The sequence below is a fragment of the Pseudomonas gingeri genome (assembly GCF_013386115.1).
Taxonomy (GTDB): Bacteria; Pseudomonadota; Gammaproteobacteria; order Pseudomonadales; family Pseudomonadaceae; genus Aquipseudomonas; species Aquipseudomonas gingeri.
On sequence record NZ_JACAOR010000005.1, the window covers coordinates 341,321 to 456,276 of the forward strand.

Below are 114,956 nucleotides of genomic sequence, written 5' to 3' on the forward strand. Positions count from 1 at the left end.
TCTTTTTGGGTGATCCGGCTATTGTGGTGAACTCTGTTTTTTTGTTTCGCAAACGTTTGCTTGGCAGTGGTTCGCCGAATTTCGGCTGCAAGATTGCGTGAGGACGAAATTCGTCCCCAACGCGCGGGTCACGGTTTTATTGTTCGATACTGACGCCCGAGAACGAATTGCGGCCAAACGGGCTGACTTTGAAGTCCTGGACTTTGGCGCTCAACGGCTGGTTGACCGTCGAATGGGCGATAGGGGTAATGGGCACCTGTTGCTTGAGCAACTGCTGGGCCTGTTTGTAGAGCACTGTCCGCTCGTCGCGATCGGTGACGACCTTGGCCTGCTTGATCAGCTTGTCGTACTGTGGGTCGCACCACATGGAGTAGTTGTTGCCGCCGATGGCGTCGCAACTGTAGAGGGTGCCGAGCCAGTTGTCCGGATCGCCGTTGTCGCCGGTCCAGCCAATCAGGCTGACGTCATGCTCGCCGTTCTTGGTGCGCTTGAGGTACTCGCCCCATTCGTAGCTGACGATCTTCACCTTGAGGCCGATCTTCGCCCAGTCGGCCTGGAGCATTTCGGCCATCAGCTTGGCGTTGGGGTTGTAAGGGCGCTGGACGGGCATGGCCCAGAGGGTGATCTCGGTGCCTTCCCTGACTCCGGCGGCCTTGAGCAATTCCCTGGCCTTTTCCGGATTGTAGGCGGTGTCCCTGATGGTCTCGTCGTAGGACCACTGGGTCGGTGGCATGGCGTTGACCGCCAGTTGGCCGGCGCCCTGGTAGACCGCATTGAGGATGCTCGACTTGTTCACCGCCATGTCCAGGGCCTGGCGCACCTGCAGTTGGTCGAAAGGCTTGTGGCGCACGTTGTAGGCGATGTAGCCGAGGTTGAAACCGGGCTTTTCGATCACCTGCAGCTTCGGGTCGCTCTTGAGCGCATCGACATCGGCGGGGCGTGGGTGCAGGGTGACCTGGCATTCATTGCGCTTGAGCTTCTGCACCCGTACCGAGGCGTCGGTGTTGATCGCGAAGATCAACTGGTCGAGCTTGACCTTGCCCGGGTCCCAGTAGTGCTTGTTGGCGGCATAACGGATCTGCGTATCTTTCTGGTAACGCTGGAGCACGTAGGGGCCAGTGCCGATCGGTTTCTGGTTGATGTCGCTGGGCCTGCCTTCCTTGAGCAACTGGTCGGCATACTCGGCGGACAGGATGGCGGCGAAGCTCATGGCGATATTCTGGATGAACGCGGCGTCGACGCTGTTGAGGGTCATGACCACGGTCAGCGGCCCGGTCTTTTCGACCTTGGCGATATTCTTGTTCAGGCTCATCCCGTTGAAGTAGGGGAACTCCGTGGGATACGCCTTGCGAAACGGCTGCTCGGGATCGAGCATGCGATTGAAGGTGAACAGCACATCGTCGGCGTTGAAATCGCGACTCGGCGTGAAGTATTTGGTGGTGTGGAACTTCACCCCTTCACGCAGGTGGAAGGTATACACCAGGCCATCCGGCGAGATATCCCAGCTCTTGGCCAGCGCCGGTGCGACGGTGGTCTCGCCCCGGACGAACTCCACCAGCCGGTTGTAGATCGGCTCGGCGGCGTCGTTGTCGGTGGCGGCGGTGTACTGCGCGGTGTCGAACCCGGCCGGGCTGCCCTCGGAGCAGAACACCAGGCTACCGGCAGCCTGGGCAAAAGAGGCACCGGCCAGCAGGGCCGTGCTGATAAAAGCGGATAAAACGAAGGTATGGCGCATGACGATCCCAATCCATTTTTATTGTCATCGATGAGCAATTGCCATGTGCTGAAACATGGAAACATCACCGACTGAGTCAGTAGGTACAGCAATGCCGCTCAAACGCCTATCAGCGATGTCTCGACGTTATGACGCCAAGTCCTTGCCGTAAATGCGTAGAGCCTTAGAGAGTTGTAGGAAAAAACTGCGCTTCTGACTCGTTCTGCTGGAACCGGGAGCGGTCAGGTAATGGGCAATTCCTGCAATTCTGGCGGGGTAGCGCAAGGGCGACGTCCTGCGACGCCGCCCTTGCGAAACCTTACTTGCTGACGCTGACGCCGTAGAAGGAGTTCAAGCCGAACGGGCTGATCTTGAAGTCCTTCACGGTGGCGCTCATGGGTTGGTACACCGTCGAGTGCGCGATAGGTGTATAGGGGACGTCATCCTTGAGGATGTGCTGGGCCTGCTTGTACAGCTCGGTGCGCTTGGCCTGGTCGGCAGTCGACTTGGCTTCTTTCATCAGGGCGTCGTACTTCGGTGTGCAGTACTTCGAGAAGTTGTTGCCGTTGAGGGCATCACAACCGAACAGTACGTTCAGCCAGTTGTCCGGGTCACCGTTGTCACCGCTCCAGCCAATGATCATGGCTTGTTGCTCGCCACCCTTGGCACGCTTGAGGTATTCACCCCACTCGTAGCTGACGATCTTCACGTTCAGGCCGATGTTCTTCCAGTCGGACTGGAGCATTTCGGCCATCAGCTTGGCGTTGGGGTTGTACGGACGCTGGACAGGCATGGCCCACAGCTTGATTTCCGTACCTTCCTTGATGCCGGCTTCCTTGAGCAGCTGTTTGGCTTTCTCAGGGTCGTACTTGGCATCCTTGATGGTGGTGTCATAGGACCACTGGGTCGGCGGCATGGCATTGACGGCCAGCTGGCCGGCGCCCTGGTACACCGATTCGATGATCTGCGGCTTGTTCACGGCCATGTCCAGCGCCTGGCGAACGCGCAGGTCGGCCAGCGGGTTGGCGGCGGTTTCGCCCTTGAGCACCGGCATGACGTTATAGGCGATGTAGCCCAGGTTGAAACCGGCCTGGCTCGGCATCTGCAGTTTCGGGTCGGCCTTGAGCGGTGCAAGGTCGGCCGGACGCGGGTAGACGCTGACCTGGCATTCGTTTTTCTTCAGCTTCTGCATCCGCACCGAGGCGTCGGTGGTGATGGCGAAGATCAGGTTGTCGATCTTGACGTCTTCAGGCTTCCAGTAGTCCTTGTTCCCGGTGTAGCGGATGTTGGAGTCTTTCTGGTAGCTCTTGAACACGAACGGGCCGGTGCCGATCGGCTTCTGGTTGATGTCGCTGGCCTTGCCTTCCTTGAGCAGCTTGTCGGCGTACTCGGCGGACTGGATCGAGGCGAAGCTCATTGCCAGGTTCTGGATGAACGCGGCGTCAACGGTCTTCAGGGTGAACTTGACGGTATGCTCGTCGACCTTCTCCACCTTGGTGATGTTGCTGTCCATGCCCATGTCGGTGAAGTACGGGAATTCGGTCGGGTACGCCTTGCGGAACGGCATGTCCTTGTCGAGCATGCGGTTGAAGGTGAACAGCACGTCGTCGGCGTTGAAGTTGCGGGTCGGCTTGAAGTAGTCGGTGGTGTGGAACTTCACCCCATCGCGCAGATGGAAGGTGTAGGTCAGGCCGTCCGGCGAAATATCCCAGCTGGTCGCCAGGCCAGGAATCACGGCGGTGCCGCCGCGTTCAAACTGGCTGAGACGGTTGAAGACGGTTTCCGCGGAGGCGTCGAAGTCGGTTCCGGCGGTGTATTGGCCTGGGTCGAAACCGGCCGGGCTCCCTTCGGAGCAATACACCAGGTTTGTCGCTGCGAGGGCGAACGGTGCAGATGCCAGGAGGCCTGCGCCAACTAAAAACGGAATGACTGCTTTTTTAAGCATGGTGGCCTCATGATTTGTTGTCATTTTTGGTTGTGAGGACGACCTCGTGAGTCGACCTGCGGATACTTATGCAGGCCCCATACCCAATGCAAGATGCAGAGGCGCCGCAAGCCTTAAACTGTGGCACGAACGTACACGAATGTCGCAATTGTGTAAATTCTGACGCATTTAACCGTTTGCGCCCGGTTTTTCCGGTGCATACAGCGCACTGCAAGCAGGCAACCGGGGCGTCTGGCGCACCCGGTTGGGGCGTGCGTGTTACTTATCGAGACTCACGCCGTAGAAGGGCGTCAGGCCGAAAGGACTGATCTTGAAGTCACGGACTTCCTTGCGCAGCGGCTGGAATACCGTGGAGTTCGCGATAGGGGTGATGGGTACCTGTTCCTTGAGGATTTTCTGCGCCTGTTGATAGAGTTTTACCCGCTCGTCGCGGTTGCTCGCGAGCTTGGCCTTCTGCACCAGCCGGTCATAATCCGGATCGCACCACTTGGCGTAGTTGCTGCCTTTTACCGCGCCGCAGCTGTACAGCACGCCCAGCCAGTTGTCCGGATCGCCATTGTCCCCGGTCCAGCCATAGATCATGGCGTCATGTTCGCCATTCTTGGCGCGCTTGATGTACTCGCCCCATTCGTAGCTGACGATATTGGCCTTGATGCCGACCTTGGCCCAGTCCTGCTGGATCATCTGCGCCGACATCCGCGCATTGGGGTTCGAGGCGCGCTGCACGGTCATGGCCCACAGGTCGATGCTGGTACCGGGAGCGACCCCGGCCTCCTTCAGTAGCGCCTTGGCTTTGGTCGGATCGTAGGGCGCGTCCTTGATGTTCGGGTCGAACGACCATTGCGCCGGCGGCAGGGCGTTTTGCGCAAGCTGTCCGGCGCCCTGGTAGACCGCCTTGATGATCGCCGGCTTGTCGATGGCCATGTCCAGCGCCTGGCGTACCTTGAGTTGGTCCAGCGGCTTGTGGGTCACGTTGTAGGCCAGGAAGCCGAGGTTGAAGCCGGCCTGCTGGAGCACCCGCAGGTTAGGGTCCTGCTTCATGATCTCGATGTCCGCCGGACGCGGGTAGCCACTGACCTGGCATTCGCCGGCCTTGAGCTTCTGCAGGCGCGCGGCGGCATCCGGGGTGATGGCGAAGACCAGGTTGTCGAGCTTCACGTCCTCGGGTTTCCAGTACGCCTTGTTGGCCGCGTAGCGGATCTGCGAGTCCTTCTGGTAGCGCTTGAACACGAAGGGCCCGGTTCCCACCGGCTTCTGGTTGAGTTCCTCGGCCTTGCCTTCCTTGAGCAGCTTGTCGGCGTACTCGGCGGACTGGATGGAAGCGAAGCTCATGGCCAGGTTCTGGATAAAGGCCGCATCCACCGTGTTCAGGTTGAAACGCACCGTGTGTTCGTCGAGCTTCTCGACGTTCCTGATGGTGGTATTGAGGCCCATGTCGGTGAAGTACGGCGATTCCGAGGGGTAAGCCTTGCGGAACGGCTGGTTCGGGTCGAGCAGCCGGTTGAAGGTGAACAGCACATCGTCGGCGTTGAAGTCGCGGCTCGGGGTGAAATAGTCGGTGGTGTGGAATTTCACGCCGGGACGCAGGTGGAAGGTGTAGACGAGGCCATCGGCGGAGACTTCCCAACTCGTCGCCAGGCCGGGTTCGACCTCGGTGCCGCCGCGCTTGAACTGGGTCAGGCGGTTGAACACGGTTTCGGCCGACGCGTCGAAATCGGTGCCGCTGGTGTATTGGCTCGGGTCGAAGCCGGCCGGGCTGGCTTCGGAGCAGTAGACCAGGGTACTCGCGGCCTGGGCCAGCGGTGCACAGGCCAGCAGGCTGGCGGCAAGGAGCAGCGGTTTGAACACGGTTCTTTCCATGGAATCCCCTGAGAGTGCTTTTTCGGCAGCAAAAAAAACGGCGGTCACCGAGGTTACCGCCGTTCCGGCCTGCTTAGAAAGCTCTGGTCCGGGCCTTTATTGCAGGACTTCGATCTCACCGTCGGCGTTCATGCTGACCTGGCTGGTGCCGGCTTCCACTTCCGGTGTCGGGGCGGAGTCCATGGCCGCGGCCTTCATCATCATCGCGCCACGGGCGTAAGGCTGTGGATAACCGTTGCCGTTGAGGTTCAGGTTGATGATCTTGTAGCCCTTGCCGCCGAGGGCGTCGGTGGCCAGCTGGGCGCGGGCCTTGAAGGCGTTCACCGCCTCCTTGAGCAAGGCATCTTCGCTGGCCTTGCGGGTCGCCGTGGAGATGGAGAAGTCCATGCCTTCCATTTTCAGCGTCTGCATCAGGTCGCCGGTCAGCTTGGAGAGGGCGGCAAAGTCGCCGCTTTCCAGGCGCAGCTCGGCGCGCTCACGCCAGCCGGTGATCTTCTGGGTCTTGTTGTCGTAGATCGGATAGCTGTTGCGGCTGCCCTGGCGCAGGGTCACGGCCTTCACTTCACGGGCCTCGCCGAGGGCCTTGTTCATGGTGGTGGTGATCTCGGCGGCCAGCTTGGCCGGATCGCTGTTCTGCGCCTCGGTATAGAGGGTGACGATCATCAGATCCCGCGCCACTTCCTGGCTGACTTCGGCGCGCAGGGAAATCCGGTTGTAATGAAGCTCGTCGGCAGCCATTGCCGGCAGGCTGGCCAGGGTGGCGATGCTGAGGGCGAGCAGGGTGGCGCTGCGAGTGAACCGTTGCATAAAAACTCCTTGGGATACGGGACGCGCTTATCGTCGGGCGATACCGCGTGAAACCATCAGACTCTAGCTGTTATCGGGCAGTTCACCCAGTTACAACTTCTATACATCTGTCACGAACTGTGGCTGTTTGCCGCAGTTCTGCCTGTCGGGCGTCCAGCTTGGTTATACTCGTGGCGATCCGCCTGGAGCGCTCATCAGGAGAGCTCATGCTCGCCCCCTTTCAATTGTTGTCCGCGACTCGCCAGAACCTGTGGCGCCTGACCTTTATCCGTATCCTGGTGCTGGCCGCCCAAGCCGGTTCGGTCGGTATCGCCTACTGGTTCGAACTGCTGCCGCTGCCCTGGCTGCAACTGTGGGTCACGCTGGGCTGCTCCATGGTGCTCTGCGCCTTCACGGTGGTGCGGCTACGGACCACCTGGCCGGTCACCGAGCTCGAATACGCGGTACAGCTGGCCTGCGATCTGTTTATCCACAGCGCCCTGCTGTATTTCTCCGGTGGCTCGACCAACCCGTTCGTTTCCTACTACCTGGTGCCGCTGACCATTGCCGCGGTGACCTTGCCCTGGCGTTTTTCGGTGGTCCTCTCCGGTGTGGCGCTGGTCCTGTACACCTTGCTGCTGGTGCAGTTCTACCCGCTGGAAACCTTCCCGATCTCCCGGGAAAAGTTGCAGATCTATGGCATGTGGCTGAGCTTTGCCCTGGCCGCCGCAGTCATCACCTTCTTCGCCGCGAAGATGGCCGAGGAACTGCGCCGCCAGGAAGAGTTGCGCGCGCTGCGGCGTGAAGAAGGCCTGCGCGACCAGCAACTGCTGGCCGTGGCGACCCAGGCCGCCGGTGCCGCCCACGAGCTGGGCACGCCCCTGGCGACCATGAGCGTGCTGCTCAAGGAAATGCGCCAGGACCATCCGGACCCCTTGCTCCAGGACGACCTGAGCGTGCTCCAGGACCAGGTCAAGCTGTGCAAGGAAACCCTGCAGCAACTGGTGCGGGCGGCCGAGGCCAATCGCCGGCTGGCGGTGGAGATGCAGGACGTCACCCTCTGGCTCGACGAAGCGCTGAACCGCTGGCACCTGATGCGTCCCGAGGCCAGTTATCGCTTCCAGCGCCTGGGGCAGGGCGAAGTACCGCGCCTGGCGCCGCCGCCGGACCTGACCCAGGCCTTGCTCAACCTGCTGAACAACGCTGCCGATGCCTGCCCGGAGGGCCTGGAAGTAAGGCTCGATTGGGATGAGGAAAACCTCACCATCAGTATCCGCGACCACGGTGCCGGTGTACCGCTGGCCATCGCCGAGCAGATCGGCAAACCCTTTTTTACCACCAAGGGCAAAGGTTTCGGCCTGGGCCTGTTCTTGAGCAAGGCCAGCGTGACACGCGCCGGCGGCTCGGTGAAACTCTACAGTCATGAGGAAGGTGGCACGCTCACCGAGCTGCGCCTGCCCCGTGTCGCCCGAGGAGACGAAGCATGAATGACGAGATCCAGGTCGAAGGCGAAGAACTGCCGCATCTGTTGCTGGTGGACGACGACGCCACCTTTACCCGCGTGATGGCGCGGGCCATGAGCCGGCGCGGTTTTCGCGTCAGCACCGCCGGTTCCGCCGAAGAGGGCCTGATCCTGGCCCAGCAGGACCTGCCGGACTACGCCGCGCTGGACCTGAAGATGGACGGCGATTCCGGCCTGGTGCTGCTGCCCAAGCTGCTGGAGCTCGATCCGGAGATGCGCGTGCTGATCCTCACGGGCTACTCCAGCATCGCCACGGCGGTGGAGGCGATCAAGCGTGGCGCCTGCAACTATCTGTGCAAGCCGGCGGACGCCGACGATGTGCTGGCCGCCTTGCTCTCCGAGCACGCCGACCTCGATACCCTGGTGCCGGAGAACCCGATGTCGGTGGATCGCCTGCAGTGGGAGCATATCCAGCGGGTGCTGACCGAGCACGAGGGCAATATCTCCGCCACGGCCCGCGCCCTGGGCATGCATCGACGCACCTTGCAGCGCAAATTGCAGAAGCGGCCGGTGCGGCGCTGAACCGGCGCTGAACGAATCCTTCTCAGGCTGCGCTTTCGCGCGTGCGAATCATCTATGATCGGTTGGTGAATTTTCTTACGCTAACCGAGCCTGAAGAATGACTGAGAAGAACGCCGAGTATTCCGCGGTCAACGATGCCGTGCAGGGACAGTTTTTCCGCCGGGTCTGGCAAATGACGACGCCTTACTGGCGCAGTGAAGAGAAGGGCAAGGCCTGGCTTTTGTTGCTGGCGGTGATCGGCCTTTCGCTGTTCAGCGTGGCGATTTCGGTCTGGATCAACAGCTGGTACAAGGACTTCTACGACGCCTTGCAGCAGAAGGACGAGACTGCCTTCTGGCGGCTGATCCTGTACTTCGGTGGCATTGCCGCCGTGGCGATTCTCGGCGCGGTCTACCGGCTGTACCTGACCCAGATGCTGACGATCCGTTGGCGTAACTGGCTGACCGAACAACATTTCAAGCGCTGGCTCGGCCACAAGAACTACTACCAGCTGGAGCAGGGCGGCTACACCGACAACCCTGACCAGCGGATTTCCGAAGACCTCAATACCTTCACCTCCAACACCTTGAGCCTGGGACTGGGCCTGATCCGTACCGTGGTCAGCCTGGTTTCGTTCTCGATCATCCTGTGGGGCGTCTCAGGCAGTATCGAAGTCTTTGGCATCACCATTCCCGGCTACATGTTCTGGTGTGCCTTGCTCTATGCCGCGGTGGGCAGCTGGTTGACCCATCTGATCGGGCATCGCCTGATCGGCCTGAACAACCAGCAACAACGTTTCGAAGCCGATCTGCGTTTCTCCATGATCCGGGTTCGCGAGAACGCCGAAAGCATTGCCTTGTTCAATGGCGAGCCGAACGAGAATCAACGCTTGAGCGCCCGTTTCGGCAAGGTCTGGCACAACTTCTGGGACATCATGCGGGTTTCCAAGCGGCTGACGTTTTTCACCGCGGGCTATGGCCAGATCGCCATTATCTTTCCCTTTATCGTGGCCGCCCCGCGCTACTTCGCCGGCAAGATCCAGTTGGGCGAGCTGATGCAGATCAACTCTGCCTTTGGCAATGTGCAGGAGAACTTCAGCTGGTTCATCACCGCCTATTCGGATCTGGCGGCGTGGCGCGCGACTTGCGATCGTCTGTTGAGCTTCCGCCAGGCCATGAGCGACAACGAGGATCATGTCCGCACCATCGATGTTCAAAGCGTGGGCGACGAGCTGAAGGTACAGAATCTCAACCTGGACCTGAACAATGACCGCCATCTCCTGAGCGGTGCCGAGATGACCGTCGCGGCGGGCGAGCGCGTGATGCTGGCCGGTCGCTCCGGCAGCGGTAAAAGTACCCTGTTTCGCGCCATGGGCAATCTCTGGCTCGACGGCCACGGGAGCATTCGCCTACCCGCGCGGCGCTACCTGTTCTTGCCGCAGAAACCCTACCTGCCCATCGGCAGCCTGCGTGAGGCGCTGAGTTATCCACAGGCGGGCGACACCTATGCGCAAGAGCGCTATGCCCATGTGCTGGAGACCTGCCGCCTGCAACACCTGATCCCGCGGCTGGACGAGAGCAATCACTGGCAGCGCATGTTGTCTCCGGGGGAGCAGCAGCGCCTGGCCTTCGCCCGTGCCCTGTTGTACGCGCCGCAATGGTTGTTCATGGATGAAGCGACCTCGGCCATGGACGAGGAAGACGAAGCGGACCTCTACGAGGCCCTGATCAGGCAGGTCCCGGGCATCGGGATCGTCAGCGTCGGCCATCGCAGCAGCCTGAACAAATTCCATACCCGGCATCTGCGCATAGAACGCGGACACCTGGTGCCCCAGGAACCGGTCAGCGCATAGTCAACTGTGATCGTACAACCCGGTTGAGCTATGATGCAGGCTCAGCCGTTCAGCCGAGATAGATGTTCGTATGGAAAACCAGAGCGCCGCGCTCCGCGCACCTCGCAAGCGCCGCAGTCTTGCCCAGGAATTGGTCACGGTCCTGACCGAGCAGATCCGTGACGGTCAACTCAAGCGCGGCGACAAGCTGCCTACCGAGTCGGCGATCATGGATGCCCACGGGGTCAGCCGCACGGTGGTCCGTGAGGCGATTTCCCGCCTGCAGGCGGCGGGGCAGGTGGAAACCCGCCACGGGATCGGCACCTTTGTGCTGGATACGCCGAGCCCGAGCGGTTTCCGTATCGACCCGGCCACGGTGGTGACCTTGCGCGATGTGCTGGCGATCCTCGAGTTGCGCATCAGCCTGGAAGTCGAGTCGGCCGGGTTGGCGGCGCAGCGGCGTACGGCCGAACAATTGGCGGCGATGCGGGCGGCGCTGGATGCCCTGAATGAAAGCGCGGCCCATGCCAGTGATGCGGTGGCTTCCGATTTCCAGTTCCACCTGCAGATTGCCTTGTCCACCGGCAACCGCTATTTCACCGATATCATGACCCACCTGGGCACCAGCATCATTCCGCGTACGCGGCTGAATTCGGCGCGCCTGGCCCATGATGACCAGCAGCACTACATGAACCGGCTGGGACGCGAGCACGAAGAGATCTATGAGGCGATCGCCCGCCAGGATTCCGATGCGGCGCGGGCGGCGATGCGCCTGCACCTGACCAACAGCCGCGAGCGCTTGCGCCAGGCCCATGAGGAAGCCGAGGCGCAGCGCGGTTGAGATGAGTTTGCACGATCTTCTGTGGCGAGCGGGCAAGCCTGCTCGCCACAGGCGTTCTATGCGCCTTGCAGGATCGTGCGATCCACACGCACCGCCCATTTCGCGGCTTGTGCCTGCACATCGAAGATCACTTTCCCCTCGGCGTCCGCCGTCGCGCGGGCAATCGCCACGCCATCGGCGAGCAGTTCCAGCGGCATATCCTTGAGTGACTGACCGGACGCCAGTTCGAGTTTTACGGTAAAGGTCATGGTTGCTTTCCCTGTCACTGGTGGTTGTCGATAAAGGTCGTGGCCTGGCTGTCCAGCGTGCCGATCAATTCCGGCGAGCCGCCACGGAACTGCCGGAACACATTGCGTCCCCCGGCTCCCGCCGACGCATCCAGCGGCACCGTCAGGGTCGGCTGGAAGCGGTCGGTCAGTTCGGCATAGGCCGTCCACGGGCCGATATAGGATTCGTCCAGTCCATTGGTGTAGCTGAAGGCATAACGTACGGCATGACCCGGCAGCCAGTTGGGTTCGCTGGGTGTGCGGCTCTGCCAGCCGTCGGCCTTGATCGTCGGTGCCCCGCCCGGAGGGTTGAGGTAGCCGGCGGGTTTGTTCGGCTTGTAGTCCTGGAGCAGCAGGTAGGTGCTCCAGCCCCACCAGTTATCGCTCTGGCTGCGGTCGTTGAGGTTGTTGACGTCGTTGCGGCGCATCACCGTCTTGCCCTTGAGGGCGAACAGTGGGGCGAAGTTCAGGCTGTCCTGGCTGTTCTCCACCTTCGCCAGGTCCGGGACCGAACGCAGGGCGGCGTAGGCTTGCGGTGGTACGACGACACCGCTGAGGAACGTCGCGAACACTTCGTCTACCGATTGCTGAACCGCCTGTTTGACCTGTAGTCGGTTGCTGTTGTCGAGGGTGTCGAAATAACGTTTGTCGCCATAGCAGTTCCAGCGCTCGCCCTTGGCGTTGCTGACTTTCAGGCCGTACTTGCTGTCCTCGTCGTGCATGAAGCGGGAAATCAACGAGCCCACGTCGCTGGGGGTGACGCTGTCGGCCAGTTGCTTGCGCGGTACACGCAAATGACCGGCGGAAAACAGGTCGGTGAGGAAGTGGTCGGCGAAGGCATTCATCGCATAGGCCAGTTCCAGGTCCTGGTCGCTGCCGCTCTGGCGGGCGACAACAGCCTGTTGCAGGGCCACGGCATGACCGGCCTGGTAGGCCAGCAGGGCCCATTCGCCAAAATGGTCCCAGTTGCTGGCGGCCAGTTTCAGGTAGCGCCCCAGGGGAAACAGGGGGGAGGCAAAACTGCCGCCGCCGGTGATCTTGTTCCATTCGCCCGAGAGGGTATCGCCCAGTTCGTCGTAGGCTTCGTGCGGCTGCCGGCCATCCCGGATCGCCTGGTTGGCCGCGGTGATTTCGCTCTTCATGACCTGCAGGATCTTCTGTGCCTCTTCTCGCGAGGCGGGCAGTACCGCCAATGAGTTGAAGGCCGCGGTAAAGCGCGCCTGGCGTTCCGCCGGGGTGCCGCCATCGGCGATCGGGCGATCGGCGATACCGTAGAAATCGCCGCCCAGGGCGATGACCTGGCCGTAGGTCAGGGCCAGGCCGTTGCTCAGGTGCAGTTCGACCTGCCAGGCCGGAATGGCCGGTGCGTCCCTGGCAAAACGCAGCAGGGTGCTGTCGCCGATGGCAGTGTGTTCGCCGCCCTCGAAGCGCGCCTGCGGCGAACCTTTGGCTGCGGCTCCCGGGGCCGTCGGCAGATGCTCAGGGCGATGGTACTTGAGGGTGTGATGTCCCTCGGCGAGCAGCACGATGGCCGTGCCATCGCCCGGAATCGCGATGCCCTGTTCGGTAAAAAGACTGTCCAGCCCGGCAATGAGCTTGCCGTCGTGCAGCAGGATTTCCTGCGGCGTACGTTCAATTCCTGACATTTCTAGCTCCTTGATATGTCGGATATTTCATCAATATAACTGTATGTATATACAGTTAATTCGAGCATAGATGAAAACTTTCCTACGTCAAGGATGGAAATGTCTGAGGGCTCTCTTGAGCGATACCTGTTGACCTTTGTTATTTAAGTTGTACGATGACGTACGACATCAGCAAGGCTGACCCGTCTCTTTCATCACAACGTGCTTTCCAGGGTGTTCGAATAATGAATCCACAAGAACTGAAGTCCATCCTCTCTTCCGGCCTGCTGTCCTTTCCGGTGACCGATTTCAATGCCCAGGGCGATTTCCACCGCGCTGGTTATGTCAAACGCCTGGAGTGGCTGGCCCCATACGGCGCCACGGCGCTGTTCGCCGCCGGTGGCACCGGTGAGTTCTTCTCCCTGGCCGCCAGTGAATATTCCGAAGTGGTCAAGACCGCCGTCGACACCTGTGCCGGTAGCGTGCCGATCCTCGCCGGTGTCGGCGGCGCCACCCGCCAGGCCATCGAATACGCCCAGGAAGCCGAACGCCTGGGGGCCAAGGGCCTGCTGCTGCTGCCGCACTACCTGACCGAAGCGAGCCAGGAAGGGGTCGCGGCCCACGTTGAAGCCGTGTGCAAGTCGGTGAAGATCGGCGTCGTGGTCTACAACCGCAATGTCTGCCGCCTGACCGCTCCGTTGCTGGAGCGTCTGGCCGAGCGTTGCCCGAACCTGATCGGCTACAAGGACGGCCTGGGCGATATCGAGCTGATGGTGTCGATTCGTCGCCGCCTCGGCGATCGTTTCAGCTACCTGGGCGGCCTGCCGACCGCCGAAGTCTATGCCGCGGCCTACAAGGCCCTGGGTGTGCCGGTCTACTCCTCGGCGGTGTTCAACTTCATCCCGAAAACCGCGATGGACTTCTACAACGCCATCGCCCGTGAAGACCACGCCACCGTCGGCAAGATCATCGATGACTTCTTCCTGCCGTACCTGGATATCCGCAACCGTCGCGCCGGCTACGCCGTGAGCATCGTCAAGGCCGGGGCGAAGATCGTCGGCTACGACGCCGGCCCTGTGCGCACCCCGCTGACCGACCTGCTGCCGGACGAGTACGAAGCCCTGGCCGCACTGATCGACAAGCAAGGCGCGCAATAACGACACATGCACCAGGCCGCTGAGCGATCAGCGGCTTTTTCGGTTCTGGAGGTTTTCCGTGGCACAAGCAAAGCGTTTCGATAATTACATCGGCGGTGAATGGGTCGCCGGTGCCGAGTATTCGGCCAATATCAACCCGTCCGATCTGTCCGATGTCATCGGTGAGTACGCCAAGGCCGACCTGACCCAGGTCCAGGCAGCGATCGATGCCGCGCGCGCGGCGTTTCCCGCCTGGTCCACCTCGGGTATCCAGGCGCGCAGCGATGCCCTGGACAAGGTCGGTTCGGAGATCCTTGCCCGTCGCGAAGAGCTCGGCAACCTGCTGGCCCGGGAGGAGGGCAAGACCCTGCCGGAAGCCATCGGCGAAGTGTCCCGTGCCGGTAATATCTTCAAGTTCTTCGCTGGCGAATGCCTGCGCCTGTCGGGCGATTACCTGCCGTCGGTACGCCCCGGCGTGAATGTCGAAGTGACCCGCGAAGCCCTGGGCGTGGTTGGCCTGATCACACCGTGGAACTTCCCGATCGCGATTCCGGCGTGGAAGATCGCCCCGGCTCTGGCCTACGGCAACTGCGTGGTGCTCAAGCCCGCCGAACTGGTGCCGGGTTGTGCCTGGGCCCTGGCGGAAATCATCTCCCGCGCCGGCTTCCCGGCCGGTGTCTTCAACCTGGTGATGGGCAGCGGCCGCCTGGTCGGCGATGCCATGGTCAACAGCCCGAAGGTCGATGGCATCAGCTTCACCGGCTCCGTCGGCGTCGGCCGGCAGATCGCCGTCAACTGCGTGTCGCGCCAGGCCAAGGTGCAACTGGAGATGGGCGGCAAGAACCCGCAGATCATCCTGGATGACGCCGACCTCAAGCAGGCCGTCGAGCTGGCGGTGCAGAGCGCGTTCTACTCCACCGGCCAGCGCTGCACGGCGTCCAGCCGCCTGATCGTCACTGCCGGGATCCACGACAGATTCGTCGAAGCCATGGCCGAGCGCATGCGTTCGATCAAGGTCGGTCACGCCCTCAAGAGCGGTACCGACATTGGTCCGGTGGTGTCCCAGGCACAACTGGAGCAGGATCTGAGCTACATCGGCATCGGCCAGTCCGAAGGGGCGCGGCTGGTAGCTGGTGGTGAACTGGTGACCTGCGATACCGAAGGCTACTTCCTGGCGCCGACCCTGTTCGCCGACAGCGAAGCCTCGATGCGCATCAGCCGCGAAGAGATCTTCGGCCCGGTGGCCAATATCGTCCGCGTGGCGGATTACGAAGCGGCGCTGGAGATGGCCAACGATACCGAGTTCGGGCTGTCCGCCGGTATCGCCACCACCTCGTTGAAGTATGCCAACCACTTCAAGCGCCACTCCCAGGCCGGGATGGTGATGGTCAACCTGCCGACGGCGGGCGTGGATTATCACGTGCCGTTCGGCGGCCGCAAGGGATCGTCCTATGGTTCGCGCGAGCAGGGCCGCTACGCGCAGGAGTTCTACACGGTCGTGAAGACCAGCTACATCGGTTCGTAACGCGCTTTACCCGCACGGGGCTCTTGCCTGAGGCTCCGTGCGGTACATCCCTGAATGTTTTACCCGCGTAAAAAAATAAAGAGTGGGAGTACATCTACATGCAAGCGACCAAGCAGACTCACGTCCGCTATTTGATCCTGCTCATGCTGTTTCTGGTGACCACGATCAACTACGCCGACCGGGCCACCATCGCCATTGCCGGCTCCAGCCTGCAGAAAAGCCTCGGCATCGACGCCGTCACCCTCGGTTATATCTTCTCCGCCTTCGGCTGGGCCTACGTGCTCGGGCAGATCCCCGGCGGCTGGCTGCTCGACCGCTTCGGCTCGAAGAAGGTCTATGCCCTGAGCATCTTCACCTGGTCACTGTTCACTGTGCTGCAAGGTTATGTCGGCGAATTCGGCGTCTCCACCGCCGTGGTTGCGCTGTTCATGCTGCGTTTCCTGGTGGGCCTGGCCGAGGCGCCGTCCTTTCCCGGCAACGCGCGCATCGTCGCCGCCTGGTTCCCGACCGCCGAACGCGGCACGGCCTCGGCCATCTTCAACTCGGCGCAATATTTCGCCACGGTGTTGTTCGCACCGCTGATGGGCTGGATCGTCTACACCTTCGGCTGGCAGCATGTGTTCGTGGTGATGGGCGGTGTCGGTATCGTGTTCTCGCTGATCTGGCTGAAAGTTATCCACAGCCCGCGCCAGCACCCGCTGATCAACCAGGCCGAGTTCGACCACATCGCTGAAAACGGCGGCATGGTCGACATGGACCAGGACAAGGGCAAGGGCGCCGGCAATGGTCCGAAATGGGACTACGTCCGCCAGTTGCTGACCAACCGCATGATGCTCGGTGTCTACCTGGGCCAGTACTGCATCAACGGCATCACCTACTTCTTCCTGACCTGGTTCCCGGTGTACCTGGTACAGGAGCGTGGCATGACCATCCTCAAGGCCGGCTTCATCGCCTCGTTGCCGGCGATCTGCGGCTTTATCGGCGGCGTGCTCGGCGGGATCATCTCCGACTACCTGTTGCGCAAGGGCCACTCCCTGACCTTCGCCCGCAAGGCACCGATCATCGGCGGGTTGCTGCTGTCGACCACGATCGTCGCCTGTAACTATGTCGACATCGAATGGATGGTCGTGGGCTTCATGGCCCTGGCGTTCTTCGGCAAGGGGGTCGGCGCACTGGGCTGGGCGGTGGTGTCCGATACTTCACCGAAACAGATCGCTGGTCTCAGCGGTGGCCTGTTCAATATGTTCGGTAACATTGCCTCCATCACCACGCCGATCGTGATCGGCTACATCATCAGTTCCACCGGTTCCTTCAAATGGGCACTGGTGTTCGTCGGCGCCAATGCGCTGGTGGCGGTGATCAGCTACCTGGTGATCGTCGGTGAAATCAAGCGTGTCGAATTGCGCGAGCCGCCCGCCGGCCCGAAGCATGATGCGCAACCCCAGCACCTGTCCCAAGCGCATTCCTGAGGAGCGGCTTCATGCAGTTGATTGAACATTCCGACTCGCCGCGCTCTATCCGCCTGCACCCGCGGGATAACGTGGTGATCGTGGTCAACGACCAGGGCGTACCGGCCGGCACCGCTTTCGCGGACGGCCTGGTGACCGTCGAGCACATTCCCCAGAGTCACAAGGTGACCCTGGTGGATATCGCCGAAGGCGGCGAAGTGATTCGCTATGGCCAGACCATCGGCTATGCCCTGCAAGCGATCCCGCGCGGCAGTTGGGTCAAGGAAGACCAGTTGCGCATGCCGACCGCGCCGCCACTGGACAGCCTGCCCTTGTCCACCGACGTGCCGCCGGCCCAGGCCCCCCTGGAGGGCTTTACCTTCGAGGGTTATCGCAACGCGGACGGTACGGTCGGCACGCGCAATATCCTCGGCATCACCACGACCGTGCAGTGCGTGACCGGTGTGCTGGACCATGCGGTCAAGCGCATCAAGGATGAACTGCTGCCCAAGTACCCCCATGTCGATGATGTGGTGGCGCTGACCCACAGCTACGGCTGCGGCGTGGCGATCACGGCGACCGATGCCTATATCCCGATCCGTACCGTGCGCAACCTGGCGCGCAATCCGAACCTGGGCGGTGAAGCCCTGGTGATCAGCCTGGGCTGCGAGAAGCTGCAGGCCGGGCAGGTGATGCATGAAGGCGACAGTTCGGTGGACCTGAGCGAGCCCTGGCTCTATCGCCTCCAGGACTCTAGCCATGGGTTCACCGAGATGATCGAGCAGATCATGGAACTGGCCGAAACCCGCCTGAAGAAGCTCGACCAGCGTCGCCGGGAAACCGTGCCGGCGTCGGAGCTGATCCTGGGCATGCAGTGCGGCGGCAGCGATGCGTTTTCCGGGATCACCGCCAACCCGGCATTGGGCTATGCGTCCGACCTGCTGCTGCGGGCCGGGGCGACGGTGATGTTTTCCGAAGTCACCGAAGTCCGTGATGCCATCTACCTGCTGACCTCACGAGCAGAGAGCCTGCCGGTGGCCGAGGCGCTGGTGCGCGAGATGGACTGGTACGACCGTTACCTGGCCAAGGGCGAGGCCGATCGCAGCGCCAACACCACGCCGGGCAACAAGAAGGGTGGCCTGTCGAATATCGTCGAGAAGTCCCTGGGGTCGATCGTCAAGTCCGGCAGCAGCGCGATCAATGGCGTGCTGGGCCCGGGCGAGCGCTTTACCCACAAGGGCCTGATCTTCTGCGCGACACCGGCCAGCGACTTTGTCTGTGGCACCTTGCAGCTGGCGGCGGGGATGAACCTGCATGTGTTCACCACCGGGCGCGGTACGCCGTATGGGCTGGCGATGGCGCCGGTGGTCAAGGTCTCGACCCGGACCGAGCTGGCGCAGCGCTGGCCGGACCTGATCGATATCGATGCCGGGCGTATCGCCACCGGACGGGCGACCATCGAGGAACTGGGCTGGGAGTTGTTCCATTACTACCTGGATGTCGCCAGCGGCAAGCAGCAGACCTGGGCCGAGCGGCACAAGCTGCATAACGACATTACGTTGTTCAACCCCGCGCCGATTACCTGAGTCTTCGATTGATCGTTCCCACGCTCCGCGTGGGAACGATCATCCTGTGGGAGCCGGCTTGCTGGCGATAGCGGTGTATCAGGCGACAACAATGTCGACTGCCCGATCGCAATCGCCAGCAAGCCGGCTCCCACAGGGGGCTTCAGAACACCGACCAACCAATGCGCTGGCTCAGCAGTTCCAGCGCCGCCATGCCCACCAGCGAATTACCGGCGGCGTTCAGTTCCGGCGCCCAGACGCACACGGTAAAGCGCCCCGGCACTACCGCGACAATCCCGCCACCCACTCCGCTCTTGCCCGGCAAACCGACCCGATAGGCGAAGTTGCCGGCCTCGTCGTACAGCCCGCTGGTGGCCATGATCGAATTGACCTGCTGGGTCTGGCGTGGTGTCAGGATCTGCTCGCCGCTGTGCTTGCAGAAGCCATCGTTGGCCAGGAAGCAGAAGGCCCGGGCCAGGTCGATGCAGTTCATGCGCAGCGCGCAGTGGCTGAAATAGCTGCGCAGCACCGCTTCCACATCGTTGTGAAAGTTGCCGAACGACTGCATCAGGTAGGCCATGGCCGCGTTGCGCGCGCGGTGCTGGTATTCCGACTCGGCCACCTTGCCGTCGACCATCACCTGCATATTGCCGGACAGCCGCCGGACGAAGTCGCGCATCGACAGCGCCGGGGCGGCGAAACGCGACTGGTTGATGTCGCAGATCACCAGCGCGCCGGCGTTGATGAACGGATTGCGTGGCCGTCCGCGTTCGAATTCCAGCTGCACCAGCGAGTTGAACGGCTGCCCCGAGGGCTCGTGGCCCAGGCGTTCCCAGATGGCCTCGCCGGAATGGTTGATCGCCTGGACCAGGCTGAACACCTTGGAAATACTCTGGATCGAAAAGGGCGTCTGCGCGTCGCCGGCGTAGAACACCTCGCCGTCGTTGCTGTACACGGCAACACCCAGTTGATTGCCCGGCACATCGGCCAGCGCCGGGATGTAATTGGCCACCTTGCCCTGGCCGATCAGGGGCCGGACTTCATCGAGGATCTCGTTCAACAGCGCTTGCATGCTCGGGCTCGCAGTCACTTCCCGCGGGGTCGCAGGACTACATGCTGCTAGACGCCGGGCAGGGGATCGGGAGCACAGTTTTTGTTGTCGAAGAAGCGTCGCGGGTCTCTGTGCTAGAGTGCCCGGCCATGCGTTCTGGAGCCTGTCATGACCCTTTCGATGCGTAGCGCCGTGACCTTGTTGATGCTCGCCGGCCTGCCCCTGGCGGCCGAAGCCGCGCCGGGCGCGCCCATGCACGGGCAGTATCTGCCGCCGGACGACCTGTCGCTGCGTGGCGAGGAGCCCGAGCAACAGCAACTGCTGCAAGTCACCGAGTATTCGGTGGTGGTCGGCAACCAGCGCCAGTCCAACCAGCAGCCGATTCCGGTCACCTCGCCATTGCTGTTGCGCCTCAAGGGCAAGCCCCTGAGCAAGGGGGCCACCATCAGCCAGGTGCTGATCAGCTTCGACGGCGAAAGCAAAAGCCTGAAGAAACCGATGTTCGACGAGCAGAGCAAGACCCTCAACCTGTATTACCCGCTGACCCAGTACCGGGTGGTCATGGACCTGCTGCGCAACGACACGGTGTATTGCCAGTTCCTCACCTACGCCAACGGGCACATCTGGGCCGACCTGCATACCGGATCAGTTCGTACTCGTTGAGAGCGGAGCAGATGCGGGGGTAAACTGCCCGCCCCGTGTAATGTCTGTGGCTGGAGCCGGTAATGCGCAAAGATAAGAAACAGGTGATTGGTGACGAGATCGGCGACGCGCAGATCAAGTTGTTCCTCGACTTCGAGCCGGTCGATGCGACTTCGCCGTCCCTGCACAAGCTGATCAAGGCCTATCGTGGCCTGCGGATCGACGATTTCGAGCGTTTCCTGGTGTTCTTCAAGGAGGCCGGTTATGACCTCGACGGCAAGGATGAGCATGGCCAGGACTTCGTCGCCCTGATCCAGGACCAGCGCAACGCCCCTGACTACATCGAGCTGATCAACAACGCCCGCGGCTGATAGCTGTTCTCCAGGCGCCACGCAATCTGTGGGAGCCTGGCTTGCCAGCGAAGCTTCTGGCGATCCTGCGATCCCCTTCGCTGGCAAGCCAGGCTCCTACAGGGGCGTTTGCAGAATAGTGTCCAGCCAAAAAAACGCCCCGCTCTTCAATCGAAGAGCGGGGCGTTTTTCATGGGCGATGACCTCAGGCGTAGCTTTCGGTCTCGCTGCTTGGCTCCACCAGCTCGAGGCTGATGTTGTTCCGGCTGTTGATCTGGCGATACAGCGCCGCGTCGGTTTCGAGGACCTTTTCCCGGGCCGGGAAGATTTCCTGGAGCTTGGCAGCCCATTCACCCCTGGCTTTTTCCGGGAAGCAGCGCTCGATCAGTTCCAGCATGATCGACACGGTGACCGAAGCACCCGGCGAGGCGCCGAGCAGGGCAGCCAGCGAGCCGTCCTTGGCCGCGACCAGTTCGGTGCCGAACTGCAGCACGCCGCCTTTCTTCGGGTCTTTCTTGATGATCTGCACCCGTTGGCCGGCCACTTCCAGGCGCCAGTCCTCGGCTTTGGCTTCCGGGTAGAAGCGACGCAGGGATTCCAGGCGCTGCTCCATCGACTGCATCACTTCGCTGATCAGGTACTTGGTCAGGTCCATGTTGTCGCGGGCCACGGCCAGCATCGGGCCGATGTTGCCGGCGCGTACCGACAACGGCAGGTCCATCAGCGAGCCGTGCTTGAGGAACTTGGTGGTGAAACCGGCATAGGGTCCGAACAGCAGGGATTTCTTGCCATCCACCACCCGGGTGTCCAGGTGCGGCACGGACATCGGCGGCGAACCCACGGCGGCCTGGCTGTAGACCTTGGCCTGGTGGTGCTTGACCACTTCCGGGTTGTCGCAACGCAGCCACTGGCCGCTGACCGGGAAGCCGCCGAAGCCCTTGCTTTCCTCGATGCCCGAAGCCTGCAGCAGGGGCAGGGCGGCACCGCCGGCGCCGAGGAAGACGAACTTCGCGTCGACTTCACGGCTGTTGCCGCTGTTCACGTCCTTGATGCTCACGGTCCAGCCGGCGCCGTTGCGCTTGAGACCGGTCACGCGCTTGCAGTACTTGACCTGGGCATCCGGGGCGCTGGTCAGGTGCTTGAGCAACTGGTTGGTCAGGGCACCGAAGTTGACGTCGGTGCCTTTCATCACGCGGGTCGCGGCGATCGGCTCGTCGGCCGGGCGGCCCGGCATCATCAGCGGCATCCACTCGGCCATCTTCGCGCGGTCTTCGGTGTACTCCATCTCGGCGAAGGCATGGTGCTGGTGCAGCACTTCGAAGCGCTTCTTCAGGAAGGCAATGCCCTTGTCGCCCTGGACGAAGCTCAGGTGCGGCACCGGGCTGATGAACGACTTGCACGAACCGAAGGTGCCTTTCTGCGCCAGGTAGGCCCAGAACTGCTTCGACACCTCGAACTGGGTGTTGATGTGCACGGCTTTCTTGATGTCGACGGAACCGTCGGCGGCCTGTGGCGTGTAGTTCAACTCGCACAGCCCGGCGTGGCCGGTCCCGGCGTTGTTCCACGGGTTGGAACTCTCCGCGGCACCCGAATCCATCAGCTCAACGACTTCCAGCTTGATACCGGGGTCGAGCTCTTTGAGCAGCACCGCAAGGGTGGCACTCATGATGCCGGCCCCAACCAGGACCACATCGACTGCTTCGTTATGCGCCATTAACGCGTCTCCAAAATCTGCAGCACCACATTGACGGCATGGCCGCCAGGAATTGACCGGGCTCAAGCAGCCCGAGGTCACTCATGGCCAGGTTCGCCATGTCCGATTCTTCGCAATTTTTTGCAACTTCAGCGGACGCTGTCGGTGGGCTTGAGGTGCGTATGAACGCATTTCAGGCGACCTCCGGCAATTCGACTTATGGTCGAGAGCATCCGATCGTGCAACCAAATCCGTGAGCGGACAGGCTTCAGGCACCTGTCCGGGAATATCGGGTCCTGTGTGATTGAGTCGTTGAGGACGCTGATGGTGCATTTCCAGACGCAAAACTTTTCATTTGCTCGCCACACTCTCGTGAAGTAGTGAATACCCGTTTTTTCACGCTCTTTTGAAGACGTGAACCTCAAAAAAGGGCTGCCGCAGCCTGTCACCGGACCCGCGAAGCAAATGCCGGCCGGGAAACGAGGCTGGCGTACGGGCAAACAGCTCAGTGAACGAGCGCAAGGGCAGCTCTGGCAGATTCGGTAAAAACGGTGGTTTGCAGGTGTGACAGCAAGCCCGCCGACTTCACTCGATCTGTGTGGGCGGCTCTCTGTGGGCGGTGCGGGGGAGCTAATGCCGGGGCATTAACGATGCTGCGAGGCCCGATCAGGAGACGTCCTTATAATCGGGGGGAGATTGTAACTAAGAATCGCGCAGAAATGATCCTGTTAAATGACTTTTATTAGCCGTCCGGTCAGATGGTCAACGGCTGGGGGCGGCGCGAGTGTCGTACGCGCGGGCTGACACGGGCACTGGCGGGCAATGGCTGGTGCAGCCAGACCAGGCGGATTTCCTCGATTTCCACCCAGCCGTCGCCCATCGGCGGCAGCTCGCACTGCTTGAAGGCCTGGCAGCGACCGTCGGCTCCCAGCAGGGCGAAACTGCGATGGGGCTTGCGCGGGAAGAACAGATACCAGAGAAATTCCATGGCGGAGAGCCTTTGATGGAGAATTGTCACAAGCTTGATACGCAAGCATTACGTGCAAATGTAGTTCATATGAATACCTTGTGACATGAACGCTTCCTGAACGAAGGGCAAGTCGGTGGGGTGTCTGGTGGCTGGGCCGGGCGCACGGCTATACTGCTGACCTGATTGTGCCTAGTCCTTGGAGAGATGAGCATGTTGCAACGCCTGTTGTTCGGTTTGATCACTGTGACCAGTCTGACCTTGGTCGGCTGTGCCAACAGCCCCCAGCAGCTCAGCCCGCAACCCAAGCTCACCACCCAGCTGGCGCCGGTGGGCCATGGTCAGCAGGTGGTGGTGAGGGTCGTCGATGGCCGTCGTTCGCCGGTACTGGGAACCCGCGGTGGCCTGTACCCTGAAACCAGCGCCATCACCGTCCAGGGCGCCGATATCGTGCCCAAGCTCCAGGCCCAGGCCGAAGCCGCCGTGCGCCTGCTGGGCTATACCCCGACGCCCAACGCGGTAAACGCCCCGAGCCTGACCGTGACCCTGTCGGACCTGACCTATCAGTCGCCCAAGGACTCCACGTATGTGACCGAGGCGACCATCGGTGCCAACTTCCGCTCCGACGTGACCAACGCCAACCAGCGCTACAGCGGCCAGTACGGTGCGTCGCTGAACCAGCGTTTCGGCATGGCGCCCAATGAAGAAACCAACACCAAGCTGATCAGCGACGTGCTCAGCGATGCGCTGACCCGGGTCTTCAAGGACCCGAGCATCGGTCGCTTGCTGGGCCAGTAATTTCCGGTCCGAATCCGGCAAACGAAAAACCCGGCCTGCATGGCCGGGTTTTTTTATGCCCGCCTGAAGTCACGCGGCTTCGACGTAGAAGTCCAGCAGGCTCACGCCGGTCGTCAGGTCGGTTTCGGGCAGGTCGGCGTGCTGGTGGCCGCCGAGGGCGCAATAGACCAGCCAGTGACGGTCCTGGACGTTGAACGACATGGCGTCCACCAGGGCTTCCTGTTCATCGCTGGGGGCGATCAGGTAAAGGCGATCCTGGTTCTCTGCGTGCAGCATGACAAGCTCCGTGGCGGTATCGAGGTGCGACAGACTGGCTTGTTAAGGTGACGTTCAGGTGACAGTGGCGATTAACCCGTAAATTGTACGGTACCGGACACAATAAATTGTCATGTGTGGGTGATTCGATACCCGGGCGTGTCGCGAACGGCCATCCGCCGCTTGCTTCGTGGTCCGAAAGGCGCTGGCTATCCGAGGGTTCATGATGTCGCTGCATTTGATCTTGAGCGGTTTTGCAGGTCATCCGGGCAAGTGGCTCAATCTGTTTGCCTTGTTGCTGGCCTGTCCGGGGGCGTGGTTGTTGCAGATTACCCGCCGCCGTGAGCAGCGGGCCCTGGAAAACCTGGAGATGCAGAGCGAGGGGCGGTCGATCGAGCAGCCGATGCTGCTGCTCGATGCCCGGGTGCTGCGGGCGAACCGGTTTTTCTATCGGTTCGGCTTTGCCTGCCTGGGCGTGGCGCTGCTGCTGTCCTGGCTCAGCACCCGACTCTGACGGCCTGGCTGCCGGTCAGAGTGCCAGTCCGGCCTTTACCCGGTACTGATTGCGCACCGGCGTCGCGTACTGTTGCACCAGGTACGGGCGATGTTCCGCCGGGCAGGCATCCAGGCGGCTTTGCCACTCCGCCTGGGCCTTGGCCAACTCCTCGGCGGGAAACAGCGCAGCGGCCGCGGGTACCTGCAATTGCGGGTCGGCATCGTTCCATTGGGCATACGCCAGGTAATGCACCGGGAACAACCGATAGCCACCGAGGATCTGCCGGTCCATTTCCTGGGCCAGCACCTTGGTGTCCTCGAACGCCCCGGTCAGCGGTGCGGCGAAGTTCACATGCACCCGGCCCTTGTAGCCGGTGATGCCCTTGGCAATGCTCACGTCATCCTCGCCCGGTGCCTTGCTGTAGGTGCCGGTAGTGGCGCGGATATACAGCTCGCGGGCCTTGGCCTGGTCGCAAGGGTCGTATTCGTAGCTGATCGAGACCGGTGTCAGGTTCAGCGAGCGGATGACTTCGGCGAAGGGCTCGTCCTTGCGACTCATATGGAACATTTTCAGGATCGCCGACTCGGTGCGGTCGTCACCATCCTTGGCGCGACCTTCGGCCTGGGCGATCCAGATCGACTGGCAGTCGTTGCGGATCGAATGATTGATATAGGCCGACAGCAGTTGATAGGCCGCCATCTTTTCGCGTCGCCCGGTGATCGAGCGGTGCACGATAAAACTCTTGTTCAGACGCATCAGGTCGCTGACGAACGGCTTCTGCAGCAGGTTGTCACCGATGGCGATACGCGGTGTCGGCAGGCCGGCGTGGTACACGGCATAGTTGACGAAGGCCGGATCCATCACGATGTCGCGGTGATTGGCCAGGAACAGGTAGGCGCTGCCGGACTTGAACTGCTCGACCCCGGTATAGGTCACCCCGTCGGTGGCCCGTTCGATGGTGTTGTCGACGTAGACCTCGATCTTGTCCTGCAGGGTCGCCACGCATTTCACGTCGGCGAACTCACGACGCAGCCGATAGGCGATCAGGGGCCTGAGCAGCCAGCCGAAGGCCTCGGCCAGGCGTGGGAAGCGGAAGTGCGTGAGAATATCTAGAAACGCCTTGTCGCCGAGCAACCGGGCCAGCACGGCTGGCACCTCGGAGTCGTCGTAAGGTCGGATGGCATCGAATTCGCCCATCATGCTCTCTTGTTAGAAACGGCTAGGGTAAGTAGAGGTTTGAGTGATAAATAACAAAGCCCGATCTGAAAAATAAAGCCCAGACAAAAAATTAGCCCTGCAAATAGACCGGCGATTATACGCACAAGTCACTTCGGAGGCCGCGATGCTGGAAACTGAGTACTACTCATGCCCCTACTGTGGTGAAGAGGCCGAGGCCGTGCTGGATTTGTCCGGCGGGGACCAGACCTACATCGAGGATTGCCCGGTGTGCTGCCGGCCGATCGTTTTCAACCTGCAGACCGACGGTCAGGAATGGATGCTCGACGTTCACAGTGAGAACGAGTGATGAGGGCGCCCGGATGCAACGAATCTACGAGCCGGAAAACCTGATGGAGGGCGAGCTGCTGCAAGGCATGCTCGCCAGCGAAGGGGTACAGGCGCATCTGGTGGGGCGCGACCTGCTGGGCGGAGCCGGGGAGTTGCCGGTATTCGGCTTGCTGGCCCTGGCGGTGGAGAATGATCAGGCACAATACGCACGCGAGCTGATCGCCGCGTACAATGCCGCGCTGCCGCTGCCCGGCGATGAACCGGAGAGTTTTCCCGACGTGCTGCTCTGCTAGCCGCGTCTTTCCATGAAGAGTCGTTTTGCCCCATGTGTGGACGTTTTGCCCTGTTTCGCTGGAACCCCGCCTTCGCGGCCTTGCCCGGCTTCCCCGCCGACCAGCAGGCGCAGTGGAACATTTCGCCCAACGATTCGGTGCTGATCCTGCGGGCGCCGACCGGCCAGCGTGAACTGGCGCGCGCGCGCTGGGGCCTGACACCGCCGTGGCTGACCGACCTGTCGCGCACGCCGGCCCATGCCCGGGCCGAAACCGTGGCCGAACAACCGATGTTTCGCCAGGCGTTTCGCGAGCGCCGTTGCCTGTTGCCGGCCAATGGCTTCTATGAGTGGCGTGGAACACAGCGCAAGCGCCCCTACTGGCTGACGCCGGCGGAAGGTTCGAGCCTGTTCTTTGCGGCGATCTGGGAAGCCTACCCGGTGCAGGAGCAGGTCTGGCTGAGCACTGCGGTGGTGACACAACCGGCGGCGAGCCAGCGGCGACCGCTGATTCTCGATGCCGAGGGGCAGGCAGCGTGGCTGGCGCCGGACACGCCGTTGCACGATCTGCAGGCCTTGCTGGCCAGCCCCCAGGCGCCGTTGCGCGAACGGCTGCTGGCCAACCTGGTGAATGATCCGAAGCTCAATGCGCCGGAGTGCCTGACGCCAGGCTGAGTGCGGGTGACGCATCCAGCCCCTGCAACTACACCTTGAACTGATTGATCAGGCGTCGCTGCTGTTCCGCCAGCTTGGTCAGTTGCGCACTGGCCGCGCTGGACTCATCGGCACCGCCCGCCACTTCATTGGCCACCTGACCGATATTGATCACGTTGCGGTTGATATCGTCGGCCACCGCGCTCTGTTCCTCGGCAGCGCTGGCGATCTGGGTGTTCATGTCGTTGATCACCGACACCGCCTGGGTAATGGTTTCCAGGGCCTGGGCGGCCTTGGCCGCGTGTTGCACGCTTTCATCGGTCTTGTTCTGGCTGTCCTCCATGACCTTGACCACTTCGCGGGTGCCTTGCTGCAACTGCTGGATCATCGACTGGATTTCTTCGGTCGCCTGCTGGGTCTTCTGGGCGAGGTTGCGGACCTCGTCGGCCACCACGGCAAAGCCGCGACCCTGTTCCCCGGCCCGGGCCGCCTCGATCGCCGCGTTGAGCGCCAGCAGGTTGGTCTGTTCGGCAATCCCGCGGATGGCGATCAGGATCGCGTTGATGTTCTCGCTGTCCTTGGCCAGGGTCTGGACCACACCCACCGCGCGGCCTATTTCCACGGCGAGGGCGCCGATGGAGGTGGACGTGTCGCGCACGATGCGCATGCCGTCGCTGGCGGCCATGTCCGCATGGCTGGCTGCCTGGGCCGCCTGGGTCGCATTGCGGGCCACGTCCTGGGCGGTGGCGGTCATTTCCTGCACGGCGGTGGCGACCTGGTCGATCTCGGCCATCTGCTTGTGCACGCCCTGGTTGGTGCGGATCGCGATATCGGCGGTATGCTCGGAGGAATCGCTGACGCTCTGCACCGACGTCACCACCTGGGTGATCATCGCCTGCAGCTTGATCAGGAAGGTGTTGAAGCCCTTGGCGATGGAACCGAGTTCGTCGGCACGATCGCTGGTCAGGCGACGGGTCAGGTCACCTTCGCCCTGGGCGATATCGTCGAGCATGGCGACCATCTGCTTCAGCGGCCGGGCGATTCCGTGACCCACCAGCCAGATCACCAGCAGGCCCAGCCCGGCGATGACCAGACCGACCACCGCCATGCCGAACACATCGGCCTTGCGCTGGTCGTTCAGGTCGCCCTGGAGTTTCTGCAGGTCGGCCATCACCGCGTTCAGCGGCAGTTGCATCATCAGGGTCCAGCGGGCATCGCTCTGGCCGATGCCGAAGGGCAGGTACAGCTCGATCAGGCCCTTGGCCTTGTCGACGTTATAAGTGACTTCGCCACGATTGAGCTTGCCCATGGTCGCGACTTTTTCGGCATCGAGGATATCGCTGACTTTCTCGCCGAACTTGCTCGGGTCCTTGGTATAGGCGACCAGGCGGCCGTTGGTGCCCACCAGGGCCATGTTGCCGGCACCACCGTAGAGTTTCTGGTTGGCCGCCACCAGCATGTCCTGGATGAAGTTCACCGACAGGTCGGCACCGACGATGCCCTGGAACGCGCCATTGAGCATGATCGGCTCGATAAAGGAGGCGAGCATCACCATCTTGTCGCCGACCTTGTACGGAGCCGGATCGATCACGCAGGTCTTGTGGGTTTCCTTGGAGCACAGGTAGTACTCGCTGGCGCGTATGCCGGTGGAAAGGACCTTCTGGTCATCGACATCCACCAGGGTCGAGAAGCCGAGGCTGCCGTCGTCGTTGCGGAACCACCAGGGCAGGAAGCGACCGTCTTTCGCGGCCCCGGCCTTGGTGTTGTCGAGATAGGCGGCATCGTTGTGATCCAGGGCGTTCTTTTCCCAGCCGATATAGGCGCCGAGCACTTTCGGGTTCTGCTGGACGTTTTCCTTGATCAGGCTGATCAGTTGCTCACGGCTGACGCTCAGTACCGGTTTGCCATCGGCGTCGTTGGTGCCGATCAACGCGTTGACGCGCACCAGGCCGCCGGCGATCAGCAGCGGCGCTTCGAGTTCACGCTGGATCTGGCTGACCTGGGTCCTGGCCAGGGCGTTGAGACGCTGTTCGATCACCTGCTCGAACTGTTCCTGGGTGCGCTGCTGCACCATGTCCTGGGTCTTGGCCCCGGATAACAAGGCATAGACCACGAGGGCGGCGACCACGCTGAGGACAATGGCCCCGGCCAGTGCGGCGACGGAAAACTGAATCGACTTGAATTTCATGAGGGCTCCGGACGCAAGGAATGACGTCTGCCATGCTGTATCGGCTGGGCGTTCGGCGGGCATTAGGGAGCCTGCGGGAAATGGCTGTTTTGGATGTGCCCATGTCGCAAATGGATATGTCGCCGGGCTCGACGGGCCGTGGGATGGCGTTGATCGTGAATTTTTTCCTACAGATGTTTGAGGTTCGTCTGAAATCCGGGACTACAGATGGTTTGTATCTGGCGTTGATACAAATCACCGCCTAGGATAGCCGGCAGTTTTCAGGGAGAGTGCTCATGGCTAGACGATTGGTTTTGTGTGCGCTGACGGCGGGCCTGCTGCTCGCCGGCTGCCAGGCGGTCAATACCACCAGCGGCGGTGCCGTCGGGGTTGAGCGCAAGCAGTATATGTTCAGCATGTTGTCGACCCAGGAAGTCGACCAGATGTACGCCCAGTCGTATCAGAAGACGCTGGGGGAGGCGAAAGGCCAGGGCGTGCTGGACAAGACCAGCGCCAATGCCAAGCGGGTCCAGGCGATCGCCAACCGGCTGATTGCCCAGGCCCCGACATTCCGTCCGGATTCCGCGCAATGGCAATGGGAGGTCAATCTGATCAAGAGCGACGAACTCAACGCCAACTGTGGCCCCGGCGGCAAGATCATCTTCTATAGCGGGCTGATCGATAAGCTCAAGCTGAGCGACGATGAGATCGCCGCGGTGATGGGCCATGAGATCGCCCATGCCCTGCGTGAGCACGGCCGGGAAGCGATGTCCAAGGCCTACGGGATCGAGATGGCGAAGCAGGGTGCCGGTGCCTTGTTCGGCCTGAGCCAGGACAGCCTGGCGCTGGCCGATACCGTGGCGAACTACGGCATGACCTTGCCCAACAGTCGCGCCAACGAGAACGAAGCGGATCTGATCGGCCTGGAGCTGGCCGCGCGGGCCGGTTACAACCCGAACGCGGCCATCAGCCTGTGGAACAAGATGAGCAAGGCGGCGGAAGGTTCGCCGCCGGAATTCATGAGCACCCACCCGGCGTCCACCAGTCGGATCGCTTCGCTGGAAGCGGCCATTCCGAAGGTGATGCCGCTGTATCAGCAGGCCCGCAAGTCCTGAGCGGTCCCGCCATACCGTTCGATCAAAGCCGGACCCGGTCCTTGTAGGAGCCGGCTTGCTGGCGATGGCGTCGGTGCGGCGCGCATCGTTATCGCTGGCAAGCCAGGCCCCTACGGGTTGCCTGGTGTTTTCAGGCTCCCGGCACGGGGAGGCTCAGAGCCAGCCGCTGCTTTGCATGGCCTTGTACACCGCGACGATCGCCAGGATGAAGAACGCCGAGGCGGCCAGGCGGCGGATCAGGGTCAGCGGCAGTTTCTCCGCGGCGAAGTTGCCCGCCAGCACCACCGGTACGTTGGCGATCAGCATGCCCAGGGTCGTACCGATGATCACCAGCCACAATTCCGGATACTGCGCGGCCAGCATCACCGTGGCGATCTGGGTCTTGTCGCCGATTTCCGCGAGGAAGAACGCGATCAGCGTGGTCAGGAACGGGCCGAACTTGCGTGAGGTACTGGCTTCGTCATCGTCCATCTTGTCCGGCACCAGGGTCCACAGCGCGGTGGCGGTGAAGCTGGCGGCGAGGATCCAGTGCAGTACCGCATCCGAGAAGAAACTGCCGAACCAGGCGCCTACGGCACCTGCCGCCGCGTGGTTGGCGAGGGTGGCGGCGACGATGCCGGCGATGATCGGCCAGGGCTTGCGAAAACGGGCTGCGAGGATGAGCGCGAGCAGTTGCGTCTTGTCGCCGATTTCGGCCAAGGCAACGATTGCGGTGGGAACGAGGAGAGAATCCAGCATCAGGTTTTCCTAAGGGGCGGGTCGACACGGCTATGACACGTACAGCCTTCCCGCCCCGGGTAAGGTGTTCGTGTCATAGGTCTTGTCAAACCCCGGGTTCGTCTGTGCGAACCGTGGGTCGCATGCGCCATGGTCTGAGGACCAAGTATGTTGACGCATGCCGGACGAGCGTGGCGCTCGTGGGAGACTACTCCCCTAGGACGGAGCGGATTCTGCCTAGGCAAAATCCATTGCGCAAGCGTTTATTTTTCAGCCGCGCCTGGCACTGTAGATTCGAAAACCCTGTCCCTCGGCCTTGGTCACACAGGCCCCCAGATGCTCCTCGATCAGTGGCTGGTAGCGCAGGAAGCTATTGGCAACAAGCCGGAGTTCGCCGCCGTTTTTCAGATGTTTGGCTGCTTTTCGCAGCAGGTTTTCCGTTGCCAGGTAGTCGGTATGGACCCCGACATGGAACGGTGGATTGCTCAGGATCGCACTCAAACCCATGGGCGCGGCGTCGATTCCGTCCCCCGTCAGTACCTCGGCTTCCAGACCATTGGCCGCCAGGGTCAGGCGACTGCTGGCGGTGGCGAAGGCGTCGACGTCGAGCATGATCACGTTGTTGTGCGGGTAGCGCCGCTTGACGGCCGCCCCGAGCACGCCGGCACCGCAACCGAAGTCCAGCAACTGGCCGCTGGGCAGTTTGTCCAGGTGATCGAGGAGCAGGGCGCTGCCCCGATCCAGCCGGCCATGGCTGAAGACACCGGGCAGGCTGACCACCTTCAACGGGCCTTCGGTCAGATCCAGTTGGTAGTGCCGGGCCAGGCTTTCCAGCGGCTTGGCCGCCGGCGCCTCGCCCACGGTGACTTGCCATAGCTGGCAGTGCCGGGCGCTGTCGAGCTTGCGCGGCTTGCCGAAGGGGTTGAGCTGTTTGGCCGCGCCTTCGATCCCGCTGCGTTTCTCACCGACGAGGAACACGTCGCCGCCGGGCAGGCGCGAGGCGACGGCATTGAGCAGGTAGTCGGTCAGGTCCTTGGACTTGGGCAGGAACACCACGGCGCTGTCGAACGGGACCTCGGGGATGTTCACGCCAAAATGGCTGCGGCCTTCGAAGCGTGCCTCGAGTGCCGCCTGATCGCCGGCGTGCCAGCACCAGCCGTGGGCATTGGGCAGGCGCCCGAGCAGATCGTCGGCGGGCAAGCCTGCCAGCAGCAGCTTGCCCTGGAAATATTCAGCCTGACGAAGCAGTACTTCACTGCGCGGATCCATGGTCTGCTCCCTGAAAAAAAGTGCGGCAGTTTATCAACTGACGACCCGCAGCGCTGCACCGCTGAAGAAGCCCCGGGCATTTTCCGCGAGTTGGCCGACGATGCGTTGCCTGGCTTCGCGACTGCCCCAGGCGTTGTGCGGGGTGACGATCAGGCGCGGGATATCGCCGGCCAGCAGGGGATTGCCGGCACTCGGCGGCTCGACGCTCAGTACATCGGTCGCGGCGCCACCGAGGTGACCGTTGCGCAACGCATCGGCCAGGGCCTGTTCGTCGATCAGTCCGCCGCGCGCGGTGTTGACGACAAATGCCCCGGGCTTGAGCCGGCTCAGCTCGGCGGCACCGATGAAGTGGCGGGTGTGTTCGTTCAAGGGGCAATGCAGGGTCAGGGCGTCGACCTGTGGCAGCAGTTCGGCCAGCGGAACACGATCTGCCCGCGCCGGACGACCGGGAATCTGCCCCAGCAGCACGCGCATGCCGAAGGCCTCGGCCAGCCGCGCCACGGCACCGCCCAGTTCGCCGTGGCCGAGCAGGCCGAGGGTCCTGCCCTCCAGTTCGACGATGGGGAAATCCAGCAGGCAGAACTGTTGGGCCTGCTGCCAGCGGCCTTCACCGACGGCTTTCTGGTAGTCGCTCAGGCGGGTCGCCAGGGCCAGCAGCAACATCAGCGTGTGCTGGGCCACCGAAGGCGTGCCATAACCCTGGCAGTTGCTCACGGTGATACCCCGGGCCCGGGCGGCCGCCAGGTCGACGTTGTTGGTGCCGGTGGCGGAAATCAGGATCAGCTTCAGGTCGGGGCAGGCGGCCAGGGTTTCGGCGTTCAACGGGATCTTGTTGCTGATGGCGACAGTGGCGCCGGCCAGGTGCTCCCGCACGTTCTCTGGCGTGGTCCGGGCGCACAGGCGCAGTTCGTCGAAACAGGCGCGCAGCGGTTCGAGGTCGAGATCGCCGAGGTCCAGGGAAGGGTGATCGAGAAATACCGCGCGGCGAGGGTGGCTCATCAACTGTACCTTTTGTGCTGTCGAATGAAGGCGTAAGGTAGCCAGCCTACCAGATGACATATTTAGTTACCGAGGAGCCCACGGACGTGTCCATGTACCTGACTGAATTCTTGACCGTTGCGCTGATCCACCTGCTGGCGGTGGCCAGTCCCGGCCCGGACTTTGCCGTGGTGGTACGCGAAAGCGTGACCCACGGTCGTCGCGCCGGCACCTGGACCGCGTTGGGGGTCGGTACCGCGATCTTCCTGCATGTGGGCTATTCGCTGCTGGGCATCGGCCTGATCGTGTCGCAGTCGATCGTGCTGTTCAATGCCCTGAAATGGCTGGCGGCGGCGTACCTGTTGTATATCGGCTTCAAGGCGATCCGCGCCAAGCCGGCCAAGCCCGCAACGGGTGACCTGGCGTTGCAGGTGGGCGAGCGCACGGCGCGTGGTGCCTTTACCTCGGGCTTCGTGACCAATGGCCTGAATCCCAAGGCGACCTTGTTTTTCCTGTCGTTGTTCACCGTGGTGATCAACCCGCATACCCCGCTGCTGGTCCAGGCCGGCTACGGCGTGTACCTGGCGGCGGCGACCGCGCTGTGGTTCTGCCTGGTGGCGATGCTGTTCAGCCAGCAGCGGGTGCGTGCCGGTTTCGCCCGCATGGGCCACTGGTTCGACCGGACCATGGGGGCGGTACTGATCGCCATCGGCGTGAAGCTGGCCTTTACCGAGATGCATTGATCCCGCTGAACTGGTTCAGATTGACGACATATTCCCGCGGGCTCTCGCCGAGCAGGCGCTGGAACATCGCACTGAACGCCCGGGCACTGCCATAGCCCAACACCTTCGCCACGTGCTGTACGCTTTCGCCGGCCAGCAGCCGTGGCAAGGCTTCCATCAGGCGCAATTGCTGGCGCCAGGCATTGAAATTCATCTGTACCTGTTGCTGGAACAGCCGGGCCAGGGTCCGGGTGCTGGCGCCGACCTGCAGTGCCCAGTCTTCCAGGGTGTTGGGATGATCCGGGGTCTGCAGCAGTGCCAGGCAGATCCGTTGCAGGCGCCGGTCGGTCGGCATCGGGATGTGCAGCGGCAGGTTCTCCAGTGACGCCAGTTCCTCCAGCATCAGTTGCTGGATCAGCGGATTCTTCGCCTGCTTCGGGCCCTGTACCGCCCGCACGATCAGTTCGCGCAACAGCGGTGTGACGGCGAGCACGCAGCAGCCTTGCAGGTTGGCCGGCGAATGCTCGGCGGCGATAAACAGCGAGCGCATGCGCACCTCGCCACTCATGAAGATCTCATGCTCCACCAGCGGTGGAATCCACACCGCCCGGGTCGGGGGAATGACCCAGGCGCCCTGGTTCGTGACCAGGCGCATCACCCCGCATACCGCATAGAGCAACTGCGCTTCCTCGTGGCGGTGCAATTCCTGGTGGGCGCCGTCGGCATAGTCGCGGGGGTGAGCGCTGACGGGGCCGTGCAGGAAGTGACTGATCAACATGTCCGCTTCTTCCAGTCTGTCTGGTTTGATGAGTTATATGGCAGAAATGCACTTTATGGCCAACTTAGCATAAGGCACCGATAACTTTCCTGAAGCGTGCCGTGATGAATCAACCCAGAAACGTAATCCGCTACATCAACGCCGCCCATGTGATCGATCACATGTTCATGCTGATCTTCCCCGCGGCTGTGCTCGGCATGGGCCAGACCTTCGGCCTGGATTTCGCCGGGATGATCGGCCTGTCCCTGGGCGGCTTCATTGCCTTCGGCGCCTGTTCGCTACCGGCGGGCTGGCTGGGTGATCGCTGGAGTCGTCGCAGCATGATGCTGCTGTTCTTTTTCGGCATCGGCGCGGCCTCGGTGCTTACCGGGTTGAGCAGCACCGCCCCGATGCTGACCCTGGGCCTGACCCTGATCGGTGTGTTTGCCGCGATCTATCACCCGGTGGGCACCGCGATGCTGGTCAGTTACGCCCAGAACCGCGGCCGGGAAATCGGTATCAACGGCATGTGGGGCAACCTCGGGGTGGCGTTTTCCGCCTTGATCACCGGACTGCTGGTGGCGCATTTCGGCTGGCGCGCGGCGTTTATCATTCCAGGGGCCATCTCGCTCCTGCTGGGCGTGCTGTTTGCCTTGCAGGTGCGTGAGGAACCGATTCCCGTGCGCCCTCATGTGAAGCTCAAGGGCGCCAATGGCCAGCAGATTTCCATGGTCATGGTGTTTACCGTACTGGCGCTGGTGACCGCCACGGGCGGTGTGGTGTTCAACGCCACCACCATGACTTACCCGAAACTGTTCCAGGAGCGCCTGCATGAGTTGTTCGCGTCGCCGCAGACCCTGGGGCTGATCGTCAGCCTGGCCTATGCCTTCGGGGCTGTCGCACAGTTGAGCATCGGCCGGGTGATCGACCGTGTCAGCCTGAAGTGGCCGTTCGTGCTTCTGACCCTGTGCCAGGCCCCGTTGCTGTTCGGCCTGGCCCAGGTTGATGGCCTGTCGGTAATGGTCCTGGGGGCGGCGTTGATGTTCGTGGTGTTCGGCCAGGTGACAGTGAATGACGCGATGGTCGCCAACTTCGTGGCCCCGCAATGGCAATCACGGGTATTCGCCCTGCGTTACTGCCTGTCGTTCGGCGCCAGCGCCACGGCGATTCCCCTCATCGCCTATGTCGAGCCACGCCAGGGTTTTGCCGGGCTGTACCTGATCCTGGCAGGGTTCGGCGCCTTGACCTTCATCGCCGCGCTGGTGTTTCCAAGAACCCCGGCCCAGCAGCCTGCCGGGCAGGTCGCCTGAAATATGACGGCTTCAGTGTGGGTGCTGGCTTAAAGCTAGCATTCACGTCTGTCTGCAAATCATTCCTTTGGGTGATTTAGCGCGTGCGCGACGGCTCTAGAGTGCCTATCTTTAGCCACGACCGTGCAGTCAGACAAAGGGACGTCCATGTTGCAGACCCGCGTAATTCCACCCGCCGAAGGTGCGTATCAATACCCGCTCTTGATCAAGCGGTTGCTGATGTCCGGCAGCCGTTACGAGAAGACCCGCGAAATCATCTACCGCGACAAGGTGCGCTACAGCTATCCGACCCTCAGTGAGCGTGTCGCCCGGCTGGCCAACGTGCTGACGGCGGCCGGGGTCAAGGCCGGTGACACGGTGGCGGTGATGGACTGGGACAGCCATCGCTACCTGGAATGCATGTTCGCCATTCCGATGATCGGTGCGGTGATCCACACCATCAACGTGCGCCTGTCGCCGGAGCAGATCCTCTACACCATGAACCACGCGGTCGACCGCTTCGTGCTGGTCAACAGCGAGTTCGTCGGGCTCTACCAGGCGATTGCCGGGAACCTGACCACGGTGGAGAAAACCCTGCTGCTGACCGATACCGACGCCACCACGGCCGACCTGCCGAACCTGGTCGGCGAGTACGAGCAGTTGCTGGCGGCGGCGAGCCCGGTCTACGACTTCCAGGATTTCGACGAGAACTCGGTCGCCACCACGTTCTACACCACCGGTACCACCGGCAATCCGAAAGGCGTGTATTTCAGCCATCGGCAACTGGTGCTGCATACCATGGGCGTGGCGACGATCATGGGCAGTGTCGACAGCGTGCGCCTGCTGGGCACCAATGATGTGTACATGCCGATCACGCCGATGTTCCACGTGCATGCCTGGGGCCTGCCGTATGTGGCGACCATGCTCGGGCTCAAGCAGGTCTACCCGGGTCGCTACGATCCGGAGTTCCTGGTGGAGCTGTGGCGCAAGGAGAAGGTCACGTTCTCCCACTGCGTGCCGACCATCCTGCAGATGGTGCTCAATGCCAAGGCGGCCCAGGGCACTGACTTCAAGGGCTGGAAGATGGTGATCGGCGGCAGCGCGCTGAACCGCACGCTGTACGAAGCCGCCAAGGCTCGCGGCATCCAGCTGACCGCGGCCTACGGCATGTCGGAAACCGGCCCGCTGGTCTCCTGCGCCCATCTCAATGAGGAGTTGATGGCGGGCACCGAGGACGAACGCACCACCTACCGGATCAAGGCCGGCGTGCCGGGTCCCCTGGTGGAAGCGGCGATCATGGATGCCGAGGGCAACTTCCTGCCGGCCGACGGGGAAAGCCAGGGTGAACTGGTGCTACGGGCGCCCTGGCTGAGCGAGGGGTATTTCAACGAGCCGCAGAAGGGCGCGGAGCTCTGGGCCGGGGGTTGGCAGCACACCGGCGATGTCGCGACGCTCGACAGCATGGGGGTGATCGACATCCGCGACCGGATCAAGGATGTGATCAAGACCGGAGGCGAGTGGGTCTCGTCCCTGGCCCTCGAGGACCTGGTCAGCCGCCATCCGGCGGTACGCGAAGTAGCAGTGGTGGGGATCGCCGATCCGCAATGGGGCGAGCGCCCGTTTGCCCTGCTGGTGCTGCGCGAGGGCCATGAGATCGGCGCCCGGGAACTCAAGGAGCACCTCAAGCCGTTCGTTGAGCAGGGCCATCTGAGCAAGTGGGCGATCCCGAGCCAGATCGCCCTTGTTACTGAAATTCCCAAGACCAGCGTCGGCAAGCTCGACAAGAAGCGCATCCGCCTCGACATCGTCGAATGGCAGGCGAGCAACAGTACCTTCCTCTCGACTCTTTGAGTCCTCCTTGCCACGCCCGAAAGGGCGTGGCAGCCCCACCAAGCAAGCGCTTGCCTTGCCAAATCGGTTTTTTCAGCCATTCTTGCCGAGCCGGTATCGGCGAGCTTGGCGAAAGGGCTGTTCCAGAGTGGTTGGTGACTGCAAATCACACTTTAGAGGGATCAAGCAGTACTACCTGCTGGCTATAGTCCGCTCAAGGATTTTCAGGAACGGAGCAGGCGCGCGATACAGCGATGCCGCCCTGGGTGAGTGGGGAGTGATGGTTGCTGTTTGCCCCGGGCGTTTCTGGATATCTGCCATAACAATAAAGCACATGGAGTAGCGTCGATGATCTCAGTAAACCAGTTCTGGCGCCGGGCGAAGCTGCCCCTGGCCGTCAGCCTCGCCTCTACGCTCGCCGGCCCTGCATTCGGCGTCAGTTTCAATATCGGGGAAATCGAGGGGAGTTTCGACTCGTCCCTGTCCCTGGGCGCCAGTTGGTCGACGCAGAATCCGAACAAGGATCTGATCGGTGCCAACAACGGCGGCAAGGGCCTGTCGCAGACCTCCGATGACGGACACCTGAACTTCAAGGCCGGGCAGACTTTCTCGAAGATCTTCAAGGGCATCCATGACCTGGAACTGAAATACGGCGATACCGGCGTGTTCGTGCGCGGCAAGTACTGGTACGACTTCAAGCTGCAGGATGAAGACCTGGACTTCAAGAACGTCAGCAACGACAACCGCAAGGAAGGCGCCAAGTCGTCCGGCGGGCAGATTCTCGACGCCTTCGTGTACCACAACTACTCCATCGCCGATCAGCCGGGTTCCGTGCGTTTCGGCAAGCAGGTGGTGAGCTGGGGTGAAAGCACCTTTATCGGTGGCGGCATCAACTCCATCAACCCGATCGACGTGTCGGCATTCCGCCGTCCGGGTGCCGAGATCAAGGAAGGCCTGATCCCGGTCAACATGTTCTATGTGTCCCAGACCCTGACCGACAATCTGTCGGCCGAGGCGTTCTATCAGTTGGAATGGGACCAGACGGTAACGGATAACTGCGGCACGTTCTTCTCGCAGCCGGACATCGTATCCGATGGCTGCAAAGACAATCTGCGCGTGCTGAACAAACGCTCCACTATCAACCCTGCGGCATTTCCGACGCTTAATGCCTTTGGTGTAGACGTCAATAACGAGGGTGTTCTGGTTCGACGTGGTGGTGATCGTGACGCACGGGACAGCGGTCAATTCGGTGTTGCCTTTCACTACAATTTCGAACCGTTGGATACCGAGTTCGGTGCCTATTTCATGAACTACCATAGCCGTGCACCGATTTTCAGTGCGACGGGCGCACCTCAGTCGGTTTACAACGTGCCTTTGGGGCCGCTGGCGGCCTTGCGACCACTGATCGTTGCCGGTAACTCGAAATATTTCATCGAATACCCAGAAGATATTCGCCTTTACGGTTTGAGTTTCTCCACAACCTTGCCCACCGGCACCGCGTGGAGCGGTGAGCTGAGCTATCGGCCCAATGCTCCGGTGCAGTTGAACTCTACCGACATTCTTTATGCTGGCGTGCGGCCTATTGGCGGCCCGGTATTAGGCAATGCTTCGCTGCTCACCGGTGTCCCCGGTCAGGACTTGAATGGGTATCGCCGCAAGGAAATCACCCAGTTCCAGACAACGTTTACCCATTTCTTCGATCAGGTCATGGGGGCTAACCGCCTGACACTGGTAGGTGAAGTCGGTGTGACTCATGTGGGCGGCCTGGAGAGCAAGTCGGACGTGCGGTACGGTCGTGATCCCGTCTTCGGTCCTGGCACGCTGCCCAACGGTGCTTGTGCGGCCTTGAACACATCCACCGCTCAAGGTGCTGGTCTGGCCAACAGCAACGGCCTGAATACCAACTGCAACAACGACGGCTTCACCACGGCAACCTCCTGGGGCTATCGCGCCCGGGCCATCTGGGAATACCCGGACGTCTTCGCCGGGGTGAACCTCAAGCCGAACGTGGCCTGGTCCCACGACGTGAAGGGTTATTCGCCAGGCCCTGGCGGCAACTTCGAGGAAGGCCGCAAGGCCGTCAGCCTGGGCCTCGATGCCGAATACCAGAACACCTACACCGCGAGCCTGGCGTACACCAACTTCTTCGGTGGCGACTACAGCACGGTGGATGACCGTGACTTCGTGGCGCTGAGCGTCGGTGTGAACTTCTAAGTACGCTGAATTTCAGGAAGAACAAGAACATGAAGATAACCAAGAATCTGTTGCAGGTCGGCGTACTCGGATTGTCGTTGCTGGCGACCGGCGTGATGGCGGCGGTGTCCGCCGATGAAGCGGCGAAGCTGGGCACCACCCTGACCCCGATGGGCGCGGAAAAGGCCGGTAACGCGGCAGGTACGATTCCGGCCTGGGCGCCGATGGCGAAGAACATTGGCTCGGTGGACAGCAAGGGTTTCCTGTCCGACCCGTATGCCAGTGAAAAACCGCTGTTCACCATCACCGCGCAGAACGTCGAGCAGTACAAGAACCAGCTGGCGCCGGGCCAATACGCGATGTTCAAGCGTTACCCGGACACCTTCAAGATGCCGGTCTACCCGTCCCATCGTGGCGCCACCGTGCCGGATGACGTGTTCGCCGCCATCAAGGAAAACGCCACCAAGACCAATCTGGTCAGCGGCGGCAACGGCCTGGAAAACTTCAAGACCGCCGTGCCGTTCCCGATCCCGAAAAGCGGTGTGGAAGTGATCTGGAACCACATCACCCGTTATCGTGGCGGCAGCGTGACTCGCCTGGTGACCCAGGCCACGCCGCAGGCCAACGGTTCGTTCAGCCTGGTGTACTTCCAGGACCAGTTCGTCTTCCGCGACAAGATGAAGGACTACGATCCGGCCAACCCGGGCAATATCCTGTTCTACTTCAAGCAGAAAGTGACCGCGCCGGCGCGTCTGGCCGGTGGCGTGCTGCTGGTCCATGAAACCCTCGACCAGGTCAAGGAGCCGCGTTCGGCATGGGTCTACAACGCCGGCCAGCGTCGTGTGCGTCGTGCCCCGCAAGTCTCCTATGACGGTCCGGGTACCGCCGCCGACGGCCTGCGCACTTCCGACAACCTGGATATGTACAACGGTGCGCCGGATCGCTACGACTGGAAGCTCGAAGGCAAGAAAGAGATGTACATCGCCTCCGACAGCTACAAGCTCGACGATCCGAAACTCAAGTACGCCGACATCATCAAGGCCGGCCACATCAACCAGGACCTGGCACGCTACGAGCTGCGCCGTGTCTGGCATGTGGTCGCGACCCTGAAGGAAGGCCAGCGCCACATCTACGCCAAGCGTGACTTCTACATCGACGAAGACACCTGGCAGGCGGCGGTGATCGACCATTACGACGGTCGTGGTCAACTGTGGCGCGTGGCCGAGGCCCATGCCGAGAACTACTACGACAAGCAAGTGCCGTGGTATGCCCTGGAAACCCTCTACGACCTGCAGTCCGGCCGCTACCTGGCGCTGGGCATGAAGAACGAAGAGAAGCAGGCGTATGACTTCGGCTTCACCGCCACCACCAGCGACTTCACCCCGGCGGCCCTGCGCCAGGACGGCGTTCGCTGATACCCGTTGCAGGGCAGAGGCGCATCCTCTGCTGAAAACGCCCCGACCGGTTCGGGGCGTTTTTTTGTCCGGCGGGAAACTGTGGCGAGATATTTCCGGATAAAGGCATTTCGACACATTTACGATAAAAAGCCTTCAGTGCGGCGACGTTTACCGCTAGTCTGCGCTGATGCGCCCCGCCGATAACAGCGTTCAACAAGAGCCGGCCATGACTGATCTGTCCCGTATGCAAGGTCCCATGGGGCCTGCCATACCTGCACTCGAAGGACGTTTCTACCGACCGCCATTGCCCGAGGGTTATGTGTTGCGGCCGCGCCTGTGCGAGCGCTTGAGTGCCGGGCTGGAAGGTCGTCTGCTGCTGGTCAGTGCCCCGGCCGGTTTTGGCAAGAGTTCGCTGGCGGTGGAGTTTTGCCAGAGCCTGCCCGGGTACTGGCAGAGCCTGTGGCTGGGGCTCAGTTCACGGGACAGTGATCCCGGACGTTTTCTCGAACGCCTGCTCGATGGCCTCCAGCAGTACTTCCCGCACCTTGGCGGCCAGGCGCTGGGGCTGTTGAAAATGCGCCAGCGGCACCAGCCGTTTGCCTTCGAAGAGTGGCTGGATGGGCTGCTCGACGAGCTGGCGGTGCATCTGTCGGCCAGCACGCCGTTGTTGCTGGTGCTGGATGATTACCATCTGGCCCAGGGCCCGGTTCTGGATCGTTGCCTGCAGTTTTTCCTCAATCACCTGCCCGCCGGATTGCTGGTGCTGGTCACCAGCCGGCAACGCCCCGAGTGGCACCTGGCGCGCCTGCGCCTGTCGCGGCAACTGCTCGAGTTGAACGAGCAGGACCTGCGGTTGACCCTCGGCGAATCCATGGCCCTGTTCGACCGCCACAGCAGCTCGTTGCGTGGCGAAGCCCTGCAGACCCTGATCGAGCGCAGCGAAGGCTGGGTCGCCGGGTTGCGTTTCTGGTTGCTGGCGGCGGCGCAGGCCACTGACGACAACACCTTGCCCCAGGTCCTGCACGGCGGTGAAGGGCTGATCCGCGACTACCTGCTGGAAGAGGTGATCGACTTCCTGCCGGCGCATGTCCAGGCGTTCCTCTACGACACCGCCCCCCAGGAGCGGTTTTGCAGCGAGCTGTGCGACGCCATCCGCGAATCCCACGACAGTGCGCAGATCCTCGACTACCTGCAATCCCATCAGGTGTTCCTGGTGCCGCTGGACGAGCACGGCCGCTGGTTTCGCTATCACCACCTGTTTTCCGACCTGCTGCGCACTCGTCCCGCGACCAATACCCTGGTCCCGACCGCCAGCCTGCATTTGCGCGCCTGCCGCTGGTTCAGTGCTCAGGGCCTGCTGGATGAAGCGGTGGAGCAGGCGTTGCGCGCCGGTCACCTGGATGTGGCGGCCAACCTGGTGCAGAACCTGTCCGAAGAACAACTGCTGGCCGAGCAGAATGTCGGCATGCTGCTGCGCTGGAAGATGGACCTGCCCGACAGCCTGCTGATCAGCTCGCCACGGTTGATCGTCCTGTATGCCTGGGCGTTGGGCCTGGCCTGCCAGCTGGATGCGGCGCAGGAACTGGCCAGTCACCTGAGCAACTTCCTTCCGGCGCCCTCGGCCACGGCGCAGAAATCCATGCTGGCCCAGTGGCTGGCCTTGAGCGGCATCATTGCCCGGGGGCGCGGCGACCGCGAACTGACCCTGGCCTATTGCGGCGAAGCCTTGCTCAGCCTGCCCCACAAGCGCTACGGCCAGCGCCTGGTATGCCTGTCGACATTGTCCAACCTGGCGATCGCCGAGGGTGACCTGTGGCGTGCACGGGCGCTGAACCGTGAGTCGCTGGAGCTGGCCCAGCGGGTCGGCAACCCGCTGTTCGAGGCGTTGGCCCATTACGATCGGGCACGGGTGCTGCAGGCGCGCGGCGAAGTGCTGCGGGCGCTGGATGAAGTCCGCCAGGGCTTGCAGCGCCTGGAGGGCCTGCCCGCGCAACGCCTGTATGCGGCGCGGGCACGTCTGACCTTGTACGAAGGTTATCTGCTGAACCTGCGCCTGCAACCTGAAGCCGGGCGCCAGCGCCTGCTGGCCGGGTTGCATGAAGCGCGGGCCTGCCGCGATATCAGTGTCCTGGTGGGGCACTGCGTGATCGCCAACCAGGAGGGCCGCAACGGCGAGTTCGCCAAGGCCTTTGCCGAGCTCGCCGAAGCCGAACGGCTGATGCATATCTGGGATGTCCCGCCGATCTATTACCTGGCGATGATCACCCTGGTGAAATGCGAGCTGTGGCTGGCACAGGGGCGGGTCGACCTGGCTGAAGCCTGGCTCGGGCGCCTGGGGCAGACCTACAACGGCGAGCAGGCGGCTGCCGCTCCCGAGTTCCATCCGCAACTGCCGGCACATATCGAGTTGCAACAGGCACAGCTCGAGGCGCTCCAGGGCAAGCCCGAGGCTGCCCGGCAACGCTTGCTCAAACTGGTGGAGCAGGGCCAGGCCAGCGGCGGGCAACTGCTGAGCATGCTGGCCTGGAACCAGCTGGTGATGCTGGAGTTGGCCGGGTCAAGGGAGGCTCGGGCCCGTTCGCTGTTTGCCCGTGCCGTGGAAGCGACCACCGGTGGCGCCCTGCTGCCGTTCCAGGCCTTGGCCACGGCCCATCCGGACTGGATGCGCGAGCAACTGTTGCTGGGGCCCGATACGCCCCTGCGCCAGAGCCTGCTGGAACTGCTGCCGGCGCAAACCGTGCGCGAGCCGGTGGAAAGCCTGCCGCACAGTGAGCACCTGAGTACCCGCGAACTGGCCGTCCTGCACTTGATTGCCCAGGGTTGCTCGAACCAGGAAATCAGCGACCAGCTGTTTATTTCCCTGCACACCGTGAAAACCCACGCCAGCCATATCAACAGCAAGCTGGGGGTGGAGCGCCGTACCCAGGCCGTGGCGCGGGCGCAGGAGCTGGGGCTGCTGGGCGAGCCGCGCTGACAGTCTGCGTGACACCTGCGGTCCGGCTGGCAGACCGGTGAAGAATCCCTCCGGCAGGGGTGGCTATATGCCTTGTCTGCGCTATAACCAATACACGCCTGAGCTTTCTTGCTGTGCCTTGAGTACGCGGCATGTCCTGTGTCGGCTTGAGGGTAGGGGGCCTATCAGTGCTCTTTGGTCGTGAATCACAAGGGAATTGCCTGGGAGCAAGGAATGCGCGAGATCACCTTCAGCCCCGCTCCGGTCGTCTTGATCGTCGATGACCAGAAGACGGATGCGCTCATTCTCAGCGAGTCGGTGCGGGACCTGGCGCAGGTGTATGTTGCTACCAGCGGCGAAGAAGCCTTGCGCGTGGCCCGTCAGTGTCGCCCGGATGTGGTCCTGCTCGATATCGAGATGCCCGGCATGAACGGCTTCGAGGTCTGCAAGGAACTCAAGGCCGACCCCAAGCTGTCCGACGCCGCGGTGATTTTCGTCACCTCCCATGCCCAGGCCGACTATGAGCTCCAGGCCCTGGGCTACGGGGGGATCGACTTTATCCAGAAACCCCTGAACCTGCCGGTGGCCAGGGCCCATATCAATGCTCATATCACCCTGCGCAACGAAGCCAAGCGCCTGGCCAATCATGACGCCCTGACCGGCCTGCCCAACCGCATGCTGCTGCAGGACCGGGCCGAGCAGGCCCTGAAAATGGCCCGGCGCAATCATGGGCGGCTGGCGATGCTGTTGCTGGACCTGGACAACTTCAAGGCCATCAACGACTCCATGGGGCACTCGGTCGGCGACCAGATGCTCAAGTATGTCGCCACGCGCCTGTCGATGATCCTGCGCGGCATGGATACGCTGAGCCGGCAGGGCGGCGACGAGTTCATCATCCTGCTGTCGGAGGTGGACGGTTTCGAGGCCGTGGGCGATTTCGCCGAACAGGTGCTGACCACCATCTCCAGCCCGTTTTCGTTGCAGGGCAACCGCTATGACCTGAGCGCGAGCATCGGTATCGGGGTCTTCCCGGAGGACAGCGACGACCTGGAGTCACTGTACCGTCACGCCGATGCCGCGATGTACCAGGCCAAGCAGGCCGGGCGTAACTGCTACCAGTTCTTTTCCCCGGCCATCGAAAGTGGCATGCGCGCCCGGCACCTGCTTGAGCGGCATATGCGCGAGGCCATCGAAGACGGGGTGTTCGAGGTCTTCTACCAGGCCAAGGTCGATGCCCGCGAGCACCGCGTGGTCGGCATGGAGGCGCTGATCCGCTGGCACGACGGCAATGGCAACCTGGTGCCGCCGGCGGACTTCATTCCCCTGGCCGAGGAAACCGGGCTGATCATTCCCATCGGTAAGTACGTGCTGCTCCAGGCCTGCAAGGACACCCGCAAACTCCACGAACTGGGCCACCCGATCTGCGTCAGTGTGAACATCAGCGTTGTGCAGTTTCGCGAAGAGTCGTTCCTCGGCATGGTCAAGGGCATCCTGCTCGACTCCGGCCTGGCGCCGCAGTGGCTGGAACTGGAGATCACCGAGGGGGTGCTGGCCCGGGATATCGACAACGCCCGCGAAACCCTGGTGGCACTCAAGGCCCTGGGTGTGCACGTGGCGATCGACGATTTCGGCACGGGTTATTCGAGCCTGGCCTATCTCAAGCGCTTTCCCATCGATGTCCTGAAGATCGACCAGAGCTTTGTGCGCGACATGCTCACCGACAAGAGCGACCTGGCCATCGTCGAGGCGATCATCAAGCTGGGGCAGGCCCTGGGCCTGGAACTCGTCGCCGAAGGCGTGGAGACCCGGGAGCAGGCTGACCTGCTGCTGGAACACGGTTGCCGGATCATGCAGGGCTATCTCTACTGCCGGCCGGTTCCGTTTGCCCGGATCTGCGACGTGTTGTCCGCCTGGCCGCAAACGCCATGAGCGCATGGGCCGCGATTGTCGATCAGCGATATCCCGGCCTTCGGGATCACCGTAGTCATCAAGGGAGCCTGCGTTGAAACGAGCCAGCCTGTATGCCCTGAATGGACGTGTCGTGTTGCTCCTGGCCCTCGGGCTGGTGGCGACTATCGTGGGCTGCCTGATCCTGCAGCACAGCAACGAGCAGCGCACCCGCGAGGCCCTCGGTGCCGCCGCCGAAAGCGCGGTGCAGTCGGTGGCCAGCCGGCTGCAGTTGTACCAGTACGGCCTGCGCGGCACCCGCGGCGCGGTTGTCACCGCCGGCGAGGACGGTATTACCCGCGAGACGTTCCATCGCTACAGCCTGATGCGCGACGTGCCGCGGGAGTTTCCCGGTGCCCGCGGATTCGGTTTTATCCGCCTGGTGCGGGTGCAGGACCTCGATGAATTCCTGCGACGCGCCCGTGCCGACGGTGCCCCGGACTTCAGCATTCGCCAGTTCGCGCCACACGAGGGCGACCTGTATGTCATCCAGTACCTGGAACCCGGCACCGGGCAGGCACCGGCGTTCGGCCTGGATATCGCCTCGCAGCCTGACCGGGCCGAGGCGGCGCGGATGGCCGCGCGGACCGGGGAGGTGCGCCTCACCTCGCCGATCACCCTGGTACAGGCAGTGGGCAAGCCACAACAATCCTTCCTGATCCTGCTGCCGATCTATAAAAGTGGTGTCGTGCCGCAAAACGAGGCCGAGAGGGCGGCAGCGCTTGTCGGCTGGAGCTATGCGCCGTTGCTGATCGAGAGCGTCCTGGCCGGCCTGATCCCGGAAAGCGAGGCGGTGAACCTGCGGCTCAGGGACATCACCGGGCCAGGGCCGGCGGTGCAGTTCTACCAGACGCTTCACGAGGCGGACGTGCAGCCGACCGGGCTGCTTACCCACACCGTGGAGCGGGAGGTCTATGGGCGGCGCTGGCAGATCGAACTGGAGGCCCTGCCTCTGTTCGTGCAGCGCCTGCATCTGCTATCGCCGACGATGGTGTTTGCCCTCGGCGTGCTGGCAACCCTGCTGGTGGCGGCGCTGGCCGCCATTGCCGGGGTCAGTTCCCAGCGCCGCCTGCAGGTGATCGCCGAACAGGGGCGCCTGGCCTCGATCGTCGAGAGCTCGGCCGACGCGATCATCGGTACGACCCTGCAGGGTGTGGTGACCAGCTGGAACCGCGGTGCGCAGACGCTGTTGGGGTATACCGCCGCGGAAGCGGTGGGGCGGCCGCTGGTGGAACTGATCGTACCGTCCGAACTGGCTTCGGAAGAGGTCGAGATCCTGGCGCGTATCGCCCGGGGCGAGACGATCACCAACTTCGATACCCTGCGGCGTTGCAAGGACGATCGTCGCGTCAATGTCTCGGTGAATGTTTCGCCTATCTGCGATGCCGCTGGCCGGGTGAGCGGCGTCTCGAAGATCCTGCGCGATATCACCGCGCAGAAGGCCGCCGAGGCGCGGATTCTCGAACTCAACTCCAGCCTGGAAGAGCAGGTGGCGACGCGGACCGCGGAGTTGCGGCGGATCAACCTGCTGTTCAGCAGCGTGCTGCGTTCGGCCTCCGAGGTGTCGATCATCGCCACCGACCTGGATGGAGTAATCAGTGTATTCAACGAAGGTGCCGAGCACATGCTCGGCTATCGCGCCGAGGAAGTGCTGGGCAAGGCCACCCCGGCGATTCTTCACGTGGCCCAGGAAGTCATCGACCGTGGGGCCGAGCTCAGTGTGGAGTATGCGCAGGTCATCGAAGGTTTCAGGGTCTTTGCCCACAAGCCGGAATTCGAACACTCGGAAACCCGCGAGTGGACCTATGTGCGCAAGGACGGCTCCCATGTCCCGGTGACCCTGGTGGTGACTTCCCTGCGCGACGACGAAGGGCAACTGACCGGCTACCTGGGCATCGCCGTCGATATCACCCAGCGCAAGGCGGCCGAGCACCAGTTGGAACTGAGCCTGCAGGCGACCCGGGTGATTCGCGACCAGTTGCTGATGGCCGCCGATGTCGCCGAACTGGGTATCTGGACCTGGACGCTGGCGGACAACACGCTGCAGTGGAACGACCGCATGTTCGAGTTCTACAGCCAGCCGACGAGCTTGCGTGACAACGGGCTGAACTATGCCCACTGGTACGAGCGGGTCCACCCCGCGGACGTCGAGGCGGTGGCCGCGCAGTTGGCGGCGGCGGTGGCCGGGGAACGGGTCTATGACCCGATCTTCCGGCTGCAGGGGCCTGACGGTCGCATACGCTTTATCCAGGCCGGTGCGCAGATCGAGCGTGATGAACAGGGGCGGGCGTTGCGGGTCACCGGTATCAACCGGGATATCACCACCCAGCGCGAGCTGGAGTCGCATCTGCTGCGGGCCAAGGACCGGGCCGACAGCGCCAGTGCGGCCAAGTCGTTCTTCCTGGCGAATATGAGCCATGAGATCCGCACACCGATGAACGCGGTGCTGGGGATGCTGCAACTGGTGCAGCACACCGACCTCAATGCCCGTCAGCGCGACTACGTGGTCAAGGCCCAGACGGCGGCCAAGTCATTGCTGGGCCTGCTCAACGATATCCTCGACTACTCGAAGATCGAGGCCGGCAAACTGCGCCTGGATCCGCATCACTTCGAACTCGAACCGCTGATGCGCGACCTGGCGGTGGTCTTGGCGGGCAACCAGGGCAGCAAGGAGGTCGAGGTCATGTTCGACCTCGATTCCGACCTGCCCGGCAGTCTGGTGGGCGACAGCCTGCGCCTGCAACAAGTGTTGATCAACCTGGCGGGCAATGCCCTGAAGTTCACCCAGCAGGGGCAGGTGGTGGTCAGTGTCCGGCAACTGAAACGGTTCGAGGACATGGTGAAGTTGCGGATCGAAGTGTGCGATACCGGCATCGGGATCAGCACCGAGCAGCTGCAGCGCATCTTCGACGGTTTCACCCAGGCCGAAGCCTCGACCACCCGCCGGTTCGGCGGCACCGGGCTGGGCCTGGTGATCTGCAAGCGGCTGGTAGGCCTGATGGGCGGCGAGTTGCAGGTCGAGAGTGAAGTGGGCGTCGGCAGCCGGTTCTGGTTCGATATCAGCCTGGAGGTGGCCCGTGAGGAACCGCTGCGGTTGTCGTGCCCCGGTGTCGATTCGGCGATGCGCCTGCTGGTGGCCGACGACAACTCGATGGCCTGTGAACTGTTGCTGCGTACCGTGCGCTCCCTGGGCTGGACGGCGGACACGGTGAGTGGCGGCACACTGGCGGTCGAAGGCGTGCGCAAGGCGCAACTGCGCGGCGAACCCTACGACGTGGTGCTGATGGACTGGCGCATGCCGGACATGGACGGCCTCAGCGCCGCCCGGCTGATCAGTCTGCAGGAGCAGGCCGTGCCGCCGCCGATGGTGATCATGATCACCGCCTATGGGCGTGAAGTCCTGGCGGATGTGCACCATGAGGGCGATGCCCCCTTCGTGGGCTTCCTCACCAAGCCGGTGACGCCCCGGCAGTTGGCCGATGCGGTCCAGCGTGCCTTCAGCGTGAGTGAACCGCCTGTGCAGGACTTGCCGGTAGCCCGCTCCCGGCGCCTGGCCGACATGCGCCTGCTGGTGGTGGAGGACAACGCCCTCAATCGCCAGGTCGCCGATGAGCTGCTGAGAGGCGAGGGGGCCCAGGTCAGCCTGGCGGAAGGCGGGCTGGAGGGGGTGAGCATGGTCCTCTCGGCCTCGACGCCGTTCGATGCGGTGCTGATGGATATCCAGATGCCGGATATCGATGGCATGGAGGCCACGCGACACATCCGCCGGCACCCGCAGTTCGCCCTGTTGCCGATCCTGGCGATGACCGCCAACGCGTCCAACAGCGACCGCGAAGCCTGCCTGGCGGCGGGGATGAACGACCATGTGAGCAAGCCTATCGATCTGGAAGAACTGGTGCTGGCCTTGCGCATCCAGACCGGACGCGAAGCGCCCCGGCCGCTGACGATGAGCGAGGCGCCGGAGGCTTCGACGGAGACGGTGATCGAACCGCGTCAGTCGATCATGAGCCGCTTCGGCGGCAACTTCGAGCTGATCTGCACCGTGTTGTACAGCTTTGGCACGGAGCTGGAAAAACAGTTGGCGTTGCTCCCCGCTCATCTGCAGGACCGTGACGGGCCGGCGGTGGCAGCCGTGTTGCACGCGATCAAGGGCAGTTCCGGGACCATGGGGGCCCAGGCGCTGTCGGTGCGTGCCGGTGCCCTGGAGCGCGAGCTGTTGTATGGCGATGCGGCTGCCGTTGCCCGGGTGCTGGGCGATCCGCAATGGCTGCCCGAACTCAAGGAACTGCTGACGCGCAGTGTCGAGCAGTTGCAGGCGGCATTTGGCGCGGGAGGGCGTGGCGACGCGTCCCGGGACGTGGCGGCCGGGCCGTTTTCTTGATGGGGCCGGGAGCGGCCCTTATACTTTTCGCGATGCGGCCCTTGTCGGTCCGGATGCTTCGGCGCCTGGACCGCTCAGGGGTTTTTTATTGCCTGACCCGCTTATTGCAGGAACTCCTCATGGACCTCGCAAAACCCGCGCTGATCCGCGAAACCTTCCCTGTCGGCCCGTTGCAATGCAACTGCACGATCATTGGCGACCCGATCACGAAAAAGGCCATCGTCGTCGATCCGGGGGGCAATCACGAATTGATCCTGGCCCGGCTCGAGGCCCTGGGCCTGAAGGTCGTCAGCATCATCCACACCCATGCGCACCTGGATCATTTCCTGGCCTCCGGACAACTGAAGGAGAAGACCGGCGCCACCCTGCACCTGCACAAGGACGACCAGTTCCTCTGGGACAACCTGGAGATGCAATGCAGCCTGTTCGGCGTGCCCTACACGCCGGTGCCGTCGCCGGACCGATGGCTGGCCGATGACGAGGAACTGGCCTGTGGCTGTGGCGTGGCCCTGCATACGCCGGGACATACGCCCGGTTCCATGAGCTTCTGGTTTTCCGAGGCTAGACTGTTGATTGCCGGCGACACCCTGTTCCGTCGTGGTGTCGGGCGCACGGACCTGTGGGGTGGTGACCAGGCGACCATCGTGCGTTCGATCAAGCAGCGCCTGTATACGCTGGACGAGGAGGCGACGGTGGTGACCGGACATGGTCCCGATACCCGGTTGGGTGACGAGATGCGTGAAAATCCGTTTGTTCGCGCCTGACAGGTTTCATGGAATTTTTACCGTCTGTCGTGTTCCAACGCCAGCAACGGTCTATCGCCAACGGCCTTTGCACCCCAAATGAGTAGGAGCTAGATCCATGTTCACCTCGCGTCGTTTGATTATCGTCGCTACCGCCGTTGCCATGCTGTCCGGCTGTGCATCGCAAAACCCGTATGACAACCAGGGACAGGCGGAGCAAGGCTCCTCGGGTATGAGTAAAACTGCCAAGTACGGCGGGCTTGGAGCCTTGGCCGGTGCCGTCGCGGGCGCCGCCATCGATCACAACAACCGTGGCAAGGGTGCGCTGATCGGGGCCCTGGTCGGTGGCGCGGGTGCCGCCGGCTATGGCTACTACGCCGACAAGCAGGAAGCCAAGCTGCGTGCGAGCATGGCCAACACCGGCGTGCAGGTGCAGCGCCAGGGCGATCAGATCAAGCTGATCATGCCTGGCAACATCACGTTCGCGACCAACTCCGATGCGATCGCCAGCAGCTTCTATCAGCCGTTGAACAACCTGGCCAACTCCCTCAAGGAGTTCAACCAGAACCAGATCGAGATCGTCGGCTACACCGACAGCACCGGCAGCCGCCAGCTGAACATGGACCTGTCCCAGCGCCGCGCCCAGAGCGTTGCCAACTACCTGACCTCCCAGGGCGTGAGCGGGGCCAACCTGTCGGCCCGTGGTGCCGGTCCGGATAATCCGGTTGCGAGCAACGCCGATGTCAACGGCCGCGCGCAGAACCGCCGCGTGGAAGTCAACCTGCGGGCCATTCCTGGCCAGAATTACGGCCAGCAAGGTCAGCAGCCACAAGGTCAGTATCAGCAACAGGGCCAGCCGCAGTACCAGCAGGGTCAGCAGTACGGCCAGCCGGTCCAGCAGTACCCATGACACCTGACTGAATTCAGGGTGTAAAAAAAGCCCGCCCGATCAATGATCGGGCGGGCTTTTTTGTGGCGCTTGAAGCCGGGTTACTTCTTCAGGCCGTAATGCTCGTCGAGCATGCCGGGGGCGTTCGGCGCTTTCGGGGCATAGTCGCGCGGCGGTTCCTGGTTGCCGCGAGGCGGTGTCAGGCGTTCCCGTGGTGTCTGTGCAGCATCGGCGTGCAGGGCGGCGAGCAGGCGTTGGCGAGTCTGCTCGTCCAGGGCCAGGCGGTTGGCACCCTCGGCGAGGTGGTCTTGCACTTCCTGGTAGCTCTGGGTGAGTTTCTTGACCAGTGCCGCGGTGCTGTTGAAGTGGGTGACCACCTCGTTCTGGTAACTGTCGAAACGTTCCTGGATATCGTCCAGCTGACGCTGTGTGCTGCTGGGCGCGGCACTCGGCACCAGACGGGCGACCAGGAAACCAATGGCGACACCGGCAACCAGGGCAAGAGTCGGCAACAACCAAACTAAGAGCGAGTGTTCCACGAGTCCTTCCTCTATAAACGGCTTTGCTTTACGTTAACGGCTCGGACCTGCGCTGTATACCGCGATCTTAAGGTCGCAATGATGTCAGGCAGAGACTTTTAGCTAGACGAGTCGACCCCTTGAGAGGTCACGGAGTTCATTCCTTGCTTATGCGCGAAACCCCTTTGTTCATCGATGGCCCGGTCGGCCAACTGGAAGCCTTGTACCTGGATACCCCCGAGCCCCGCGGGCTGGCGCTGATCTGCCACCCCAACCCGGTGCAGGGCGGGACCATGCTCAATAAAGTCGTTTCGACCCTGCAGCGCACCGCCCGCGATGCCGGATTGATCACCCTGCGTTTCAACTATCGGGGTGTCGGCGCCAGTGCCGGGAGCCATGACATGGGCACCGGTGAAGTCGATGATGCCGAAGCCGTCGCACAATGGTTGCTGGAGAAACACCCGGAACTGCCGCTGACGCTGTTCGGGTTCTCCTTCGGCGGCTTTGTCGCGGCGACCCTCGGCGGCCGCCTGGAAGCCCGTGGTCAGTCGCTCAAGCATCTGTTCCTGGTGGCTGCCGCGGTGATGCGCCTGCGTGCCGTGGACCGCTTGCCGGAAGGCTGCCCGCTGACCCTGATCCAGCCGGAAACCGACGAAGTGATCGATCCACAACTGGTCTACGACTGGTCCGATGCCCTTGAGCGTCCCCATGAGCTGCTGAAAGTGGCAGAATGCGGACACTTTTTTCATGGCAAGTTGACCGATCTGAAGGATCTGATCCTGCCGCGCCTCCTGAATTGACAGCAGTCTGACTAAGCGATTACCCATGACGACTCGTACACGTATCCTCACCGGCATCACCACCACGGGCACCCCGCACCTGGGCAACTACGCTGGCGCCATCCGCCCGGCGATCCTTGCCAGCCGTGACAGCAATGCCGATTCCTTCTACTTCCTGGCCGACTATCACGCGCTGATCAAGTGCGATGACCCGTTGCGCATCCAGCGCTCGCGCCTGGAAATCGCCGCGACCTGGCTGGCCGGTGGCCTGGATGTGGAGCGCGTGACTTTCTATCGTCAGTCGGACATCCCGGAAATCCCCGAGCTGACCTGGTTGCTCACCTGTGTCGCGGCCAAGGGCCTGCTCAACCGTGCCCACGCCTACAAGGCCTCGGTGGACAAGAACGTCGAGTCGGGTGAAGACCCGGACGCCGGCATCACCATGGGTCTCTACAGCTACCCGGTGCTGATGGCGGCGGACATCCTGATGTTCAACGCGCACAAGGTGCCGGTCGGCCGCGACCAGATCCAGCACGTGGAAATGGCCCGGGATATCGGCCAGCGCTTCAACCACCTGTTCGGCCAGGGCAAGGAGTTCTTTGCCATGCCCGAAGCGCTGATCGAAGAAAGCGTCGCCACGCTGCCGGGCCTCGACGGCCGGAAAATGTCCAAGAGCTATGACAACACCATCCCGTTGTTCACCAGCGCCAAGGACATGAAGGACGCGATCTCGCGGATCGTCACCGACTCCCGCGCGCCGGGCGAAGCCAAGGACCCGGACAACTCGCACCTGTTCACCCTGTTCCAGGCGTTCTCCACCGCCGCGCAAGCCGACGAGTTCCGCCATGAGCTGCTGGGTGGCCTGGGCTGGGGCGAGGCGAAGAACCGCCTGTTCCAGTTGCTCGACGGTGAGTTGAGCGAGAAGCGCGAGCGTTACCACGAACTGATTTCCCGCCCATCGGACCTGGAAGACATCCTCCAGGCCGGCGCGAAGAAAGCCCGTAGTGTTGCCACACCGTTCCTCGCCCAGTTGCGCGAGGCGGTCGGCCTGCGGTCGTTCGTCAACCAGGTGCAGGTTGCCGAGACCGGCAAGAAGAAAGCCGCCAAGGCCGCGCGTTTTGTCAGCTTCCGGGAAGACGACAGTTTCCGTTTCCGTCTGCTGGCTGCCGATGGCGAGCAACTGCTGCTGTCGTGCAACTTTGCCGACGGCAAGACGGCGGGTGGGGTGACCAAGCAATTGCAATCGGGCCAGGCGCTGGATATCCGCACCGAGGCCAATAGCTTCAGCGTGTGGCTGGAAGGCGAGTGCGTGGCGGACAGCCCGATCTTCGCCGACGAAGCGGCCCGTGATGCGGCCATCGAGGCTTTGCGGGTTGCCCTGACCCCGGTTCAGGACTAATCGAACGTCGGCCCGACCAAGGGCCGATTGCCATTCCCACGGGCCGTCGCTAAAGTGACCGCCCGTTTTTGTTACCTTGCTAACGAAATTATGACGCCCCTAGAACGATATCAAGCTGATCTGAAACGCCCCGAGTTCTTTCACGACGCGGCCCAGGAAACGGCAGTGCGCCATTTGCAGCGCCTGTACGACGATCTGGTCTCGGCTTCGCAGAACAAGCCGGGCCTGCTCGGCAAACTGTTCGGCAAGAAAGACCAGGCACCGGTCAAGGGCCTGTATTTCTGGGGCGGCGTCGGCCGTGGCAAGACCTACCTGGTCGATACCTTCTTCGAAGCGTTGCCGTTCAAGGAAAAGACCCGCACGCACTTCCACCGCTTCATGAAGCGGGTGCACGAGGAAATGAAGACCCTGCACGGTGAGAAAAACCCGCTGACGCTCATCGCCAAGCGTTTTGCCGCCGAGACCCGGGTCATCTGTTTCGACGAGTTCTTCGTCTCCGATATCACCGATGCGATGATTCTCGGCACCTTGATGGAAGAGTTGTTCAAGAACGGCGTGACCCTGGTGGCGACCTCGAACATCGTGCCGGACGGCCTGTACAAGGACGGCCTGCAGCGCGCGCGTTTCCTCCCGGCGATTGCGCTGATCAAGCAGAACACCGAGATCGTCAACGTCGACAGTGGCGTCGACTATCGCCTGCGTCATCTGGAGCAGGCCGAACTGTTCCACTTCCCGCTCAACGAAGCCGCTCACGAGAGCCTGCGTAAAAGCTTCCGTGCCTTGACGCCGGAGTGCACCCAGGCGGTCGAGAACGATGTGCTGATGATCGAGAATCGCGAGATCCGGGCGATCCGTACCTGTGACGATGTGGCCTGGTTCGACTTCCGCGAGCTGTGCGACGGCCCGCGCAGCCAGAACGACTACATCGAGCTGGGCAAGATCTTCCATGCCGTGTTGCTCAGCGGTGTCGAGCAGATGAGCGTCACCACCGACGATATCGCCCGGCGCTTTATCAACATGGTCGACGAGTTCTACGACCGCAACGTCAAGCTGATCATCTCCGCGGAAGTCGAGCTCAAGGACCTGTACACCGGTGGTCGCCTGAACTTCGAATTCCAGCGGACCCTCAGCCGCCTGCTGGAAATGCAGTCCCACGAGTTCCTCTCGCGGGCGCACAAGCCGTAAGACCGTGTTCGTGGCGCCTGCCGGCGCCACGTCTGAGCAGAACCTTCCTGTTCCCGACGAAACCACGGGACGCCGTTGCCCTCGGGCCGGCGTCGGGCTTCAGGCTGCCTGCTGGAACTGTTGCCGGTACTGGTTCGGTGACAGCTCCGTGTGCTGGCGGAACAGCCGGGCAAAGAAGCTGGCGTCGTCGTAGCCGACTTCGTAGCTGATGGTCTTGATGCTCTTGCGGGTGCCGGACAGCAGGCCCTTGGCCGTCTCGATGCGCAAGCGCTGCAGATAGTGCAATGGCTTGTCACCGGTAGCGGTCTGGAAGCGGCGCATGAAGTTGCGGATGCTCATGCCGTGTTCGCGGGCGACATCCTCGAAGCGGAACTTGTCGGCGAAGTGCTCCTCCAGCCATTGCTGGATCTGCAGGATGATCACGTCCTGGTGCAGCTTCTGGCCGCCGAAGCCGATGCGTCCCGGCGCGTAGCTGCGCTGCACTTCATAAAGGATGTCGCGTGCCACGGCCTGGGCGACGTTGGCCCCGCAGAAGCGCTCGATCAGGTAGATGTAGAGATCGCAGGCCGAGGTGGTGCCGCCGGCGCAGTACAGGTTGTCGGCGTCGGTCAGGTGCTTGTCCTGGTTCAGGTAGACGTTGGGAAAACGTTCGCTGAAGGCGTTGAAGAACCGCCAGTAGGTGGTGGCTTCCTTGCCGTCGAGCAGGCCGGCTTCGGCGAGCCAGAAGACACCGGTGGCTTCGCCGCAGAGCACGGCGCCGCGGGCGTGTTGCTCGCGTAGCCAGGGCAGGACCTGCGGGTAGCGCTGGCAGAGTGTGTCGAAGTCGTCCCAGAAGGCCGGCAGAACGATCACATCGGCGTTTTCCAGGCCGCCGTCCACGGGCAGGATGACGTCGCTGAAGCTGCGCACGGACTGGCCGTCGGGGCTGACCAGGCGTGTCTCGAAGACCGGGGTGAGGCCCTGGCCCAGCTGCTTGCCGTAGCGCAGGCTGGCGAGATGGAAAAAATCCTTGGCCTGCATGAGGGTCGAGGCGAATACCCGATCGATAGCCAGGATGCTGACGCGCCGCAAGGGCGTCGAGAGTGGATTAGCCATAATTCCATTGTTCTTATTAGTGGAAAGTTCTTATAGGGGAAAGTGGTCAAGAGACGGCTGGATCGTCTTATTTTTTGTCGTATGTGTCCAGTGGTTCAAGGTAAAACACTGGCATAGGCTCAACGGGCCAATCCCGGCTTCCGCGTGTTTGCAAGGTACCCGCATGATTCCCAGAACCCTGTTCAGTTCCGAGCACGAGCTTTTTCGCAGCAGCGTGCGCAAGTTTCTCGAGCAGGAGGCGCAGCCTTTCCATGCTCAGTGGGAGAAACGCGGGTACATCGACCGTGAGCTGTGGAACAAGGCGGGGGAGGCGGGGATGCTCTGTTCTCATCTGCCGGAAGCCTATGGCGGCATGGCGGCGGACTTTCTCTACAGCGCGGTGGTGATCGAGGAGATCAGCCGCCTGGGTTTGAGCGGGATCGGTTTCTCGCTGCACTCGGATATTGTCGCGCCCTACATCCTGCATTACGGCAGTGAAGCGCTGAAGCTCAAGTACCTGCCGCGACTGGTCAGCGGCGAGATGGTCACGGCCATCGCGATGACCGAGCCGGGTGCCGGTTCCGACCTGCAGGGGGTGAAGACCACGGCGGTGCTGGATGGCGACGAATACGTCCTCAATGGTTCGAAGACCTTTATTACCAACGGCTTTCTCGCCGACCTGGTGATCGTGGTCGCCAAGACCGATCCGAAGGCCGGGGCCAAGGGCACCAGTCTGTTTCTGGTGGAGGCCGATACACCGGGCTTCGCCAAGGGCAAGCGTCTGGAGAAGGTCGGGATGAAGGCCCAGGACACCTCGGAGCTGTTTTTCCAGGATGTCCGGGTACCGAAAGAGAACCTGCTGGGCCAGGCCGGCATGGGCTTCGCCTACCTGATGCAGGAGTTGCCCCAGGAGCGCCTGACGGTGGCCGTGGGCGGCCTGGCGTCGGCCGAGGCGGCATTGCAGTGGACATTGGAATACACCCGCGAGCGCAAGGCCTTCGGCAAGTCCATCGCGGATTTCCAGAACACCCGCTTCAAGCTGGCGGAAATGGCCACCGAGATCCAGATCGGCCGGGTATTCGTCGACCGCTGCCTGGAGCTGCATCTGCAAGGCAAGCTCGATGTGCCGACGGCGGCCATGGCCAAGTACTGGGGCACGGACCTGCAATGCAAGGTGCTCGACGAATGCGTGCAGTTGCATGGCGGCTACGGCTTCATGTGGGAATATCCGGTGGCCCGGGCCTGGGCGGACGCACGGGTGCAGCGGATCTATGCGGGGACCAACGAGATCATGAAGGAGATCATTGCCCGTTCGCTGTGACAGGTGGAGGGCGCAATCCCTGTAGGAGCGAGCTTGCTCGCGAAGAGGTCCTTGAGAGCGACAGGCGCTTCGGGGGCAAGCCCCCTCCCACAGTCATCTGGCATCGGTGGGAGGGGGCCTGCCCCGAGCGGCACGGGCGGTCGCTTACGGCGCGGGGTTCGGATGATCCTTGTGGATCGCCTCGATCCCGGCCAGCACTTCCTCGGACAGTTTCAGCTCGGCGCTGGCGATGTTGCTGTCCAGCTGTTCGAGCGTGGTCGCGCCGATGATGTTGCTGGTCACGAACGGTTGCCGGGTCACGAACGCCAGGGCCATCTGCGCCGGGTCCAGGCCGTGTTCACGGGCCAGGGCGACATAACGGCTGCACGCGGCTTCCGACTGCGGGTTGAAATAACGGCTGAAGCGGCTGTACAGGCTCAGGCGAGCCTTGTCCGGGCGCGCGCCGCCTTCGTACTTGCCCGACAGGAAGCCGAACGCCATCGGCGAATAGGCCAGCAGGCCGCACTGTTCGCGCAGGGCGACTTCCGCCAGGCCGACTTCGAAGCTGCGGTTGAGCAGGTTGTAGGGGTTCTGGATCGACACCGCCCGCGGCCAGCCGCGACGTTCGGCTTCGAGCAGGAACTTCATGGTGCCCCATGGCGTTTCGTTGGACAGGCCGATATGGCGGATCTTGCCGGCCCTGACCTGCTCGTCCAGCGCTTCGAGGGTTTCCTCGATCGGCGTGAAGTCCTCGTCGGCCTTGTGCTTGTAGCCCAGTTGCCCGAAGAAGTTGGTGCTGCGCTCCGGCCAGTGCAACTGGTACAGGTCGATCCAGTCGGTCTGCAGGCGCTTGAGGCTGGCATCGAGGGCCTGGACGATATGCTGGCGGTTGTGCTTGAGGCTGCCGTCGCGGATGTAGCCGATGCCGTTGCCCGGACCGGCGATCTTGCTCGCCAGGATCCAGTCGGCGCGATCGCCGCGCTGCCTGAACCAGTTGCCGATCATGCGTTCGGTGCTGGCGTAGGTTTCAGCCTTGGGCGGCACCGGGTACATCTCGGCGGTGTCCATGAAGTTGATGCCGGCGGCCTTGGCGCGCTCGATCTGGGCAAAGGCCTCGGACTCGGTGTTCTGCTCGCCCCAGGTCATGGTCCCCAGGCAAATTGCGCTCACGTTCAGATCGGTCCGGCCTAGCTGACGGTATTCCATTGGCTGCTCCTGTGGGAAAACGACCATAAAAGCAGGTTGAAATTTTTTTCGCAATCTGCATAATTACGCACCTCTTTATGCAGTGGAAGTGATGCGCCGCCGCCAAAGAATCTTGCCGTTGAACGGACGCGCCGACCCGAGCCCCCGAAAGCGTCTGTATCCGGCTGCCTTTGACCTTGTCAAAGTACGCACTATTCAGTAAGATCCGCCGTCTTATTTACAGGCGGCCCCTGAGGCTATAAAGAATGAAAACTTTTACTGCTAAACCGGAAACAGTTAAGCGCGACTGGTTTATCGTCGACGCTGCTGGTCAGACCCTGGGTCGTCTGGCCACCGAAATCGCGAGCCGCCTGCGTGGCAAGCACAAAGCCGAATACACTCCGCACGTCGACACCGGTGACTACATCGTTGTCATCAATGCCGAGCAGGTTCGTGTTACCGGTGCCAAAACCACCGATAAAATGTACTACTCCCACTCCGGTTTCCCGGGCGGCATCAAGTCGATCAACTTCGAAAAGCTGATCGCCAAGGCGCCAGAGCGCGTGATCGAGACCGCGGTCAAGGGCATGCTGCCCAAGAACCCGCTGGGTCGCGACATGTACCGTAAGCTGAAAGTCTATGCGGGCGCTGTGCACCCTCATACCGCTCAGCAGCCTCAAGAACTGAAGATTTAACGGAGTAGTTCAATATGTCGGCGACTCAAAATTACGGTACTGGCCGTCGCAAGACCGCAACTGCGCGCGTCTTCCTGCGTCCGGGTACTGGTAACATCTCCATCAACAACCGCACCCTGGACACCTTCTTCGGTCGCGAAACTGCCCGCATGGTAGTTCGCCAGCCGCTGGAACTGACCGAGACCGTCGAGAAATTCGACATCTACGTCACCGTCATCGGTGGTGGTGTGAGTGGTCAGGCTGGCGCAATCCGCCACGGCATCACTCGTGCCCTGATGGACTACGACGAGACTCTGCGCAGTGCACTGCGTAAAGCCGGCTTCGTAACTCGCGATGCCCGCGAAGTTGAGCGTAAGAAAGTCGGTCTGCGTAAAGCGCGTAAGCGTCCGCAGTACTCGAAGCGTTAATTCGCTCTCGGCTTCAGAAAAAGCCCGGTTCCCTTGTGGAACCGGGCTTTTTTTATGGGCGAAATATTTGCTGTGACAACTTGCCACATCCGTAGACCCCCTATACTACAAGGCTTGGGGCAGTGTGGGCCCGGTAATTACCTTGTCAGGGGTGGGGCTTTTCATTACCATTCGGCAAAATTTTTATAAGTACAAAGTTTTTACTTAGTAGACGCCTGATTTAACAGGCCACAAAGCTGATGGGAGAGGACTGAATGAGCAATGACGGCGTGAATGCAGGCCGACGTCGCTTCCTCGTAGCAGCCACGTCCGTGGTAGGGGCTGCAGGAGCGGTGGGGGCTGCGGTCCCGTTCGTGGGGTCATGGTTTCCCAGTGCCAAGGCGAAAGCCGCAGGCGCACCGGTGAAAGTGAATGTCAGCAAGATCGAGCCAGGACAGCAGATGATTGCTGAATGGCGTGGCCAGCCGGTATTCATCGTTCGCCGCACCCCGGAAATCATGGGTAATCTGAAGAAGATCGAAGATCAACTTTCCGATCCCCAGTCCAAGAACTCGACACAACCAACCTACGTTGATCCAGAGACGCGTTCGATCAAGCCGGAAATCCTCCTGCTGATCGGTATCTGTACGCACCTGGGTTGTTCGCCGACATTCCGTCCGGAAGTGGCACCTGCCGATCTGGGGCCCAAGTGGGTAGGGGGCTATTTCTGCCCTTGCCACGGCTCCCACTACGATCTGGCGGGGCGCGTCTACAAGTCCCAGCCCGCGCCCTTGAACCTCCCGGTTCCGCCGCATTCCTATGAGACCGACGAACTTATCGTCATCGGCGTCGACAAGGAGAACGCGCAATGAGCAAGTTCATGGATTGGGTGGATGCTCGCTTCCCCGCGACCAAGATGTGGGAAGACCATCTCAGCAAGTATTACGCGCCGAAAAACTTCAACTTCTTCTACTTCTTCGGCTCCCTGGCCCTGCTCGTCCTGGTCAACCAGATCGTCACCGGTGTCTGGCTGACCATGAGCTACACCCCTTCGGCGGAAGAGGCGTTCGCCTCCGTCGAATACATCATGCGTGACGTCGAGTACGGCTCGATCCTGCGCCTGCTGCACTCCACAGGCGCTTCGGCGTTCTTTATCGTGGTCTACCTGCACATGTTCCGTGGCCTGCTCTACGGTTCGTACCAGAAGCCGCGCGAGCTGGTGTGGCTGTTCGGCATGCTGATCTACCTGGCGCTGATGGCCGAGGCCTTCATGGGCTACCTGCTGCCATGGGGGCAGATGTCCTACTGGGGCGCCCAGGTGATCATCTCGCTGTTCGGTGCGATCCCGGTCATCGGCAACGACCTGACCCAGTGGATCCGTGGTGACTACCTGATTTCCGGGATCACCCTGAACCGCTTCTTCGCCCTGCACGTGGTGGCCCTGCCGATCGTGATTCTCGGCCTGGTGGTGTTGCACGTACTGGCGCTGCACGAAGTCGGTTCGAACAACCCCGACGGCGTCGACATCAAGAAGCACAAGGACGAGAACGGCGTACCGCTGGACGGCATCGCCTTCCATCCGTACTACACCGTGAAGGATATCGTCGGCGTGGTGGTGTTCCTGTTCATCTTCTGTTCCATCGTGTTCTTCTTCCCGGAAATGGGTGGGTATTTCCTCGAAAAACCGAACTTCGAACAGGCCAACGCCTTCAAGACGCCGGAGCATATCGCCCCTGTCTGGTACTTCACGCCGTTCTACGCGATCCTGCGGGCGATTCCCGACAAGCTCATGGGCGTGATCGCCATGGGGGCCGCGATTGCCGTGCTGTTCGTCCTGCCATGGCTCGATCGCAGTCCGGTCAAGTCCATGCGCTACAAGGGCTGGATGAGCAAGATCTGGCTGGTGGTGTTCTGTATTTCGTTCGTGATCCTGGGCGTGCTGGGCGTTCTGGCGCCGACCCCCGAGCGTACGTTGCTGTCGCAGGTCTGTACCTTCCTGTACTTCGCCTACTTCATTCTGATGCCGTTCTATACCCGGCTCGAGAAGACCAAACCGGTTCCGGAAAGGGTGACTGGCTGATGAAAAAACTATTTGCTGTTTTGTTGCTTGCGGCGCTGCCAGTACTGTCTTTTGCCGCCGAACATGGTGGTCCGGAACTGGAAAAAGTCGATATCGACGTTTCCGACAAGGCTGCCATGCAGGACGGTGCGCGGACCTTCGCCAACTATTGCATGGGTTGCCACAGCGCCAAGTTCCAGCGTTATGAGCGTGTTGCCGACGACCTGGGGATTCCCCATGACCTGATGCTCAAGAATCTGGTGTTCACCGGCGCCAAGATCGGCGACCACATGAACATCGGCATGCAGCCGGCGGATGCCAAGGCCTGGTTCGGTGCGGCTCCGCCCGACCTGACCCTGGTGGCACGGGTGCGTGGGACCGACTGGCTGTATGGCTACCTGCGGTCCTTCTACGAAGATCCTGCGCGTCCATGGGGTGTGAACAACAAGGTCTTCCCGAATGTCGGCATGCCGAACGTGCTGGTGGGCCTGCAAGGTCGTCAGGTCGTCGGTTGCAAGCAGGTCCAGATCGTCGAGGACGGCAAGAAGCAGTATGATCCGCTGACCGGTACGCCATTGACCCATGAGGCGTGCGATCAGCTGACCATCGTGCCGAAAAGCGGCAGCCTGACCGAAGAGCAGTTCGATGAGAAGGTCAAGAACCTGGTGACCTTCCTGGCCTACTCGGCCAACCCGGTGAAGCTGGAGCATCAGCGCATCGGTACCTACGTCTTGCTGTACCTGGCCTTCTTCTTCGTGTTCGCTTATCTGCTCAAGCGCGAATACTGGAAGGATGTGCACTGATAACGTTGTAATATAGCTGTCAATCGTGCGCGCCCAAGGGTGCCTCTGAAGATGTAGCAAGTGGGACAGGCAGGATGAAGCCGGCAACGGTGTCATCCACCGCCGGTCCTGCCGCTACGGGAGGCTTCCCTTGGGCGCGCGCGTTTTCCGTTTCCGATAATTTCAACAAGCGAGGAGGACCGCCATGGGCGTGACCAACCGGTTGGCCTGTTACTCCGACCCCGCCGACCACTATTCCCATCGAGTGCGCATTGTGCTGGCGGAGAAGGGTGTCAGCGCCGAGATCATCAGTGTCGAGGCGGGTCGTCAGCCGCCGAAGCTGATCGAAGTGAACCCTTACGGCAGCCTGCCAACCCTGGTCGATCGTGACCTGGCGTTGTGGGAGTCGACGGTGGTGATGGAATATCTGGATGAGCGCTACCCGCATCCACCGCTGCTGCCGGTTTATCCTGTGGCGCGGGCCAACAGCCGGCTGCTGATGCACCGCATCCAGCGCGACTGGTGCGGGCTGGTGGACCTGATCCTGGATTCGCGGACCAAGGAGCCGGCACGCGTGCAGGCTCGCAAGGAATTGCGCGAGAGCCTCACCGGGGTTTCTCCGCTGTTCGCCGACAAGCCATTCTTCCTCAGTGAGGAGCAAAGTCTGGTGGATTGCTGTCTATTACCGATACTCTGGCGTCTACCGATTCTGGGTATTGAATTGCCGCGGCCGGCCAAGCCGTTGCTCGATTATATGGAGCGCCAGTTTGCGCGTGAGGCTTTCCAGGCAAGTCTGTCTGGTGTCGAACGCGATATGCGCTAAGGAGCCGTTTGATGAACTCCAGTCGTCCTTATTTGGTTCGTGCGTTGTACGAATGGATAGTGGATAACGATTGCACCCCGCACATACTGGTCAATTCCGAGTACCCCTCGGTCCAGGTGCCGCAGGGTTTCGCCAGTGACGGGCAGATCGTGTTGAATGTTTCGCCGAGTGCCGTGCGCCACTTGCACATGGATAACGAAGCGGTCAGTTTCGAAGGGCGTTTCGGCGGTGTGCCGCATACGCTGTACGTGCCCATCGGGGCCATCCTGGGGATCTATGCCCGGGAGAATGGCCAGGGCATGGTGTTCGATCTCGAGTCGCCCCTGGAGGACGATGAAGAAGTCGAGCCGGATGATGACGGTCCGCCGTCGGGGTCGGAGCCACCGCGTCCCAGCGGCCGGCCGAGCCTGAAGGTAGTGAAGTAATAAAAAAGGCGCCTCATCCGAGGCGCCTTTTTTACATCGTATTTCCGACCTGTCGCGATCCCCGTAGGAGCTGGCTTGCCAGCGATGAGGCCGGCAAGCCGGCTCCCATAGTGATGAGCCGGATCAGTCGATGTACTCGAAGAGCTTGACGATCTTCTGTACCCCGCCAACACCCTGCACCAGGTTGGTTGCGCGGGTCGCTTCCTGTTGTGTGACCAGGCCCAGCAGGTAGACGATGCCATTCTCGGTCACCACCTTGATGCGCGAGCCGGGGATGGTGTTGTCGGTCAGCATCTGTGCCTTGATCTTGCTGGTCAACCAGGTGTCGTTGCTGCGGGCGGCGAACGAGGAGGGCTGGAGGACCTGCAGCTCGTTGTTCACTTTCTTCACCCGTTGAACCGCGGCGGCGGCCTGCTCGGCCTTGGCCTTGAGCTCTTCGCTGGGCGTCTGGCCGGCCAGCAGGACGATGCCGTTGAAGCTGGTCACGACGATATGGGAAGACACTTCCAGGGCCGGGTCGGCCTTGGCTACGTTTACCTCGACCTTGGTCTGGATCAGTGAGTCGTCGATCTTGCTGCCGAAGGTGCGGGTGCCCCGATCGTCATTGATCGGCTCGTCGCGGGTTGCGGTCAGTACCGAGCTGCAACCACTGATGCCCAGGCACAGGGTCAAAGCCAGCAGGCTAAGGCGATTAACGGTCATTCTTCACTCCCGAACAGTTGGCTGTCGATCAGATCGCACAGGCAGTGGATCGCCAGCAGGTGGACTTCCTGGATACGTGCGGTGACGTTGGCGGGGACGCGGATTTCCACGTCCTCGGGCAGCAGCAGCGAAGCCATGCCGCCACCGTCACGTCCCGTCAAGGCTACGACAACCATTTCGCGATCATGTGCGGCCTGGATTGCCTGAATAATGTTGGCGGAGTTGCCGCTGGTGGAAATCGCCAGCAGGACATCGCCGGGTTGGCCGAGCGCGCGGATCTGCTTGGAGAAGACTTCGTTGTAGCTGTAGTCGTTGGCGATCGAGGTGATGGTCGAGCTGTCGGTGGTCAGGGCGATGGCCGGCAGGCTCGGTCGCTCGCGTTCGAAGCGGTTGAGCAGTTCCGAGGAAAAGTGCTGGGCATCACCCGCCGAGCCGCCGTTGCCACAGGAAAGCATTTTGCCTTCGTTGAGCAGGGCGTTGACCATGATCTGGCTGGCTTGCTCGATGTGAGGTGCAAGAACGTCCATCGCCTGTTGCTTGGTGTCGATACTGGCCTGGAAAAGCTGGCGAATTCGGGATTGCATGTCCATCTAATTGTGACCTTAAGTAGGGCGGCTGCCAGGCAGCTTGAAAACTACTGCAGGCTGGGCGCCTTTAGCGTTACGCGCGCAATGCTGCGTTTTCAAGCTGCCTGGGCGGGCGCTGTCCGGGGTTTCCCGGAGGCTGCCCGGCACAAGAATGTGCAGCCCGCAAAGCAAAGAGCAAAATCGGTGAATGAAAAGTAACCGGCTCGACAACCAGGGGTCAGTTGTCGAAGGCATTCCGTAGCCAGTTCAGCTGGGGTGCTGCTTCCAGGTCGCCCTCTATGGCGATCACATCGAAACGGCAGGGGCGACTGGCCCAGCGTGACTCGCGTTGCAGGAAATACTGCGCCGCGAATATTAACTTCTTGCGCTTGCGGGCATCGATGCTGCCCGCGGCGCCACCCCACTGGGTGTTTTTTCTATAACGAACTTCGACGAATACTACTGTATCGCCGTCGAGCATGACCAGATCAAGCTCGCCGCGTTTACATAACCAGTTCTGCGCCAGCAGGCGCAGCCCTTGTTGTTCGAGATGCCGGAGCGCGAGGCTCTCGGCATCCTTGCCGCTTTTCAGGTGCAGGCCATCGGGCATCAGCGCGGTGTGTCCGGCAGGCGCTGGACCTGGCCGCTGACGAACTGGGCCCAGGGCAGCTGGCGTTCGACCCGTTGTCCCTGATCCATGCTCAGGCTGCCGGAGAGGCCTTCGATGCGGCTGTCCGGCAGGGCCTTGAGCTGACCCAGGCGCGGGGCCAGTCTGTAGGCGTCGACGCCCATGGCATACAGGCGTCCCAGGCTGCCGCCGGCTTGTGGCCATTGGGCGGTGACCTGTTTGCGCAGTGGGTCGTTGGCATCCAGCAGCCATGGGGTTTCGCAGAAGCGAATGCCGTTCATGTCGTTGTACTGGTTGATGTCGCCCGTGGCGCTGAACAGGTGCGAGGTGGCGTACACGGGCACGTCACCTGCGTACTGGAAGTTCAGGGTCGGCTTGATCTGCTGGGCCTGTTGCGGTGTCGCGGCGAGGAAAATGAACTCGATGTCCTGGCGGCGCGAAGGTTGGGCGGCGACCTGGCCGCCCACGGTGCTTTGCAGGCTCTTGGCGCGACCTTCGCTCTGACGCAACTGGAACAGGTCGGCAATCTGCTGGGCCAGGGCAACCGGCTGATCGACGTGTTCGACACCGACCACGGTGCCGCCGTTGGCTTCCCAGTCCTGGCGGAAGGCTTTCAGTACGCGATCGCCCCATTCGCCTTTCGGCACCATGGCCGCGGCGCGGTGCAGGCCGTCGGCACGGGCCCGACGCGACACTTCACGGGCTTCGTCTTCGGCAGCCAGGCCGAACTGGAACAGTTGCGGCGGGTTTTGCGTGCTTTCGCTGTAGTTCAGCGCCAGGGTGGTGATCGGCAGTTGCGGGCGAGCGCTGAGTTGCTTGACCAGGGGTTTTTCCAGCGGGCCGATCACCAGTTGCACGCCGGCGGCCTGGGCCTTGCGATAGAAATCATCCAGGGAGCCCAGGCGCGAGCTGTCATAGAACTCGATGACCGGTGGTTTTTGTCCGGCCTGCTGGGCCTGGTAATGAGCGGCCATGAAGCCTTCACGCAGCGCCTTGCCGACGGAAGCCAGCGGGCCGTCGTTCGGCAGCAGCAGGGCGATCTTGTTCAGTGGCTGGCTGGCCAGTTCCTTGAGCTTGACCAGCGGTTGCGGCAATTGCAGGGCCGCCGGGTGCTTGGGGTTCTGCGCGCGCCAGGTGTCGATGGCGGCCTGCTGCTGTTCCAGGGTGCCGGAAGTCTTGACCGCCAGAGCCAGGCCGAGCCAGCCGCTGAGGTCGTCGCTGCCGGTTGGTTGCAGTTGATCGGTCGGCAGTGCCGCGATCAATGCCCAGATCGCCTCGTGGTTGGCCCGGGCGGCGTCGCCGCTGAGCAGTGGCGCGATGAAGATACGCTCGCGAGCCGCGGCCAGGGTCTGGCCATCCGCTTCGAGGGCACGGGCACGGACGGTCTGGGTGCGGATCTGCTGGTCCACCGGCAGTTCGCCAAGGCGTTCCAGGCTTGGATGGTTCAATGCCGCCAGCGCTGCCTTGGGCTGGTTGCGGGTCATCGCCAGTTCGGCGGCCAGGGTGCTGGCAAACACCTGCTGGGCCGGCTTGAGCTGGTCCAGCGGTACCTGGGCGAGGATCTGCGACGCACGACCGGTGTCTTTCTGGCGGTAGGCCAGATCAGCGGCGGTCAGTCGCAGCAACGCGGCCTTGTCCGGCGTTTTGCTGGTGGAGGCCTGTTCGAGCAGTTGCTCGATGGTGGCATCCGGGGTCCGTGGAAGTTCGCCAAGGCTGGAGGAGGGCGAGCTGGCGCATGCCGCCAACAAGGCAGCAAGGCAGAGGGCAGAGAACAGCCGCAGGCAAGCGATCATGTAAGTGTTCCTGATACTCGATCAAATTAGCGTGGAATTGTACCCAAGCACTGGCCGGGGCGCGATGTTGCTGGCGTGAAACCATCAAATTAGGTCGTACAAAGCATGTCCGTGACGGCAAATTCCCCGGTCGGACCAGCCGGGCTTGCGGTTGTGGAGCGTATCGGCAGGGCCTCTACGCGCTACAATGGGTTTTTCGTTCTTCTTGAGGTGTGCGCTTTGACTGCTCCAGGTGCTTTGAATTCCGCGATGGGCTCGCTTTATGTGGTGGCGACACCCATCGGTAACCTGGATGACATCAGTGCGCGTGCCATGAAAGTACTGCGCGATGTGTCGCTGATCGCGGCGGAAGACACCCGGCACTCGTTGCGACTCTTGCAGCACTTCGGTATCGCCACGCCGCTGGCGGCCTGTCACGAGCACAACGAACGTGATGAGGGTAGCCGTTTTATCGCCAAGCTGTTGGCGGGCGAGGACGTTGCGCTGATCTCCGACGCCGGCACGCCGCTGATTTCCGATCCGGGTTATCACCTGGTGCGCCAGGCCCGGGCCGCGGGGATCAAGGTGGTGCCGGTGCCCGGTGCCTGTGCGCTTATTGCGGCGCTGTCGGCGGCCGGGTTGCCGTCCGATCGCTTTATCTTCGAAGGCTTCCTGCCAGCCAAGGCGGTCGGACGTCGCTCGCGCCTGGAACTGTTGAAGGAAGAGCCACGGACCCTGATCTTCTACGAGGCGCCGCACCGGATCCTCGAATGCCTGCAGGACATGGAGCTGGTGTTCGGCCCGGAACGCCCGGCGTTGCTGGGGCGCGAGCTGACCAAGACCTTCGAGACGCTCAAGGGCTTGCCGTTGGGCGAGTTGCGCGGCTTTGTCGAGGCCGACAGCAATCAGCAACGGGGCGAGTGCGTGGTCCTGGTTGCCGGTTGGACTGCGCCGGAAACCGACGATGCGGTCGGTGCCGAAGCCATGCGTATCCTCGATCTGCTGCTCAAGGAAATGCCACTCAAGCGTGCCGCGGCCCTGGCGGCGGAAATCACCGGTGTGCGCAAGAATGTGCTGTATCAGGTCGCGCTCGAGAAACAGAAAAACGACTGACTTATTTGGAGGTGGGATTGATCCATGGTTGGTGTCGGGTTTTTCCTGGGTAAAGTGACCGGAATCCCTGTGGCCGGGCTTATCGGGACAGTGGCGGCTTTAAAGCTTGTCCTTCGTGTCATGTGCCGGTAACCTTCGCGGCGGAGAGTCGATTGGACAGTCGCTGCCCTCTATGAAAATTAGAGGGGGGAGGAAAGTCCGGGCTCCATAGGGCGGAGTGCCAGGTAATGCCTGGGAGGCGCGAGCCTACGGAAAGTGCCACAGAAAATAACCGCCTAAGCATTTCGGTGCCGGTAAGGGTGAAAAGGTGCGGTAAGAGCGCACCGCACGTCTGGCAACAGTTCGTGGCTAGGTAAACCCCACTCGGAGCAAGACCAAATAGGGTTCCTAGGCGTGGCCCGCGCTGGAACCGGGTAGGTTGCTAAAGATGTCCAGTGATGGCCATCGTAGAGGAATGACTGTCCTCGACAGAACCCGGCTTACAGATCGACTCTCCACCTCTTTCCCTCCCTGCTCGCAATCGCTGGCAGAAGCGCATTTGTAATACCGAAAAAATCTTACTCTTAACAAATCACTTTAACTTCAGACCTCAAATTTTTGAGCTGCATGAAGTTTGTCTGGCAAAACCCTCTCCGAATTGTCCCAAAGTCTCCTTTTATGCTCCTAAATCTCCGTTCTGTAAGGCTTTTCCTTAGGACCGCGCCTTGACGGTGTGGTGGGCGCATTCCTATAGTGTGCACAAGTGGCGGAAAGTGGCATGAAGTGGGTTTTTTGAACGTAAAACGCTAATATTTGGAGAAACGCATCTGTGTTTCGCGGAGCTAACGCTATCAGTCTCGATGCAAAGGGCCGTCTCGCCATGCCGAGCCGGTACCGTGACGAGCTCGATTCGCGTAGTTCCGGACAATTGATCGTCACCATTGATGCGGTGGATCCCTGCTTGTGTGTGTACCCGCTCGATGAGTGGGAACTGATTGAAACCAAGTTGCGTGCGTTGCCGTCGCTGCGGGAAGAGAACCGCCGTCTGCAACGTCTGCTGATTGGTAATGCCGTCGATCTCGAACTCGACGGCAGCGGCCGTTTCCTGGTGCCGCCGCGCCTGCGCGAGTACGCGAAGCTGGACAAGCGCGCGATGCTGGTGGGCCAACTGAACAAGTTTCAACTGTGGGACGAGGACGCCTGGAATGCTGTATCTGCAGCTGACCTGGCGGCCATTCAACAACCGGGCGCGATGCCTGATGAACTGCGTGATCTGATCCTGTGACTATTGATAGCGGCTTCAACCACATCACCGTACTGCTTGACGAAGCCGTCGAGGCTCTCGCCGTACGTCCTGATGGCTGCTATCTGGACGGCACTTTCGGTCGTGGCGGGCATAGCCGGCTGATTCTCAGCAAGCTCGGGCCGGATGGCCGACTTCTCGGTTTCGACAAGGATCCACAGGCGATTGCCACCGGGCAAGCGCTAGCGGCCGAAGACGGCCGCTTTGTCGTTGTGCAGCGCAGCTTTGCCGAGCTGGGTTCGGAGATCGTCGAACGCAATATGGCGGGCAAGGTCAACGGCATCCTGCTCGACCTCGGGGTGTCCTCGCCGCAACTGGACGACCCGGAGCGCGGCTTCAGTTTCATGAACGACGGCCCGCTGGACATGCGCATGGATCCGTCGCGCGGGATCAGTGCCGCCGAGTTCATCGCCACGGCACCGGCAGAAGAAATCGCCCGTGTCTTCAAGGAATATGGCGAAGAGCGATTCTCCGGCCGCATGGCCCGGGCCGTGGTCGAGCGCCGTGCAATCAAGCCTTTCGAACGTACCGCCGACCTGGCCGAAGTGCTCAAGGTCGCCAATCCTGCCTGGGAAAAGGGCAAGAACCCGGCTACCCGGGCTTTCCAGGGGCTGCGCATCCACGTCAACAATGAACTGGGCGATCTTGAAACCGGCCTCGAAGCGGCGCTCGATGCCCTGGAAGTCGGTGGCCGCCTGGTGGTGATCAGTTTCCACTCGCTGGAAGACCGTATCGTCAAGCTGTTCATGCGACGCCTGGTCAAGGGCGAGGGTGACAATCTGCCGCGTAACCTGCCGGTACGTCATCAGGCGTTCGAGCCGCGTATCAAGGTACACGGCAAGGCGCAGTTCGCCTCCGAAGCCGAACTCAAGGCCAATCCACGCGCGCGCAGCGCCGTGATGCGGGTCGCGGAGAAGTTGCGGTGAGCAAGCTCTACGCCAAGCCACTTCCCGGCGGAAGCTTTTTCATGTTCCTGCTGTTTATCGCCGTGCTGGTCTCCGCCATCGGCGTGGCCTACAGCGCGCACTGGAATCGTCAATTGCTCAATTCGTTGTATGGCGAACTGAGTGTGCGTGACAAGGCCCAGGCCGAATGGGGCCGCCTGATCCTCGAGCAGAGCACCTGGACGGCCCATAGCCGGATCGAGACCCTGGCCACCGAACAACTGAAGATGCGCATCCCCAGCCCATCCGAAGTCAGGATGGTGGCGCCATGATGAAACTCGAGGGCGCACTCTATCCGTGGCGCTTCCGCGTGGTCCTCGGCGCGCTGGCGATCATGGTCGGCTATATCGGCTGGAAGATCGTCGACCTGCAGGTCATCGACCGCGCGTTCCTGATCGGCCAGGGCGATGCGCGCAGCATGCGGCATATCCCGATTCCCGCGCACCGTGGTCTGATCACCGACCGTAACGGCGAGCCCCTGGCGGTCAGTACGCCGGTGACCACGCTGTGGGCCAACGCCAAGGAAATGCAACTGGCCAAGGACCGCTGGCCGGCACTGGCCATGGCGCTCGGGCAGGACCCGAAGCTGCTGACCGAACGCCTGGAACAACAGGCCAACAAGGAATTCATCTACCTGGTTCGCGGCCTGACCCCGGAGCAGGGCCAGGCCGTGCTCGATCTTAAGGTTCCCGGTGTCTATGGCATCGAGGAATTCCGGCGTTTTTATCCGGCCGGCGAAGTGGCGGCCCACATGGTCGGCTTTACCGATATCGACGACCATGGTCGCGAAGGGGTGGAGCTGGCCTACGACGAGTGGCTGGCCGGGGTGCCGGGCAAGCGACAGGTGATCAAGGACCGGCGCGGCCGGCTGATCAAGGATGTCCAGGTCACCAAGAACGCCAAGGCCGGCAAGCCCTTGGCGTTGTCCATTGACCTGCGCCTGCAATACCTGGCCAACCGCGAACTGCGCAACGCCCTGGTGGAAAACGGCGCCAAGGCCGGCAGCCTGGTGATCATGGACGTGAAGACCGGCGAGATCCTCGCCATGGTCAACCAGCCGACCTACAACCCCAACAACCGTCGCAACCTGCAGCCAGCGATGATGCGCAACCGCGCGATGATCGACGTGTTCGAGCCGGGTTCGACCATGAAGCCGATCTCCATGAGTGCCGCCCTGGAAACCGGGCGCTGGAAGCCTTCCGACACGGTCGAGGTCTATCCGGGCACCCTGCAGTTGGGCAAGTACACCATTCGTGACGTATCCAAGACCGAAGGCCCGGTGCTCGACCTGACCGGCATCCTGATCAACTCCAGTAACGTGGGGATGAGCAAGGTCGCCTTCGATATCGGTGGCGAGGCGATTTTCCGCGTGATGCAGAAAGTCGGCCTGGGCCAGGACACCGGCCTCGGTTTCCCCGGCGAGCGTGTCGGCAACCTGCCGAACTACCGTGAGTGGCGCAAGGCCGAGACGGCGACCCTGTCCTATGGCTACGGCCTGTCGGTGACCGCCATCCAGCTGGTGCACGCGTTCTCGGCGCTGGCCAACAACGGCAAGATCGTCCCGCTGACCCTGATCAAGACCGACAAGATGCCCGAGGGCACCCAGGTCATCCCGGAAAATGTCGCCAAGACCATGCAAGGCATGCTGCAGCAGGTGATCGAGGCTCCGCGGGGTGTCTGGCGTGCCAAAGTCCCGGCCTACCATGTCGCCGGCAAGTCCGGTACCGCGCGCAAGACATCGGTCGGCACCAAGGGCTATGCCGAGAACTCCTACCGCTCGCTGTTCGCCGGTTTCGGTCCGATGAGCGATCCGCGCTACGCCATCGTGGTAGTGATCGACGAACCGAGCAAGGCCGGTTACTTCGGCGGCCTGGTCTCGGCTCCGGTCTTCAGCAAGGTGATGTCCGGCACCCTGCGGCTGATGAACGTCAGCCCGGATGACCTGTCGAGCATTCCGCAGCAGCAAGCCATTGCCGCACCCGTACCTGTAAAAGGAGGGCGTGGTTAATGTCCCTGAGCCTGAACAAGATCTTTCCTCACGCCGGCCGCGATCTGCTGATTCGCGAGTTGGCGCTCGACAGCCGCAAAGTGCGTGCCGGCGACCTGTTCCTGGCGGTGCCGGGCGGCAAGGTCGATGGCCGCAGCCATATTGCCGACGCCCTGCAGCGCGGCGCGGCGGCGGTTGCCTATGAAGTGGAAGGCGCCACTGTCCTGCCGATCACTGATATCCCGCTGATCCCGGTCAAGGGCCTGGCGGCACAGTTGTCGGATATCGCCGGGCGCTTCTATGGCGACCCGAGTCGTCAATTGAACCTGTTGGGTGTCACCGGGACCAACGGCAAGACCAGCGTCACCCAACTGGTTGCCCAGGCCCTGGACCTGCTCGGCCAGCACTGTGGGATCGTCGGCACCCTGGGTACCGGTTTTTATGGTGCCCTGCACAGCGGCCTGCATACGACGCCGGACCCGATTGCCGTCCAGGCGACCCTGGCTGACCTGAAGAAAGCCGGTGCCAAGGCGATTGCCATGGAAGTGTCTTCCCACGGCCTGCACCAGGGCCGCGTCAGCGCGCTGGCGTTCGACGTGGCGGTGCTGACCAACCTCTCCCGCGATCACCTCGATTACCACGGCACCATGGAAGCCTATGGGGCCGAGAAGGCCAAGTTGTTCGGCTGGACCGACCTGAGCTGCCGGGTGATCAATATCGATGACGATTTCGGTCGTCAGCTGGCAGCGCAGGAACACGAATCCCGGCTGATCACCTACAGCCTGGAAGACAGCGGCGCCTATCTGTATTGCCGCGATGCGCAGTTCGGCGACGAAGGTGTGCGCGCCACCCTGGTGACCCCGCAAGGTGAACACCACCTGCGCAGCACGCTGCTGGGGCGTTTCAACCTGAGCAACGTCCTGGCCGCAGTGGGCGCATTGCTGGGGCTGGATTACGCGCTGGATGAGATTCTCCGGGTGCTGCCACAGCTCGAAGGCCCGGCCGGTCGCATGCAGCGCCTGGGCGGCGGCGCCTGTCCCCTGGTGGTGGTGGATTACGCCCACACCCCGGACGCCCTGGAAAAAGTCCTGCTGGCCCTGCGCCCACATGCCAAGGGGCAGTTGCGCTGCCTGTTCGGCTGTGGCGGCGACCGTGATCGCGGCAAGCGTCCGTTGATGGCGGAAGTGGTCGAGCGCCTGGCCGACAGCGTGCTGGTCACCGACGACAACCCCCGGACCGAAGATCCCCTGCGGATTTTCGACGATATCCGCGCGGGTTTTGTCGCCGCCGATGCCGTCCGCTTCGTGGCCGGTCGTGGCCTGGCCATTGCCGAACTGATCGCCGCGGCCAAGGCCGACGATGTGATCGTCCTGGCTGGCAAGGGCCATGAGGATTACCAGGAAATCAATGGCGAACGCCATGCCTTCTCCGATCTGGTCGAGGCATCGAAGGCACTGCAAGCCTGGGAGGCCGCACATGCTTGAAGCCATGCAGTTGAGTGCCGTCGCCAATGACCTGTCGGGGCGTCTTGTCTCGGCGGACGCGAGTTTCTCCGGAGTGAGCATCGACAGCCGGGCCATCCAGCCGGGCCAGTTGTTTGTCGCCCTGACCGGTCCGCGTTTCGACGGGCACGATTACCTGAACGATGTGGCGGCCAAGGGCGCCGTCGCGGCGTTGGTCGAACGTGAAGTCCCGGGAACCGAACTGCCCCAGTTGCTGGTGCGCGATACCCGCCTGGCGCTCGGCCAACTGGGTGCCCTGAACCGTGCCCGGTTTACCCGGCCGGTGGCGGCGATCACCGGCTCCAGCGGCAAGACCACGGTCAAGGAGATGCTCGCGAGCATCCTGCGTACCCGAGGGCTGGTGCTGGCGACCCGCGGCAACCTGAACAACGAACTGGGTGTGCCGTTGACCCTGCTCGAACTGGCGCCGGAACACAGCGCTGCAGTGATTGAACTGGGCGCTTCGCGCATCGGCGAAATCGCCTACACCGTCGCCATGACCAAGCCTCATGTGGCCATCTTGAACAATGCCGGAACCGCCCATGTCGGCGAGTTCGGCGGCCCCGACAAGATCGTCGAGGCCAAGGGCGAGATCATCGAGGGCCTGCAGGCCGATGGTGTTGCCGTACTCAATCTGGACGACAAGGCCTTCGCCATCTGGAAAGCCCGTGCCGGTGCGCGCAAGGTGCTCAGCTTTGCCCTGGGCAACAGCGCCGCCGACTTCCATGGCAGCGATATTTCCCGCGATCCGCGCGGTTGCCCGCAGTTCGTACTGCACGGCCCCGACGGCAGCGCGCCCGTGCAACTGAATCTGTTGGGCAGCCACAACGTCGCCAACGCCCTGGCGGCGGCGGCGGCGGCCCATGCGCTGGGTATTTCCCTGCCGGGCATCGTTGCCGGGCTGGAAGCCGTCCAGCCGGTCAAGGGCCGGGCAGTCGCGCAACTGGCCAGCAACGGCGTGCGGGTCATCGATGACACTTACAACGCGAACCCCACCTCGATGTGCGCGGCCGTTGATATACTCGCCGGCTTTTCCGGCCGCACCGTTCTGGTGCTCGGGGATATCGGCGAGTTGGGCGAGTGGGCGGAGCAGGGACATCGTGAAGTAGGGGCCTATGCCGCCGGCAAGGTTTCAGCGCTGTATGCGGTGGGGCCGATGATGGTCCACGCCGTCAACGCATTCGGCCAGCAGGCTCGTCATTTCGCCACCCAGGCCGATCTGATCGAGGCGCTGGGCGCCGAACAAGACACCAATACCACCATTTTGATCAAGGGTTCGCGCAGCGCTGCGATGGAAAACATCGTCGCGGCTTTGTGCGGGCCTGCGCCTCATGTGCATAAGGGAGAGACGCATTAATGCTGCTGCTGCTAGCGGAGTATCTGCAACAGTTCTACAAAGGCTTCGCGGTCTTTCAGTACCTGACCCTGCGCGGGATTCTCGGGGTGCTGACCGCGTTGTCTCTGTCGCTGTTTCTCGGCCCGTGGATGATTCGTACCCTCCAGAGCCTGCAGATCGGCCAATCGGTTCGCAATGACGGCCCGCAATCGCACCTCTCCAAGTCCGGCACGCCGACCATGGGGGGCGCGCTGATCCTGTCGTCCATCGGTATCAGCACCCTGCTGTGGGCCGACCTGCACAACCGCTATGTCTGGGTGGTGCTGCTGGTCACCCTGCTGTTCGGGGCTGTCGGCTGGGTCGACGACTATCGCAAGGTGATCGAAAAGAACTCCCGTGGCCTGCCCAGCCGCTGGAAGTATTTCTGGCAGTCGGTGTTCGGTCTGGGCGCGGCGATTTTCCTGTTCATGACCGCACAGACTCCGGTGGAAACCACCCTGATCGTGCCCATGCTCAAGGACGTCAGTATCCCGCTGGGCGTGGGCTTCGTGATCCTGACCTACTTCGTGATCGTCGGTTCGAGCAACGCGGTCAACCTCACCGATGGCCTCGATGGCCTGGCGATCATGCCGACGGTGATGGTCGGCGGCGCGCTGGGGATCTTCTGCTACCTGTCGGGTAACGTGAAGTTCGCCGAATACCTGCTGATTCCCTATGTACCGGGCGCGGGCGAACTGATCGTGTTCTGTGGCGCGCTGATCGGTGCCGGCCTTGGTTTCCTCTGGTTCAACACCTATCCGGCCCAGGTTTTCATGGGCGACGTCGGCGCCCTGGCGCTGGGTGCCGCCCTGGGCACCATCGCGGTGATCGTTCGCCAGGAAATCGTCCTGTTCATCATGGGCGGCGTGTTCGTGATGGAAACCCTGTCGGTGGTGATCCAGGTCGCCTCTTTCAAACTGACCGGCCGCCGGGTTTTCCGTATGGCGCCGATTCACCACCACTTTGAACTCAAGGGCTGGCCCGAGCCGCGCGTGATTGTCCGTTTCTGGATCATCACCGTGATTCTCGTGTTGATCGGCCTTGCCACCCTGAAGCTGAGGTAGAACACGTGTCGCTGATCGCTTCTGACCACTTCCGCATCATTGTCGGCCTCGGCAAGAGCGGCATGTCCCTGGTTCGCTTCCTGGCGAACCGGGGCGTTGCCTTTGCGGTGGCCGACACGCGGGACAATCCACCGGAACTGGCCACGCTGCGTCGTGACTATCCGCAGGTGGAAGTGCGTTGTGGCGAGCTGGACGTGGAATTCCTCTGCCGCGCCGACGAGCTCTACGTGAGCCCCGGCCTGGCCCTGGCGACCCCGGCCCTGCAGGCGGCCGCGGCCCGTGGCGTGAAGCTGTCCGGCGATATCGAGCTGTTCGCGCGTAACGCGAAGGCGCCGATCGTCGCCATCAGCGGTTCCAACGCCAAGAGCACCGTGACCACCCTGGTCGGCGAAATGGCCGCGGCGGCCGGCAAGCGCGTGGCGGTCGGCGGCAATCTCGGGACCCCGGCGCTGGACCTGCTCAGCGACGATGTCGAGCTGTACGTGCTGGAACTGTCGAGCTTCCAGCTGGAAACCACCGATCAGTTGGGCGCCGAAGTGGCGACCGTGCTCAATGTCAGCGAAGACCACATGGACCGCTACAGCGGCCTGCCGGCTTATCACCTGGCCAAGCACCGGATTTTCCGAGGGGCGAAACAGGTGGTGGTCAACCGCCAGGATGCGCTGTCCCGTCCGTTGATGAGCGAAGGCCTGCCGTGCTGGACCTTCGGCCTCGGCAAGCCGGACTTCAAGGCCTTCGGCCTGCGTGAAGAAAATGGCGAGAAATACCTGGCCTTCGAATTCCAGAACCTGATGCCGGTGAGCGAACTGAAGATCCGTGGTGCCCACAACCAGTCCAATGCCCTCGCGGCGCTGGCACTCGGGCATGCCGTGGGATTGCCGTTCGACGCCATGCTGTCGAGCCTGCGGACATTCGCCGGTCTTGAGCACCGCTGCCAATGGGTGCGCGAACTGAAGGGCGTGAATTACTACAACGACTCCAAGGCCACCAACGTCGGTGCGGCCCTGGCCGCTATCGAAGGCCTGGGCGGCGACATCGCCGGCAAGCTGGTACTGATCGCCGGTGGCGATGGCAAGGGCGCCGATTTCAGCGGTCTGCGCGGCCCGGTCGCGGCCAACTGCCGGGCGGTGGTCCTGCTTGGCCGGGATAGCGAGCTGCTGGCCAAGGCCCTTGGCGATGACGTGCCGCTGGTCCGTGTGCAGAGCCTGGACGATGCCGTGCAACGCTGTGCCGAACTGGCCGAGCCGGGTGACGCGGTATTGCTGTCGCCGGCCTGCGCGAGCTTCGACATGTTCAAGAACTATGAAGAACGCGGACGCCTGTTCGCCCAGGCCGTGGAGGGGTTGGTATGAACTTCAATATCATCAAGCCTTATCCATCGCCGATCATTACCGGGCGTGGCGTCGACGTCGATTTCCCGATGCTCGCCGGTTGCCTGGCGTTGCTCGGCCTCGGGCTGGTGATGATCACCTCGGCCTCGTCCGAAGTGGCTGCCGTGCAGTCGGGCAACGCGCTGTATCACATGATTCGCCACCTCATCTACCTGGTCATCGGCCTGGGCGCCTGTATCGCCACGATGATGGTGCCGATCGCCACCTGGCAGCGCATGGGCTTCATGATGCTGGTGGGCGCCTTCGGCCTGTTGGTGATGGTGCTGCTGCCGGGCATCGGTCGTGAGGTGAACGGCTCGATGCGCTGGATCGGCTTCAGTTTCTTCAACGTGCAGCCTTCGGAAATCGCCAAGGTCTTCGTGGTGATCTACCTCGCCGGCTACCTGGTACGCCGGCAGAAGGAAGTACGGGAAAGCTGGATGGGCTTCTTCAAGCCGTTCATCGTGCTGCTGCCGATGGCCGGCCTGTTGCTGATGGAGCCGGACTTCGGCGCCACCGTGGTCATGATGGGCGCGGCGGCGGCGATGCTGTTCCTCGGCGGCGTCGGCTTGTTGCGCTTTGGCCTGATGGTCCTGCTGGCGGTGGTCGCGGTGGTGGTGCTGATCAAGGCGCAACCCTACCGGATGGCGCGCCTGACCACCTTTACCGATCCCTGGGCCGACCAGTTCGGTTCCGGCTATCAGTTGACCCAGGCGCTGATCGCCTTCGGTCGCGGCGAGTGGCTGGGGGTCGGCCTGGGCAACAGCGTGCAGAAGCAGTTCTACCTGCCGGAAGCCCACACCGACTTCGTGTTCTCCGTGCTGGCGGAAGAGCTGGGTGCCGTCGGCTCCCTGTGCACCGTCGCGCTGTTCGTGTTCGTCAGCGTGCGGGCGATGTACATCGGTCTGTGGGCCGAGAAGGCCAAGCAGTTCTTCGCCGCCTATATGGCCTACGGCCTGGCGTTTCTGTGGATTGGTCAGTTCCTGATCAATATCGGCGTGAACGTCGGTCTACTGCCGACCAAGGGCCTGACCTTGCCGTTCCTCAGTTATGGCGGCAGCTCGCTGGTAATCTGCTGTGCCTGTCTCGGCCTGTTGCTGCGTATCGAGTGGGAAAGTCGAACCCACCTGGGCAGCGAAGAGATGGAATTCGATGAAAGCGACTTTGCGGAGGACACTCCCCATGGGCGCTAACGTATTGATCATGGCCGGCGGTACCGGTGGCCACGTGTTCCCGGCGCTGGCCTGTGCCCGCGAATTCCAGGCGCGGGGCTACACCGTGCATTGGCTGGGCACGCCACGGGGCATCGAAAACGAGTTGGTACCGGCTGCCGGATTGCCGCTGCACCTGATCAACGTCACGGGGCTGCGGGGCAAAGGCAAGCTGTCGCTGCTCAAGGCGCCGTTCGTCCTGCTCAAAGCCGTCTGGCAGGCGCGCAAGGTGATCCGCCAGTTGCAGCCGGTCTGCGTGCTGGGCTTCGGTGGTTATGTCACCGGCCCGGGTGGAGTTGCCGCGCGCATGGCCGGCGTACCGGTGATCGTGCATGAGCAGAATGCCGTGGCGGGTACCGCCAATCGGCTGCTGGTGCCCTTGGCGTCCCGGGTCTGCGAAGCTTTCCCGAACACCTTCGGCGCCTCTGGAAAACGTCGGACCACCGGTAATCCGGTGCGCACCGAACTGTTCCTGGAAACCCCGCGCCAGACCCTCGCCGGTCGTCGCGCGCGCCTGCTGATCCTCGGCGGCAGCCTCGGTGCCGAGCCGTTGAACAAGTTGCTGCCGGAGGCCCTGGCCCAGGTGCCGGCCGAATACCGCCCGGAAGTTTTCCACCAGGCCGGCCGCAATCATGACGAAGTCACCGCCGAACGCTACAAGGCGGTCGGCGTCGAGGCGCAGGTGGCGCCGTTTATCAAAGACATGGCCCAAGCCTATGGCTGGGCCGACCTGGTGGTCTGTCGCGCAGGCGCCTTGACCGTCAGTGAACTGGCTGCGGCCGGTCTGCCCTCGTTGCTGGTGCCCTTGCCCCATGCGATCGACGACCACCAGACCCGCAATGCCGAATATTTGGCCGGGGAGGGCGCTGCCTTCCTGCTGCCGCAAAGAACGACTGGCGCCGCCGACCTGGCGGCACGCCTGACAGAGGTTTTGATGCAACCGGAACGACTGAACACCATGGCGAGCACCGCACGCCGCCTGGCCAAGCCCGATGCTACCCGCACCGTCGTCGAGATCTGCCTGGAGGTGGCCCATGGTTGAGAATCAGAAAGCCATGCCGCAACCGGAAATGCGCCGTATCCGCCGTATCCACTTCGTCGGTATCGGCGGCGTGGGCATGTGCGGGATCGCCGAAGTGCTGTTGAACCTGGGCTATGAAGTCTCCGGTTCCGACCTGAAAACCTCGCCGGTCACTGACCGGCTAGAGTCGTTCGGCGCGCAGATCTTTATCGGTCACCGTTCCGAGAACGCCGCCAGCGCCGATGTGCTGGTGGTTTCCAGTGCCGTGAACAAATCCAATCCGGAAGTCGCGACCGCCCTGGAGCGGCGTATCCCGGTGGTGCCACGGGCCGAGATGCTCGCCGAACTGATGCGCTATCGCCACGGGATTGCCGTGGCCGGTACCCACGGCAAGACCACCACCACCAGTCTGATCGCCTCGGTGTTCGCCGCCGGCGGCCTGGACCCGACCTTCGTCATCGGTGGCCGCCTGAATGCCGCGGGCACCAATGCCCAGCTCGGCACCAGCCGCTACCTGATCGCCGAAGCCGATGAGAGCGATGCCAGCTTCCTGCACCTGCAGCCGCTGGTCGCGGTGGTCACCAACATCGACGCCGACCACATGGACACCTACGAAGGTGACTTCAACAAACTGAAGAAGACCTTCGTCGAGTTCCTCCACAACCTGCCGTTCTACGGTCTGGCCGTGGTCTGCCTGGACGATCCGGTGGTGCGCGAGATTCTGCCGCAGATCGCCCGTCCGACCGTGACCTACGGGGTTCACGAAGACGCCGACGTGCGCGCGATCAATATCCGCCAGGCCGGCATGCAGACTCACTTCACCGTGCTGCGTCGTGACCGCGAACCGCTGAACGTCTCGGTGAACATGCCGGGCAACCACAACGTCCTGAACTCCCTGGCGACCATCGCCATCGCCACCGACGAGGGCATCAGCGACGAGGCCATCGTCCAGGGCCTGTCGGGCTTCCAGGGCGTGGGTCGGCGCTTCCAGGTCTACGGCGAATTGCCGGTGGACGGCGGCAGCGTGATGCTGGTCGACGACTACGGCCACCACCCGACCGAAGTCGCGGCGGTGATCAAGGCTGTACGCGGTGGCTGGCCGGAACGCCGTCTGGTGATGGTCTACCAGCCACACCGCTATACCCGTACCCGCGACCTGTACGACGATTTCGTCCAGGTGCTGGCCGACGCCAATGTGCTGTTGCTGATGGAAGTCTACCCGGCCGGTGAAGAGCCGATCCCGGGGGCGGACAGCCGCCAGCTGTGCCGCAGCATCCGTCAGCGCGGCCAGCTCGACCCGATCTATATCGAGCGTGGCGTGGAGCTGGCTCCGCTGGTCAAGCCGTTGCTGCTGCCGGGCGACATCCTGCTGTGCCAGGGCGCCGGTGATATCGGCGGCCTCGCCCCGCAGTTGCTCAAGAGTTCGTTGTTCGCCGGCGCCGTTGCCGCAGTCAGCCCGGGGAAATCGAAATGACCGCTGCCTACGCCAACCTGTTCTCGACCCTCGAGCCGAAGGCCTTCGGCCGTGTCGCCGTGCTGTTCGGTGGCAAGAGCGCCGAGCGCGAAGTCTCGCTGAAGTCCGGCAATGCGGTGCTCGAGGCCCTGCAGAGCGCCGGTGTCGATGCGTTCGGCATCGACGTGGGTGACGACTTCCTGCAGCGCCTGCTGCACGAGAAGATCGACCGTGCCTTCATCATTCTTCACGGTCGCGGCGGTGAAGACGGCAGCATGCAGGGGTTGCTGGAGTGCCTGGGCATTCCCTACACCGGCAGTGGCATTCTCGCTTCGGCCCTGGCCATGGACAAATTGCGTACCAAGCAGGTCTGGCACAGCCTGGGGATTCCGACGCCCCGTCATGCCGTGTTGAGCTCGGAGGTCGACTGTATTCGCGCTGGCGCGGAACTGGGTTTCCCTTTGATCGTCAAACCTGCCCATGAAGGCTCCAGTATTGGGATGGCCAAGGTGACCGGCGTCGATGAGTTGATCGTCGCCTGGAAAGCCGCCGCCGCCTACGATTCGCAAGTGTTGGTCGAACAATGGATCCAGGGTCCGGAGTTCACCATCGCCACCCTGCGTGGGCAGATCCTGCCACCGATCGCCCTCGGCACCCCGCATTCGTTCTACGACTACGACGCCAAGTACCTGGCTTCCGATACCCAGTACCGGATCCCGTGCGGCCTCGACAGTCACAAGGAAAAAGAACTGATGGACCTCACGGCGAAAGCCTGTGAGGCGCTCGGTATCGCCGGTTGGGCGCGTGCCGATGTGATGCAGGACGCCGACGGGCAGTTCTGGTTCCTGGAAGTCAACACCGCCCCGGGCATGACTGACCACAGTCTGGTGCCGATGGCGGCACGGGCGGCCGGTCTGGATTTCCAGCAACTGGTGCTGGCGATCCTGGCCGAGAGCGTTGCCGCTCATGCCGCCAGCCAATCAGAGCCGCGAGGTTAAACCATGCACGGCGCGCAGATTCGTCATCAGCCACCCGCTTCCGGCCGTAACAAGCCGGTGCCGCGGGGTGCCAGCCGAATGGTGGCTAAAGAGCCGATGTCAGTGCGCCTGCCAAAAGCCAATTTCGGCTTCCTGAAGCGCCTGATGTGGCCGGTGTTGCTGGTGGCCCTGGGCTTCGGCACCTATGAGGGCGCCCAGCGCCTGTTGCCCTATGCGGATCGACCGATCAGCAAGATCAACGTCCAGGGCGACCTCAGCTACATCAGCCAGCAGGCGGTGCAGCAGCGGATCGCGCCGTACGTCGCGGCAAGCTTCTTCACCATCGACCTGGCGAGCATGCGCGCCGAGCTGGAAACCATGCCGTGGATCGCCCACGCCGAGGTCCGGCGTGTGTGGCCGGACCAGGTGGTGATCCGCCTGGAAGAGCAGTTGCCGGTGGCCCGCTGGGGCGACGAGGCGTTGTTGAACAACCAGGGCCAGGCGTTCGCGCCACGGGAACTGGCGAACTACGAACATCTGCCGCAGCTGTTCGGCCCGCAGCGGGCTCAGCAGCAGGTGATGCAGCAGTACCAGGTCCTGAGTCAGATGTTGCGCCCGCTGGGCTTCTCCATCGCCCGGCTGGAACTGCGTGAGCGGGGCAGTTGGTTCCTGACCACCGGCGCAGGAAGCGCCGGGCCGGGTATCCAGTTGTTGTTGGGCCGCGACCATCTGGTCGAGAAGATGCGCCGTTTCATTGCCATTTATGAAAAAACGTTGAAAGAACAGATTACGAACATTGCCAGCATCGATCTGCGTTACTCCAACGGCCTGGCCGTCGGATGGCGGGAACCTGTGGCGCCCGTGACGGCCAAACCCGCCGTTGCGAAGAATTAAGAAGAGGCAGGACCATGGCAAACGTGCAAAGCGGCAAAATGATCGTCGGACTGGATATCGGCACCTCCAAGGTGGTGGCGCTGGTGGGCGAGGTCGCGGCCGATGGCACGCTGGAAATCGTCGGTATCGGTACTCATCCTTCGCGTGGCCTGAAGAAGGGCGTGGTGGTGAATATCGAGTCCACCGTGCAGTCGATCCAGCGCGCGGTAGAAGAAGCGCAACTGATGGCCGGTTGCCGGATCCACTCGGCATTCGTCGGCGTGGCGGGTAATCACATCCGCAGCCTGAATTCCCACGGCATCGTCGCGATCCGCGATCGCGAAGTCAGTTCGGCGGATCTCGAGCGCGTCCTCGACGCGGCCCAGGCCGTGGCGATCCCGGCTGACCAGCGGGTCCTGCACACCCTGCCGCAGGACTACGTGATCGACAACCAGGAAGGCGTGCGCGAGCCCCTGGGCATGTCCGGCGTGCGCCTCGAAGCCAAGGTCCACGTGGTCACCTGCGCGGTGAACGCGGCCCAGAACATCGAGAAGTGCGTGCGCCGCTGCGGCCTCGAAATCGACGACATCATCCTCGAGCAACTGGCCTCCGCCTACTCGGTGCTGACCGACGACGAGAAAGAGCTGGGCGTCTGCCTGGTGGACATCGGCGGCGGTACCACCGACATCGCGATCTTCACCGAAGGCGCGATCCGCCACACCGCGGTGATCCCGATTGCCGGCGACCAGGTGACCAACGACATCGCCATGGCGCTGCGTACCCCGACCCAGTACGCCGAAGAGATCAAGATCCGCTACGCCTGCGCCCTGGCCAAGCTGGCCGGTGCCGGTGAAACCATCAAGGTCCCGAGCGTCGGCGATCGTCCACCGCGCGAGCTGTCCCGCCAGGCCTTGGCCGAGGTGGTCGAGCCGCGCTACGACGAACTGTTCACGCTGATCCAGGCCGAGCTGCGCCGCAGCGGCTACGAAGACCTGATCCCGGCCGGCATCGTGCTGACCGGTGGCACCTCGAAGATGGAAGGCGCGGTCGAGCTGGCCGAGGAAATCTTCCACATGCCGGTACGCCTGGGCGTGCCGCACACGGTCAAGGGGCTGTCGGACGTGGTCCGCAACCCGATCTATTCAACTGGGGTGGGGCTGTTGCTGTACGGGCTGCAAAAGCAGTCGGACGGCATTTCCCTGTCCGGCTACAACGGCGGCAACAGAAACGACTATCGCGATGAAGAACAGAAAGCACCTGTGCTGGAGCGTTTGAAGCGCTGGGTCCAGGGCAACTTTTAAAGTTTCAAAGCAGTAGAAGTAGGCGAAAAAACTAGAGAATGAAAGGAGAGGGAACATGTTCGAACTCGTAGACAACGTCCCACAAAGTCCGGTAATCAAGGTTATCGGCGTCGGCGGTGGCGGCGGCAACGCTGTCAACCATATGGTCAAGAGCAACATTGAAGGCGTCGAGTTCATCTGCGCCAACACTGATGCCCAGGCGCTGAAGAACATCGGCGCGCGGACCATCCTGCAACTGGGCACCGGCGTGACCAAGGGCCTTGGCGCTGGCGCCAACCCGGAAGTCGGTCGTCAGGCCGCCCTGGAAGACCGCGAGCGTATCGCTGAAGTGCTGCAAGGCACCAACATGGTCTTCATCACCACCGGCATGGGTGGCGGTACCGGTACCGGTGCAGCCCCGATCATCGCCGAAGTGGCCAAGGAAATGGGCATCCTCACCGTTGCGGTGGTGACCCGTCCGTTCCCGTTCGAAGGCCGCAAGCGCATGCAGATCGCCGATGAAGGCATCCGCGCGCTGAGTGAAAGCGTCGACTCGTTGATCACCATTCCCAACGAGAAGCTGCTGACCATCCTGGGCAAGGACGCAAGCCTGCTGTCGGCATTCGCCAAGGCCGACGATGTACTGGCTGGTGCCGTTCGCGGTATCTCCGACATCATCAAGCGTCCGGGCATGATCAACGTCGACTTCGCCGACGTCCGTACCGTGATGAGCGAAATGGGCATGGCGATGATGGGCACCGGCTGCGCCAGCGGTCCGAACCGTGCTCGCGAAGCCACCGAGGCGGCGATCCGCAACCCGTTGCTCGAAGACGTGAACCTGCAAGGCGCACGCGGCATCCTGGTGAATATCACCGCCGGTCCTGACCTGTCCCTGGGTGAGTACTCCGACGTGGGTAGCATCATCGAAGCCTTCGCTTCCGAGCACGCGATGGTCAAGGTCGGTACCGTTATCGATCCGGACATGCGCGACGAGCTGCACGTGACCGTGGTCGCCACCGGCCTGGGCGCGAAAATCGAGAAGCCGGTCAAGGTGATCGACAATACCCTGCAGACCACCCAGTCCGCCGCCGCACCAGCACCTGCCCGTCAGGAACTGCCGTCGGTGAACTACCGTGACCTGGACCGTCCGACCGTCATGCGCAACCAGGCCCAGGCCGGTGCTGCGACTGCCGCGAAGATGAACCCGCAAGATGACCTGGACTATCTGGATATCCCGGCTTTCCTGCGTCGCCAGGCCGATTGATGGAATGTATCAGGAGTATTAGGGTGATTGGTGTTCAGCAAAGGCCTGGTCTGCTATCATCGCCAGCCTTTGTTGATACCTGTTCGCAATTTGCGCTGAAGCGGCCCATGCCATGATTAAACAACGCACCCTGAAAAATATTATCCGTGCTACAGGTGTCGGCCTGCACTCCGGCGAGAAGGTCTACCTGACCCTCAAGCCAGCGCCTGTGGACACCGGCATCGTGTTTTGCCGCGCCGACCTCGACCCTGTGGTACAGATTCCTGCGCGCGCGGAAAACGTTGGCGAAACCACCATGTCGACCACGTTGGTCAATGGTGACGTCAAGGTGGACACGGTGGAGCACCTGCTCTCGGCCATGGCCGGCCTGGGCATCGATAACGCCTACGTCGAGCTCTCCGCGTCCGAAGTCCCGATCATGGATGGTAGCGCCGGACCCTTCGTATTCCTGATTCAATCTGCCGGCCTGGAAGAACAGGACGCAGCCAAGAAGTTCATCCGCATCCTGCGTGAAGTCACAGTGGAAGACGGCGACAAGCGCGCCACTTTCGTGCCTTTCGAAGGTTTCAAGGTGAGCTTCGAGATCGATTTCGATCACCCGGTGTTCCGTGACCGCACCCAGAGTGCCAGCGTGGATTTTTCCAGCACTTCGTTCGTAAAAGAAGTCAGCCGCGCCCGGACCTTTGGTTTCATGAGTGATATCGAGTACCTGCGCAAGCACAACCTCGCACTCGGCGGTAGCGTGGAAAACGCCATCGTGGTCGATGCAGACGGTGTTCTGAACGAAGACGGCCTTCGTTATGAAGACGAATTCGTGAAGCACAAGATCCTGGACGCCATTGGTGACCTCTACCTGCTGGGCAATAGCCTGATTGGTGAGTTCAAGGGCTTCAAGTCGGGCCATGCACTGAACAACCAGCTCCTGCGCAAGTTGATTGAGCAGACCGATGCCTGGGAAGTCGTGACCTTCGAAGACGCCAGCACCGCGCCGATCTCTTACATGCGTCCTGTTGCGGCCGTGTAACGACTCTCTCCTTTTGTTGTTTTTAAAAGCCGCCTTCGGGCGGTTTTTTTTTAGCCGCCGACAGGGATATGCAACGCCCGGTCGCGTCCATCGTGCTTGGCCTGGTACAACGCCCGGTCGGCTGTGTGCAGCAGCTGTTCCACGCTGCCTTCGCAAAGCTGGGAAGTGGTGCTGACGCCGATGCTGACGGTGATTGTCTGGCTGTCGTCCCCGAAGGGGGGGAGCGCGGCCATGGCTGTCCTGATCTTTTGCGCCTGGCTCAAGGCACCTTGCGCGTCGGTTTCAGGCAGGATCACGGAAAACTCTTCGCCGCCATAACGCGCCGCGATGTCGCCAGGACGGCGAATGCTGTCGCTGATCACCCTCGCCAGGCGCTTCAGCGCTTCATCACCGACCGGGTGACCATGGCGATCGTTGAAGGCCTTGAAATGGTCGGCATCGATCATCAGCAGCGACAACGGTTTACCCGAGCGTCGCGCCCTGGCCCATTCACGTAGCAGCGCATCATCCAGCGCCCGACGATTGGCCAGGCCGGTCAAAGGGTCGGTCGTCGCCAGTTTGGCGAGTGCCTTTTCGGCGCGCCGGCGCAGGCGCAACTCCCGTGACAGCAGCCATGTCAGCCAGAGCAGGATGAAACAGAGAATGCCTGTGGCGAGGCCGGTCAGGGAGGCGGTGTGTCTCCAGGCAGCGTAGACACCATCCGTGGAAAGCGCGACGACCACGATCAGCGGCAACTTGCCCACTTTGGCGAAGGTATAGAGCCGCTCGGTACCATCAAGGCTGGATATGCCGGTAAAACTGCCTTCGCCCTCTTTCATGATACGGAGAAAGTTGGGGCGTTTGCTGAAGTCCTTGCCGATCAGATCTTCGCCCATGTGTGGCTGCTGGGCGAGGAGAATACCTTGCGCGCTGATCAGGTTGACTGAACTACCCTTGCCGATGTCCAGCGACTTGAACAACTCGTCGAAATAACTGAGGCGCAACGCGGCAGTGGCAACGCCGAGAAATTCCCCGTCTGGCGTGGAGAGCCGGCGGCTGAAACCCAGGAGCCAGAAATGCGGTGCTCGACGGGCCTTGAAGGGGCCGGTGATCGTCAGTTTCGGGTCCGGATTGTCCTTGTGAATCTGGAAGTACTCACGGTCGGAGAAATTGGCGACCCTCGGCGTGACCGATAGCGAGTCGGCAATGACATCACCCTGGCGATCAAGCAGCAGGACATCTCCTCTGTGGGAGGCGCTCGAGGCCCGGTCGAAAAGCGCGAGATGGCGGACCTCGGGGGGGATCCCCACCAGGTCCGGGCGTTGCGAAGCCGCGATCAGGCCCTGGACCGCCTGGTCGTAGAGTTCCACGTTGCGCAGCACATCGGCATCGATCAGTTGCACGATATTGCTCGCCGCCCGGGCAGCGGCCTGAGCGGCATCGGCGCGTTCCCGTACCAGCAGGTAGGTGACGATAGCCGTCATGGCAATGACCGTCAGCGTGCTACCCAGTATCAGCAACATCTGCGGGTTGGAGGGTTTTGCCGGGCGGTGATTGATGGTGGCGTTCTCGATTGCGAGGTTTATTGACGCATATACAGATCCCAGGCAAGAAAAAGGCCAGTTTCAGGGGGCTGGGGGCCGGCCCTCGGAATTTTCGGGGAGCATCGCTCAGGCCGGCAGGTAGATACCGAAGGTATTGCTGCCGTTGCCGCTGCGCACGAACACGTCGCCGCCATGCATCAGTGCGATTGCCTTGACGATGGCCAGGCCCAGGCCGTGGTTGGCGCCGCTGTTGCTGCGCGAGGCGTCGACGCGATAGAAGCGTTCGAACAGGCGCGAGAGGTGTTCGCTGGCGATGGTTTCCCCGGGGTTGGATACGGCGATCGCCACCCGTTCGCCCTCCTGCTCGATGCGCACGGTGATCGCCTGGCCGGGTGCGGTGTGTTGCACCGCGTTGCTCAGCAGGTTGATCAGGGCCCGGCGCAGGTGGGCGATCTCGATCCGCACCTGGGCATCGCCGCTGACTTCGACCCGTACCTGAGCGTCCTCGAGAATGAAATCCAGGTAGTCCAGGGTCGTTGCGACCTCCGCCGCCAGCGAGGTGCTGATCAGCTTGGTGGCCTTGCTGCCCTGGTCGGCGCTGGCGAGGAAGAGCATGTCGTTGATGATCGAACGCAGGCGCTCCAGCTCTTCGAGGTTCGATTGCAGCACCTCGAAATAATGCTCGGCGGAACGCCCGCGGGTCAGGGCCACCTGGGTCTGGCCGATCAGGTTGGTCAGTGGCGAGCGCAGTTCGTGGGCCACATCGGCATTGAACGACTCCAGCCGCGAATAGGCCTGCTCCACCCGTTCCAGGGTCGAGTTGAAGGAGTTGACGAACTGGCTCAGTTCCGGCGGCAGCGGCGACAGTTGCAGGCGTCCGGTCAGCCGCGGCGGCGCCAGTTTGCGGGCTTCCTGGGACAGCTTGATCAGCGGCTTGAGGCCGATTCGCGCCACCCAGTAGCCCAGGGCCGAAGCCAGCAGCACGCCGACGATGGCCAGGCTGATCAGGGCGATCAGCAACTGATGCTGGGTCTGCCAGAACGTCTCGGTATCGATGGCGATCAGGAACTGCAGCGGCGGCCGCTGGTCCTTGGCCGGCATGGTGTTGAGCAGGACCTTGAACGGATAGGCGTGTCCCGGCAGGCGCAGGTCGCGCATGCCCTTGGGGCCGGCGGCGAAGGCGCGGATCTGCGCGTCGGGGTTGCCGTACTCATAGTTGGGATCGCTGCTGACCACCCAGAAGCGGATGCGCTTGTCTTCCTCGCCCAGTTGCTTGAGCTTGGCGTTGATCTTCACCCAGTGGTCCGGGGTGCCGAAGCGATTGAGAGAGGACTCGAGCACGCTGTAGCGCGCATCCAGTTCGGCCTCGGGCAGCAGGCCGAGGCCCTTGTCGACCTGCTGGTACAGGGCCCCGCCGATCAGCAGGAACACCAGCATCGCCACCAGGCTGAACATCCCGCTCAGGCGCAGGGCGATGGAGTTACTCGACACCACGGCTCTCCAGCACATAGCCCATGCCGCGGATGGTGTGCAGCAGTTTCTGTTCGAACGGCCCATCGAGCTTGGCGCGCAGGCGCTTGATCGCCACCTCGACGACATTCGCGTCGCTGTCGAAGTTGATGTCCCAGACCATCTCGGCAATCGCCGTCTTCGACAGGATTTCGCCCTGGCGCCGGGCCAGCACGCTGAGCAGCGAGAACTCCTTGGCGGTCAGGTCCAGGCGGGTGCCGGCACGGCTGGCCTTGCGGCTGATCAGGTCGACCCACAGGTCGGCGACGCTGATCTGTACCGGCTCGTGGCCGCCGCCGCTGCGCCGGGTCAGCGCCTGCAGGCGCGCTACCAGTTCGAGAAAGGAAAAGGGCTTGCCCAGGTAGTCGTCGGCGCCGTCGCGCAGGCCGCGGATGCGATCCTCGACGCGCTCGCGGGCGGTGAGCATGATCACCGGCGTCTGCTTGCGCGCCCGCAGCGCCTTGAGCACACCGAAGCCGTCCAGCTCCGGCAACATCACGTCGAGGATGATCACCGCGTAGTCGCTTTCCAGCGCCAGGTGCAGCCCACCGACACCATCGCGCGCGAGGTCGACGGTGTAACCCTGTTCCGTCAGGCCACGATGCAGGTAGTCGGCGGTCTTCTCTTCATCTTCGATAATCAGGACACGCATGAACCAGCCTCAATGAGTGATCGCCGGCACGCTTGCCGGTTGGGGCCGATGGAATAGCCGCTCGAGCCACAAGTATATGACGGGTGTGGTAAACAGCGTCAGCGCCTGGCTCACCAGCAGGCCGCCGACCACGGCGATACCCAGGGGCTGGCGCAACTCGGCGCCGGTGCCGTGGCCGAGCATCAGCGGCAGGGCGCCGAGCAGGGCGGCCAGGGTGGTCATGATGATCGGGCGGAACCGGGTGATACAGGCCTTGTAGATCGCTTCCTCCGGCGAGAGCCCGCCACGCTGGGCTTCCAGGGCGAAGTCGATCATCAGGATGCCGTTCTTCTTCACGATACCGATCAGCAGCACCAGGCCGATCAGCGCCATGATCGAGAAGTCCTGGCCCAGCAGCCATAGCATGATCAGTGCACCGAGGCCGGCGGACGGCAGGGTGGAGATGATCGTCAGCGGGTGCACGAAGCTCTCGTAGAGCACCCCGAGGATGATGTAGACCGCCACCAGCGCGGCGAGGATCAGCCACGGCTGGCTGGCCAGGGAGCTCTGGAAGGCCTGGGCCGCGCCCTGGAAACTGCCGCTGATGGACGCCGGCATGCCGATTTCGTTCTTCGCCTGGTTGAGCATCAGCACCGCGTCGCCCAGGGCCACGCCAGGTGACAGGTTGAACGACAGGTTGGCGGCCGGGAACATACCGTCATGGGCGATGGACAGCGGGCCGCTGGTGGGGACGTCGAAGCGCGCCAGGGCCGACAGCGGGACCATTTCGCCGGTCAGGGGCGAGCGCAGGTAGAAGTAGTTCAGGCTTTCGGCCTTGCCGCGCTGGGCGGCGTCCAGTTCGAGGATCACGTTGTACTGGTTGGTCTCGGTCTGGTACTCGTTGATCTGGCGCTGGCCGAAGGCGTCGTAGAGGGCTTCGTCGACATCGCTGGCGGTCAGGCCGAAACGCGCGGCGGCGCTGCGGTCGATGTTGATGTGGGTGATGCTGCCGCCCAGCTGCAGGTCGTTGGACAGGTCGCGAAACGCCGGATTGGCCCGCAGCTTCTCGGTCAGGCGCTGGGTCCAGGTGTTGAGCGTGTCACCGTCGTTGCTCTTGAGCACGTACTGGTACTGGGCCCGGCTCGGCCCGGAACTGAGGTTGATGTCCTGGCCCGCCCGCAGGTAGAGGACGATACCGGGGATCTTCATCAGTTGCGGACGGATGCGATCGATAAAGGCACTGGCGGACACGTCCCGCTGGTCCTGTGGCTTGAGGGCGATCCAGAACCGGCCGTTGGCGATGGTCTGGTTGCTGCCCGAGACGCCCACCGAATGGGAGAACGCCTGCACCGCCGGGTCGGCCGCGACGATCTCGGCGAGCGCCTTGTGCTTGGCGACCATATCGGTGAAGGACACATCGGCGGCGGCCTCGGTGGTGCCGAGGACGAAGCCGGTGTCCTGGACCGGGAAGAAGCCCTTGGGAATGAACACATAACCGGCGATGGCCAGGCACAGGGTCACGCAGAACAGCCCGAACATGGTTTTCTGGCGCGCCAGGGCGCGGCGCAGGTTGCGCTCGTAGACGGCCAGCAGGCGTTCGCCGAAGGTCGCTTTCGAATGTTCGTGATGCACCGGGGCACGCATGAACAGCGCGGCGAGGGTGGGTGCCAGGGTCAGCGAAACCACCACCGAAATCAGGATGGTCGAAGTGGCGGTCAGGGCGAATTCCTTGAACAGCCGGCCGACCACGCCGCCCATGAACAGCAGCGGAATGAACGCGGCGATCAGCGAGAAGCTGATGGACACCACGGTAAAGCCGATCTCGCCGGCGCCCTTGATCGCCGCCTCGCGCATACCGTCGCCGGCCTCGAGGTGACGGTGGATGTTTTCCACGACGACGATGGCGTCGTCCACCACGAAGCCCACGGCGATGACGATCGCCACCAGGGTCAGGTTGTTCAGGCTGAAGCCCATCACGTACATCAGGGCGAAGCTGGCCACCAGCGAGACGCCGAGCACGGCGGAGACGATCAGGGTCGCCGACAGCTGGCGCAGGAACAGCGCCATCACCGCCACCACCAGCAGGATGGCGATCAGCAGGGTCATTTCCACTTCATGCAGCGAGGCGCGGATGGTCTGGGTGCGGTCGATCAGCACCTTGACCTGCACCGAGGCCGGGAGCATGGCTTCCAGGCCCGGCAGGGCGGCCTGGATGCGGTCCACGGTCTCGACGATGTTGGCCCCCGGCTGACGGGAAATCACCAGGTTCACGCCCGGCTCGTCGCCGGACCAGGCTTGCACATAGGCGTCCTCGGAACCACGGATCACCCGGGCGACATCCTTGAGCTGGACGGGCGCGCCGTTCTTGTAGGAGACGATCAACTGGCCGTACTCCTCCGGCTGGAACAACTGGTCGTTGGTCGACAGGGTGGAAATGCTCGACTTGCCGTAGAGCGCGCCCTTGGCCAGGTTGAGGCTGGTCTGCTGGATCGCCAGGCGGATGTCCGCCAGAGTCAGGCCGATGGCCGCCAGCTTGTCGGCCGAGGCCTGGACGCGAATCGCCGGGCGCTGCTGGCCGGTGATGTTGATCTGGCCGACGCCGTCGATCTGGCTGAGCTGGCGTGCCAGCAGGGTTTCGGCGTAGTCGCTCAGTTCGGTGCCGGGCATCCGGCTCGAGCTGATGCTGAGGATCAGCACCGGGCTGTCGGCCGGGTTGACCTTGCGCCAGGTCGGCAGGGTCGGCATGTCCTTGGGCAGCTTGCCCGAGGCGGTGTTGATCGCCGCCTGGACTTCCTGGGCGGCGGTATCGATGCTCTTGCTGAGGGTGAACTGCAGCGTCAGCGTGGTCGAGCCGAGGGCGCTGCTGGAGGTCATCTGGGTCATGCCGGGGATGGCACTGAACTGCACTTCCAGCGGTGTCGCCACCGAGGACGCCATGGTTTGCGGGCTGGCACCGGGCAGTTGGGCGGAGACCTGGATGGTCGGGAATTCAGCTTCCGGCAAGGGCGCCAGGGGCAGGCGCGGGAAAGCGATCAACCCGAGCAGGACCAGGGCGAAGGTGAGCAGGATGGTCGCCACCGGGTGATCGATGCACCAGGCGGAGACACCGCGACTTTCCTTGATCATGGCTTGGGCTCCACCGCCACGGCCTGTTCAGCCAGCTTGGGTTCGCCGAGTATTTCGACCTGCGAGCTGGGCTTGAGCCGCGACTGACCATCGCTGACCAATACATCGCCGGCCCGCACGCCCGTGATGATGTTCAGGTCGCTGTCCTGGTAGGGCATTTGCACCGGGACGATTTCCACGCCCTTGTCCTTGATCCGATAGACGAAGTAACCGTCCAGCCCGCGTTGCACCACCGACGGCGGCACGACCAGGGCGTCCTGGTCGAGGGCGGTCTGGATCTTGATATTCACCAGCTGGCCCGGCCAGAGCTTCTGGGTCGGGTTGCTGAATTCGGCCTTGGCCTTGATCGTGCCGGTGGTGGCCGCGACCTGGTTGTCGATCAGCGTCAGGTGGCCGGCGCCGAGCAGGGTGCCGGTATGTCCGTCGTCACCCAGGTAGGCATCCACCGTGGCCGGTTTGGCAGCACCGAGCAGCCCTTGCAGGGTCGGCAGCATCTGCTGGGGGAGGGAGAACTCCACGGCGATCGGGTCGATCTGGGTCACGGAGAACAGGCCCTGGGCATCGCTCATGCGCAGGAAGTTGCCTTCGTCCACGGCGCGGATACCGACCCGGCCGGTGACCGGCGAATGGATCTGGGTGTACGAGAGTTGCACCTGGGCGGCGGCAATCGCCGCCTGGTTGCCCTGGGCGGTGGCCCTGAGCTGATTGACCAGTGCCTGTTGCTGATCGTAGGTCTGTTTTGAAATACCGTTGTCGACGGTCAGCAGCTTGTAGCGCTTGAGGTCGATTTCCGCCACCTGCAACTGCGCCTGGCTCTGTGCCAGTTGGGCCCTGGCCTGGGACAGGCTGGCCTGGATCGAACGATCGTCGAGGGTCGCCAGCAGGTCACCTTCCTTGACCAGTTGGCCTTCCTTGACCAGCAGCCGGGTCAGGATGCCGTCGATCTGTGGCCGGATCACCACGCTGTGCAGCGACAGCACCGTACCGATACCGCTGGCGTAGCGCGGCACATCCCGTTGCGCGACGTTGACCACCTTGACCGGTATCGCCACGTTGCCGGCCTGCTTGGTATGGGCGGGACGGGTCAGCGCCCAGGTCGCCCCGGCGGCCACCACCAGGATCACGACAAGGCCCAACACGGTTTTTTTCTGGATGTGCATGCTGTCAAAACGCCGGGACAAGGAATGGGAAGGTGAATGCTGGCAGAACAGTAGCCTCTTTATAACCCCGCGACCCGGTCAGCACGGTGACAGCTAACTGACAGGGCTGTCAGCCAGGGCCGGGGCGAGGCCAGAAACGAAAGGGCGGGGCGGCCATTAAAGGAACCGCCATAAGGGACGATAACCCGGTAAGTACCACTGTTTGTTCAATGGCTTGTTTTTCAAAGATATGTGCTTTGCGCAGAAGTGCTATCAGGATAGTGGCGTGTTTAATCGAATATAAAAAGTCCTACGGATATTCCCCGTTTTTCAGTGGAATGCTTGCAAGTGGGCTTTACTTGATAAGGGGTTCCCCTGGTTTGGGAGTACTTGATATGAAATACACACTATCGGTGTTGGGTGTCTTGTTGTTGATGGGAGTTTGTTCCACTGTACAGGCGGCCACGCCCAACAGCGGGCAGATTCGTTTTACCGGGCAGATCGTCGAGGCCGCATGCGAAGTGTCGTCCGCGGGTTCGGCAAATGCCCGTGGTGCTTCACAACATATCCAGGTAGCGCCGGGTGTCGTGGTGGCGGTCGACACCGCTGACAATGCCTGCAGCGGTGGCGCCCGGCCCTTCAATGCAAGTTACCAACCCTTGTCGAACGGGGCTTCCAGCATCACCACGGTCTCGCCCAAGGGCATTGTGGTGATCACGTACCTGTAGAACTGTACGTGTGGCGAAGCATAAGCGCTGCCTGGACTGTATAGAGTCGGGCGGCGTCCCCTGAAATATCCGGCGTCAAGTTGACTCTGCGCCACGGCGCTGGCGATCAGTACAAGCAACTGTCTGATCGATATAATTAAAATTTCCCTGGAAAGTTTCAGGGAGTTGGCTTGCGAGTGTTTAAACTCGACGATTTTCATCTTTCTGTTTTTAATCTTAAACACTCTCCGGGTCATTTTTCTGTGTCCGTCGAATGACATGTTTCTCTGACAGAGGCAGATGTCCTGTTTTCGCGTTAAATCGGTAGCCTGAATCAGGCCGGGTCTGATAGTTCGATTCACGATCGACGACTATATTGGCCGCCACCCAAGTGATGGGTACAAACGATTAACTCGAAGGATTGTGTTCGCATGAAAAAGATTTCCCTGACGTTGGCTTTATTGGGTGCCGCCCTGGGTGTGACTGGCTCCGCCCTCGCCGCCAACGGTGGCACGCTGAACTTTACCGGTGCACTGACCAATACCAGTTGCGATGTGTCGTCCGGCGGTGGGTCCGCTGACAACATTCCGGTCGACCTCGGGCGTGTTTCCTTCGCCGATATCGGCAACCGTACCGAATCCCGCCTGGGCACGGCCAAGGACATCGATCTGCTGGTGACCTGCCTGCAACCGGCGGCGGAAAACAGCGTGCACATGTCATTCCGTCCGGCCCAGGTCGATCAGAACGATCCCTACCTGCTGACCACGGCCGGTGCGGCCAAGGGCGTGGGCATCGGCCTGATACGCCGGGACAACGATAACTTCCTGAATATCCAGGACCCCACCGACACCATCGACGGCATTCTCCAGCCCAGCGGCAGCGGTTCCAGCGGCACCCTGTCCCTGCGGGCGGTGTTCGTGAAGAACGGCGTGGCGACGGTGCCAGGTGCGGCCACCGGTACAGTGCCCTTCGTACTGACCTACAACTGAGTGGTTGTCTCGAACGGAGCTGCAAAGCTCCGTTTTTTTATTGGCTATAGATGGGTCGCAACATGTGCAAGTTGATGACGTCGATGATCGGCATGGCTCTGGTCGTGTGGACAGGAGTCCATGCGCAGGCCGGGATCGTGCTTAATGCCACGCGTCTGGTGTACCCGGCGCAGCACAAGGAAGCCGTGCTCAGTGTCTTGAACAAGAACCGCTCGACGATCCTGTTGCAGTCCTGGCTGGAGGCCGAGGATCCCGCAGCGGGAGAGTTGCCCTTTGCCGTTGTCCCTCCCCTGGTGCCGCTGTCCGGAGGCGGGCGGCAAACGGTGCGGGTCATCCATTCGGGCGTCGAGATGCCCACCGACCGTGAATCGCTGTTCTGGTTGAATGTCCAGGAAATACCGCAGGCAAGCGAGCAGGAGAATGTGCTGCAGATCGGCATTCGCCAGCGGATCAAGGTGCTCTATCGCCCCCGCCAGCTGATGGCCGATCCGGAGCAGGCGCCCCGGCAATTGCGCTGGCGCCTGAAGCCCGACGGCACGCTGGCGGTGAGCAATCCCGGACCGTTCCATGTCAGCCTGGTGGATATCGAACTGTTCGGCGCCACGGCCCGCCTGCTGCACCGCAAGAACGCGATGCTGGCTCCCGGACAGGCGCAGGTGTTCGAACTACCCGCTCCCGTGACGGAGCAGCAGGCGCGACTGAGCTTCAAGAGCATCAATGACCATGGGGCCGTCGTGCCTTATCAGCTTTCCAGTCGCGACTGGAAAAGCGGCCAGGCCCTGTGGGTCGAGAATTAGCGCACTCGCACCGGGCATCTCTTTCAATTTCAAGTGCGTCGCACCCTCGCAAGAGCCCGTGCGCGCAGGCGTTCGCCTTTAACAAACATCTCGAGACATTGAGTGAAGGTTGCAAATGGACTGGCTTTATCGAAGAACAAAGGAAGTTCTGGTGTCATCGTGTCGTGGGAAAAGGGAGGCCGCGACACGCCCCCTGTTGCAGAGCGTGAATCGCCAGGCCGCCATACCTCTGGGCCTGTGCCTGCTGGTGCCGGACCTGGCTTTTGCGGATCCGGCCGTTGTGGAGTCGGCCGGCGAATCTGTCAGGTTCAATACCGCCTTTATCCATGGCGGCGAGCAGCCGGCGGATATCAAGGCGTTCCTGGAGGGCAACAGCGTCTTGCCCGGCCTCTACCGGGTGGACATCTACCTGAACCGTGTACTCAGTGCCCGCCGGGATGTGCGCTTCAGCCGGGATACGCTCAGTGGGCGCGTGGAACCCTGCCTGACCCTGGCCCTGCTGGAGGATCTGGGGCTCGACGCCGAGCGCCTCAAGGCCTTGGTCGAACTGCCCTCCCAGGCTGCCCCCGAGCACTGTTTCGATCTCGGCAAACTGGACCAGGCCAGTGTCGACTACCAACCCAATACCCTGGCGCTCAACCTCAGCGTGCCGCAGATCGCACTGCGCCGCAGCGCCAGGGGCTACCTGTCGCCGGAGCTGTGGGACGAGGGGGTCAACAGCGGTTTCATCAGCTACAGCTTCAGCGGCAATCGCCGCGAACTCGATCGACAGAAAAGCGACAGCTATTACCTGGGCCTGCGCAATGGCCTGAACCTCGGCGCCTGGCGTTTGCGCAACGAGTCCTCGCTGGTGCACTCGGACCGACAATCCTCGCATTTCACCAGCAACCAGACCTATGCCCAGCGCGACCTGACCGCCTGGAAAGGCCAACTGACCCTCGGCGAGACCTACAGCGACTCGCGGGTCTTCGACAGCATACGGTTTCGCGGTGCCCAGGTAGCCTCGGACGACGGCATGCTGCCCGACAGCGAGCGGGTCTATGCGCCGACCATCCGTGGCGTGGCGGAAAGCAATGCGACGGTGGAGATTCGCCAGAACGGCTACCTGCTGTACAGCTCGAACGTGCCACCCGGACCGTTCGAGATCAGTGACTTCTACCCCAGCGGTTCCAATGGCGACCTGCTGGTGACGGTGATCGAGGCGGACGGTCGCCGTCGCACCTTTATCCAGGCGTTCGCGTCGCTGCCCCTGATGCTGCCCAAGGGCACCTTCAGCTACAGCGTCGAGGCCGGGCAATATGACAGCAACGACGATCGGGACGAGAACCCGGGGTTTGCCAGCACCACGCTGATCTACGGGCTGAGCGAGCTGATCACCGGCTTCGGCGGCGTGCAACTGGCCGAGGATTTCCAGGCCAGCAACCTGGGCCTGGGGGTCAACACGGGACTGGGCGCGGTGTCGGCGGACCTGACCCACTCGGTCAGCCGCCAGGCCACTACCGATATCGGCGGGCAGAGCGTGCGCCTGCGTTATGCCAATACCCTGAATGCCACGCGGACCACCTTTGCCCTGGCCGGCTATCGCTACTCCAGCGAGCACTACCGCAGTTTCGACCAGCATGTGGACGAGCGCAGCCATCTGGCGCAGAACCAGATCGGCCGGGCCCGCGACCGTTTCGATATCACCCTCAGCCAGCCCGTGGCGAACGGTACCTTCAGCTTCACCGCCCTTGAACAGCGCTTCTGGAACCTGCCGGGCAAGTCCCGCCAGTTCAACGCGACCTATGGCGGCTACTGGCGCGACCTCAGCTACAGCCTCTCCGTGGATCGGACCCAGGCGATGGATATCAATGGCAAGGTCGACACCGATCATCAGTTCACCTTGACGCTGTCGCTGCCGCTGGGACGTCATGAAAGCTCGACCCGTGCCTCGCTGACGGCGGTACGCGACAACCAGGGCGACTCCAGCGTCATGGCCGGCCTGACCGGGCGCGTGCTGGAGCAGAATGCGTTCTACTCGGTGCTGGCCGGCAATGACGGTTCCGGGGCCCGTGCCGGCTCCGCCAGTGTCAACGCGACGACCTCGGTCGGGCGCTTCGAGGCCGGCTACAGCCACGGCCAGGATTTCAACAGCTGGAACATCGGTGCCCGTGGCTCGCTGGTCGCCCATGGCGGTGGCGTGAACCTCGGGCAATCGCTGGGCGACACCTTCGCGCTGGTCGAGGTGCCGGGTGTGCGCGGCGCGCGGTTCAACAACTTCAGCGGCGTCGAGACCGGAGGCAATGGTTATGCGGTGCTGCCGTATGCCCAGCCTTACCGCGCCAACTGGATCAGCCTGGATACCCGTGACCTGGGCGCGGACGTCGAGGTCGAGAACGCCATCGCCCAGGTGGTGCCGCGTCGGGGTTCGTCGACCCTGGTGCGTTTCAACGCCAGTGCCGGTCGCCGGGTGCAGTTCGAGCTGAGCCTGGCCGATGGCAGCGCGTTGCCGCTGGGGGCCAGCGTCCAGGATGCCGAGGGCAAGTCGCTGGCGGTGGTCGACCCGACCAGCCGCGCATTGGTGCTCAGCGACCGGGAGGAGGGGACATTGCAGGTGAAATGGTCGGGGCAAGGCTGCCAGTTCCATTTCCGCCTGTCGCCACGGGATCCGCAACTGGCCTATGACCGGGTCAAGGGGGTCTGCCAATGAAACCTGTACAGGCGTTGCTCCTGGCGTTGAGCCTGGTTTCGGCGGCGCCGGCCCAGGCCACGGTGTCCCTGAGCGGTACGCGGCTGGTGTTCGACGGGCGCTTTACCGACGTGAGCATCGAGGCCCGCAACCGCGGGCGCCAGGAGGTGCTGCTGCAAGCCTGGCTGGAGTCGCGGGAAGACGCCGGTGGGGCGAAAGACCTGCCCTTTGTGCTGACCCCGCCGATTTCGCGGCTGGCGCCCGATGGTCGGCAAGCCTTGCGACTGATGTATGAGGGGCGCGGGATGCCGACGGAGCATGAGTCGCTGCTGCACCTCTATGTGATGGAAATCCCCCGGGTGCGTCCCGGCGACAGCCAGTTGAGCATTGCCATCCGCCAGCGGATCAATGTGCTATTCCGGCCGCCGGGGCTGGCCGGCGATCCGGCGCTCACGCCGGAACGGCTGCGCTGGGTCCTGGAACCGGATGCCAGCGGCGTGCCGCGGTTGAAGGTGGAGAACCCGACGGCCTTTCATGCCGCGCTGTTGAGCCTTGAACTGGCCGGCGAGCAAGGCACTCATCCGCTGGGCGACGACCTGCTGGTGCCGCCGGGAGAACAGCGGGAAGTGCTGCTGGCAACCCGTGCCATGGCCAGCCAGCAGCGCCTGCTGCGGTTCAACGCCCTGACCGACTACGGCGGCCAGCGCGCCTACAGCGCCCGCTTCGATGTCGGCATCCCTTTCAGTGCGTCGCTGCTGGGCGACGCTTCCTCCCTTGCAGAACGGACCTCCCCATGACCAAGACGCTTCATCTCACCTGGCCGCGTGCCTTGTTGCTGCTCGGGCTGTTGAGCCCGGCCAGCTGTTTTGCCCTCAGTTGTACCTTGCAAGGCAGCGGTTCGCTGGTGGCCAGTGCCGATCTCGGCAGCACCGTGGCGATTCCCGCGTCGGCGCCCAACGGCACGGTGGTCTGGCGTTCCGAGCCGGTCAACCTGGCGGTGGACTGTGCCAGGGGCGGCCAGCCGGGGCCCCAGGAAGAGATCTATATCCACCTGAACCCGGCCCATCAGGTGGTCGGCCAGGGGATTCGTGTCGGCCTGAGTCATGAAGGAGTCGATCATCGCCAGAGCAACGGGCGCATCGCCACCGGCCGCAGCGTGCCGGCCTGTGTCGACGCGCAGGCCTGTGGCGCCTTGAGTTTCAACCTGGGCTTTTCGGTGTTTATCGAGAAGTTCGGACCGACGCCGCCGTCGGGAGTGGCCAGCCGCTTGCAGGATTACCGCCTGTTCCAGCTCGACGGCGGCAGCGGGCCGGGTCCCCTTGGCGACTCGCTCAACTATGTGATCAACAACCTCGGCGGCCTGCGCTTCGTGGCCTGTGACGCGCAATTGCAGGTGATCCCGGACACCGTTGATTTCGGGCGGATCGCCATCCAGAACGTGGTCGTGGGGCAGGTGGCCGAACGGCGACCGTTCGCCCTGCATACCAGCCGCACCTGCGACAGCGCCTTCAGCCTGGACGCACGGCTGAAGCCGGTATCGGGCACCCTGGCCGGCGAGTTGCTGATCCCCAGCGGCAACGACGGTGTCGGCATCCGCATCGTCAGGGCGGGCGGCGGGGTGATTCCTTACAACCGCTCCTTCCACCTGGCCGAGCTGTTGGGCGACACCCAGGCCGCCATGACCCAGTTCGACGCCGAACTGTTGTGGCACAGCGCCCAGCCCAAGGCCGGGCCGTTCTCGGCCGGGGTGGTGGTCGATTTGTTCTATAAATGACCGCTGGCGGCGGCGCGGGCAGGGCGCTCGCAGGTATACTGCGGTCTTTCGGTTCGACCTGATCCGTCCCGCCTTTTCGGAGCTTCCATGACTTCCCCTGAACAACCGTCCGTTTCCACCAACCCGGATGAAGAGCCTGTGGTCGAGGCTGAGCTGGCGGTCAGCGACAAGCCGGTGATCCCGGCCTTCAGTTTTCCGTTCAAGCCCGCCGAGTTCGCCGCGACGAAAAAGACCGGCCAGGCCTGGCACCAGAAAAACGGCAAGGACGGCCACCACGAGAGACCGGGTCGCGCACCCAACGGCACGCGTCGCTCCATGGGCAAGCGCTGAGTTCCCCGCCTGTCCTCCCTGTCAGCGCGTCCATCGGCTGACAGGGCCCTCATCAGGTTCATGGCTAAATGCCAAGAACCTGAGCTGGATCAGTGTTTTGCTTTTCCGTGCGCTTAGAGTCGACGCGCTGCCGACTCCTCTCAACCCTCCGAGCGCGCTTCCATGAAGATCAATCTCCCGATTACCGGGCGAAATGTCGACGTCGCCTTTGATGCCAACATTCTTTCGACCACCGATCTGGACAGCACGATTACCTACGCCAATGCCGATTTCATCAGGATCAGCGGCTACAGCCGCGAGGAACTGCTGGGCTCGCCGCATAACCTGCTGCGTCATCCGGACATGCCTGGCGAGGCCTTCGCGCACATGTGGCAAACCCTCAAGGGTGGGCGCTCATGGATGGGCCTGGTGAAGAACCGCTGCAAGAATGGCGATCACTACTGGGTCAGTGCCTATGCCACGCCGGTGACCCGCGATGGCCAGACCGTCGAATACCAGTCGGTGAGAACCCGGCCCGACGCCGCGCAGGTCGAGGCCGCCGAGCGCTGGTACGGCTGGTTGCGCAGCGGGCGTCTGCCCTGGCGCCAGCGCCTGCCGGGCCTGCGCCTGCAGACCCGGCTCTGGGCGCAGGCCAGCGCTGCGTTTGCGCTGGTCCTGGCGCTGGGGCACGGGGCCGGTGGGCAGTCGCTGGAGGTTGAACTGGGACTCTGGGTGTTGGGGAGCGCGCTGGTCGGGGTGCTGACCCACCTGTCCTTGCGCCCGTTTTCCCGGCTGGCGGCACGCGGCCGTGAGATCGCCGACAACCCCTTGAGCCAGGCGATCTACACCGGCCGCAGCGATGAGATCGGCCAGATCGGTTTTGCCCTGAGCATGCTGGAGGCGCAGGTCGGGGCCGTGGTGGGGCGCATCGACGATGCCTCGCTGCGCCTGTCCGGGCATGCCCAGGCGCTGGCCCGGCATATCCAGAGCAGTCACGGCAGCACCCTGGACCAACAGGCCGAGACCGACCAGGTGGCGGCCGCCATTCAGCAGATGAGCGCCAGCGTCGCCCAGGTCGCCAGCAATGCCCAGCAGGCCTCCGAGGCGGCCGACCAGGTCGGCAGCGAAACCCGCGAGGGGCATCAACTGGTGGGCGAAAGCCGCAGCGCGGTGCTGCGCCTGGCCAACGAGCTGGCACGCGCCACCGAGGTGATCCTGCACCTGGAAAGCCATAGCACCGAGATTTCCACGGTCCTGGAGGTGATCCGCGGGATTGCCGACCAGACCAACCTGCTGGCGCTCAACGCCGCCATCGAAGCCGCTCGCGCCGGGGAACAGGGCCGGGGCTTCGCGGTGGTGGCCGACGAAGTGCGCGGGCTGGCCCAGCGCACGCAGCAGTCGACCAACGAAATCCAGCGGATGATCAGCAATCTGCAGGACGGTGCGCGCAATGCGGTGGAAGTGATGCAACACAGCAGCCAGCAGGCCGAAGACAGTGTGCAGCAGGTCCAGCAGGCGGCCGATGCCCTGGCCGGGATCAGCCAGCGGGTCAGCCGGATTACCGCGATGAGTCAGCAGATCGCGTCGGCGGTGGAAGAACAGAGTTCCGTCAGCGAGGACATCAGTCGCAATATCGTCAGCATCCGCAATGCCTGCGAGGCGCTGGTCAGTGTCGGCCAGCAGAGCCATCTCAACTCGGGGGATGTGGCGGGGCTGGCGAACGACTTGCGCTCGCTGGCCCAGGAGTTCTGGCGCAAGCGTTGCTGACGGCTCAGGCCGCCTGCAAGGCGATGAACGCGTAGGTGGTTGCCGCTTCAGTCACCACTCGCGCCCCGGCCGCCTGCAACTGCTCGGTGATGGCCGGGCCGGAGACATGAAAGCTCCATTCGCTCGCCGCCGGCCAGGACGTCAGTTGCCGTACCTGGTCAATGGCGGCCGCGAATGCCGGCATGTGCGGGAGGTAGGCGGTGAAGCCGTCGCCCTTGAGCGCCGTGGTGCGGATGCCCAGCTGTTCGCAGATCAGCTCCTTGGCCTGAATATCCTCACGGTCGGCCTGGCGCGAGTCCTCGATCATCCGCGCCAGATCGGCGTCCACCAGTTGCCCGCCGCTGATCAGCAGCGGCTGGGCCGCCTGCCACGATTCCGGCGGGCAGTCCTTGGCCTCGGGGCGCAACGGGATATGCGGATTGATTTCCATCGGGTAGATGCGGCACACCAGCGGTCGGCGCTCGTAGATCCGGCAGCGCTGCTCTTCGTCAAGATTCCGGCAGGGGCCGACGTTGTAGGCGGCGAAGGTGATCGCCACGCGGGCCTCGGTGCTGCCGCTGGGAACGCCCCAGGAACGGCGTTGCGCGTGCTCGCGCTGGGCCTGCGGCAAGCCGAGGCCGTTCGGCAGGAAAGCTTCCACCAGGACGATCACCTGGCCGCCGTCCGCCGCCCACTGGCGGGCTTCGGCCAAGGTCAGCGGGACATGGTGATCGGTGCAGCATTTGCCGCACCCTACGCAGGAAAAATGGGTGTTCATGGACCGACCGACGGCAAGGGAAAGGCTGGGGCGGTGACACAAATCCGGCACGCCGTCACCGCGTGAACCTGGGTCGAAGCAAGTTGTGCGCCAGTCCCTCAGTTGCTGCGCGCCGGCATCACCGAGTCCCACTCGGTCACGGCGGCGGTCTTGCTCTTCTTGTTGTACAGGCACAGTTCGGTGCCCGGCTGGTTTTTCATGTGGGCCTGCGGGTAGCGGCCATGCAGCAGCACGGCGGTGTAGCCGATCTTGTCATCGAATTGTGCCGGATTGCCCACCGGCTTCACGTTCTTGAGGCTGCTGGCCTTGGTGCAACTGGCCAGCACGGCCTTGTTGTAGGCAATCCAGGCGTCGGGGCTGGAGGCCTGGGCCTGGGTCGCCAACGCGGCGAGGCTGATGAAGATCAGGGTAGAGGCTTTCATGGCAGGTCTCCTGAAGGTGCATCCGGCAAAAACCGGATTATGCCTGAGCCGGGCTGACTTCATAGCGCTGGATAAAGCGCATGCCGGCGCTGTCGTACAGGCGCCGGGCGGGCAGGTTGTTTTCCATCACCTTGAGGTCGACGAAGGCTTCGCCCCGCGAAGCGAAGACCTGGAAGGCATGGCGCAGCAACGCCAGGCCCAGGCCCTGGCCACGGCGGCGTGGATGCACGACCAGGTCCTTGATATAGGCACTGGTCCAGCATTGGGCGACACCGGCGAGACCCTGCTCGTCCATGGCGATCAGGCACAGCGTCGGATCGTACTCGGCATCCGTGGTGAAATGCTCGCGCCAGCTGGCGAAGTCCGCGACAGGCACGCTGCCGTCGCGGTAGCCCAGCACCAGCAGGTCGTGCACGGCCTGCATCAGTTCCGGTCGCAGCACACCGAGGCGAATTCCGGACGGCCATTGCGGCACCTCCAGCAGGTCGTCGAGGTCCTTGCGCAGCAACAGGCAATGACGGTGGGGCATCTCAGATACCTTGGGCGGCCACGGTCCTGGCCGCCTGGATCAGGCATTTGGTCAGTTCCGGCGAAGAGAACTTGGTCAGCACCGCGTTGGCCCCGGCCAGGCGCGCCTTCTCGCTGTTCATGGCACTGTCCAGGGAGGTGTGCAGGAGAATGTAGAGGTCCTGGAAATCCGGGGTCTCGCGAACGGTGCGGGTGAAGGCGTAGCCGTCCATTTCCGACATCTCGATATCCGAGACCACCACGTTGATCTGTTCGGCGGTGCCTTGCAGGTCCAGCAGGCAGCCGATGGCGTCCTTGGCGCTGCGCGCGGTATGGCAGGTCAGGCCGAGGTTGCGCAGGGTGTGCACCGATTGCTGCAGGGCCACCTGGCTGTCATCGACCACCAGGATGCGCGCGTGACCGAGGATTTCCGCTTCTTCCATGGTCAATTCGGCCGGGGCGACTTCGATCTGCGCCGGGGCGATGACATGGATGACCTTTTCGATATCGAGCACCTGCACCAGCGTACCGTCGACCTGGGTCACCCCGGTGATGAAGGAACGTACCCCGCCGGAGCCGAAGGGCGGTGGGCGGATGTCGGTGGTCAGGCAATGGACGATCTTGCTCACGGCCTGGACATGCAGGCCCTGCTTGGACCGGCTGACATCAGTGACGATCAGGCAGCCGCCGTCGGGGTCCACCAGGGGGCGCTCGCCGATGGCCCGGCTCAGGTCGATCACCGACAGCGAGGCGCCGCGCAGGGTGGCGATGCCTTTGACGTGGGGGTGGGACTCCGGCAGCTTGGTCAGCGGCGGGCAGGGAATGATTTCGCTGACTTTCAGCAGGTTGATCGCCATCAGCTTGCCGCTGCGCAAGGTAAAGAGCAGAAGTGACAGTGAGTCTGCGCGGGCTTTGTTGGAAGACATAAAAACCTTCTGTGGGAAAAGCTGCTTCAGGGCAGGTTAGCCCGGAACAGGTATCGATGACGGGTTATCGACCTGAGCCGGGCGGGCTTTAGGTGAATATCTCATGGGAGCGGTGCTGGCTCGCGAAGAGGGCGGCGCGGTTTTTCAGGTCCGCCGCGTTATCGTTCTTCGCGGGCCACCCCGGCTCCGGCGGGCTCCCGGGTTGCCTTGGCTCATTTCAAGCCCAGGCGCTTGGCCATCCGTCCCAGGTTCGCCCGGTCCAGGCCCAGCTCCCGGGCGGCACTGGCCCAGTTGTTCTGGTGTCTTTCCAGGCAGTTGCCGATCAGTTGCCGCTGGTAGTGCTCCGTGGCCTGGCGCAGGTCGACTCCGCTTTCCAGGCCCGGCGGGGCGATGGCAGGTGCAGTCGGGGCTTCGGCTGTCACCGCCGGCAGATCGAGATCGGCGGCGCCCAGGCTGAGGATCTTCGGCCGTTCGCGGCAATTGCCCAGGGCTTTCAGGGCACTGCGGCCGATCAGGTGTTCCAGCTCGCGGACATTGCCCGGCCAGTTGTAGGCCAGCAGCGCCGCCTGGGCGTCGGGGCTCAGGCGCAAGCTGCCCAGGCCCATGCGCGAGCGGTTCTGTTCGAGGAAAAAGCCGCTCAGCAGCAGGACGTCGCGCCCGCGCTCACGCAAGGCCGGTACTTGCAGCGGATAGACGCTCAGGCGGTGATAGAAGTCGGCCCGATAGCGTCCGCTGCGCACCTCTTCGGCCAGGTCGCGGTTGGTGGCGGCGATCAGCCGCACGTCCACCTGATGCTCGCGGTCCGAGCCCAGTCGCTGCAACTGGCCGCTTTGCAGCACCCGCAGCAGCTTGGCCTGGACGCTCAGCGACAGTTCGCCGACCTCGTCGAGAAACAGGGTGCCGCCATTGGCCAGCTCGAACTTGCCGCGCCGATCGTTGACCGCCCCGGTGAAGGCGCCGCGTACGTGACCGAACAGCTCGCTCTCCACCAGGGTATCCGGCAGGGCGGCACAGTTGAGGCTGATAATGGGTTTTTCCGAACGCGGGGAGGCGGCATGGATCGCCTGGGCCACCAGTTCCTTGCCGACCCCGGTTTCACCGGTGATCAGCACCGTCAGGTCGCTGCCACCGACCAGATTGATCTCTTCCACCAGGCGCTTGTGGGCTTTGCTCTGGCCGATCATTTCGCGATTCTGCGGGTTACTGGCCTGGCGATAGAGTTCGGCGCGCTGACGTTCGTCCTCGGCGCGCAAGGCCAGGCGCTCGATGCGTTCGGCGGCACTGACCGTGGCCGCCGCCAGGCTGGCGAAGGCTTGCAGGGCATCCAGTTCGATCCGCTCGAAGCGTTCCGGGTCGAGGGCATCGAGGGTCAGCAGGCCCCAGGGGCGTTCGTCGATAAACAGCGGGCAACCCAGGCAGTCATGGACCTCCAGGTGCTCGGTCAGGCCATCCACCAGGCCGTCATAAGGGTCGGGCAATTCACTGTCGCTGTCGAAACGGGTTGGCCCATGGCTGCCGAGCAGGATCTGGAAGCGCGGATGCTCGCTGACCTTGAAGCGCCGGCCGAGGGTGTCGGTGCTCAGCCCGTCGACGGCCAGCGGCACCAGCCACTCGCCGTCCAGGCGCAGCAGCGCCGCGGCGTCACAAGGCAGCAGGGCGCGCATGGCTTCGAGCAGGCGCCGGTAACGTTCGCTTTCGGGCAGTTCCCGGGAAAGATCCGATACCAGCGGCAGCAGGGTGGTCAGCAGGGATTTTGCAGTCATATTGACTCCTGTGGTGTCAGACTGACTATAAGGTGGCTGTAGTCCTTGTGACTAATGATATTTTAATTTATTGATTTTAAAGGATTTTTATTCTGGCATGGTGTGTGAATAGTCAAGGTCAATTCAGGCGAAGCCTAAACTCCAGGAGTTGATCCCATGCTGAGCGTTCAAGACCGTGCCATCGTCAAGTCGACTGTCCCGCTGCTGGAAAGCGGCGGGGAAGCGCTGATCACCCACTTCTACCGGATGATGCTGTCCGAGTACCCGCAGGTGCGTCCGCTGTTCAACCAGGCCCACCAGTCCAGTGGCGACCAGCCGCGGGCACTGGCCAACGGTGTGCTGATGTACGCCCGTCATATCGACCAGCTCGACCAGTTGGGCGACCTGGTGGCGAAGATCATCAACAAGCATGTCGCGCTGCAGATTCTCCCGGAGCATTACCCGATCGTCGGCACCTGCCTGCTGCGGGCCATCCACGAAGTGCTGGGCGAGGAGATCGCCACCCCCGAGGTGATGAGTGCCTGGGGCGCGGCCTACAACCAGTTGGCCGATATCCTCATCGGTGCCGAGACCGCGATCTACGACGAAAAGGCCCAGGCGCCAGGCGGCTGGCGTGGTGCCCGGTCGTTCAAGGTGGCGGCCAGGGTCGAGGAGAGCGCGGAAATCACCTCGTTCTATTTCGAACCGGTGGATGGCCAGGCCATCCTCGCCTTCGAACCGGGGCAGTACATTGGCCTGAAGCTGGTCGTCGACGGCGAGGAGCTGCGCCGCAATTACTCCCTGTCGGCCCTGGCGAAGGCCGGGCAGTACCGCATCAGCGTCAAGCGCGAGGCCGGCGGCCGGGCCTCGAACTACCTGCACGATCAACTGGCGGTCGGCCAGACCCTGGACCTGTTCCCGCCCTCGGGCGAGTTCATCCTGACCGCCAGCGACAAGCCGCTGGTTCTGATCAGCGGCGGTGTCGGCATCACCCCGACCTTGCCGATGCTCGAAGCGGCACTGGCGACCGAGCGGCCGGTGCACTTCATCCACTGCGCGCGCAACGGTGGCGTGCATGCGTTCCGCGACTGGGTCGATGGCCTCGCCGAACGGCATCCGCAGCTCAAGCGCTTCTACTGCTACGCCGAAGATGACGGCGTGAGCCCGGCAGCGCACAAGGTCGGCCTGTTGAGCCAGGAGTTGCTGGCCGAATGGCTGCCGGAGCAGCGTGACCTGGATGCCTACTTCCTCGGGCCCAAGGGTTTCATGGGCGCGATCAAGCGCCACCTGAAGGCGCTGGGCGTACCGGAAACACAGAGCCGGTATGAGTTCTTCGGCCCGGCAGCAGCCCTGGAATAACGATGATGATCATTCCCACGCTCCAGCGTGGGAATGCCTCTCGGGACGCTCTGCGTCCGCTGTGTGACGCAGCGCGTCACGGCTGCATTTCTTTGCCGCGCGTGGGAACGATCACTCGACCGGCATTGTTTGCGCAATCCGAAAAATCCCTCAGCGGTTAATCCGCCTTTAATCAGCCTGTCGTTAATTCCCCAGGGCTGATTCCAACAACAGGTTCTGTGGCTTCCCGCACTTGCGGGAGCACTTTTCCACGTGCTCAATACATTCAAAGGTCATGACCTGCGTGTAGACTTCCGGGCCACGGATATTGATCGGATCGACCACGTTCGGATGGCGCCCAGAGCGGCCTGTCGAAGACAACCTCGGCTTGATGCGGCCGCTGCCAGCGCTGCCTTCCGGCCGATCCAATAACGAGTCAAAGGAAAACGGGATGAATGACGAAATGATGCGGCTGGGACGGGAGCGGCGCTTTCTCGTCCTGCTCGGGGTGATCTGCCTGGCCTTGATCGGCGGTGCACTCTATATGCAGGTGGTACTGGGCGAGGCGCCTTGCCCGCTGTGTATCCTGCAACGCTATGCCTTGCTGTTCATCGCCATATTCGCCTTCATCGGCGCCGGCATGCGTACCCCGCGCAGTCTCACGGTGCTGGAGGTGCTGGCGTGGTTGAGCGCGGTCGCCGGGGTGGCCGTGGCAGGCCGGCATGTCTATATCCAGGCCTTTCCGCAGGTCAGTTGCGGGATCGATGTGTTGCAGCCGATTGTCGACGGCTTGCCGCTGGCGAAGCTTTTCCCGCTGGGGTTCCAGGTCGACGGTTTCTGCGAGACCCCGTACCCTCCGGTCCTGGGCTTGTCCCTGGCGCAATGGGCGCTGGTAGCCTTTGTCCTGACTGTCGTGCTGGTGCCGCTGGGCATTTATCGCAACCGTCGGCAAAACCGCTGATCCAGTCCGAGACGCCCCGGTCTTCCCGAGGGAGGCCGGGGCGTTTTTGTGTCCGTGGGGCTCGTGAAGAGGCGGTGATCGAGGGCAACGAAAGGCCCGGAAAAAGTGCGACATATTGTCACGTCGCAGGTGTCGCAGGGGGCGTTTGCGACGATGGTGCAGCCCTTCAATCGACAACAATTCTCAGGAAAGTTCCCTGGCCGGCTTTTTCGCCGGAGGCCACGAAGGGAGTACCTTGCAAGGGACCAAATACCTGCTATGGACCCCGTTTTACCGGGGGCAGGCGTTCCTCGGGAGGCCGTCCGGCCGGCGCGGGGGGCATATCAGGTTGTCCGGTAGAAGCGCGTATCAGAGCTTTTTGTTGAGAATGAAAAGCTATACGATTAAGGATCATTGCAAAATCGGTGAATGATTGTTGCGCGGACGGATAAAAAATATTTCAGGATGAGACATGGTTTATAAAACGCGACATATCTACAATCGCCCGCACTGAATGTCCGGCGCTGCTCATCCCTGAGCGCACGAGGGCGATCGAGGGGCTGAAAGGTGCCATGCGATCCCGGGTGCTGGCAACCTCCAAGTATCCGCACCAAATGGAATTGGTCTGTAACAAGGCCTTTGACCGACAAAATCGAATAAGAACTCACTGCCAGCTCCAGATGTGCCGATCAGCGATTAGCGCGAAGGGCAGGCCCTTATTCAATTGAAGAAAAAATGCCAACCCTTGGCAGGGTGAAGTGTTGGCGATCAAAACCCAACTGCATTGCGCAAGCTGCTTTAGAGGTCGTGAGATGAGTAAAACAAGGTACCCCAGATTCCTAGGCTTATTGCCGCTGCTCGGCACGTTGTTGCTGGGAGGGTGCAACATGACCTTGCTCGACCCGAAGGGTCAGGTGGCACTGGACGAACGTAACCTGATCATCACTGCCACGCTGCTGATGCTGTTGGTCGTGGTGCCGGTCATCCTGATGACCTTTGCCTTCGCCTGGAAATACCGCGCGTCGAACAAGGACGCCACCTATGCGCCGAAGTGGAATCACTCGACCAAGATCGAAATCGTGGTCTGGGCCGTTCCGGCGATCATCATCCTGTTCCTGGGCATCGTGACCTACAAGTCGACCCACGCCCTGGACCCGTATCGTCCGCTGGAATCCGACGTCAAGCCGATTGAAGTACAAGTCGTCGCGCTGGACTGGAAGTGGCTGTTCATCTATCCGGAACAAGGCATCGCCACCGTCAACAAGCTGGTGTTCCCGGCCAAGACCCCGGTGAACTTCAAGATCACCTCCGACAGCGTGATGAACTCGTTCTTCATCCCGGGCCTGGGCGGTCAGATCTACGCGATGGCCGGCATGCAGACCAAGCTGCACCTGATCTCCAACGAGAATCATGAGTACGAAGGGATTTCCGCCAACTACAGCGGCGCCGGCTTCACCGGTATGAAATTCAAAGCGACCGCAACCAGCCAGGCGGATTTCGATGCCTGGGTAGCTGAGGTCAAGAAGGCACCTAAACAGCTTGAACAAGCTGAATACGCAGACCTTTCCAAGCCGAGCCAGGACAACCCGGTCGAGCTTTATTCCAGCGTTACGCCGAACCTGTTCCAGATCATCGTCGACAAGTACGAAGGTATGAAACCAGGCAAGCCGGTCGAGCACGAGAAGAAAGAAGTCGCCGCAACGGAAGGTTCGCATTCAGCTGCCGGGGCAGAGGAGTAAACGATGTTTGGTAAATTAAGTTGGGAAGCGGTCCCGTTCCACGAACCGATTGTCATGGTGACCCTTGCCATGATCGCGCTCGGTGGTCTGGCGTTGTTCGTGGCGATCACCTACTTCAAGAAGTGGACCTACCTGTGGACCGAGTGGCTGACTTCCGTCGACCACAAGAAAATCGGTGTCATGTACATCGTCGTGGCCATGGTCATGCTGCTGCGCGGCTTCTCCGACGCCATCATGATGCGTACCCAGCTGGCCATGGCCACCGAGGGTTCGCCTGGCTACCTGCCTCCCCATCACTATGACCAGATCTTCACCGCACACGGTGTGATCATGATCATCTTCATGGCGATGCCTTTCTTCACCGGCCTGATGAACATCGTCGTGCCGCTGCAGATCGGTGCGCGTGACGTTGCCTACCCGTTCCTGAACTCCCTGAGCTTCTGGCTGCTGGTATCCGGCGTGGTGCTGATCAACGTTTCCCTGGGTGTCGGCGAATTCGCCAAGACCGGTTGGGTTGCGTATCCGCCGCTGTCGGGACTGCAATACAGTCCGGGCGTGGGGGTCGACTACTATATCTGGGCGCTACAGCTATCAGGGTTGGGTACGACGCTGACCGGGGTGAACTTCCTGGCCACCGTGCTGAAAATGCGTACCCCTGGCATGAAGCTGATGGACATGCCGATCTTCACCTGGACCTGCACCTGGGCCAACGTGCTGATCGTTGCTTCGTTCCCGATCCTCACCGCCACACTCGCTTTGCTGACGCTTGACCGCTACATGGATTTCCACATTTTCACCAATGAACTGGGTGGAAATCCGATGATGTACGTCAACCTGTTCTGGGCCTGGGGTCACCCCGAGGTGTACATCCTGATCCTGCCGGCGTTCGGGGTTTTCTCCGAAGTCATCTCGACCTTCTCCGGCAAGAAACTGTTCGGCCACCACTCGATGATCTACGCCAGTGGCGCGATCTCGGTGCTGGGCTTCATGGTCTGGCTGCACCACTTCTTCACCATGGGCTCGGGTGCCAACG

The 114,956-nt window shown here is 62.5% G+C and carries 100 protein-coding genes, 1 other RNA gene, 2 pseudogenes and 1 riboswitch (1 of these 104 cut by a window edge); of the genes and pseudogenes, 69 read left to right on the forward strand and 34 right to left on the reverse strand.

What is annotated here, in order from left to right:
* Positions 1-136: 136 nt before the first annotated feature.
* The 4 genes from HX881_RS09550 to HX881_RS09565 form a co-directional block, all read right to left on the reverse strand.
* A complete protein-coding gene (locus HX881_RS09550) occupies positions 137-1,735 on the reverse strand; it encodes an ABC transporter substrate-binding protein (protein WP_177084118.1) in 1,599 nt (532 codons plus the stop codon).
* A gap of 298 nt (positions 1,736-2,033) precedes the next feature.
* The gene (locus HX881_RS09555; protein ID WP_042934263.1) at positions 2,034-3,659 is read right to left on the reverse strand and encodes an ABC transporter substrate-binding protein; all 1,626 of its coding nucleotides are present in this window, start codon (positions 3,657-3,659) and stop codon (positions 2,034-2,036) included.
* A 258-nt stretch (positions 3,660-3,917) separates the two neighbouring features.
* Entirely contained in the window at positions 3,918-5,519 is a 1,602-nt protein-coding gene (locus tag HX881_RS09560) for an ABC transporter substrate-binding protein (RefSeq protein ID WP_103032578.1), read from the reverse strand.
* A 96-nt stretch (positions 5,520-5,615) separates the two neighbouring features.
* The gene (locus HX881_RS09565; protein ID WP_017123542.1) at positions 5,616-6,326 is read right to left on the reverse strand and encodes an SIMPL domain-containing protein; all 711 of its coding nucleotides are present in this window, start codon (positions 6,324-6,326) and stop codon (positions 5,616-5,618) included.
* 206 nt (positions 6,327-6,532) lie between these two features.
* Here HX881_RS09565 and HX881_RS09570 point away from each other — a divergent pair, with 206 nt between their 5' ends.
* The 4 genes from HX881_RS09570 (at position 6,533) to HX881_RS09585 (ending at position 11,000) form a co-directional block, all read left to right on the forward strand.
* Positions 6,533-7,792, forward strand: coding sequence for an ATP-binding protein (locus HX881_RS09570; RefSeq protein ID WP_017123543.1), 1,260 nt, complete (start codon positions 6,533-6,535; stop codon positions 7,790-7,792).
* Positions 7,789-8,349, forward strand: a complete 561-nt coding sequence (locus HX881_RS09575) for a response regulator transcription factor (RefSeq protein ID WP_017123544.1) — start codon at positions 7,789-7,791, stop codon at positions 8,347-8,349. The genes HX881_RS09570 and HX881_RS09575 overlap by 4 nt, the downstream gene beginning before the upstream one ends.
* 97 nt (positions 8,350-8,446) lie before the next feature.
* Entirely contained in the window at positions 8,447-10,180 is a 1,734-nt protein-coding gene (locus HX881_RS09580) for an ABC transporter ATP-binding protein/permease (RefSeq protein ID WP_177084120.1), read from the forward strand.
* Between the two features lie 70 nt (positions 10,181-10,250).
* The gene (locus tag HX881_RS09585; protein WP_017123546.1) at positions 10,251-11,000 is read left to right on the forward strand and encodes a FadR/GntR family transcriptional regulator; all 750 of its coding nucleotides are present in this window, start codon (positions 10,251-10,253) and stop codon (positions 10,998-11,000) included.
* Positions 11,001-11,056: 56 nt separating this feature from the next.
* Here the strand turns inward: HX881_RS09585 and HX881_RS09590 are convergent, their stop codons facing one another.
* Both HX881_RS09590 and HX881_RS09595 read right to left on the reverse strand, forming a co-directional pair.
* Positions 11,057-11,248 (reverse strand): hypothetical protein, encoded by a 192-nt coding sequence (locus tag HX881_RS09590; protein WP_017123547.1) that lies wholly within the window; start codon positions 11,246-11,248, stop codon positions 11,057-11,059.
* A gap of 14 nt (positions 11,249-11,262) precedes the next feature.
* Positions 11,263-12,912, reverse strand: coding sequence for a phospholipase (locus HX881_RS09595; RefSeq protein ID WP_177084122.1), 1,650 nt, complete (start codon positions 12,910-12,912; stop codon positions 11,263-11,265).
* A 224-nt stretch (positions 12,913-13,136) separates the two neighbouring features.
* On the opposite strand from HX881_RS09595, the gene kdgD reads away from it, so the two are divergent.
* From kdgD to garD, 4 genes are all read left to right on the forward strand, one after another.
* Positions 13,137-14,048: a 5-dehydro-4-deoxyglucarate dehydratase gene (kdgD, locus tag HX881_RS09600; protein WP_017123549.1), complete on the forward strand. Its 912-nt coding sequence runs from the start codon at positions 13,137-13,139 to the stop codon at positions 14,046-14,048.
* Positions 14,049-14,106: 58 nt separating this feature from the next.
* The gene (locus HX881_RS09605; RefSeq protein ID WP_177084124.1) at positions 14,107-15,552 is read left to right on the forward strand and encodes an aldehyde dehydrogenase family protein; all 1,446 of its coding nucleotides are present in this window, start codon (positions 14,107-14,109) and stop codon (positions 15,550-15,552) included.
* A 98-nt stretch (positions 15,553-15,650) separates the two neighbouring features.
* Entirely contained in the window at positions 15,651-17,021 is a 1,371-nt protein-coding gene (locus tag HX881_RS09610) for an MFS transporter (RefSeq protein WP_017123551.1), read from the forward strand.
* 11 nt (positions 17,022-17,032) lie between these two features.
* The gene (garD, locus tag HX881_RS09615; RefSeq protein ID WP_177084126.1) at positions 17,033-18,586 is read left to right on the forward strand and encodes a galactarate dehydratase; all 1,554 of its coding nucleotides are present in this window, start codon (positions 17,033-17,035) and stop codon (positions 18,584-18,586) included.
* A 142-nt stretch (positions 18,587-18,728) separates the two neighbouring features.
* On the opposite strand, the gene glsB is transcribed toward garD, so the two are convergent.
* Positions 18,729-19,637, reverse strand: a complete 909-nt coding sequence (glsB, locus tag HX881_RS09620; RefSeq protein WP_017123553.1) for a glutaminase B — start codon at positions 19,635-19,637, stop codon at positions 18,729-18,731.
* A 147-nt stretch (positions 19,638-19,784) separates the two neighbouring features.
* Here glsB and HX881_RS09625 point away from each other — a divergent pair, with 147 nt between their 5' ends.
* Positions 19,785-20,279, forward strand: coding sequence for a hypothetical protein (locus HX881_RS09625; protein WP_017123554.1), 495 nt, complete (start codon positions 19,785-19,787; stop codon positions 20,277-20,279).
* Between the two features lie 62 nt (positions 20,280-20,341).
* A complete protein-coding gene (locus HX881_RS09630) occupies positions 20,342-20,629 on the forward strand; it encodes a PA4642 family protein (protein ID WP_017123555.1) in 288 nt (95 codons plus the stop codon).
* Positions 20,630-20,813: 184 nt separating this feature from the next.
* Here the strand turns inward: HX881_RS09630 and mqo are convergent, their stop codons facing one another.
* Both mqo and HX881_RS09640 read right to left on the reverse strand, forming a co-directional pair.
* Positions 20,814-22,322 carry a malate dehydrogenase (quinone) gene (gene mqo, locus HX881_RS09635; RefSeq protein ID WP_103032576.1) on the reverse strand — a complete coding sequence of 503 codons (1,509 nt, stop codon included), beginning with the start codon at positions 22,320-22,322 and terminating at the stop codon, positions 20,814-20,816.
* Between the two features lie 733 nt (positions 22,323-23,055).
* Positions 23,056-23,289 (reverse strand): hypothetical protein, encoded by a 234-nt coding sequence (locus HX881_RS09640; protein WP_017123557.1) that lies wholly within the window; start codon positions 23,287-23,289, stop codon positions 23,056-23,058.
* 192 nt (positions 23,290-23,481) lie between these two features.
* Between HX881_RS09640 and HX881_RS09645 the strand changes: the two genes are divergently transcribed.
* Positions 23,482-24,066: a YajG family lipoprotein gene (locus HX881_RS09645; protein ID WP_017123558.1), complete on the forward strand. Its 585-nt coding sequence runs from the start codon at positions 23,482-23,484 to the stop codon at positions 24,064-24,066.
* A 69-nt stretch (positions 24,067-24,135) separates the two neighbouring features.
* Here HX881_RS09645 and HX881_RS09650 read toward each other — a convergent pair whose 3' ends face one another.
* Positions 24,136-24,342: a hypothetical protein gene (locus HX881_RS09650; protein ID WP_017123559.1), complete on the reverse strand. Its 207-nt coding sequence runs from the start codon at positions 24,340-24,342 to the stop codon at positions 24,136-24,138.
* 205 nt (positions 24,343-24,547) lie between these two features.
* On the opposite strand from HX881_RS09650, the gene HX881_RS09655 reads away from it, so the two are divergent.
* Positions 24,548-24,835, forward strand: coding sequence for a hypothetical protein (locus tag HX881_RS09655; protein ID WP_177084568.1), 288 nt, complete (start codon positions 24,548-24,550; stop codon positions 24,833-24,835).
* Between the two features lie 15 nt (positions 24,836-24,850).
* Here the strand turns inward: HX881_RS09655 and HX881_RS09660 are convergent, their stop codons facing one another.
* Positions 24,851-26,017, reverse strand: coding sequence for a 1-acyl-sn-glycerol-3-phosphate acyltransferase (locus HX881_RS09660; protein ID WP_042934271.1), 1,167 nt, complete (start codon positions 26,015-26,017; stop codon positions 24,851-24,853).
* A gap of 142 nt (positions 26,018-26,159) precedes the next feature.
* On the opposite strand from HX881_RS09660, the gene HX881_RS09665 reads away from it, so the two are divergent.
* The 3 genes from HX881_RS09665 to HX881_RS09675 are packed head-to-tail and all read left to right on the forward strand — an operon-like array spanning position 26,160 to position 27,269.
* Positions 26,160-26,342: a CPXCG motif-containing cysteine-rich protein gene (locus HX881_RS09665; protein ID WP_017123562.1), complete on the forward strand. Its 183-nt coding sequence runs from the start codon at positions 26,160-26,162 to the stop codon at positions 26,340-26,342.
* 13 nt (positions 26,343-26,355) lie between these two features.
* Complete coding sequence (locus HX881_RS09670; RefSeq protein WP_017123563.1) at positions 26,356-26,616, forward strand: putative signal transducing protein; 261 nt, start codon at positions 26,356-26,358, stop codon at positions 26,614-26,616.
* Positions 26,617-26,648: 32 nt separating this feature from the next.
* A complete protein-coding gene (locus HX881_RS09675) occupies positions 26,649-27,269 on the forward strand; it encodes an SOS response-associated peptidase (protein ID WP_017123564.1) in 621 nt (206 codons plus the stop codon).
* A gap of 28 nt (positions 27,270-27,297) precedes the next feature.
* On the opposite strand, the gene HX881_RS33170 is transcribed toward HX881_RS09675, so the two are convergent.
* Together HX881_RS33170 and HX881_RS33175 are read right to left on the reverse strand one after the other, a co-directional pair.
* On the reverse strand, positions 27,298-28,140 hold the full coding sequence (locus HX881_RS33170; RefSeq protein ID WP_425503503.1) for a methyl-accepting chemotaxis protein: 843 nt from the start codon (positions 28,138-28,140) through the stop codon (positions 27,298-27,300).
* A gap of 15 nt (positions 28,141-28,155) precedes the next feature.
* A pseudogene (locus HX881_RS33175) lies at positions 28,156-29,499 on the reverse strand (methyl-accepting chemotaxis protein); the annotation flags it as partial.
* Here HX881_RS33175 and HX881_RS09685 point away from each other — a divergent pair.
* Both HX881_RS09685 and HX881_RS09690 read left to right on the forward strand, forming a co-directional pair.
* The gene (locus tag HX881_RS09685) at positions 29,457-29,681 is read left to right on the forward strand and encodes a hypothetical protein (RefSeq protein ID WP_146049124.1); all 225 of its coding nucleotides are present in this window, start codon (positions 29,457-29,459) and stop codon (positions 29,679-29,681) included. The pseudogene HX881_RS33175 and the gene HX881_RS09685 overlap by 43 nt on opposite strands.
* A gap of 30 nt (positions 29,682-29,711) precedes the next feature.
* Entirely contained in the window at positions 29,712-30,530 is an 819-nt protein-coding gene (locus tag HX881_RS09690) for a M48 family metallopeptidase (protein WP_042934278.1), read from the forward strand.
* 153 nt (positions 30,531-30,683) lie between these two features.
* On the opposite strand, the gene HX881_RS09695 is transcribed toward HX881_RS09690, so the two are convergent.
* The 3 genes from HX881_RS09695 to HX881_RS09705 form a co-directional block, all read right to left on the reverse strand.
* Complete coding sequence (locus HX881_RS09695; protein ID WP_177084128.1) at positions 30,684-31,268, reverse strand: TMEM165/GDT1 family protein; 585 nt, start codon at positions 31,266-31,268, stop codon at positions 30,684-30,686.
* Between the two features lie 87 nt (positions 31,269-31,355).
* Positions 31,356-31,477, reverse strand: a riboswitch (yybP-ykoY riboswitch).
* A 40-nt stretch (positions 31,478-31,517) separates the two neighbouring features.
* Positions 31,518-32,516: a methyltransferase gene (locus HX881_RS09700; RefSeq protein ID WP_017123568.1), complete on the reverse strand. Its 999-nt coding sequence runs from the start codon at positions 32,514-32,516 to the stop codon at positions 31,518-31,520.
* A 33-nt stretch (positions 32,517-32,549) separates the two neighbouring features.
* Positions 32,550-33,515, reverse strand: a complete 966-nt coding sequence (locus HX881_RS09705) for a 2-hydroxyacid dehydrogenase (protein ID WP_177084130.1) — start codon at positions 33,513-33,515, stop codon at positions 32,550-32,552.
* Positions 33,516-33,607: 92 nt separating this feature from the next.
* Between HX881_RS09705 and HX881_RS09710 the strand changes: the two genes are divergently transcribed.
* Positions 33,608-34,237 carry a LysE family translocator gene (locus HX881_RS09710; protein ID WP_177084132.1) on the forward strand — a complete coding sequence of 210 codons (630 nt, stop codon included), beginning with the start codon at positions 33,608-33,610 and terminating at the stop codon, positions 34,235-34,237.
* Here the strand turns inward: HX881_RS09710 and HX881_RS09715 are convergent.
* Positions 34,221-34,994, reverse strand: a complete 774-nt coding sequence (locus HX881_RS09715; RefSeq protein ID WP_017123571.1) for an AraC family transcriptional regulator — start codon at positions 34,992-34,994, stop codon at positions 34,221-34,223. The two genes, HX881_RS09710 and HX881_RS09715, sit on opposite strands and share 17 nt — an antisense overlap.
* Positions 34,995-35,098: 104 nt before the next feature.
* On the opposite strand from HX881_RS09715, the gene HX881_RS09720 reads away from it, so the two are divergent.
* The 9 genes from HX881_RS09720 to HX881_RS09760 all read left to right on the forward strand — a co-directional run bounded on the left by HX881_RS09720 (position 35,099) and on the right by HX881_RS09760 (position 52,616).
* Positions 35,099-36,283, forward strand: a complete 1,185-nt coding sequence (locus HX881_RS09720) for an MFS transporter (protein ID WP_177084134.1) — start codon at positions 35,099-35,101, stop codon at positions 36,281-36,283.
* A gap of 147 nt (positions 36,284-36,430) precedes the next feature.
* Positions 36,431-38,113 (forward strand): fatty acid--CoA ligase, encoded by a 1,683-nt coding sequence (locus tag HX881_RS09725; protein ID WP_017123574.1) that lies wholly within the window; start codon positions 36,431-36,433, stop codon positions 38,111-38,113.
* 327 nt (positions 38,114-38,440) lie between these two features.
* A complete protein-coding gene (locus tag HX881_RS09730) occupies positions 38,441-40,306 on the forward strand; it encodes a DUF1302 domain-containing protein (protein WP_017123575.1) in 1,866 nt (621 codons plus the stop codon).
* Positions 40,307-40,335: 29 nt separating this feature from the next.
* A complete protein-coding gene (locus tag HX881_RS09735; RefSeq protein ID WP_177084136.1) occupies positions 40,336-41,700 on the forward strand; it encodes a DUF1329 domain-containing protein in 1,365 nt (454 codons plus the stop codon).
* Between the two features lie 208 nt (positions 41,701-41,908).
* Complete coding sequence (locus HX881_RS09740; RefSeq protein WP_177084138.1) at positions 41,909-44,656, forward strand: winged helix-turn-helix domain-containing protein; 2,748 nt, start codon at positions 41,909-41,911, stop codon at positions 44,654-44,656.
* 213 nt (positions 44,657-44,869) lie between these two features.
* Positions 44,870-46,564 carry a two-component system response regulator gene (locus HX881_RS09745; protein WP_177084140.1) on the forward strand — a complete coding sequence of 565 codons (1,695 nt, stop codon included), beginning with the start codon at positions 44,870-44,872 and terminating at the stop codon, positions 46,562-46,564.
* A gap of 73 nt (positions 46,565-46,637) precedes the next feature.
* Positions 46,638-50,963 (forward strand): hybrid sensor histidine kinase/response regulator, encoded by a 4,326-nt coding sequence (locus HX881_RS09750; RefSeq protein ID WP_177084143.1) that lies wholly within the window; start codon positions 46,638-46,640, stop codon positions 50,961-50,963.
* A gap of 119 nt (positions 50,964-51,082) precedes the next feature.
* Positions 51,083-51,727 (forward strand): MBL fold metallo-hydrolase, encoded by a 645-nt coding sequence (locus tag HX881_RS09755; protein WP_017123579.1) that lies wholly within the window; start codon positions 51,083-51,085, stop codon positions 51,725-51,727.
* A gap of 97 nt (positions 51,728-51,824) precedes the next feature.
* Positions 51,825-52,616: a YiaD family glycine zipper/OmpA-like lipoprotein gene (locus tag HX881_RS09760; protein ID WP_017123580.1), complete on the forward strand. Its 792-nt coding sequence runs from the start codon at positions 51,825-51,827 to the stop codon at positions 52,614-52,616.
* 80 nt (positions 52,617-52,696) lie between these two features.
* Here the strand turns inward: HX881_RS09760 and HX881_RS09765 are convergent, their stop codons facing one another.
* Positions 52,697-53,134: a Z-ring associated ZapG family protein gene (locus HX881_RS09765; RefSeq protein WP_042934286.1), complete on the reverse strand. Its 438-nt coding sequence runs from the start codon at positions 53,132-53,134 to the stop codon at positions 52,697-52,699.
* Positions 53,135-53,283: 149 nt separating this feature from the next.
* Between HX881_RS09765 and HX881_RS09770 the strand changes: the two genes are divergently transcribed.
* From HX881_RS09770 to zapE, 3 genes are all read left to right on the forward strand, one after another.
* Positions 53,284-53,913, forward strand: a complete 630-nt coding sequence (locus tag HX881_RS09770; RefSeq protein ID WP_017123582.1) for an alpha/beta hydrolase — start codon at positions 53,284-53,286, stop codon at positions 53,911-53,913.
* A gap of 25 nt (positions 53,914-53,938) precedes the next feature.
* Entirely contained in the window at positions 53,939-55,291 is a 1,353-nt protein-coding gene (locus HX881_RS09775) for a tryptophan--tRNA ligase (RefSeq protein WP_017123583.1), read from the forward strand.
* A 90-nt stretch (positions 55,292-55,381) separates the two neighbouring features.
* On the forward strand, positions 55,382-56,476 hold the full coding sequence (gene zapE / locus HX881_RS09780; RefSeq protein WP_177084145.1) for a cell division protein ZapE: 1,095 nt from the start codon (positions 55,382-55,384) through the stop codon (positions 56,474-56,476).
* Positions 56,477-56,575: 99 nt separating this feature from the next.
* Here the strand turns inward: zapE and HX881_RS09785 are convergent, their stop codons facing one another.
* Positions 56,576-57,496: a GlxA family transcriptional regulator gene (locus tag HX881_RS09785; RefSeq protein WP_177084570.1), complete on the reverse strand. Its 921-nt coding sequence runs from the start codon at positions 57,494-57,496 to the stop codon at positions 56,576-56,578.
* Positions 57,497-57,734: 238 nt separating this feature from the next.
* Here HX881_RS09785 and HX881_RS09790 point away from each other — a divergent pair, with 238 nt between their 5' ends.
* Positions 57,735-58,871 carry an acyl-CoA dehydrogenase family protein gene (locus HX881_RS09790; RefSeq protein ID WP_017123586.1) on the forward strand — a complete coding sequence of 379 codons (1,137 nt, stop codon included), beginning with the start codon at positions 57,735-57,737 and terminating at the stop codon, positions 58,869-58,871.
* A gap of 144 nt (positions 58,872-59,015) precedes the next feature.
* On the opposite strand, the gene HX881_RS09795 is transcribed toward HX881_RS09790, so the two are convergent.
* Positions 59,016-60,056 carry an NADP(H)-dependent aldo-keto reductase gene (locus HX881_RS09795; protein ID WP_017123587.1) on the reverse strand — a complete coding sequence of 347 codons (1,041 nt, stop codon included), beginning with the start codon at positions 60,054-60,056 and terminating at the stop codon, positions 59,016-59,018.
* Positions 60,057-60,301: 245 nt separating this feature from the next.
* Here HX881_RS09795 and rplM point away from each other — a divergent pair, with 245 nt between their 5' ends.
* The 7 genes from rplM (at position 60,302) to HX881_RS09830 (ending at position 65,205) form a co-directional block, all read left to right on the forward strand.
* Positions 60,302-60,730 (forward strand): 50S ribosomal protein L13, encoded by a 429-nt coding sequence (gene rplM / locus HX881_RS09800; RefSeq protein WP_017123588.1) that lies wholly within the window; start codon positions 60,302-60,304, stop codon positions 60,728-60,730.
* 14 nt (positions 60,731-60,744) lie between these two features.
* Positions 60,745-61,137, forward strand: coding sequence for a 30S ribosomal protein S9 (gene rpsI, locus HX881_RS09805; RefSeq protein ID WP_017123589.1), 393 nt, complete (start codon positions 60,745-60,747; stop codon positions 61,135-61,137).
* A 254-nt stretch (positions 61,138-61,391) separates the two neighbouring features.
* Positions 61,392-61,988: a ubiquinol-cytochrome c reductase iron-sulfur subunit gene (gene petA / locus HX881_RS09810; protein ID WP_042934291.1), complete on the forward strand. Its 597-nt coding sequence runs from the start codon at positions 61,392-61,394 to the stop codon at positions 61,986-61,988.
* Positions 61,985-63,196 (forward strand): cytochrome b, encoded by a 1,212-nt coding sequence (locus HX881_RS09815; protein ID WP_017123591.1) that lies wholly within the window; start codon positions 61,985-61,987, stop codon positions 63,194-63,196. Before petA ends, HX881_RS09815 begins: the two co-directional genes overlap by 4 nt.
* Positions 63,196-63,978, forward strand: coding sequence for a cytochrome c1 (locus tag HX881_RS09820; protein WP_017123592.1), 783 nt, complete (start codon positions 63,196-63,198; stop codon positions 63,976-63,978). Before HX881_RS09815 ends, HX881_RS09820 begins: the two co-directional genes overlap by 1 nt.
* 184 nt (positions 63,979-64,162) lie before the next feature.
* On the forward strand, positions 64,163-64,780 hold the full coding sequence (locus HX881_RS09825) for a glutathione S-transferase N-terminal domain-containing protein (RefSeq protein ID WP_017123593.1): 618 nt from the start codon (positions 64,163-64,165) through the stop codon (positions 64,778-64,780).
* Between the two features lie 11 nt (positions 64,781-64,791).
* Entirely contained in the window at positions 64,792-65,205 is a 414-nt protein-coding gene (locus HX881_RS09830; RefSeq protein ID WP_017123594.1) for a ClpXP protease specificity-enhancing factor, read from the forward strand.
* A gap of 123 nt (positions 65,206-65,328) precedes the next feature.
* Here HX881_RS09830 and HX881_RS09835 read toward each other — a convergent pair whose 3' ends face one another.
* From HX881_RS09835 to HX881_RS09850, 4 genes are all read right to left on the reverse strand, one after another.
* Positions 65,329-65,907: a BON domain-containing protein gene (locus tag HX881_RS09835; protein ID WP_177084147.1), complete on the reverse strand. Its 579-nt coding sequence runs from the start codon at positions 65,905-65,907 to the stop codon at positions 65,329-65,331.
* On the reverse strand, positions 65,904-66,497 hold the full coding sequence (locus HX881_RS09840) for a phosphoheptose isomerase (protein ID WP_017123596.1): 594 nt from the start codon (positions 66,495-66,497) through the stop codon (positions 65,904-65,906). The genes HX881_RS09835 and HX881_RS09840 overlap by 4 nt, the downstream gene beginning before the upstream one ends.
* Before the next feature lie 214 nt (positions 66,498-66,711).
* Entirely contained in the window at positions 66,712-67,083 is a 372-nt protein-coding gene (locus tag HX881_RS09845; protein ID WP_177084149.1) for a YraN family protein, read from the reverse strand.
* Positions 67,083-68,894, reverse strand: coding sequence for a penicillin-binding protein activator (locus HX881_RS09850; protein ID WP_017123598.1), 1,812 nt, complete (start codon positions 68,892-68,894; stop codon positions 67,083-67,085). Before HX881_RS09850 ends, HX881_RS09845 begins: the two co-directional genes overlap by 1 nt.
* A gap of 249 nt (positions 68,895-69,143) precedes the next feature.
* Between HX881_RS09850 and rsmI the strand changes: the two genes are divergently transcribed.
* The 18 genes from rsmI (at position 69,144) to lpxC (ending at position 88,613) form a co-directional block, all read left to right on the forward strand.
* Positions 69,144-69,986, forward strand: coding sequence for a 16S rRNA (cytidine(1402)-2'-O)-methyltransferase (gene rsmI, locus HX881_RS09855; RefSeq protein WP_017123599.1), 843 nt, complete (start codon positions 69,144-69,146; stop codon positions 69,984-69,986).
* Between the two features lie 144 nt (positions 69,987-70,130).
* An RNA gene (gene rnpB / locus HX881_RS09860) (RNase P RNA component class A) lies at positions 70,131-70,484 on the forward strand.
* Between the two features lie 310 nt (positions 70,485-70,794).
* Positions 70,795-71,250 carry a division/cell wall cluster transcriptional repressor MraZ gene (gene mraZ, locus HX881_RS09865; protein WP_026013246.1) on the forward strand — a complete coding sequence of 152 codons (456 nt, stop codon included), beginning with the start codon at positions 70,795-70,797 and terminating at the stop codon, positions 71,248-71,250.
* Positions 71,247-72,194: a 16S rRNA (cytosine(1402)-N(4))-methyltransferase RsmH gene (rsmH, locus tag HX881_RS09870; protein WP_377650860.1), complete on the forward strand. Its 948-nt coding sequence runs from the start codon at positions 71,247-71,249 to the stop codon at positions 72,192-72,194. The genes mraZ and rsmH overlap by 4 nt, the downstream gene beginning before the upstream one ends.
* Positions 72,191-72,484 (forward strand): cell division protein FtsL, encoded by a 294-nt coding sequence (gene ftsL, locus HX881_RS09875; protein ID WP_017123603.1) that lies wholly within the window; start codon positions 72,191-72,193, stop codon positions 72,482-72,484. The genes rsmH and ftsL overlap by 4 nt, the downstream gene beginning before the upstream one ends.
* Positions 72,484-74,220, forward strand: coding sequence for a peptidoglycan D,D-transpeptidase FtsI family protein (locus tag HX881_RS09880; RefSeq protein ID WP_167331612.1), 1,737 nt, complete (start codon positions 72,484-72,486; stop codon positions 74,218-74,220). Before ftsL ends, HX881_RS09880 begins: the two co-directional genes overlap by 1 nt.
* Positions 74,220-75,683, forward strand: coding sequence for a UDP-N-acetylmuramoyl-L-alanyl-D-glutamate--2,6-diaminopimelate ligase (locus HX881_RS09885; RefSeq protein WP_103032748.1), 1,464 nt, complete (start codon positions 74,220-74,222; stop codon positions 75,681-75,683). Before HX881_RS09880 ends, HX881_RS09885 begins: the two co-directional genes overlap by 1 nt.
* Positions 75,676-77,058 (forward strand): UDP-N-acetylmuramoyl-tripeptide--D-alanyl-D-alanine ligase, encoded by a 1,383-nt coding sequence (locus HX881_RS09890; protein WP_017123605.1) that lies wholly within the window; start codon positions 75,676-75,678, stop codon positions 77,056-77,058. Before HX881_RS09885 ends, HX881_RS09890 begins: the two co-directional genes overlap by 8 nt.
* Positions 77,058-78,140: a phospho-N-acetylmuramoyl-pentapeptide-transferase gene (gene mraY / locus HX881_RS09895; RefSeq protein ID WP_017123606.1), complete on the forward strand. Its 1,083-nt coding sequence runs from the start codon at positions 77,058-77,060 to the stop codon at positions 78,138-78,140. The genes HX881_RS09890 and mraY overlap by 1 nt, the downstream gene beginning before the upstream one ends.
* A 5-nt stretch (positions 78,141-78,145) precedes the next feature.
* Positions 78,146-79,492, forward strand: coding sequence for a UDP-N-acetylmuramoyl-L-alanine--D-glutamate ligase (murD, locus tag HX881_RS09900; protein ID WP_017123607.1), 1,347 nt, complete (start codon positions 78,146-78,148; stop codon positions 79,490-79,492).
* A complete protein-coding gene (gene ftsW / locus HX881_RS09905) occupies positions 79,489-80,703 on the forward strand; it encodes a putative lipid II flippase FtsW (protein ID WP_017123608.1) in 1,215 nt (404 codons plus the stop codon). Before murD ends, ftsW begins: the two co-directional genes overlap by 4 nt.
* Complete coding sequence (gene murG, locus HX881_RS09910) at positions 80,693-81,763, forward strand: undecaprenyldiphospho-muramoylpentapeptide beta-N-acetylglucosaminyltransferase (RefSeq protein ID WP_177084151.1); 1,071 nt, start codon at positions 80,693-80,695, stop codon at positions 81,761-81,763. The genes ftsW and murG overlap by 11 nt, the downstream gene beginning before the upstream one ends.
* Positions 81,756-83,216 (forward strand): UDP-N-acetylmuramate--L-alanine ligase, encoded by a 1,461-nt coding sequence (gene murC, locus HX881_RS09915; RefSeq protein ID WP_017123609.1) that lies wholly within the window; start codon positions 81,756-81,758, stop codon positions 83,214-83,216. The genes murG and murC overlap by 8 nt, the downstream gene beginning before the upstream one ends.
* Positions 83,213-84,193, forward strand: coding sequence for a D-alanine--D-alanine ligase (locus HX881_RS09920; RefSeq protein ID WP_017123610.1), 981 nt, complete (start codon positions 83,213-83,215; stop codon positions 84,191-84,193). The genes murC and HX881_RS09920 overlap by 4 nt, the downstream gene beginning before the upstream one ends.
* 3 nt (positions 84,194-84,196) lie before the next feature.
* Positions 84,197-85,066 (forward strand): cell division protein FtsQ/DivIB, encoded by an 870-nt coding sequence (locus HX881_RS09925; RefSeq protein ID WP_042934305.1) that lies wholly within the window; start codon positions 84,197-84,199, stop codon positions 85,064-85,066.
* Between the two features lie 14 nt (positions 85,067-85,080).
* Positions 85,081-86,346, forward strand: coding sequence for a cell division protein FtsA (ftsA, locus tag HX881_RS09930; protein ID WP_017123612.1), 1,266 nt, complete (start codon positions 85,081-85,083; stop codon positions 86,344-86,346).
* Positions 86,347-86,401: 55 nt separating this feature from the next.
* Entirely contained in the window at positions 86,402-87,589 is a 1,188-nt protein-coding gene (gene ftsZ / locus HX881_RS09935) for a cell division protein FtsZ (RefSeq protein ID WP_017123613.1), read from the forward strand.
* A 112-nt stretch (positions 87,590-87,701) separates the two neighbouring features.
* A complete protein-coding gene (gene lpxC, locus HX881_RS09940; protein WP_007939852.1) occupies positions 87,702-88,613 on the forward strand; it encodes a UDP-3-O-acyl-N-acetylglucosamine deacetylase in 912 nt (303 codons plus the stop codon).
* Between the two features lie 50 nt (positions 88,614-88,663).
* On the opposite strand, the gene HX881_RS09945 is transcribed toward lpxC, so the two are convergent.
* The 5 genes from HX881_RS09945 to HX881_RS09965 all read right to left on the reverse strand — a co-directional run bounded on the left by HX881_RS09945 (position 88,664) and on the right by HX881_RS09965 (position 96,562).
* Entirely contained in the window at positions 88,664-90,115 is a 1,452-nt protein-coding gene (locus tag HX881_RS09945) for a diguanylate cyclase (protein WP_177084156.1), read from the reverse strand.
* Between the two features lie 147 nt (positions 90,116-90,262).
* Positions 90,263-91,627, reverse strand: coding sequence for a heavy metal sensor histidine kinase (locus HX881_RS09950; protein WP_177084157.1), 1,365 nt, complete (start codon positions 91,625-91,627; stop codon positions 90,263-90,265).
* On the reverse strand, positions 91,617-92,297 hold the full coding sequence (locus HX881_RS09955; RefSeq protein ID WP_017123616.1) for a heavy metal response regulator transcription factor: 681 nt from the start codon (positions 92,295-92,297) through the stop codon (positions 91,617-91,619). Before HX881_RS09955 ends, HX881_RS09950 begins: the two co-directional genes overlap by 11 nt.
* Positions 92,298-92,306: 9 nt before the next feature.
* Positions 92,307-95,402 carry a multidrug efflux RND transporter permease subunit gene (locus HX881_RS09960; RefSeq protein ID WP_017123617.1) on the reverse strand — a complete coding sequence of 1,032 codons (3,096 nt, stop codon included), beginning with the start codon at positions 95,400-95,402 and terminating at the stop codon, positions 92,307-92,309.
* Positions 95,399-96,562: an efflux RND transporter periplasmic adaptor subunit gene (locus tag HX881_RS09965; protein ID WP_177084158.1), complete on the reverse strand. Its 1,164-nt coding sequence runs from the start codon at positions 96,560-96,562 to the stop codon at positions 95,399-95,401. Before HX881_RS09965 ends, HX881_RS09960 begins: the two co-directional genes overlap by 4 nt.
* A 374-nt stretch (positions 96,563-96,936) precedes the next feature.
* On the opposite strand from HX881_RS09965, the gene HX881_RS09970 reads away from it, so the two are divergent.
* The 9 genes and pseudogenes from HX881_RS09970 to HX881_RS10005 all read left to right on the forward strand — a co-directional run bounded on the left by HX881_RS09970 (position 96,937) and on the right by HX881_RS10005 (position 105,552).
* Positions 96,937-97,269 (forward strand): type 1 fimbrial protein, encoded by a 333-nt coding sequence (locus tag HX881_RS09970; RefSeq protein ID WP_177084159.1) that lies wholly within the window; start codon positions 96,937-96,939, stop codon positions 97,267-97,269.
* Positions 97,270-97,679: 410 nt separating this feature from the next.
* Positions 97,680-98,237 (forward strand): fimbrial protein, encoded by a 558-nt coding sequence (locus tag HX881_RS09975; RefSeq protein WP_017123620.1) that lies wholly within the window; start codon positions 97,680-97,682, stop codon positions 98,235-98,237.
* A gap of 62 nt (positions 98,238-98,299) precedes the next feature.
* The gene (locus HX881_RS09980) at positions 98,300-99,034 is read left to right on the forward strand and encodes a fimbrial biogenesis chaperone (RefSeq protein ID WP_063824039.1); all 735 of its coding nucleotides are present in this window, start codon (positions 98,300-98,302) and stop codon (positions 99,032-99,034) included.
* Between the two features lie 115 nt (positions 99,035-99,149).
* Positions 99,150-101,723 carry a fimbria/pilus outer membrane usher protein gene (locus HX881_RS09985; RefSeq protein ID WP_425503482.1) on the forward strand — a complete coding sequence of 858 codons (2,574 nt, stop codon included), beginning with the start codon at positions 99,150-99,152 and terminating at the stop codon, positions 101,721-101,723.
* Complete coding sequence (locus HX881_RS09990; protein ID WP_177084160.1) at positions 101,720-102,499, forward strand: fimbrial biogenesis chaperone; 780 nt, start codon at positions 101,720-101,722, stop codon at positions 102,497-102,499. Before HX881_RS09985 ends, HX881_RS09990 begins: the two co-directional genes overlap by 4 nt.
* A complete protein-coding gene (locus tag HX881_RS09995) occupies positions 102,496-103,476 on the forward strand; it encodes a fimbrial protein (RefSeq protein WP_177084161.1) in 981 nt (326 codons plus the stop codon). Before HX881_RS09990 ends, HX881_RS09995 begins: the two co-directional genes overlap by 4 nt.
* A gap of 87 nt (positions 103,477-103,563) precedes the next feature.
* Positions 103,564-103,806, forward strand: a complete 243-nt coding sequence (locus HX881_RS10000) for a hypothetical protein (protein ID WP_177084162.1) — start codon at positions 103,564-103,566, stop codon at positions 103,804-103,806.
* 162 nt (positions 103,807-103,968) lie between these two features.
* A pseudogene (locus HX881_RS33180) lies at positions 103,969-104,250 on the forward strand (PAS domain-containing protein); the annotation flags it as partial.
* 255 nt (positions 104,251-104,505) lie between these two features.
* Positions 104,506-105,552, forward strand: a complete 1,047-nt coding sequence (locus HX881_RS10005; protein ID WP_370590986.1) for a methyl-accepting chemotaxis protein — start codon at positions 104,506-104,508, stop codon at positions 105,550-105,552.
* A 4-nt stretch (positions 105,553-105,556) separates the two neighbouring features.
* Here the strand turns inward: HX881_RS10005 and HX881_RS10010 are convergent, their stop codons facing one another.
* The 5 genes from HX881_RS10010 to norR form a co-directional block, all read right to left on the reverse strand.
* Positions 105,557-106,309 (reverse strand): YkgJ family cysteine cluster protein, encoded by a 753-nt coding sequence (locus tag HX881_RS10010; RefSeq protein WP_042934315.1) that lies wholly within the window; start codon positions 106,307-106,309, stop codon positions 105,557-105,559.
* 98 nt (positions 106,310-106,407) lie between these two features.
* Positions 106,408-106,731: a hypothetical protein gene (locus HX881_RS10015; protein WP_103032745.1), complete on the reverse strand. Its 324-nt coding sequence runs from the start codon at positions 106,729-106,731 to the stop codon at positions 106,408-106,410.
* A 37-nt stretch (positions 106,732-106,768) separates the two neighbouring features.
* Positions 106,769-107,260 carry a GNAT family N-acetyltransferase gene (locus tag HX881_RS10020; protein WP_177084164.1) on the reverse strand — a complete coding sequence of 164 codons (492 nt, stop codon included), beginning with the start codon at positions 107,258-107,260 and terminating at the stop codon, positions 106,769-106,771.
* Position 107,261: 1 nt separating this feature from the next.
* Positions 107,262-108,164, reverse strand: coding sequence for a chemotaxis protein CheV (locus HX881_RS10025; protein WP_177084165.1), 903 nt, complete (start codon positions 108,162-108,164; stop codon positions 107,262-107,264).
* Between the two features lie 212 nt (positions 108,165-108,376).
* Positions 108,377-109,927 (reverse strand): nitric oxide reductase transcriptional regulator NorR, encoded by a 1,551-nt coding sequence (gene norR / locus HX881_RS10030; protein WP_177084166.1) that lies wholly within the window; start codon positions 109,925-109,927, stop codon positions 108,377-108,379.
* A 156-nt stretch (positions 109,928-110,083) separates the two neighbouring features.
* On the opposite strand from norR, the gene hmpA reads away from it, so the two are divergent.
* The 4 genes from hmpA to cyoB form a co-directional block, all read left to right on the forward strand.
* Positions 110,084-111,265 carry an NO-inducible flavohemoprotein gene (gene hmpA / locus HX881_RS10035; protein ID WP_177084167.1) on the forward strand — a complete coding sequence of 394 codons (1,182 nt, stop codon included), beginning with the start codon at positions 110,084-110,086 and terminating at the stop codon, positions 111,263-111,265.
* A gap of 430 nt (positions 111,266-111,695) precedes the next feature.
* Complete coding sequence (locus HX881_RS10040; RefSeq protein WP_017123631.1) at positions 111,696-112,205, forward strand: disulfide bond formation protein B; 510 nt, start codon at positions 111,696-111,698, stop codon at positions 112,203-112,205.
* Positions 112,206-112,996: 791 nt separating this feature from the next.
* Positions 112,997-113,923 (forward strand): ubiquinol oxidase subunit II, encoded by a 927-nt coding sequence (gene cyoA, locus HX881_RS10045; protein ID WP_042934318.1) that lies wholly within the window; start codon positions 112,997-112,999, stop codon positions 113,921-113,923.
* A 3-nt stretch (positions 113,924-113,926) separates the two neighbouring features.
* Positions 113,927-114,956, forward strand: the 5' portion of a protein-coding gene (cyoB, locus tag HX881_RS10050) for a cytochrome o ubiquinol oxidase subunit I (RefSeq protein WP_177084168.1). 992 nt of this gene lie beyond the right edge of the window; the window shows 1,030 of its 2,022 coding nt (coding positions 1-1,030); it begins with the start codon at positions 113,927-113,929; its stop codon lies beyond the right edge, outside the window.

Bases quoted from the DNA above. Each gene is read 5' to 3' on its own strand.
- HX881_RS09955 (WP_017123616.1), bottom strand. From the start codon at position 92,297: ATGCGTGTCCTGATTATCGAAGATGAAGAGAAGACCGCCGACTACCTG.
- rplM (WP_017123588.1), top strand. From the start codon at position 60,302: ATGAAAACTTTTACTGCTAAACCGGAAACAGTTAAGCGCGACTGGTTT.
- ftsZ (WP_017123613.1), top strand. From the start codon at position 86,402: ATGTTCGAACTCGTAGACAACGTCCCACAAAGTCCGGTAATCAAGGTT.
- HX881_RS09790 (WP_017123586.1), top strand. From the start codon at position 57,735: ATGATTCCCAGAACCCTGTTCAGTTCCGAGCACGAGCTTTTTCGCAGC.
- HX881_RS09925 (WP_042934305.1), top strand. From the start codon at position 84,197: ATGCACGGCGCGCAGATTCGTCATCAGCCACCCGCTTCCGGCCGTAAC.
- HX881_RS09845 (WP_177084149.1), bottom strand. From the start codon at position 67,083: ATGCCCGATGGCCTGCACCTGAAAAGCGGCAAGGATGCCGAGAGCCTC.
- HX881_RS09830 (WP_017123594.1), top strand. From the start codon at position 64,792: ATGAACTCCAGTCGTCCTTATTTGGTTCGTGCGTTGTACGAATGGATA.
- HX881_RS09585 (WP_017123546.1), top strand. From the start codon at position 10,251: ATGGAAAACCAGAGCGCCGCGCTCCGCGCACCTCGCAAGCGCCGCAGT.
- kdgD (WP_017123549.1), top strand. From the start codon at position 13,137: ATGAATCCACAAGAACTGAAGTCCATCCTCTCTTCCGGCCTGCTGTCC.
- HX881_RS09575 (WP_017123544.1), top strand. From the start codon at position 7,789: ATGAATGACGAGATCCAGGTCGAAGGCGAAGAACTGCCGCATCTGTTG.
- HX881_RS09670 (WP_017123563.1), top strand. From the start codon at position 26,356: ATGCAACGAATCTACGAGCCGGAAAACCTGATGGAGGGCGAGCTGCTG.
- murG (WP_177084151.1), top strand. From the start codon at position 80,693: ATGGGCGCTAACGTATTGATCATGGCCGGCGGTACCGGTGGCCACGTG.
- HX881_RS09655 (WP_177084568.1), top strand. From the start codon at position 24,548: ATGTCGCTGCATTTGATCTTGAGCGGTTTTGCAGGTCATCCGGGCAAG.
- HX881_RS09690 (WP_042934278.1), top strand. From the start codon at position 29,712: ATGGCTAGACGATTGGTTTTGTGTGCGCTGACGGCGGGCCTGCTGCTC.
- HX881_RS09720 (WP_177084134.1), top strand. From the start codon at position 35,099: ATGAATCAACCCAGAAACGTAATCCGCTACATCAACGCCGCCCATGTG.
- HX881_RS09785 (WP_177084570.1), bottom strand. From the start codon at position 57,496: ATGCAGGCCAAGGATTTTTTCCATCTCGCCAGCCTGCGCTACGGCAAG.
- hmpA (WP_177084167.1), top strand. From the start codon at position 110,084: ATGCTGAGCGTTCAAGACCGTGCCATCGTCAAGTCGACTGTCCCGCTG.
- HX881_RS09995 (WP_177084161.1), top strand. From the start codon at position 102,496: ATGACCAAGACGCTTCATCTCACCTGGCCGCGTGCCTTGTTGCTGCTC.
- HX881_RS09550 (WP_177084118.1), bottom strand. From the start codon at position 1,735: ATGCGCCATACCTTCGTTTTATCCGCTTTTATCAGCACGGCCCTGCTG.
- HX881_RS09735 (WP_177084136.1), top strand. From the start codon at position 40,336: ATGAAGATAACCAAGAATCTGTTGCAGGTCGGCGTACTCGGATTGTCG.
- HX881_RS09595 (WP_177084122.1), bottom strand. From the start codon at position 12,912: ATGTCAGGAATTGAACGTACGCCGCAGGAAATCCTGCTGCACGACGGC.
- glsB (WP_017123553.1), bottom strand. From the start codon at position 19,637: ATGCAAGCGCTGTTGAACGAGATCCTCGATGAAGTCCGGCCCCTGATC.
- mraY (WP_017123606.1), top strand. From the start codon at position 77,058: ATGCTGCTGCTGCTAGCGGAGTATCTGCAACAGTTCTACAAAGGCTTC.
- HX881_RS10040 (WP_017123631.1), top strand. From the start codon at position 111,696: ATGAATGACGAAATGATGCGGCTGGGACGGGAGCGGCGCTTTCTCGTC.
- HX881_RS09590 (WP_017123547.1), bottom strand. From the start codon at position 11,248: ATGACCTTTACCGTAAAACTCGAACTGGCGTCCGGTCAGTCACTCAAG.
- HX881_RS09565 (WP_017123542.1), bottom strand. From the start codon at position 6,326: ATGCAACGGTTCACTCGCAGCGCCACCCTGCTCGCCCTCAGCATCGCC.
- HX881_RS09725 (WP_017123574.1), top strand. From the start codon at position 36,431: ATGTTGCAGACCCGCGTAATTCCACCCGCCGAAGGTGCGTATCAATAC.
- petA (WP_042934291.1), top strand. From the start codon at position 61,392: ATGAGCAATGACGGCGTGAATGCAGGCCGACGTCGCTTCCTCGTAGCA.
- HX881_RS09820 (WP_017123592.1), top strand. From the start codon at position 63,196: ATGAAAAAACTATTTGCTGTTTTGTTGCTTGCGGCGCTGCCAGTACTG.
- HX881_RS09945 (WP_177084156.1), bottom strand. From the start codon at position 90,115: ATGTTGCTGATACTGGGTAGCACGCTGACGGTCATTGCCATGACGGCT.
- HX881_RS09705 (WP_177084130.1), bottom strand. From the start codon at position 33,515: ATGAGCCACCCTCGCCGCGCGGTATTTCTCGATCACCCTTCCCTGGAC.
- HX881_RS09835 (WP_177084147.1), bottom strand. From the start codon at position 65,907: ATGACCGTTAATCGCCTTAGCCTGCTGGCTTTGACCCTGTGCCTGGGC.
- norR (WP_177084166.1), bottom strand. From the start codon at position 109,927: ATGACTGCAAAATCCCTGCTGACCACCCTGCTGCCGCTGGTATCGGAT.
- HX881_RS09650 (WP_017123559.1), bottom strand. From the start codon at position 24,342: ATGCTGCACGCAGAGAACCAGGATCGCCTTTACCTGATCGCCCCCAGC.
- HX881_RS10000 (WP_177084162.1), top strand. From the start codon at position 103,564: ATGACTTCCCCTGAACAACCGTCCGTTTCCACCAACCCGGATGAAGAG.
- HX881_RS09675 (WP_017123564.1), top strand. From the start codon at position 26,649: ATGTGTGGACGTTTTGCCCTGTTTCGCTGGAACCCCGCCTTCGCGGCC.
- HX881_RS09920 (WP_017123610.1), top strand. From the start codon at position 83,213: ATGACCGCTGCCTACGCCAACCTGTTCTCGACCCTCGAGCCGAAGGCC.
- HX881_RS09880 (WP_167331612.1), top strand. From the start codon at position 72,484: ATGAAACTCGAGGGCGCACTCTATCCGTGGCGCTTCCGCGTGGTCCTC.
- HX881_RS10020 (WP_177084164.1), bottom strand. From the start codon at position 107,260: ATGCCCCACCGTCATTGCCTGTTGCTGCGCAAGGACCTCGACGACCTG.
- HX881_RS09610 (WP_017123551.1), top strand. From the start codon at position 15,651: ATGCAAGCGACCAAGCAGACTCACGTCCGCTATTTGATCCTGCTCATG.
- murC (WP_017123609.1), top strand. From the start codon at position 81,756: ATGGTTGAGAATCAGAAAGCCATGCCGCAACCGGAAATGCGCCGTATC.
- HX881_RS09630 (WP_017123555.1), top strand. From the start codon at position 20,342: ATGCGCAAAGATAAGAAACAGGTGATTGGTGACGAGATCGGCGACGCG.
- HX881_RS09730 (WP_017123575.1), top strand. From the start codon at position 38,441: ATGATCTCAGTAAACCAGTTCTGGCGCCGGGCGAAGCTGCCCCTGGCC.
- HX881_RS09850 (WP_017123598.1), bottom strand. From the start codon at position 68,894: ATGATCGCTTGCCTGCGGCTGTTCTCTGCCCTCTGCCTTGCTGCCTTG.
- HX881_RS09960 (WP_017123617.1), bottom strand. From the start codon at position 95,402: ATGATCAAGGAAAGTCGCGGTGTCTCCGCCTGGTGCATCGATCACCCG.
- HX881_RS09665 (WP_017123562.1), top strand. From the start codon at position 26,160: ATGCTGGAAACTGAGTACTACTCATGCCCCTACTGTGGTGAAGAGGCC.
- HX881_RS09970 (WP_177084159.1), top strand. From the start codon at position 96,937: ATGAAATACACACTATCGGTGTTGGGTGTCTTGTTGTTGATGGGAGTT.
- ftsW (WP_017123608.1), top strand. From the start codon at position 79,489: ATGAACTTCAATATCATCAAGCCTTATCCATCGCCGATCATTACCGGG.
- HX881_RS09625 (WP_017123554.1), top strand. From the start codon at position 19,785: ATGACCCTTTCGATGCGTAGCGCCGTGACCTTGTTGATGCTCGCCGGC.
- HX881_RS09980 (WP_063824039.1), top strand. From the start codon at position 98,300: ATGTGCAAGTTGATGACGTCGATGATCGGCATGGCTCTGGTCGTGTGG.
- HX881_RS09890 (WP_017123605.1), top strand. From the start codon at position 75,676: ATGCTTGAAGCCATGCAGTTGAGTGCCGTCGCCAATGACCTGTCGGGG.
- HX881_RS09840 (WP_017123596.1), bottom strand. From the start codon at position 66,497: ATGGACATGCAATCCCGAATTCGCCAGCTTTTCCAGGCCAGTATCGAC.
- HX881_RS09640 (WP_017123557.1), bottom strand. From the start codon at position 23,289: ATGGAATTTCTCTGGTATCTGTTCTTCCCGCGCAAGCCCCATCGCAGT.
- HX881_RS09965 (WP_177084158.1), bottom strand. From the start codon at position 96,562: ATGCACATCCAGAAAAAAACCGTGTTGGGCCTTGTCGTGATCCTGGTG.
- HX881_RS09740 (WP_177084138.1), top strand. From the start codon at position 41,909: ATGACTGATCTGTCCCGTATGCAAGGTCCCATGGGGCCTGCCATACCT.
- HX881_RS09990 (WP_177084160.1), top strand. From the start codon at position 101,720: ATGAAACCTGTACAGGCGTTGCTCCTGGCGTTGAGCCTGGTTTCGGCG.
- ftsA (WP_017123612.1), top strand. From the start codon at position 85,081: ATGGCAAACGTGCAAAGCGGCAAAATGATCGTCGGACTGGATATCGGC.
- HX881_RS10015 (WP_103032745.1), bottom strand. From the start codon at position 106,731: ATGAAAGCCTCTACCCTGATCTTCATCAGCCTCGCCGCGTTGGCGACC.
- HX881_RS10010 (WP_042934315.1), bottom strand. From the start codon at position 106,309: ATGAACACCCATTTTTCCTGCGTAGGGTGCGGCAAATGCTGCACCGAT.
- zapE (WP_177084145.1), top strand. From the start codon at position 55,382: ATGACGCCCCTAGAACGATATCAAGCTGATCTGAAACGCCCCGAGTTC.
- HX881_RS09660 (WP_042934271.1), bottom strand. From the start codon at position 26,017: ATGATGGGCGAATTCGATGCCATCCGACCTTACGACGACTCCGAGGTG.
- HX881_RS09560 (WP_103032578.1), bottom strand. From the start codon at position 5,519: ATGGAAAGAACCGTGTTCAAACCGCTGCTCCTTGCCGCCAGCCTGCTG.
- HX881_RS09760 (WP_017123580.1), top strand. From the start codon at position 51,825: ATGTTCACCTCGCGTCGTTTGATTATCGTCGCTACCGCCGTTGCCATG.
- HX881_RS09570 (WP_017123543.1), top strand. From the start codon at position 6,533: ATGCTCGCCCCCTTTCAATTGTTGTCCGCGACTCGCCAGAACCTGTGG.
- lpxC (WP_007939852.1), top strand. From the start codon at position 87,702: ATGATTAAACAACGCACCCTGAAAAATATTATCCGTGCTACAGGTGTC.
- HX881_RS09700 (WP_017123568.1), bottom strand. From the start codon at position 32,516: ATGGATCCGCGCAGTGAAGTACTGCTTCGTCAGGCTGAATATTTCCAG.
- HX881_RS09580 (WP_177084120.1), top strand. From the start codon at position 8,447: ATGACTGAGAAGAACGCCGAGTATTCCGCGGTCAACGATGCCGTGCAG.
- HX881_RS09825 (WP_017123593.1), top strand. From the start codon at position 64,163: ATGGGCGTGACCAACCGGTTGGCCTGTTACTCCGACCCCGCCGACCAC.
- HX881_RS09775 (WP_017123583.1), top strand. From the start codon at position 53,939: ATGACGACTCGTACACGTATCCTCACCGGCATCACCACCACGGGCACC.
- HX881_RS09885 (WP_103032748.1), top strand. From the start codon at position 74,220: ATGTCCCTGAGCCTGAACAAGATCTTTCCTCACGCCGGCCGCGATCTG.
- HX881_RS09975 (WP_017123620.1), top strand. From the start codon at position 97,680: ATGAAAAAGATTTCCCTGACGTTGGCTTTATTGGGTGCCGCCCTGGGT.
- HX881_RS10025 (WP_177084165.1), bottom strand. From the start codon at position 108,164: ATGTCTTCCAACAAAGCCCGCGCAGACTCACTGTCACTTCTGCTCTTT.
- HX881_RS33170 (WP_425503503.1), bottom strand. From the start codon at position 28,140: ATGATCACCCAGGTGGTGACGTCGGTGCAGAGCGTCAGCGATTCCTCC.
- HX881_RS09645 (WP_017123558.1), top strand. From the start codon at position 23,482: ATGTTGCAACGCCTGTTGTTCGGTTTGATCACTGTGACCAGTCTGACC.
- HX881_RS09770 (WP_017123582.1), top strand. From the start codon at position 53,284: ATGCGCGAAACCCCTTTGTTCATCGATGGCCCGGTCGGCCAACTGGAA.
- HX881_RS09715 (WP_017123571.1), bottom strand. From the start codon at position 34,994: ATGTTGATCAGTCACTTCCTGCACGGCCCCGTCAGCGCTCACCCCCGC.
- cyoA (WP_042934318.1), top strand. From the start codon at position 112,997: ATGAGTAAAACAAGGTACCCCAGATTCCTAGGCTTATTGCCGCTGCTC.
- rpsI (WP_017123589.1), top strand. From the start codon at position 60,745: ATGTCGGCGACTCAAAATTACGGTACTGGCCGTCGCAAGACCGCAACT.
- HX881_RS09755 (WP_017123579.1), top strand. From the start codon at position 51,083: ATGGACCTCGCAAAACCCGCGCTGATCCGCGAAACCTTCCCTGTCGGC.
- HX881_RS09555 (WP_042934263.1), bottom strand. From the start codon at position 3,659: ATGCTTAAAAAAGCAGTCATTCCGTTTTTAGTTGGCGCAGGCCTCCTG.
- HX881_RS09815 (WP_017123591.1), top strand. From the start codon at position 61,985: ATGAGCAAGTTCATGGATTGGGTGGATGCTCGCTTCCCCGCGACCAAG.
- mqo (WP_103032576.1), bottom strand. From the start codon at position 22,322: ATGGCGCATAACGAAGCAGTCGATGTGGTCCTGGTTGGGGCCGGCATC.
- HX881_RS09685 (WP_146049124.1), top strand. From the start codon at position 29,457: ATGACGTCTGCCATGCTGTATCGGCTGGGCGTTCGGCGGGCATTAGGG.
- garD (WP_177084126.1), top strand. From the start codon at position 17,033: ATGCAGTTGATTGAACATTCCGACTCGCCGCGCTCTATCCGCCTGCAC.
- HX881_RS09710 (WP_177084132.1), top strand. From the start codon at position 33,608: ATGTACCTGACTGAATTCTTGACCGTTGCGCTGATCCACCTGCTGGCG.
- rsmI (WP_017123599.1), top strand. From the start codon at position 69,144: ATGGGCTCGCTTTATGTGGTGGCGACACCCATCGGTAACCTGGATGAC.
- HX881_RS09695 (WP_177084128.1), bottom strand. From the start codon at position 31,268: ATGCTGGATTCTCTCCTCGTTCCCACCGCAATCGTTGCCTTGGCCGAA.
- HX881_RS09795 (WP_017123587.1), bottom strand. From the start codon at position 60,056: ATGGAATACCGTCAGCTAGGCCGGACCGATCTGAACGTGAGCGCAATT.
- HX881_RS09985 (WP_425503482.1), top strand. From the start codon at position 99,150: ATGGACTGGCTTTATCGAAGAACAAAGGAAGTTCTGGTGTCATCGTGT.
- HX881_RS09745 (WP_177084140.1), top strand. From the start codon at position 44,870: ATGCGCGAGATCACCTTCAGCCCCGCTCCGGTCGTCTTGATCGTCGAT.